87 protein-coding genes, 4 tRNA genes and 13 pseudogenes (2 of these 104 only partly in view) are annotated in these 115343 nt (G+C 67.2%); 67 read left to right on the top strand and 37 right to left on the bottom strand.

All coding sequences use genetic code 11. The features are described from left to right. A protein-coding gene (locus MSM1_RS02360) for an Ig-like domain-containing protein (RefSeq protein WP_236054710.1) crosses the window boundary here: on the top strand, positions 1 to 245 show its 3' end. Its footprint begins 991 nt before the window's first position; 245 of the gene's 1236 nt are visible here — the last part of the coding sequence; the start codon falls outside the window, past its left edge; it ends in the stop codon at positions 243 to 245. 10 nt (positions 246 to 255) lie between these two features. Here the strand turns inward: MSM1_RS02360 and MSM1_RS02355 are convergent. Further along, positions 256 to 328 (bottom strand) — tRNA-His (locus MSM1_RS02355). Between the two features lie 48 nt (positions 329 to 376). Beyond that, positions 377 to 1024, bottom strand: a complete 648-nt coding sequence (orn, locus tag MSM1_RS02350; RefSeq protein WP_213440010.1) for an oligoribonuclease — start codon at positions 1022 to 1024, stop codon at positions 377 to 379. A gap of 107 nt (positions 1025 to 1131) precedes the next feature. Here orn and MSM1_RS02345 point away from each other — a divergent pair. Then, a pseudogene (locus tag MSM1_RS02345) lies at positions 1132 to 2025 on the top strand (helicase HerA-like domain-containing protein); the annotation flags it as partial. 16 nt (positions 2026 to 2041) lie between these two features. Here the strand turns inward: MSM1_RS02345 and cmrA are convergent. Beyond that, entirely contained in the window at positions 2042 to 2845 is an 804-nt protein-coding gene (gene cmrA / locus MSM1_RS02340) for a mycolate reductase (protein ID WP_213440009.1), read from the bottom strand. Positions 2846 to 2914: 69 nt separating this feature from the next. Between cmrA and MSM1_RS02335 the strand changes: the two genes are divergently transcribed. Next, the gene (locus MSM1_RS02335; RefSeq protein WP_213440008.1) at positions 2915 to 4240 is read left to right on the top strand and encodes an MFS transporter; all 1326 of its coding nucleotides are present in this window, start codon (positions 2915 to 2917) and stop codon (positions 4238 to 4240) included. A gap of 6 nt (positions 4241 to 4246) precedes the next feature. Here MSM1_RS02335 and MSM1_RS02330 read toward each other — a convergent pair whose 3' ends face one another. Next, complete coding sequence (locus tag MSM1_RS02330) at positions 4247 to 5005, bottom strand: MmpS family transport accessory protein (protein ID WP_213440007.1); 759 nt, start codon at positions 5003 to 5005, stop codon at positions 4247 to 4249. A gap of 43 nt (positions 5006 to 5048) precedes the next feature. Next, complete coding sequence (locus MSM1_RS02325) at positions 5049 to 5684, bottom strand: TetR/AcrR family transcriptional regulator (RefSeq protein ID WP_213440006.1); 636 nt, start codon at positions 5682 to 5684, stop codon at positions 5049 to 5051. 105 nt (positions 5685 to 5789) lie between these two features. Between MSM1_RS02325 and MSM1_RS02320 the strand changes: the two genes are divergently transcribed. The 8 genes from MSM1_RS02320 to MSM1_RS02285 all read left to right on the top strand — a co-directional run bounded on the left by MSM1_RS02320 (position 5790) and on the right by MSM1_RS02285 (position 15471). Further along, positions 5790 to 7364, top strand: a complete 1575-nt coding sequence (locus MSM1_RS02320) for a carboxyl transferase domain-containing protein (RefSeq protein WP_213441293.1) — start codon at positions 5790 to 5792, stop codon at positions 7362 to 7364. Positions 7365 to 7368: 4 nt separating this feature from the next. Continuing rightward, positions 7369 to 9378, top strand: coding sequence for a biotin carboxylase N-terminal domain-containing protein (locus MSM1_RS02315; RefSeq protein WP_213440005.1), 2010 nt, complete (start codon positions 7369 to 7371; stop codon positions 9376 to 9378). A gap of 63 nt (positions 9379 to 9441) precedes the next feature. After that, positions 9442 to 10602: an acyl-CoA dehydrogenase family protein gene (locus tag MSM1_RS02310; protein WP_213440004.1), complete on the top strand. Its 1161-nt coding sequence runs from the start codon at positions 9442 to 9444 to the stop codon at positions 10600 to 10602. Further along, on the top strand, positions 10599 to 11096 hold the full coding sequence (locus tag MSM1_RS02305) for a MaoC family dehydratase (RefSeq protein ID WP_213440003.1): 498 nt from the start codon (positions 10599 to 10601) through the stop codon (positions 11094 to 11096). Before MSM1_RS02310 ends, MSM1_RS02305 begins: the two co-directional genes overlap by 4 nt. Next, positions 11096 to 11914, top strand: a complete 819-nt coding sequence (locus tag MSM1_RS02300; protein ID WP_213440002.1) for a CoA ester lyase — start codon at positions 11096 to 11098, stop codon at positions 11912 to 11914. The genes MSM1_RS02305 and MSM1_RS02300 overlap by 1 nt, the downstream gene beginning before the upstream one ends. Before the next feature lie 155 nt (positions 11915 to 12069). Beyond that, positions 12070 to 13161 carry a pyruvate dehydrogenase (acetyl-transferring) E1 component subunit alpha gene (gene pdhA, locus MSM1_RS02295; protein ID WP_213440001.1) on the top strand — a complete coding sequence of 364 codons (1092 nt, stop codon included), beginning with the start codon at positions 12070 to 12072 and terminating at the stop codon, positions 13159 to 13161. 1 nt (position 13162) lies between these two features. Next, on the top strand, positions 13163 to 14215 hold the full coding sequence (gene bkdB, locus MSM1_RS02290) for a 3-methyl-2-oxobutanoate dehydrogenase subunit beta (protein WP_213440000.1): 1053 nt from the start codon (positions 13163 to 13165) through the stop codon (positions 14213 to 14215). Continuing rightward, positions 14212 to 15471, top strand: a complete 1260-nt coding sequence (locus tag MSM1_RS02285; RefSeq protein ID WP_213439999.1) for a dihydrolipoamide acetyltransferase family protein — start codon at positions 14212 to 14214, stop codon at positions 15469 to 15471. Before bkdB ends, MSM1_RS02285 begins: the two co-directional genes overlap by 4 nt. A 39-nt stretch (positions 15472 to 15510) precedes the next feature. On the opposite strand, the gene MSM1_RS02280 is transcribed toward MSM1_RS02285, so the two are convergent. From MSM1_RS02280 to MSM1_RS02250, 7 genes are all read right to left on the bottom strand, one after another. Beyond that, positions 15511 to 16269, bottom strand: coding sequence for an enoyl-CoA hydratase (locus MSM1_RS02280; RefSeq protein ID WP_213439998.1), 759 nt, complete (start codon positions 16267 to 16269; stop codon positions 15511 to 15513). Between the two features lie 260 nt (positions 16270 to 16529). Next, positions 16530 to 16868 carry a P-II family nitrogen regulator gene (locus tag MSM1_RS02275; protein ID WP_213439997.1) on the bottom strand — a complete coding sequence of 113 codons (339 nt, stop codon included), beginning with the start codon at positions 16866 to 16868 and terminating at the stop codon, positions 16530 to 16532. A gap of 6 nt (positions 16869 to 16874) precedes the next feature. Next, a complete protein-coding gene (locus MSM1_RS02270) occupies positions 16875 to 18326 on the bottom strand; it encodes an ammonium transporter (RefSeq protein WP_213439996.1) in 1452 nt (483 codons plus the stop codon). A 336-nt stretch (positions 18327 to 18662) separates the two neighbouring features. Further along, positions 18663 to 18902: a hypothetical protein gene (locus MSM1_RS02265; RefSeq protein ID WP_213439995.1), complete on the bottom strand. Its 240-nt coding sequence runs from the start codon at positions 18900 to 18902 to the stop codon at positions 18663 to 18665. Between the two features lie 218 nt (positions 18903 to 19120). Further along, entirely contained in the window at positions 19121 to 20035 is a 915-nt protein-coding gene (locus MSM1_RS22645) for a HEPN domain-containing protein (RefSeq protein WP_213439994.1), read from the bottom strand. A gap of 81 nt (positions 20036 to 20116) precedes the next feature. Continuing rightward, positions 20117 to 20190: transfer RNA gene (locus MSM1_RS02255), tRNA-Arg, on the bottom strand. Positions 20191 to 20474: 284 nt separating this feature from the next. Beyond that, on the bottom strand, positions 20475 to 21875 hold the full coding sequence (locus tag MSM1_RS02250) for an IS1380 family transposase (protein ID WP_213439993.1): 1401 nt from the start codon (positions 21873 to 21875) through the stop codon (positions 20475 to 20477). Between the two features lie 215 nt (positions 21876 to 22090). On the opposite strand from MSM1_RS02250, the gene MSM1_RS02245 reads away from it, so the two are divergent. From MSM1_RS02245 to ssb, 6 genes are all read left to right on the top strand, one after another. Next, complete coding sequence (locus MSM1_RS02245) at positions 22091 to 23380, top strand: alpha/beta hydrolase (RefSeq protein WP_213439992.1); 1290 nt, start codon at positions 22091 to 22093, stop codon at positions 23378 to 23380. 194 nt (positions 23381 to 23574) lie between these two features. After that, positions 23575 to 25038 carry a wax ester/triacylglycerol synthase family O-acyltransferase gene (locus MSM1_RS02240; protein WP_213439991.1) on the top strand — a complete coding sequence of 488 codons (1464 nt, stop codon included), beginning with the start codon at positions 23575 to 23577 and terminating at the stop codon, positions 25036 to 25038. Then, positions 25035 to 26657: an HAD-IB family hydrolase/lysophospholipid acyltransferase family protein gene (locus MSM1_RS02235; RefSeq protein ID WP_213439990.1), complete on the top strand. Its 1623-nt coding sequence runs from the start codon at positions 25035 to 25037 to the stop codon at positions 26655 to 26657. The genes MSM1_RS02240 and MSM1_RS02235 overlap by 4 nt, the downstream gene beginning before the upstream one ends. Beyond that, positions 26654 to 29002: a glycerol-3-phosphate 1-O-acyltransferase gene (locus MSM1_RS02230; protein WP_213439989.1), complete on the top strand. Its 2349-nt coding sequence runs from the start codon at positions 26654 to 26656 to the stop codon at positions 29000 to 29002. Before MSM1_RS02235 ends, MSM1_RS02230 begins: the two co-directional genes overlap by 4 nt. A gap of 57 nt (positions 29003 to 29059) precedes the next feature. Beyond that, a complete protein-coding gene (locus tag MSM1_RS02225; protein WP_213439988.1) occupies positions 29060 to 31072 on the top strand; it encodes a cytochrome c oxidase assembly protein in 2013 nt (670 codons plus the stop codon). A gap of 168 nt (positions 31073 to 31240) precedes the next feature. Next, positions 31241 to 31747: a single-stranded DNA-binding protein gene (gene ssb / locus MSM1_RS02220; protein ID WP_213439987.1), complete on the top strand. Its 507-nt coding sequence runs from the start codon at positions 31241 to 31243 to the stop codon at positions 31745 to 31747. A 67-nt stretch (positions 31748 to 31814) separates the two neighbouring features. Here the strand turns inward: ssb and MSM1_RS02215 are convergent, their stop codons facing one another. Continuing rightward, positions 31815 to 32450: a TetR/AcrR family transcriptional regulator gene (locus MSM1_RS02215; protein ID WP_213439986.1), complete on the bottom strand. Its 636-nt coding sequence runs from the start codon at positions 32448 to 32450 to the stop codon at positions 31815 to 31817. Positions 32451 to 32577: 127 nt separating this feature from the next. On the opposite strand from MSM1_RS02215, the gene MSM1_RS02210 reads away from it, so the two are divergent. From MSM1_RS02210 to MSM1_RS02185, 7 genes and pseudogenes are all read left to right on the top strand, one after another. Next, positions 32578 to 33951 (top strand): AarF/ABC1/UbiB kinase family protein, encoded by a 1374-nt coding sequence (locus MSM1_RS02210; protein ID WP_213441291.1) that lies wholly within the window; start codon positions 32578 to 32580, stop codon positions 33949 to 33951. Then, complete coding sequence (locus MSM1_RS02205) at positions 33938 to 35122, top strand: cytochrome P450 (RefSeq protein WP_213439985.1); 1185 nt, start codon at positions 33938 to 33940, stop codon at positions 35120 to 35122. The genes MSM1_RS02210 and MSM1_RS02205 overlap by 14 nt, the downstream gene beginning before the upstream one ends. A gap of 302 nt (positions 35123 to 35424) precedes the next feature. Beyond that, positions 35425 to 37101: an energy-dependent translational throttle protein EttA gene (ettA, locus tag MSM1_RS02200; RefSeq protein ID WP_213439984.1), complete on the top strand. Its 1677-nt coding sequence runs from the start codon at positions 35425 to 35427 to the stop codon at positions 37099 to 37101. A 49-nt stretch (positions 37102 to 37150) separates the two neighbouring features. Next, the gene (locus MSM1_RS02195; RefSeq protein WP_213439983.1) at positions 37151 to 42034 is read left to right on the top strand and encodes an NAD-glutamate dehydrogenase; all 4884 of its coding nucleotides are present in this window, start codon (positions 37151 to 37153) and stop codon (positions 42032 to 42034) included. Between the two features lie 92 nt (positions 42035 to 42126). Beyond that, positions 42127 to 42365 (top strand): annotated as a pseudogene (locus tag MSM1_RS02190) (acyl-CoA thioesterase); the annotation flags it as partial. Positions 42366 to 42378: 13 nt separating this feature from the next. Further along, positions 42379 to 42471 (top strand): annotated as a pseudogene (locus tag MSM1_RS21420) (hypothetical protein); the annotation flags it as partial. A 500-nt stretch (positions 42472 to 42971) separates the two neighbouring features. Beyond that, positions 42972 to 44222 (top strand): IS256 family transposase, encoded by a 1251-nt coding sequence (locus tag MSM1_RS02185; RefSeq protein WP_213441289.1) that lies wholly within the window; start codon positions 42972 to 42974, stop codon positions 44220 to 44222. 392 nt (positions 44223 to 44614) lie between these two features. On the opposite strand, the gene MSM1_RS02180 is transcribed toward MSM1_RS02185, so the two are convergent. The 5 genes from MSM1_RS02180 to MSM1_RS02165 form a co-directional block, all read right to left on the bottom strand. After that, a complete protein-coding gene (locus MSM1_RS02180; protein WP_213439982.1) occupies positions 44615 to 45937 on the bottom strand; it encodes an ISL3 family transposase in 1323 nt (440 codons plus the stop codon). Between the two features lie 713 nt (positions 45938 to 46650). Beyond that, entirely contained in the window at positions 46651 to 46788 is a 138-nt protein-coding gene (locus MSM1_RS22850; protein WP_374101683.1) for a hypothetical protein, read from the bottom strand. A gap of 420 nt (positions 46789 to 47208) precedes the next feature. Further along, a complete protein-coding gene (locus MSM1_RS02175) occupies positions 47209 to 48741 on the bottom strand; it encodes a glycoside hydrolase family 13 protein (RefSeq protein ID WP_307857329.1) in 1533 nt (510 codons plus the stop codon). 110 nt (positions 48742 to 48851) lie between these two features. Beyond that, positions 48852 to 49247 (bottom strand): globin, encoded by a 396-nt coding sequence (locus MSM1_RS02170; RefSeq protein ID WP_213439980.1) that lies wholly within the window; start codon positions 49245 to 49247, stop codon positions 48852 to 48854. A 225-nt stretch (positions 49248 to 49472) separates the two neighbouring features. After that, a complete protein-coding gene (locus MSM1_RS02165) occupies positions 49473 to 50237 on the bottom strand; it encodes a hypothetical protein (RefSeq protein ID WP_213439979.1) in 765 nt (254 codons plus the stop codon). A 128-nt stretch (positions 50238 to 50365) separates the two neighbouring features. Between MSM1_RS02165 and MSM1_RS02160 the strand changes: the two genes are divergently transcribed. The 3 genes from MSM1_RS02160 to MSM1_RS02150 all read left to right on the top strand — a co-directional run bounded on the left by MSM1_RS02160 (position 50366) and on the right by MSM1_RS02150 (position 51789). Beyond that, a complete protein-coding gene (locus tag MSM1_RS02160; protein ID WP_213439978.1) occupies positions 50366 to 51013 on the top strand; it encodes an HNH endonuclease in 648 nt (215 codons plus the stop codon). A gap of 94 nt (positions 51014 to 51107) precedes the next feature. Continuing rightward, positions 51108 to 51335, top strand: coding sequence for a hypothetical protein (locus MSM1_RS02155; RefSeq protein WP_213441288.1), 228 nt, complete (start codon positions 51108 to 51110; stop codon positions 51333 to 51335). Then, a complete protein-coding gene (locus MSM1_RS02150) occupies positions 51322 to 51789 on the top strand; it encodes a DUF5130 domain-containing protein (RefSeq protein ID WP_213439977.1) in 468 nt (155 codons plus the stop codon). Before MSM1_RS02155 ends, MSM1_RS02150 begins: the two co-directional genes overlap by 14 nt. 229 nt (positions 51790 to 52018) lie before the next feature. Here the strand turns inward: MSM1_RS02150 and tnpB are convergent, their stop codons facing one another. Beyond that, positions 52019 to 53671 (bottom strand): IS607 family element RNA-guided endonuclease TnpB, encoded by a 1653-nt coding sequence (gene tnpB / locus MSM1_RS02145; RefSeq protein ID WP_213439976.1) that lies wholly within the window; start codon positions 53669 to 53671, stop codon positions 52019 to 52021. Further along, positions 53668 to 53934: pseudogene (locus MSM1_RS02140) on the bottom strand (recombinase family protein); the annotation flags it as partial. The gene tnpB and the pseudogene MSM1_RS02140, both read right to left, overlap by 4 nt. Positions 53935 to 54166: 232 nt before the next feature. Between MSM1_RS02140 and MSM1_RS02135 the strand changes: the two are divergent. After that, entirely contained in the window at positions 54167 to 55567 is a 1401-nt protein-coding gene (locus MSM1_RS02135; protein WP_213441286.1) for an IS110 family transposase, read from the top strand. A 12-nt stretch (positions 55568 to 55579) separates the two neighbouring features. On the opposite strand, the pseudogene MSM1_RS02130 reads toward MSM1_RS02135, so the two are convergent. Together MSM1_RS02130 and pepN are read right to left on the bottom strand one after the other, a co-directional pair. After that, positions 55580 to 55903, bottom strand: a pseudogene (locus MSM1_RS02130) (recombinase family protein); the annotation flags it as partial. 204 nt (positions 55904 to 56107) lie between these two features. Beyond that, complete coding sequence (pepN, locus tag MSM1_RS02125) at positions 56108 to 58684, bottom strand: aminopeptidase N (RefSeq protein ID WP_213439975.1); 2577 nt, start codon at positions 58682 to 58684, stop codon at positions 56108 to 56110. A 139-nt stretch (positions 58685 to 58823) separates the two neighbouring features. Here pepN and MSM1_RS02120 point away from each other — a divergent pair, with 139 nt between their 5' ends. Both MSM1_RS02120 and MSM1_RS02115 read left to right on the top strand, forming a co-directional pair. Further along, a complete protein-coding gene (locus MSM1_RS02120; protein WP_213439974.1) occupies positions 58824 to 59432 on the top strand; it encodes a DsbA family protein in 609 nt (202 codons plus the stop codon). A 52-nt stretch (positions 59433 to 59484) separates the two neighbouring features. Then, positions 59485 to 59958 (top strand): ribose-5-phosphate isomerase, encoded by a 474-nt coding sequence (locus MSM1_RS02115; protein WP_213439973.1) that lies wholly within the window; start codon positions 59485 to 59487, stop codon positions 59956 to 59958. 65 nt (positions 59959 to 60023) lie between these two features. Here MSM1_RS02115 and MSM1_RS02110 read toward each other — a convergent pair whose 3' ends face one another. Together MSM1_RS02110 and MSM1_RS02105 are read right to left on the bottom strand one after the other, a co-directional pair. Beyond that, positions 60024 to 61211 (bottom strand): serine hydrolase domain-containing protein, encoded by a 1188-nt coding sequence (locus tag MSM1_RS02110; RefSeq protein WP_213439972.1) that lies wholly within the window; start codon positions 61209 to 61211, stop codon positions 60024 to 60026. A 76-nt stretch (positions 61212 to 61287) separates the two neighbouring features. After that, a tRNA-Gly gene (locus MSM1_RS02105) sits at positions 61288 to 61358 on the bottom strand. Between the two features lie 127 nt (positions 61359 to 61485). Between MSM1_RS02105 and MSM1_RS02100 the strand changes: the two genes are divergently transcribed. The 4 genes and pseudogenes from MSM1_RS02100 to MSM1_RS02085 all read left to right on the top strand — a co-directional run bounded on the left by MSM1_RS02100 (position 61486) and on the right by MSM1_RS02085 (position 64407). After that, positions 61486 to 61559, top strand: a tRNA-Pro gene (locus MSM1_RS02100). 78 nt (positions 61560 to 61637) lie between these two features. Next, the gene (gene tig / locus MSM1_RS02095; RefSeq protein ID WP_213439971.1) at positions 61638 to 63086 is read left to right on the top strand and encodes a trigger factor; all 1449 of its coding nucleotides are present in this window, start codon (positions 61638 to 61640) and stop codon (positions 63084 to 63086) included. Positions 63087 to 63172: 86 nt separating this feature from the next. Next, positions 63173 to 63775 (top strand): annotated as a pseudogene (locus MSM1_RS02090) (ATP-dependent Clp protease proteolytic subunit); the annotation flags it as partial. After that, positions 63772 to 64407, top strand: a complete 636-nt coding sequence (locus MSM1_RS02085) for an ATP-dependent Clp protease proteolytic subunit (RefSeq protein WP_213439969.1) — start codon at positions 63772 to 63774, stop codon at positions 64405 to 64407. The pseudogene MSM1_RS02090 and the gene MSM1_RS02085, both read left to right, overlap by 4 nt. Here MSM1_RS02085 and mmuM read toward each other — a convergent pair. After that, a complete protein-coding gene (gene mmuM, locus MSM1_RS02080) occupies positions 64404 to 65300 on the bottom strand; it encodes a homocysteine S-methyltransferase (protein ID WP_307857328.1) in 897 nt (298 codons plus the stop codon). The two genes, MSM1_RS02085 and mmuM, sit on opposite strands and share 4 nt — an antisense overlap. Before the next feature lie 345 nt (positions 65301 to 65645). On the opposite strand from mmuM, the gene clpX reads away from it, so the two are divergent. The 16 genes and pseudogenes from clpX (at position 65646) to proB (ending at position 86630) form a co-directional block, all read left to right on the top strand. Further along, positions 65646 to 66923: an ATP-dependent Clp protease ATP-binding subunit ClpX gene (gene clpX, locus MSM1_RS02075; RefSeq protein ID WP_213439968.1), complete on the top strand. Its 1278-nt coding sequence runs from the start codon at positions 65646 to 65648 to the stop codon at positions 66921 to 66923. A 406-nt stretch (positions 66924 to 67329) separates the two neighbouring features. After that, on the top strand, positions 67330 to 69294 hold the full coding sequence (locus MSM1_RS02070) for a 2-oxoacid:acceptor oxidoreductase subunit alpha (RefSeq protein WP_213439967.1): 1965 nt from the start codon (positions 67330 to 67332) through the stop codon (positions 69292 to 69294). Between the two features lie 43 nt (positions 69295 to 69337). Beyond that, positions 69338 to 70432, top strand: coding sequence for a 2-oxoacid:ferredoxin oxidoreductase subunit beta (locus MSM1_RS02065; RefSeq protein WP_213439966.1), 1095 nt, complete (start codon positions 69338 to 69340; stop codon positions 70430 to 70432). Position 70433: 1 nt separating this feature from the next. Then, the gene (mobA, locus tag MSM1_RS02060) at positions 70434 to 71108 is read left to right on the top strand and encodes a molybdenum cofactor guanylyltransferase (RefSeq protein ID WP_307857258.1); all 675 of its coding nucleotides are present in this window, start codon (positions 70434 to 70436) and stop codon (positions 71106 to 71108) included. A 964-nt stretch (positions 71109 to 72072) separates the two neighbouring features. Then, on the top strand, positions 72073 to 72660 hold the full coding sequence (locus MSM1_RS02055; protein WP_213441282.1) for a transglycosylase family protein: 588 nt from the start codon (positions 72073 to 72075) through the stop codon (positions 72658 to 72660). Positions 72661 to 72867: 207 nt separating this feature from the next. Then, positions 72868 to 74121: a trans-acting enoyl reductase family protein gene (locus tag MSM1_RS02050; protein WP_307857257.1), complete on the top strand. Its 1254-nt coding sequence runs from the start codon at positions 72868 to 72870 to the stop codon at positions 74119 to 74121. A 130-nt stretch (positions 74122 to 74251) separates the two neighbouring features. Further along, complete coding sequence (locus tag MSM1_RS02045) at positions 74252 to 74866, top strand: DUF937 domain-containing protein (protein ID WP_213439963.1); 615 nt, start codon at positions 74252 to 74254, stop codon at positions 74864 to 74866. Positions 74867 to 74985: 119 nt separating this feature from the next. Then, on the top strand, positions 74986 to 77607 hold the full coding sequence (locus MSM1_RS02040; protein WP_236055068.1) for a valine--tRNA ligase: 2622 nt from the start codon (positions 74986 to 74988) through the stop codon (positions 77605 to 77607). Continuing rightward, on the top strand, positions 77604 to 79025 hold the full coding sequence (locus MSM1_RS02035) for a folylpolyglutamate synthase/dihydrofolate synthase family protein (protein WP_213439961.1): 1422 nt from the start codon (positions 77604 to 77606) through the stop codon (positions 79023 to 79025). Before MSM1_RS02040 ends, MSM1_RS02035 begins: the two co-directional genes overlap by 4 nt. Then, entirely contained in the window at positions 79022 to 79438 is a 417-nt protein-coding gene (locus MSM1_RS02030; protein WP_213439960.1) for a DUF4233 domain-containing protein, read from the top strand. Before MSM1_RS02035 ends, MSM1_RS02030 begins: the two co-directional genes overlap by 4 nt. 40 nt (positions 79439 to 79478) lie before the next feature. Further along, positions 79479 to 79880, top strand: a pseudogene (ndk, locus tag MSM1_RS02025) (nucleoside-diphosphate kinase); the annotation flags it as partial. A 421-nt stretch (positions 79881 to 80301) separates the two neighbouring features. Next, on the top strand, positions 80302 to 83142 hold the full coding sequence (locus MSM1_RS02020; RefSeq protein ID WP_213439958.1) for an Rne/Rng family ribonuclease: 2841 nt from the start codon (positions 80302 to 80304) through the stop codon (positions 83140 to 83142). A 179-nt stretch (positions 83143 to 83321) separates the two neighbouring features. Continuing rightward, complete coding sequence (gene rplU / locus MSM1_RS02015) at positions 83322 to 83633, top strand: 50S ribosomal protein L21 (RefSeq protein ID WP_213439957.1); 312 nt, start codon at positions 83322 to 83324, stop codon at positions 83631 to 83633. A 17-nt stretch (positions 83634 to 83650) separates the two neighbouring features. Beyond that, complete coding sequence (rpmA, locus tag MSM1_RS02010) at positions 83651 to 83917, top strand: 50S ribosomal protein L27 (protein ID WP_213439956.1); 267 nt, start codon at positions 83651 to 83653, stop codon at positions 83915 to 83917. 111 nt (positions 83918 to 84028) lie between these two features. After that, positions 84029 to 85531, top strand: a complete 1503-nt coding sequence (gene obgE, locus MSM1_RS02005) for a GTPase ObgE (protein WP_213439955.1) — start codon at positions 84029 to 84031, stop codon at positions 85529 to 85531. After that, complete coding sequence (gene proB / locus MSM1_RS02000) at positions 85524 to 86630, top strand: glutamate 5-kinase (protein WP_213439954.1); 1107 nt, start codon at positions 85524 to 85526, stop codon at positions 86628 to 86630. Before obgE ends, proB begins: the two co-directional genes overlap by 8 nt. 51 nt (positions 86631 to 86681) lie before the next feature. Here proB and MSM1_RS01995 read toward each other — a convergent pair. Continuing rightward, a pseudogene (locus tag MSM1_RS01995) lies at positions 86682 to 87500 on the bottom strand (NAD-dependent protein deacetylase); the annotation flags it as partial. Between the two features lie 173 nt (positions 87501 to 87673). Between MSM1_RS01995 and MSM1_RS01990 the strand changes: the two are divergent. Continuing rightward, complete coding sequence (locus MSM1_RS01990) at positions 87674 to 89716, top strand: NAD(+) synthase (protein ID WP_213439953.1); 2043 nt, start codon at positions 87674 to 87676, stop codon at positions 89714 to 89716. A gap of 11 nt (positions 89717 to 89727) precedes the next feature. On the opposite strand, the pseudogene MSM1_RS01985 reads toward MSM1_RS01990, so the two are convergent. Then, a pseudogene (locus MSM1_RS01985) lies at positions 89728 to 90153 on the bottom strand (DUF222 domain-containing protein); the annotation flags it as partial. Between the two features lie 332 nt (positions 90154 to 90485). Here MSM1_RS01985 and MSM1_RS01980 point away from each other — a divergent pair. After that, entirely contained in the window at positions 90486 to 91886 is a 1401-nt protein-coding gene (locus MSM1_RS01980) for an IS110 family transposase (protein WP_213441280.1), read from the top strand. Positions 91887 to 92044: 158 nt separating this feature from the next. Here the strand turns inward: MSM1_RS01980 and MSM1_RS21415 are convergent. Further along, a pseudogene (locus tag MSM1_RS21415) lies at positions 92045 to 92329 on the bottom strand (enoyl-CoA hydratase-related protein); the annotation flags it as partial. A 2-nt stretch (positions 92330 to 92331) separates the two neighbouring features. Then, on the bottom strand, positions 92332 to 93204 hold the full coding sequence (locus MSM1_RS01970) for a ribokinase (RefSeq protein WP_213439951.1): 873 nt from the start codon (positions 93202 to 93204) through the stop codon (positions 92332 to 92334). A 167-nt stretch (positions 93205 to 93371) separates the two neighbouring features. Here MSM1_RS01970 and MSM1_RS01965 point away from each other — a divergent pair, with 167 nt between their 5' ends. The 7 genes and pseudogenes from MSM1_RS01965 to MSM1_RS01935 all read left to right on the top strand — a co-directional run bounded on the left by MSM1_RS01965 (position 93372) and on the right by MSM1_RS01935 (position 99358). After that, entirely contained in the window at positions 93372 to 94652 is a 1281-nt protein-coding gene (locus MSM1_RS01965; RefSeq protein WP_213439950.1) for a glutamate-5-semialdehyde dehydrogenase, read from the top strand. Positions 94653 to 94767: 115 nt separating this feature from the next. Then, positions 94768 to 95770 (top strand): annotated as a pseudogene (locus MSM1_RS01960) (VWA domain-containing protein); the annotation flags it as partial. A 299-nt stretch (positions 95771 to 96069) separates the two neighbouring features. Continuing rightward, positions 96070 to 96738: a nicotinate-nucleotide adenylyltransferase gene (gene nadD, locus MSM1_RS01955; RefSeq protein ID WP_213439949.1), complete on the top strand. Its 669-nt coding sequence runs from the start codon at positions 96070 to 96072 to the stop codon at positions 96736 to 96738. Further along, positions 96735 to 97103, top strand: coding sequence for a ribosome silencing factor (rsfS, locus tag MSM1_RS01950; protein ID WP_213439948.1), 369 nt, complete (start codon positions 96735 to 96737; stop codon positions 97101 to 97103). Before nadD ends, rsfS begins: the two co-directional genes overlap by 4 nt. Further along, complete coding sequence (gene gpgP / locus MSM1_RS01945; RefSeq protein ID WP_213439947.1) at positions 97100 to 97789, top strand: glucosyl-3-phosphoglycerate phosphatase; 690 nt, start codon at positions 97100 to 97102, stop codon at positions 97787 to 97789. Before rsfS ends, gpgP begins: the two co-directional genes overlap by 4 nt. Beyond that, the gene (octT, locus tag MSM1_RS01940) at positions 97779 to 98522 is read left to right on the top strand and encodes a diglucosylglycerate octanoyltransferase (protein WP_213439946.1); all 744 of its coding nucleotides are present in this window, start codon (positions 97779 to 97781) and stop codon (positions 98520 to 98522) included. Before gpgP ends, octT begins: the two co-directional genes overlap by 11 nt. Positions 98523 to 98524: 2 nt before the next feature. After that, positions 98525 to 99358: a DegV family protein gene (locus tag MSM1_RS01935; RefSeq protein ID WP_213439945.1), complete on the top strand. Its 834-nt coding sequence runs from the start codon at positions 98525 to 98527 to the stop codon at positions 99356 to 99358. 62 nt (positions 99359 to 99420) lie between these two features. Here MSM1_RS01935 and MSM1_RS01930 read toward each other — a convergent pair whose 3' ends face one another. The 6 genes and pseudogenes from MSM1_RS01930 to MSM1_RS01905 form a co-directional block, all read right to left on the bottom strand. Continuing rightward, positions 99421 to 102300: an RND family transporter gene (locus tag MSM1_RS01930; RefSeq protein WP_213439944.1), complete on the bottom strand. Its 2880-nt coding sequence runs from the start codon at positions 102298 to 102300 to the stop codon at positions 99421 to 99423. Next, complete coding sequence (locus MSM1_RS01925; RefSeq protein ID WP_236055054.1) at positions 102297 to 102725, bottom strand: MmpS family transport accessory protein; 429 nt, start codon at positions 102723 to 102725, stop codon at positions 102297 to 102299. The genes MSM1_RS01930 and MSM1_RS01925 overlap by 4 nt, the downstream gene beginning before the upstream one ends. Before the next feature lie 244 nt (positions 102726 to 102969). Then, a pseudogene (locus MSM1_RS01920) lies at positions 102970 to 103175 on the bottom strand (dihydrodipicolinate reductase); the annotation flags it as partial. 44 nt (positions 103176 to 103219) lie between these two features. Then, the gene (locus tag MSM1_RS01915; RefSeq protein WP_213439943.1) at positions 103220 to 103642 is read right to left on the bottom strand and encodes a PPOX class F420-dependent oxidoreductase; all 423 of its coding nucleotides are present in this window, start codon (positions 103640 to 103642) and stop codon (positions 103220 to 103222) included. Between the two features lie 16 nt (positions 103643 to 103658). Continuing rightward, positions 103659 to 104765, bottom strand: a complete 1107-nt coding sequence (locus MSM1_RS01910) for an acyl-CoA dehydrogenase family protein (protein WP_213439942.1) — start codon at positions 104763 to 104765, stop codon at positions 103659 to 103661. 8 nt (positions 104766 to 104773) lie between these two features. Beyond that, a complete protein-coding gene (locus tag MSM1_RS01905) occupies positions 104774 to 105934 on the bottom strand; it encodes an acyl-CoA dehydrogenase family protein (protein WP_213439941.1) in 1161 nt (386 codons plus the stop codon). Positions 105935 to 106139: 205 nt separating this feature from the next. Between MSM1_RS01905 and MSM1_RS01900 the strand changes: the two genes are divergently transcribed. The 3 genes from MSM1_RS01900 to holA all read left to right on the top strand — a co-directional run bounded on the left by MSM1_RS01900 (position 106140) and on the right by holA (position 109624). Next, complete coding sequence (locus tag MSM1_RS01900) at positions 106140 to 107012, top strand: ComEA family DNA-binding protein (RefSeq protein WP_213439940.1); 873 nt, start codon at positions 106140 to 106142, stop codon at positions 107010 to 107012. 73 nt (positions 107013 to 107085) lie between these two features. Further along, entirely contained in the window at positions 107086 to 108618 is a 1533-nt protein-coding gene (locus MSM1_RS01895) for a ComEC/Rec2 family competence protein (protein WP_213441276.1), read from the top strand. Between the two features lie 19 nt (positions 108619 to 108637). Next, a complete protein-coding gene (gene holA / locus MSM1_RS01890) occupies positions 108638 to 109624 on the top strand; it encodes a DNA polymerase III subunit delta (RefSeq protein WP_213439939.1) in 987 nt (328 codons plus the stop codon). 14 nt (positions 109625 to 109638) lie between these two features. On the opposite strand, the gene rpsT is transcribed toward holA, so the two are convergent. Further along, a complete protein-coding gene (gene rpsT / locus MSM1_RS01885; RefSeq protein ID WP_213439938.1) occupies positions 109639 to 109908 on the bottom strand; it encodes a 30S ribosomal protein S20 in 270 nt (89 codons plus the stop codon). Between the two features lie 191 nt (positions 109909 to 110099). Here rpsT and MSM1_RS01880 point away from each other — a divergent pair, with 191 nt between their 5' ends. The 3 genes from MSM1_RS01880 to MSM1_RS01870 are packed head-to-tail and all read left to right on the top strand — an operon-like array spanning position 110100 to position 113562. Then, positions 110100 to 111746 carry a circularly permuted type 2 ATP-grasp protein gene (locus tag MSM1_RS01880; protein ID WP_374101682.1) on the top strand — a complete coding sequence of 549 codons (1647 nt, stop codon included), beginning with the start codon at positions 110100 to 110102 and terminating at the stop codon, positions 111744 to 111746. Then, on the top strand, positions 111746 to 112723 hold the full coding sequence (locus MSM1_RS01875) for an alpha-E domain-containing protein (protein WP_213439936.1): 978 nt from the start codon (positions 111746 to 111748) through the stop codon (positions 112721 to 112723). Before MSM1_RS01880 ends, MSM1_RS01875 begins: the two co-directional genes overlap by 1 nt. Next, positions 112723 to 113562: a transglutaminase family protein gene (locus MSM1_RS01870; RefSeq protein WP_213441274.1), complete on the top strand. Its 840-nt coding sequence runs from the start codon at positions 112723 to 112725 to the stop codon at positions 113560 to 113562. Before MSM1_RS01875 ends, MSM1_RS01870 begins: the two co-directional genes overlap by 1 nt. Here the strand turns inward: MSM1_RS01870 and MSM1_RS01865 are convergent. Beyond that, a complete protein-coding gene (locus MSM1_RS01865) occupies positions 113546 to 114067 on the bottom strand; it encodes a MarR family winged helix-turn-helix transcriptional regulator (protein WP_307857256.1) in 522 nt (173 codons plus the stop codon). The genes MSM1_RS01870 and MSM1_RS01865 overlap by 17 nt on opposite strands. Positions 114068 to 114156: 89 nt before the next feature. Here MSM1_RS01865 and MSM1_RS01860 point away from each other — a divergent pair. Next, positions 114157 to 114848, top strand: a pseudogene (locus tag MSM1_RS01860) (hypothetical protein); the annotation flags it as partial. 260 nt (positions 114849 to 115108) lie between these two features. After that, positions 115109 to 115343, top strand: partial view of a CBS domain-containing protein gene (locus tag MSM1_RS01855; protein ID WP_213439934.1) — the 5' portion only. The gene runs 194 nt beyond the window's last position; the window shows 235 of its 429 coding nt (coding positions 1–235); its start codon is at positions 115109 to 115111; the stop codon falls past the right edge of the window.

The following is a 115343-nucleotide window of genomic DNA, read 5'->3' as shown; positions in this document are numbered from 1 at the left end:
TGTTCGTGCATTCCGCGCCATGGTCGGTGGGCGCGCAAGGCCACACCAACACCAGTCACGGCTGCCTGAACGTCAGCCCCAGCAACGCGCAATGGTTCTACGAGCATGCCAAGCGCGGTGACGTCGTGGAAATCATCAACACGGTCGGGCCGACGCTGTCCGGAACCGAGGGCCTCGGCGACTGGAACATCCCGTGGGGGCAGTGGCGCGCCGGCAACGCCAACACCGGCTCTCCCGCTCGTTAGGGCTCGTTAGGGTGAGTGACGGGACTCGAACCCGCGACATCCAGGACCACAACCTGGTGCTCTACCAACTGAACTACACTCACCATCGCCGCGGGCGGTTCCCCGGGAACCGACGGGCGGCGAGGTCGATACTAATCGCTCGGACGCTCGCCGATCGAATCGATTCCCTCCGGTGTGCCCGCCACGCCCCCGAGTTCGGCGGCCACGGCCGCGATCTCGCCGGTAGCCGGCCCGGGTGGTGGCACGAACGCGGTGCGCCGGTAGAACCGCAGTTCGCGGATGGATTCGTGGATGTCGGGAAGCGCGCGGTGGGTCAGTCCCTTGGCCGGCTGCCCGTAGTAGATGCGCGGGTACCAGCGCCGGCAGAGTTCCTTGATCGAGCTGACATCGATCATGCGGTAGTGCAGAAACGAGTCCAGGGCGGGCATGTCGCGGGCGATGAAGGCGCGGTCGGTGGCGACCGAGTTGCCCGCCAGCGGCGCCGTCCTGGGCTGGCTGACGTGCTCACGGATGTAGTCCAGCACGATCTTCTCGGCGGTCGCCAAATCGATGGTGGACGCCTGCACCTCATCGATGAGGCCGGAGCGGGCGTGCATGTCCGCGACAACGTCGACCATCGAGGACAGCGCGGCCTCGTCGGCGTGGATCACCACGTCGATGCCGTCGCCGAGAACGTTCAGCTCGCCGTCGGTGACCAGGGCCGCGATCTCGATCAACTTATCCGAGCGCAGATCCAGCCCGGTCATCTCGCAGTCGATCCACACCAGTTCGTCATGCACAGCGTTCACAGTAGGCAAACGTTCGCCCCAGCGCCCACCGGGACCGGCGGCGGCACGTAGTGTCAGGGTGTGCCCGCATCAGTTGGCGAGAGGACGCGACACCGTGAGCCCTGGTCAACCTGGAAGCCCAGGGCGCCGACACCTTTTTCGGCGAGCCCGAACTGCGGCCCGGGGACCTGTTGCGCGTCGATAGCCAGGGCCGCGGCGTCATCTCGCTGCTCGAGCTGGGTGACCAGGCGACCCGCCCGGTGCTGTTCTCCACCTTCCTGATGTGGCTGCTGGCAACACTGTTCAGGTTTTTTCCCGAGGTCGGCGATGTGGACAAACCCAAGCTGGTGTTCTTTTTCGACGAGGCGCATCTGCTGTTCACCGACGCGTCCAAGGCGTTCCTGGAACAGGTCGAGCAGACCGTCAAGCTGATCCGTTCCCGGGGGGTGGGCGTGTTCTTCTGCACCCAATTGCCCACCGACGTGCCCAACGACGTGCTCTCGCAACTGGGGGCGCGCATCCAGCACGCCTTGCGTGCCTTCACCCCCGACGACCAGAAGGCGTTGACCAAAACCGTCCGCACCTACCCGAAAACCGACGTCTACGACTTGGCTTCGGCGCTGACGTCGCTGGGCATCGGCGAAGCCGTCGTCACCGTGCTCTCCGAACGGGGAGCCCCGACCCCGGTCGCGTGGACCAGGCTGCGCTCACCGCGCTCGCTGATGGCCGCCATCGGTGGGCAGGCGATCGCAGCCGCGGCCGAAACCAGCCCGCTGCACACCACATATGGTCAGAGCATCCGTTCCAGATCCGCCTACGACATCCTGAACGAACGGGCAGCGCAGGCCACGCCGGCCGATCAGGCGCCGGCGCGGCAGTCATCGAAGCCCGCGCCCGCAAAGCCAAGCTGGTGGAGGCGGTTTGTGAGCAGCCGCGGTTTCCAAACCTTTCTCAACGCACTGGGCCGTGAGCTCATCCGCAGCATGCTCGCCAACACCAAGCGGCGGCGATAACGTGTTTAACCGGCGTTTAACCGCCCAGCCGCTTGTAGAAGCTGCCCACGACCGGCGCGACTAAAGCGCGCGGGGCGTACTGGCCGGCCACCGACATGGCCTTGGAGGTCAAGCCCGGTACAACGCGCATCTTGTTGCGCGCCAGCGCGTCCAGCGCTACCCGGGCGGTGTGCTCGGTGGAGATCCACAAGAAATCCGGCACCAGCTTGTCGACGAGGGAGGCTTCGTGCGGATCCGGCGGCTCGGTGCGCACCGGACCGGGTGCCAGCAGCGTCACATGCACACCCGAGCCGCGAAGCTCACCGCGTAGCGATTCGCTGAAGGTGTTGACGAACGCCTTGGTGGCGGCATAGGTGGCGTTGTAGGGAATCGGGGAATTGCCCGCCGCCGAACCCGAGATCAAAATCCCGCCTGCCCCGTGCCGGATCATGCCCGGCAGCACCGCCAAGACCAGATCGTGCACCGCGACGGCGTTGAGCTGGACTTGGGCCTTTTCCGCAGCCGGGTCCAGTGCCGCGAGGGGGCCGAAGGTCGCGGTTCCGGCGTTGGCGCACAGGATCGAGATGGCCCGGGTGGACAGTTCGTCAACCAGCTTCGCGCGTTCCGCGGCGTCGCTGAGATCGGCCACCCGCACCTCGACCGTGACCCCGTGCTTTTCGGTCAGGCCTGCGGCAAGGGCGTTCAGCGCATCCTCGCGCCGTGCGGTGACGATCAGGTTGTGGCCGCGCGCCGCCAGCTCGGTGGCCAGCGCCGCGCCGATGTTCTGCGATGCCCCGGTGATCACGGCACGCGCATCGGGGCTGGGAGCGGGGAGCGGCATGCGGCCATCGTAGCCAAGGCCTTGCTCGCGTGGTCGGCGCTAGATTTAGAGTGCCCTGCATGAGTGACCATGGGTGACCCGGGGTCGGCTCCGCGCGCATCCGGGCGATCCTCGGTGTTGGCGTGGGCATTGTGGGACTGCGGCGCCACCGGGCTGGCCGCCATCGTGGTGACGTTTGTGTTCTCGGTCTACCTGACCGGCAGCGTGGGGCGGGGTGCGCCCGGCGGTGCCACGCCCGCGAGCTGGCTGGGCCGCGCCCTGACGATCGCCGGGCTGACTATCGCGCTGCTGGCACCGGTGATCGGCGTGTGGGTGGAGGCCCCACGGTGGCGGCGCGGCGTGTTGACCGTGCTGACCGGCTCGGCGGTGGTGCTGACCGGCGCGATGAGCCTCATTCGCGATGACCCCGGCTATCTGTGGCCCGGTCTGGTGTTGCTGGCCGCGACCGCCGCCTGCGGTGACCTGGCCAGCGTCCCATACAACGCGATGCTGCGCCAGCTTTCGACCCCGCAGACCTCCGGGCGGATCTCCGGGTTCGGCTGGGCCGCCGGCTATGTGGGCAGCGTCCTGCTATTGGTGCTCGTCTACCTGGGCTTTATCTCTGGAACCGGCACAGTTCGCGGGCTGTTGCGGGTGCCCGCGCATGACGGGCTCAACGTCCGGGTCGCGATGCTGGTGGCCGCGGCGTGGTTTGCCGTGTTCGCGCTGCCGTTGCTGGTCACCGCGCACCGGCTGCCGACCCCTGCAGAGGCGCCCCGCCCGGCGACCGGGAGCGTGCTGGGAGGCTACCGCAAGCTGTACGCCGAGATCACCGCGGAATGGCGTCGCGACCGCAATCTGGTCTACTTCCTGGTGGCCAGCGCGATTTTTCGGGACGGGTTGGCCGGGGTTTTCGCCTTCGGTGCCGTGCTCGGCGTCACCGTCTATGGCATCTCCCAAGCCGAGGTGCTGATATTCGGGGTCAGCGCCAGCGTGGTGGCCGCGGTGGGGGCGGTGCTGGGCGGACTCGCCGACCACCGGGTCGGATCCAAACGGGTGATCGTGGTGTCGCTGGCCGCGATCATCACGATTGGGCTGACCTTGATGACGTTGTCGGGCCCGCGGGCGTTCTGGCTGTGCGGGCTGCTGCTGTGCCTGTTCATCGGGCCTTCGCAGTCGGCGGCGCGCACTCTGCTGCTGCGGATGGCGCGCCACGGCAAGGAGGGAGTGACGTTCGGTCTGTACACCATGACGGGCCGGGCGGTGTCGTTCCTGGCGCCCTGGCTGTTCTCCGTTTTCGTCGACGGGTTCGGCACCGTGCGCGCCGGCATGGGTGGGCTGTGCCTGGTGCTTGGCCTGGGGCTGCTGGGAATGCTGGCCGTCCGCGCCCCCAACCCCAGCGTCGCGAGGGTTTAGCCCGGCTTAGCCCGCGTTGCAGACCGTCAGCCCCGCGCCGGTGTGCTGGCGAACCTGGGTGCCGGCGACGGTGATGGAGCAGGTGACGTCGTGGCCGATGTTGATGATGGTGACGCTGGCGGTGTCGTGGCTGGACAGGCTCACTTCCTTGCTCCACGGTAGCGCCACGTTGAACTCGGTCTGGCGGACGCCGTCGCCGTCGACGTAGGTGATGCTGATCGCGCGGCCCTCACCGGTGACGGTGTAGACGACGGCCTGCATTGGCGCGGCGCCGGTCGTCGGGGCGGGCGAGCTCGGCGGTGCGGTCGCGGTGGCCGCGGTCGACCCGCTTGTGGGCGGCGGCGACACCGTCGAACTCGGACGCGGCATCGCCGGTAACGGCGCGACGGCGGTCTGTTTCCTGGCCGAGCCGTTGGCAATCACCAGCGCAATGACCAGCGCGACAACCAGCAGCAGCGCCGCACCGGCCAGCAGCCACAACCAGCGCGGCGACCTTGGGCCTTCCGGCGGTATGACGCTTTCCGGGGCTGCTTCACCCGGGGCCTGGCCCTGACTCCAGTGCTGCGGCAGCCGCTCGGTGGGGTTGGATTCGGCCGGGCTTCGCCCCGGCGCGGAATAATACCCCGGCGGGTATGTTGACCAGTACGGCGCATCGCCGACGTAGGCCGGATCGGTGCGCGGCGGAGAAAACCGGCGCATCCGTTCGGTCGCCTCGGACCGGTGTCCGGCAGGGCCGGAACCCCCCGGCCGACGCGGATCGGTCATGCCCACCTCATGGTGTGCAGGGTACCCGGGGCCGCGGCTGCGATCACCCGGCTCGTAACGCGGCAACGGTCATCGCCCGCATGATGGTGCGTGCGCGCGGTGCCGGCGCCGGCGCGCCATCGGCCGACTTCATGCTATGTGGTGTGGAATTCAGCAGCCCGAACGCGGCGTGCGCCATCAGCCGGGCATCGGTTTCGCGAAGCTCGGGGTTGACCCGGCGCAGCACGTCCACCCAGGCCTCCACGTACTGGCGCTGCGCCTTGCGCACCTGGCGCTCGGCCGCCGCCGGCAGGTGCGCGAGGTCGCGGTCCTGGATGCGGATGAGGTCCGGCTCACTCAGCGCAAAATCAAGGTGGAAATCGATGAGGCCGTCCAGCGCGGCGCCCGGGTCGGCCGCGCGGGCGATCACGTCGCGGGCACCGGCGAGCAAGCGGGTGCTGATCCCGACCAGCAACTCCACCAGCAGCGACTCCTTGTTGGGGAAATGCCGATAGATGGCCGGCCCGCTGACTCCGGCGGCGGCGCCGATGTCTTCGAGCCGCACCGCCAGAAAACCACGCTCGGCGAACAACCTCTCGGCCGCCGACAGCAGTTGCACGCGCCGGTCGGACTTCAACCTGCTGCGACGGCTTGCCGCCCCGGCGTGGGCAGTGGGGTCGGCGGCGGCCGGCGGTGCCATGGTGGCCTCCGGTGCACACTGGACAGGTCGGTTAACCCCCACTAACATAACATGAGTTAGTCGCTATTAACCAGATTCGACATGGCGATCGTGGTGGGACACCCGATGAGCACTGCGGCGTCGAACCGCGAGGCGCACCTGGCGCTGGTGGCGCAGCTCCGCGACAAGCTGGCTGCGGTGGCGCTGGGCGGCCCGGAGCGGGCCCGGGAGCGGCACGTCGGCCGCGGCAAACTGCTGCCCCGCGACCGGGTGAACGGCCTGCTCGATCCGGGCAGCCCGTTCCTGGAGATTGCCCCGCTGGCCGCCGACGGCATGTACGACGACGAATGCCCGGGCGCGGGCATCATCACCGGGATCGGCAGGATTTCCGGCCGCGAGTGCATGGTCGTGGCCAATGACGCCACCGTCAAAGGCGGCACGTACTACCCGATCACCGTCAAGAAGCACCTGCGGGCCCAGGAGATCGCCGGGCAAAACCGGCTGCCTTGCATTTACTTGGTCGACTCCGGCGGCGCTTTCCTGCCCCGCCAGGACGAGGTGTTTCCCGACCGGGATCACTTCGGCCGGATCTTCTACAACCAGGCCAAGCTCAGCGCGGACGGCATCCCGCAGATCGCCGCCGTGCTCGGATCGTGCACGGCCGGTGGCGCATACGTGCCGGCGATGAGCGACGAAGCGGTGATCGTGCGTCACCAGGGCACCATTTTCCTGGGGGGGCCGCCACTGGTGAAGGCCGCCACCGGCGAGGTGGTCAGCGCCGAGGAGCTCGGCGGCGGGGACCTGCATTCCAAGGTCTCCGGGGTCACCGATCACCTCGCCCACGACGACCGCGACGCGCTGCGCATTATCCGGCGGATCGTTGCCACGCTGGGGCCCCGCGAGCCCCGGGCATGGGAGGTGCTGCCGACCGTGGAGCCGGTCGCCGACCAGACCGAGCTCTACGACGTGGTGCCCGTCGACCCGCGGATTCCCTATGACGTGCACGAGGTCATCACCCGCTTAGTCGACGGCGGCGCGTTTGCCGAGTTCAAAGCGGAGTACGGCAGCACACTGGTCACGGGGTTCGCCCGCATTCACGGGCACCCGGTGGGCATCATCGCGAACAACGGCGTGCTGTTCTCCGAATCCGCGCTGAAAGGAACGCATTTCATCGAATTGTGTGACAAGCGGATGGTGCCGCTGCTGTTCTTGCAGAACATCTCCGGCTTCATGGTGGGCCGCGACTACGAGGCGGGCGGTATCGCCAAACACGGCGCCAAGATGGTGACCGCGGTGGCCTGCGCGCGGGTGCCCAAGCTGACCGTGATCATCGGCGGCTCCTATGGCGCGGGCAATTACTCGATGTGCGGGCGCGCGTATTCGCCGCGGTTCCTGTGGATGTGGCCCAACGCGAGGATCTCGGTGATGGGCGGCGAGCAGGCCGCGTCGGTGCTGGCGACGGTGCGCGCCGAGGCCTTGGAAAGCGCGGGCATCGCCTGGTCCGAGCGTGAGCAGGAGGAGTTCAAGGCACCCATCCGGGCCCAATACGAACATCAGGGCAATCCGTACTACTCGACGGCCCGGCTGTGGGACGACGGCGTGATCGACCCGGCTGACACCAGAACGGTTGTGGGCCTTGCGCTTTCAATTACAGCAAACGTCCCGGTGGAATCGGTCTCCTACGGTGTCTTTCGGATGTGACCCCATGACGTTCGACACCGTACTGGTCGCTAACCGGGGAGAGATCGCCGTCCGGGTGATCCGGACGCTGAAAAAGATGGGTATCCGGTCGGTGGCCGTCTACAGCGAGGCCGACGCGACGGCCCGTCATGTCGCCGAGGCCGACTGGGCGGTCGCGATCGGTCCGGCACCCGCCCGCGAGAGCTACCTCAACATCGCCGCGGTCGTCGACGCGGCCGTGCGCACCGGCGCGCAGGCGGTGCATCCAGGGTATGGATTCCTGTCCGAGAACGCCGACTTCGCCGCGGCGTTGGCATCCGCCGGGGTGACGTTCATCGGGCCGCCGGTAGCCGCCATCCGGACGATGGGCGACAAGATCGCCGCCAAGAACACGGTGTCGGCGTTCGGTGTTCCGGTAATTCCCGGTATCGCGCGGCCGGGCCTGACCGACGCGGAACTGACCGCCGCCGCCGACGAGATCGGCTTCCCGGTGCTGATCAAGCCGTCCGCCGGGGGCGGGGGGAAAGGCATGCGCCTGGTCGAACGCCGGACCGAGCTGGCCACCGCCTTGGCCGGGGCCCGCCGCGAGGCGGCCGCCGCGTTCGGTGACGACACCCTGTTCCTGGAGCGATTCGTGCGCCACCCCAGGCATATCGAGGTCCAGGTGCTGGCCGATTCCTACGGCAACGTGATCCACCTCGGCGAGCGGGAGTGCAGCCTGCAGCGGCGGCACCAGAAGGTCATCGAGGAGGCGCCGTCACCGCTGCTGAACGCCGCGGCCCGGGCGCGAATCGGCGCCGCGGCCTGTGACACCGCGCGCAGCGTGGACTACATCGGCGCCGGCACGGTGGAGTTCATTGTCGCCGCGGACCGCCCGGAGGAGTTCTTCTTCATGGAGATGAACACCCGCCTGCAGGTGGAGCACCCGGTCACCGAGATGGTGACGGGCTGGGATCTGGTTGAGTGGCAGATCCGCATCGCGGCGGGGGAGAAGCTGACCGGGACCGCCGGGCAGGCCGATGTCGCGCTGCGCGGACACGCGATCGAGGCGCGGATCTACGCCGAAGACCCCGCCCGCGGCTTTTTGCCCACCGGCGGTGAGGTGCTCGCGGTGGTGGAGCCGAAAGTCCCTGGGGTGCGGGTTGACTCGGGTTTGTCCGCCGGGATGGTGGTCGGCAGCGACTACGACCCGATGCTGGCCAAGGTGATTGCGCACGGCCCGGATCGGCCGGCCGCGCTGCGGGCGCTCGATCGGGCGCTGGCGGACACCGCGGTGCTCGGCGTCGTCACCAACGTCGCTTTCGCCCGCTTCCTGCTGGCCGACCCGGAGGTCGTCGCCGGCCGGCTGGACACCGGGCTGCTGGATCGTAAAGCCGGCGACTTTGTGGCGGCTGCGCCGAGCGACGAGCAGCTCATCGCCGCGGCGGCGTACCGGTGGTTACGGCGCTGGCCGGCGCCGGGCGCCGACCTCTGGGAGGTGCCCTCAGGGTGGCGGCTGGGCGCACCGGCGCCCGTCAGCATCCGGTTGCGTGCCGGCGAGCGCACCGCGCACGTCCACATCACCGGCACCCCCACCACCGCGGTGGCCCGCGTCGAAGACGGCGAAGCCCATTCGCTGCGCGCGCATCTCGCCGGCCGACGATTGGTGATGACGTTGGACGGGCTGCGCACCGAATACACCGTCGCCGCGGCGGCGGGCCGGATCTGGCTGGCCGGCCGTGGAACGACCGCGGTGCTCGAGGAGGTGCGGGAAGCACCGGTGCGCCCGAACGACGAGCACCGCGGCGACGCCGAGTTGACCAGCCCGATGCCCGGCACTGTCGTGGCGATCGGTGTGGAGAACGGGGCCCAGGTTCGGGCCGGAACCGTTGTTGTCACGGTGGAGGCGATGAAGATGGAGCACCCGCTGGCCGCGTCCGTCGACGGTGTGGTCGATCTGCTGGTGGCCGTGGGCGAGCAGGTCACAGTGGGTCAACCGCTGGCGCGAATCACCGCGAACACCTCCCGGATGGCACCGGAGGATGGTTCGTCATGACCGGCGCGGGTGGCGACGTAAAGCCCAGCGATGCAAACGATGCGACGGAAAGGCACAGCGCGGATGACTGATTTCCTGGCGACCGGGGCGCTGCCCGACGAGTACCGGCAACTAGCCAAGACGGTGCGCGACTTCGCGCAGAGCGTGGTGGCGCCCGCCGCCGCGCGCCACGATGCCGAGCACTCGTTTCCCTATGAAGTGGTGGCGGGCATGGCCGAGATGGGCCTGTTCGGTTTGCCGTTTCCCGAGGAATGGGGCGGGATGGGCGGTGATTACTTCGCGTTGTGCCTGGCCCTAGAGGAACTGGGCAAGGTAGACCAGAGCGTCGCCGTCACCCTGGAGGCCGCGGTGTCGCTGGGCGCGATGCCGGTCTACCGATTCGGCACCGAGGCCCAAAAGCGGGAATGGCTGCCGCAGTTGACCAGTGGCCGTGCGCTGGGGGCGTTCGGGTTGACCGAGCCGGGCGGGGGCTCCGACGCGGGGGCCACCAAGACCACCGCGCGCCTAGAGGATGGGCACTGGGTGATCAACGGGTCCAAGCAGTTCATCACCAACTCGGGCACCGAGATCACCAAACTGGTCACGGTCACCGCGGTCACCGGCGAGCGCGCCGGTAAGAAAGAGATCTCCGCGATCTTGGTGCCGGTGCCCACCGCCGGTTTCACCGTCGAGCCGGCCTATGACAAGGTGGGCTGGCGCGCCTCGGACACCCATCCGCTGACCTTCGTCGATGTGCGGGTCCCCGAGCAAAACCTGCTCGGCGAACGCGGGCGCGGGTACGCCAACTTCCTGCGCATCCTCGACGAGGGCCGCATCGCAATTGCCGCGCTGGCCACCGGCGCGGCCCAGGGCTGTGTGGATGAAAGCGTCAAGTATGCCCGTGAGCGTGAGGCTTTCGGCCAACCGATCCGCCGCTACCAGCACATCGAGTTCACCATCGCACGGATGGAGGCCCGCGCTCACGCCGCCCGCACCGCCTACTATGACGCCGCGGCGTTGATGCTGGCCGGTAAGCCCTTCAAAAAGCAGGCGGCGATCGCCAAGCTGGTGGCCGGCGAAGCCGCCATGGACAACGCCCGTGATGCCACCCAGATCCACGGCGGCTACGGGTTCATCAACGAGTTCCCGGTCGCCCGTCACTACCGGGACAGCAAGATCCTGGAGATCGGCGAGGGCACCACCGAAGTGCAGTTGATGCTGATCGCCCGTGAGGTCGGGCTGTGACATCTGGTGAGCGCGTCGTTGTCCAGCGCGGACTGTGGTTCGAGGAATTCGAGACCGGGGTGCGCTACCTGCATCGCCCCGGGCGCACCATCACCGAGGCCGACAACGTGCTGTTTACGACGCTGACGATGAACACCCAGGCGCTGCACTTGGATGCCGCGTTCTCCGATGCCCTGCCGCCGTTTCACCGGCGGCTGGTCAACTCGATGCTCACGCTGTCGACACTCGTGGGCTTGTCGGTGGCCCAGCTGACCCAGGGCACCATCGTGGCCAACCTGGGGTTCTCCGAGATCGCGTTTCCCAAGCCGCTGTTCCACGGGGACACCCTGTACGCCGAGACGGTGGTCACCGAGAAACGAGCGTCCAAGAGCCGCCCCGGGGAGGGCATCGTGACGTTCGCGCACACCGGGCGTAACCAGCACGGCGACGTCGTGGCGACCGCTACCCGAAAGACGCTGGTGCGCATGCGCCCGGATGACCGGGACGGCGGCTGATGGGGTTGCCGAACCCGGGGCCGGCCTGGCTGTTCTGCCCGGCAGACCGCCCTGAGCGCTTCGAAAAGGCTGCCGCCACAGCCGATATCGTGATCCTCGACCTTGAAGACGGGGTTGCCGCCGCCGACAAAGACGCCGCCCGCGAGGCGCTGGTCCGGGTCCCCCTCGACCCGGCACGCACCGTGGTGCGGATCAACCCGTTCGGCACCGCCGATCAGCAGCTGGACCTGACCGCATTAGCGCGCACCGATTATGACACCGTGATGCTGCCCAAATGTGAAGCGGCCTACCAGGTCAGCGCACTGGCCCCGCTGGATGTGGTGGTCCTGGTCGAGTCACCGAGGGGTGCGCTGAGCATCACCGAGAGCGCGGGCGCCGCCAACACCGTTGGTGTGATGTGGGGGGCCGAGGATCTCTTCGCCGTGCTGGGCGGCACCGCCAACCGCTACCCGGACGGCAGCTATCGCGACGTGGCCCGCCACGTGCGTTCACAGTCGTTGCTGGCGGCAAAAGCCCACGGTCGGCTGGCGCTGGATTCGGTATACCTCGACATCGGGGATCACGAGGGGCTGCGCGCCGAGGTCGACGACGCCGTAGCGGTCGGCTTCGACGCGAAAGTCGCTATCCATCCCGGCCAGGTGCCGGTTATCCGCGCGGGTTACGCACCCTCGCCCGAGCAGGTGCGGTGGGCGCGACACGTGCTGGCCGCGGCCTCCGAGCAGCGCGGGGTCTTCGCATTCGGAGGCATAATGGTGGATGCGCCCGTGTTACGGCGGGCCGAGCGGATCATGCGGCTGGCGGCCGGCTCCGGCTCCTAGCGGTCCCGGCCCGGGGTTTGCCCGGGATCGCCGGACCGGTAGCGCGTGAGGTGACGGTGGTGCCCGACGTGACGTGCCGGCGAGATGTCCTAGGGAACGGACGGCACCCACTGACGGCGTGACCTTCGCCGTGGCGCGAAACATAGGGAGGCGGTATGGCTGGCAGCGCTCCGGTGCCGGTGACCGTCGACCTCGAGCCGGTGCAACTCGTGAGTCCGGACGGGTCCGCGACGCCAGAAAACCGTTACCGCTGTGACCTGCCGCCGGAGACACTGTGCTGGCTCTACGAGATGATGGTGGTCACCTGCGAGCTGGACGCGGAGCTGATCAACCTGCAGCGCCAGGGTGAGCTTGCGCTCTATACGCCGTGCCGCGGTCAGGAGGCCGCGCAAGTGGGGGCCGCGGCCTGCCTGCGCGAAACCGACTGGCTGTTTCCCCAATATCGCGAGCTGGGTGTCTTTCTCGTTCGCGGCATCCCGCCCGCGCACGTGGCGGCCGCATGGCGCGGAACATGGCATGGGGGCCTGGAGTTCACCAAGAAGTGCTGCGCCCCGATGTCGGTGCCGGTTGGTACACACACCTTGCACGCCGTCGGGGCGGCGATGGCCGCCCAGCGCCTCGGCGAGGACTCGGTAACGGTGGCCTTCCTGGGCGACGGTGCCACCAGTGAGGGTGACGTGCATGAGGCGCTGAACTTCGCGGCGGTGTTCGGCACACCCTGCGTGTTTTACGTGCAGAACAACCAGTGGGCGATCTCGGTGCCGGTGCGCAAGCAGACCGCCGCCGCGTCCATCGCCCACAAGGCGATCGGATACGGCATGCCCGGCATCCGGGTGGACGGCAATGATCCGCTGGCGTGCTACGCGGTGATGGCCGACGCCGCGGCCCGGGCCCGAGCCGGTGCCGGGCCGACGCTGATCGAGGCCGTCACCTACCGGCTCGGCCCGCACACCACATCCGATGATCCGACCCGCTACCGAACGCAGGATGAGGTGAGCCGTTGGCTCGCGCTGGACCCGATACCGCGTTACCGGGCCTACCTGCAGGGTGTGGGCTTGTGGTCACCACAGCTGGAAGACCGGGTCACCGCCCGGTCGACGCGGATGCGGGCCGAACTGCGCGACGCGGTGGTGGGGGCCCCGGACATCGACATCGACGACGTGTTCACCACGGTGTATGCCCAGATCACTCCCGGGCTGGAAGCGCAGCGCCGCCAGTTGCGCGCAGAACTGGGCAGGAAGGGGTGAGATGACCCAGATCGCCGACCCCCCGTCGGCTTCGACCGCGGCCGCGGTCATGCCCCCGGCCGGCCCGCAGCACGCGCAGCCGTTGACCATGGTGCAGGCGCTCAACCGGGCACTGCACGATGCGATGGCCGCCGACGAGCGGGTGCTGGTTTTCGGTGAAGACGTCTCCGCCCAGGGCGGAGTCTTCCGGGTGACCGAGGGACTGGCCGAGACGTTCGGCGAGGACCGCTGCTTCGACACGCCGCTGGCGGAGTCCGCGGTGATCGGGATCGCGATAGGACTCGCGTTGCGCGGCTTCGTGCCGGTGCCGGAAATCCAGTTCGACGGGTTCACCTACCCGGCGTTCGATCAGGTGGTCAGCCATTTGGCGAAGTACCGCACCCGCACCCGGGGTGAGGTGGACATGGCGGTGACCGTGAGGATACCGTCGTTTGGCGGTATCGGTGCGGCCGAACATCATTCGGACTCCACCGAAACCTACTGGGCGCACACCGCCGGTCTCAAGGTGGTCGTCCCGTCGACGCCCTCGGATGCCTACTGGCTGCTGCGGCACTCGATCAGCTGTCGCGACCCGGTGATGTACCTGGAGCCCAAGCGGCGCTACTGGGCCCGCGGCGCCGTCGATACCAGCCGGCCGGAACCGCCCATCGGCCGGGCTGTGGTGCGCCGGGGCGGCACCGATGTCACCGTGCTGACTTACGGCGCGCTGGTCGCCACCGCCTTGTCCACTGCGGAAATAGCTGAGCGGCAACACGGTTGGAGCCTGGAAGTCATCGATCTGCGCTCGCTGGTGCCGCTGGACTTTGACACTGTCGCCACATCGATCCGCCGCACCGGGCGGTGTGTGGTGCTGCACGAGGGGCCGCGCAGCCTGGGCTACGGTGCCGGGCTGGCCGCCCGGATCCAGGAGGAGTTGTTCTACGAGCTGGAGGCACCGGTGCTGCGCGCCTGCGGATTTGACACCCCCTACCCGCCGGCGCGACTGGAGCGATTGTGGTTGCCGGGCCCGGACCGGCTGTTGGGCTGCGTCGAGCGGGCGCTGGAGATGCCATGAGCGCGGCCGGCGACGAGGAGCGTATCAAGTCGTTCCTGGTTCCCGACCTCGGTGAAGGGCTCGAAGAGGTTACGGTGGCGCGCTGGAACGTGGCCGTGGGCGACCAGGTGGAGCTCAACCAAATCCTGTGCTCGGTGGAGACCGCGAAGGCTGAGGTCGAAATCCCCAGCCCGTACGCCGGGCAGATCGTCGAGATCCGCGGCGCGGAAGGCGAGGTCCTGGGGGTCGGCTCGCTGTTGGCGCGGATCGACACCCGCCCGGACGCCGTAGCCTCAGGCCATCAGCGCCGCCCACCCGCGACGACAGCGCCCAACGGCGAGTCCGCTACGCGCCCCCCGGTACTCGTGGGATACGGGCCAGACGACGTGCCCGACGGCCGCGGCAGGGCGCCGGCCGAATGCGCACCCGCAGGTCCGGGGCGCCCCAAAGCCAAGCCGGCGGTGCGGAAGCTGGCCGCCGAGTTGCTCGTCGACCTCAACACCGTCCCCCCCGGCCCGGATGGTCTGATCACCCGGGAGGCCGTATTGGCGGCGGCCAGAGCCCGAGCCGCCACCTACGACGTGGTGCCGGTGCGCGGGGTCCAGGCCCAGATGGCGCAACGGATGACGCTGTCGCGCACCAAGATTCCCGACGCCCACGCGAGCGTAGTGGTCGAATGCACCAACCTGCTGCGGCTGCGTGACCGGCTCCGCGCGGCCATCCCCGAAGGCGAGGAGCTGATCACCGCGTTCGTGCTCACCCTGCGGCTGTTGGTCATCGCCTTGACCCACAATAAGATCCTCAACTCCACCTGGGTCGACGGTGCGGACGGCCCGCAAGTGCACCGCCACCATGCGGTGCATCTCGGCTTCGGCGTCGCCACCACACGCGGCCTGCTGGTGCCCGTGGTCGCCGACGCGCAGCACATGAGCACCCGCCGACTCGCCGAATGCGTCGCGCGGCTGATCCGCGAAGCCCGCGCGGGCACCCTGACACCGGCAGAGCTGGAAGGGTCGACGTTCACGGTGTCCAATTTCGGTGCGCTCGGGCTCGATGACGGCGTGCCGGTGATCAACTATCCGCAGGCCGCGATCTTGGGCATGGGGTCACTCAAGCCCCGGCCGATGGTCCTCGACGACGAGGTCGTCATCCGGCCGCAGATGACGCTGACATGCGCGTTCGACCACCGAATCGCCGACGGCGCTCAGGTGGCCCAATTCCTCGGTGAGCTTCGTCAGCTCATCGAGGCACCGGAGATTGCGCTGCTGGATCTGTGACGGGCGCGCGACGTCGGCCGCCGGCGGGCCGGACCGCTGTTACCGGCGCCGGGTGGCGGCCCAGCGGCTGGCGAACTCCGATGATTGGATCGAGGTCACCTGGGGACCCAGTTCGGTGCGCTTGGCCAGTTCGTGCAGTTCGGTGTCGACCGATCCCGGGCTGGCGGTGGCGCGCATCGTGGCCTTGGTCGCAAGCACGATCTCCCGCGGCGCGGCCGCGGCTCCGGCGGCCAGCTCCAACGCGGCGGCCAGCGGGTCCTCGGCAACGCTCAAGGCCAAGCCGTGCCGCACGGCGGATCCGGCATCCAGGCATAAACCGAACAACAGCACCGCACGGGCGACCTGCGGTCCCACCGCCCGCTGCATCATCCACGTCGCACCCCCGCCCGGATGCAGCCCCAACTTCAGGAAGCGAGCGTCGAACACCGCGCCGGGGCCGGCGATGCGCACGTCGGCGGCCAGTGCCAGGTTGAGCCCCGCGCCGACGGCCGGGCCATTGACCGCGGCGATGGTGGGCAGCGGGCACTCGGCCACGGCCATGAATCCGTCGTAGATCCGCAGCAGGGCGGCCTCGCCCGCATCGCGCAGGGCGGACAGGTCGGCGCCCGCACAAAACGCGGTGCCCGCGCCGGTGACCACCACGGCGTGCACGTCTGGATCCGCTTGCGCTTGGGCCACCGCCGCGCGCAGCCGGGCGGACATCGCGGCGGTGACGGCGTTGCGCCGGTCGGGATCGTTGACGGTGAGGAGCGCGACGTGGTTATCGACGCTGAGCAGCACGAGATCTGATCGGCCCATGCGGCACCTCCGTCGTTCGGATTCGCTGACGGCGCAGCGGTGTGGGGAGATGCCAAGGGCCTCGCCGGCATCGCAGACCGACACCACCAACGGTGCCGTCAGACTAACCGAGAGCCACTGTCGTCGACTGCGGCCCACCCGTTGTCCCGTTGTCCGGCGCGGGAAACCCGATTTGCCGGCCTTGGCGGCCGGACACTTGACCCACCCGGTGCCGTTGACGGCCGACATGGCGGTGTGGGGCAATGAGCTTAGATGGGAACTTAGATGGCGTCCGCGCCGCGTTCGCCGGTGCGCACCCGCACCACCGCATCCAGGGGAGTTACCCAGACCTTGCCGTCACCGATCTTGCCGGTGTGGGCGGCGTTGATGATCCCCTCGACCACGCGGTCCACGGATTCGTCGTTGACCAGCACTTCCACCTTCACCCTGGGGATGAAGTCCACCTGGTACTCGGCGCCCCGATAGACCTCGGTGTGGCCTTTTTGGCGGCCATAGCCCTGCACCTCGGTGATGGTCAGGCCAAGCACCCCCAGCTGCTCTACGGCGGATTTGATGTCGTCGATCGCGAAGGGTTTCACGATCGCGGTGATCAGCTTCATCGTGCGTCAGCTTTCCGCGGCCTGGGCGTGCTGTGCTGCGCCACCGCCGGCGGGGGTCGCGGGAACCAAGGTCTCGCCGAGACGGCCGGTGACGATGGTTTCGTCGGGGTAGGCCTCTTCTTGGTGCAATGCGATGTCGCCGAGTTCCAAGACATCGTCGGCTGCCCGCAGATTCATGAACAGGCCGAGGATTCGCAAGATGGCGAACGTGATCAGGCCGTCCCAGGCGATGATGGTGAGCGCAGCGCCGAGTTGGATCAGGATTTGCGCGGGGTGATGGCCCCACAGCCAGCCCGCCGCGGTGACGTCGGCGACGTCCTTGCCGTTGCCGAGGTAGAAGACGATGTGCGGGTCGGCCAGCACGCCCACGAGCAGTCCGCCGGTCAGGCCGGCCACCCCGTGGGTGTGCACGACCCCGAGGGCGTCGTCGACCTTGCGGAAAAGCCGGGTGCGGCCGAGCCAGTTCCACGACATCCACACCAGCGAGGACGCCAGCACGCCGATGATCATCGCGCCGAGGCTGTTGACGAAGCCGGCGGCGGGGGTGATCGCCACCAGGCCGGTGATCATGCCGTTGATTCCCCCCAGGAAGGTGGGTTTACGGTCGCGGCTGGCGAAGATGTCCCAGATCACCCAGGTCAGTAGCGCCACCGCGGTGGCCAGGTTGGTGTTGAGCACCGCTAGGGAGGCGTTGGTGCCGGCGAAGTAGGGGTCACCACCGTTGAACCCGTTCCAGCCCAGCCACAGGATGCCCGCCCCCACGGCGGCCATCGGCAGGTTGTTGGGCACCGCGCGTTGGCGGTCGCGCGCCAGTCGGGGCCCGATCACCGCGGCGGCGACGAACCCGCTGGTGCCGGCGGCCAGGTGGATCACGTACCCACCGGAGAAGTCCAGCGCCCCGGTGGTCCACGCGCTGGTGGCGCCGGGGTGCGGCTGCGCCCAAAAGCCGCCGCCCCACACCAGGAACGCGTTGACGGAGTAGGCGAAAGTCGACCACAGCGGCACGAAGATCAGCCACACCTTGAAGTTCATCCGGCCCACCACGCTGCCCAAGAACAGCAGCGGGGTGATGGCCGCGAACACGAACTGGAAGTAGGCCAGCGTGGTCTCGGAGAATCGGAACTTGGGCATGCCCGCGTCGAGCAGCGGGATGCTTGCCCGATGCTGGTTGCCGGCCCCCAGGATGGGCCGCGGTTTACCCACCGCGGATCCCAGGATGCCCGGGCCGAGCTTTTGGGGCTCCCCAAAGCCCATCTTGAACCCCCACAGCACCCAGACCACCAGCACCAGCGAAAACCCGGTGAAGGCCATCAGCATCGTGTTGACCGCCCACTTCTTTTGGACGAGAGCCCCATACAGCACCGCAATACCGGGGATGCTCATCAGCCCGACCAGCGTCGCGGCCACCAACTGCCAAGCGTTGTCCCCTGAGTTGAGCCAATCGGGATAAGGGTTCATCTGGGCATACCCTCTCAATCACACCGGCTGCGGCGGGCGGTCACACTATCGCATCGGGGAGTTTCTGCCAGATAACGCGTTGTTAAATCTGAATTTCCGCTTGCGGGTGCCTGCGGGTGCCCGAAATGACGCAGACGAATCTTGTTGGTGCCCAGTCGTTTTAGACGCCGACATGAGTCGGCTGTCGGGATCGCCCAGGGGCCTATCGCTTGACCACTGGATCGGGCTGAGGCCCGCCGCAGTATCCGAATCCGTGGTATGCGGTGCGAAAGCGAAACCACGGCTTGACCGCTCGCGCCTGAGCCAACCGGCCGCACCGGATCGCCGGTGTTGCCCCTATGGCCGGATCCCCGCGACCCGGCACTGAGCCTGAATCGCCGCAGCGTGCGCGTCCCGCCGGGCGCCGGCGGCGCGGCACCAGTCGTGGGCGGCCGCGCCGCATGCGCGCTCGATGCCGCCACCCATCGTGCTCGGGAACGCGATGGTCACGCAGCCCTCACCGGACCGCTGATCTGTGGGCGCGCCGCCGCTTAGCACCCACGCGAGCACGCCCACCGCGACGACACCGGCGAGCACGGCGAGCGCTGTCAGCGCGGCGCGGCGTTCACCGGACGTGAGCGGGTCCGCCGGCGGGGACTTGCCACCGTTGAGCGTCCTGGTGATCGTGACAGCTCCTTCGTCCGCAGAACTCTAGACCCCACCATCTTGGCACCTTCCCGGCCGCGAATCCGAGTCGTTCTGCCAGGCCATTCGCCGCGGCACCCGACGATCGAGCCTGTGATGACGGCCGGCGGTTATGTAGAGCGGGCGGCGTGCAAGAGATCCAACACGAATCTTTGCAATTCCGGGATATCGCCTGCAATCTGTCGCGCTGACGGGCGCTTGTTTTTCCCTGTGTACTCAGTGCTGCCGTGAACGATTTGGCTTCGACGCCCGTAGACATGCTTGAAAAAGCCTTCCGGTGTCTTGTCGCCATAGGTGCCGCTCAACTGTGAAGCCAGTTGTGCGCCACGTTGGCTGATCGATTCTTGCTCTGCATTCTCGAGAATCTGAATCAGCCTCTCCTTGACGTCCGGCGCGAAATCCGCTGATTGATCGCGTACGTGTTTTTGTAGCACCCTGAGAGCGTCGCGGATCGGTTGTGGCTTTTCCCCTTCCTCGATTAGTGCTTCGACAGCCGTCACAAGAAAAACGAACTTCAGTTCTGCATTCCTGGTCGCGAGTGCCCTGTGAAAAGTTGCGTAGGCCAGTTCTAGTCGTTGGTCAAGGCCCTGGGGAACAGATCCAAGCGCCGGATCCAGGTCTTGGGATAGGTGGGATAGGAACGTGTCCAGGCATTGGCCGACGAAGGCGTTCATTGTAATGCCGATATGCACCATCAATCCAGCCTGAGGAAAGACATGCAGGCCCGGGGCTTCGGGTGATTCCGGCCGGTCATTTTGGCGGCGCTCGGGAAAAGGCGGCGCATCGAAATCAGCGGCAATTCCTGCGTGTGCGAACGCCACGGAAAGTCGATGCCGCCACCGTTTGCCCTCCTCATAAGCCTTATCTGCACACGGGTAGCCCTGTCCCTCGAGCGTGAGCCTATCCGCATTGGTGAAGCCAGCCGGGGCAGTGAGCGTTACGTTGTCCGTCAGCGGGACACTCGTTTTGTCCGATTGGAGGCTCTTGTCGGCTAGCGTGATCTGGTTGCGAAACGCGAATGACACGATATATTAACTTAGCTCAAATCGGTGTGAAGCACCTGTGGGTTGGCGCATTGTGGACGGCTTTGCCCGCATAAGCACGGGTGCCCCCGGCAGGAATCGAACCTGCGACCTAGGGATTAGAAGGCCCTTGCTCTATCCAACTGAGCTACGGAGGCAATGCGCAGGTCAGTCTATCCAACGGCGATGGCGGGCCGATTCCGAGGACGCAACGCCGACCGAAATGTGTTGACCGTAAGACCTATTCGGCTATTGTGTGACGAGCCTCAGAATTTCACGGTGGCCCGGGTTCTGCTGTGGCGGTCTGCGAGGTGGCAGCTTTGTCGAGGTTTTGAGGTTGGGGGTAGGCGGCGGCGCCGCGTGTCGTGCGGTGACGCCGGGTCCTTTATCCCGGGGGTGGTTACTCCTTTCTTGGGGTCGAGCGGGCACAGGGGCCTGTGGGTCAGGGTATGGCGCGGACCCTGTTGAGGGCGTCGGCGAATTCTTTTGCCCAGGGCCAGGTTTGGGGGATCCGCAGGATCAGGTAGCGGGATCGTTTGATCAGCCGGGCCGCGGCGTGCAGCAGCCGGTAGCGCAGGGTGGCGGGTTCGGCTTTGGCCAGTGGGCCGTCCAGCAGTAGCAGTCGCATCCAGCACAGCAGGTCGATGGCGATCGCGACGGCGGTGACCCAAGCGGTGTTGATGGCGAACGAGTGTGAGGGCCAGCGGGCCAGGCCGGTGTCTTTGCCGGTGCGGATGAAGCCCTCCACCCGGGCGTGGACGCGGTGGCGGGCTTCTAGTCGCTGGGGTTGTCCACCGGCAGTCGAGGTGGCGAGGACCTGGTAGCGGTAGCCGGCCAGCTGCTCGAACAACGACAACTGGGTGCCGTGTTCGATTTCTTCGCGCCGCACCAGGACGCGCATGCCGGCCGGCCAGCCGACCAGCTGATCCCCTCCGGTGCTGTGGCGCAGCAGCCCGGTCAACTCGGCGACCTGGGCGTCGTCGCGGGCCGCCCCGGTGGCATCCAGCGCGGCTTGCCATCCCGCATCGGGCATCTGGCCGATCGCGACCCGGACCCGCTCATCGAGGTCGAATCCGACCGAGTAGCCCACCGACATCCCCGGCCGGGCATTGAGTTTCTCCAGGTGTTCGACGACGGCGTGGCTTGAACCCGCGCCGTCGATGGTGACCAGCAACTTGCGGCGCCACGTGGCCGGGATCGCCGCGATCGCGGCGTCGATGATCGCGATATGATCGGCCGCGGTGTTCGAGCCGGCGTTGCCGGGACGGGCGATCACCGCCAGCAGTTCGCCGGTGTTGTCACACCACGCCAACAGCGGGTGGAAGCCAAACCCGCCTTTGAAATTGCCTGCGGCGTGCTGCTTATCGCTGTGCGACTGAATCAGCGAGGCGTCGATGCGGATCACGATCGTGTCCCCGAGGTCCCCATAGCAGGTCTGCGAAGCCGGGATCGCACCGTGGCGGGCCTCGATCGCCTCCCACACCCGAGAGCGGACCTTGTTGCGCACGGCCGTGACCTCGGTGATGCTCTGCTTGTCGATCTCGCCCAGGGACCGCCACATCGTCGGAACCGACGCCACCGCCTCAAACAACCGGTGCTGATCGCGCAGCACCGCGGTGCCGGCCAGGTTCTGTGCTCCGCCCGCGATCGATACCGCCACATCGCGCAACACCGCGCCTCGGTCGTGGGTGACTTCTGGGCGCGACAGCACCGACGACAAACCGCTGGTCAAACCCAGATTGTCGGCCAGCAACCGGGGTATCACGTTACCGGCGTGCCCGACCACGTCGTCGCCACGGACCTCAACTCGGACATTCTTCGACCAACCCGTAGTATCCTGCATCTGACAGGTGCACTCCCATCCTGGATAACCGTGCCTCGAATACTCCGATTATCCTTGCGGTAGTGCACCTTTCACGTTAGCGACACCCCTGAGCTCCACATTCGATGAAAAATCCAGGCGAGCACCAACAAGCGCGGGTACGGCACGGTCACAGTGAGCCGCCAGCTGTGTGCGGACAACGACGTCCGTGCCCTGGGTCAAGGAGCGGCATCGCTATGGGCATAGCCACGGCCGTGACGGGCCGGTGCTCACGCATGGGCTCCCAGGTGCTACACCACGGACTGCACCTGGCGATCGCACCCCTGACCGGGTACCGCACCGGCGCGTTGTTGTTGCGCGCCGCGCCGTCGGCGGTGGGCTGGTTTGCGGGCTGGCTGTCCGCGGAATTTCGCCCGCAGGTGCTGACCGGGCATGCGTTGTCCGGGGTAGCCCCGCTCTCCGTCGGTCGCATGGCGGCGGGCTGGGCGGCGCAGCAGGCGGATCAGGTTCTCAGCACGGCGCTGGGGGAAGCGCTCGGGGCTAACTACCTCGATACGGTGTGTCATCCGCTCGACGAGCAGCACGGGTGTCCCCGCCGGGACGGCCTGCTACACATGGCCGGGCATCGCCGCCGCTACGCCGCGCAGACATCGGATATCGCCTATGGCCCCGCCGGCCGTGACAACCTGCTGGACATCTGGCGGCATCCTGGATCGCCGAGCGAGCGTCCGGCGCCGGTGCTGGTGCAGGTTCCCGGCGGCGGGTGGGCCGTCAACGGCAAACGCGGTCAGGCGTATCCGCTGATGAGCCGGCTGGTCGAACGCGGCTGGATCTGTGTGTCCATCGACTATCGCCGCAGCCCGCGGGCCGCGTGGCCGGCGCACATCGTCGACGTCAAGCGGGCGATCGCCTGGGTGCGCGACAACATCGCCGGCTACGGGGGAGACCCCGGCTTCATCGCGATCACCGGTGGTTCCGCCGGGGCGCATCTGGCGTCGTTGGCCGCGCTGACCGCAAATGACAGCCGACTGCAGCCGGGTTTTGAGGACGCCGACACCACCGTGCAGGCGGCCGTGCCGCTTTATGGGGTCTACGACCTCACCAGTGCCGCGGCTATGCACGAAGTGATGCTGCCGTTTTTGGAGCATTTCGTCATGCAAACCCGCTACCCCGATGACCCCGAGCTGTTTAGGGCGGCGTCGCCGATTACCCATGCCCACCGTGGCGCGCCGCCATTTTTCGTGCTGCATGGGCGCAGCGATTCGGTGATTCCCAGCGCCCAGGCGCGGGCCTTTTGCGCCGCGCTGCGCGCGGCCGGAGCTGCGGTGGTGTGCTATGCCGAGCTGCCCAACGCCCACCACGCGTTCGACACCGTCGCCACAGCCCGCTCGCGACTGACCGCCGGCGCCGTCGCGGACTTTTTGGGGGTCGTCTATGGCCGCTATGCTGGTGCGCGCACGGCTTCGTTGCCGGTTCCGGTGGCATCGGGACTGAACGCGAGTCGCCGAATTGCCAATTCGGCTTGATTTCACGGTGTTTCGTGAGCTCTCTATCCGGTGTCTCATGCCGGGCCGGATCCGCTCAATTGGTTCCCGTTGCCGTGTCAACCGGGTTAGCGTGGTGGTGGCACCGGGGATGGACCCGCCTTTAAAAGGGGAGGCTGGAGTGGCGATGACCGGGCTGGCGACTCGGCTGGCCGGACCCGCGCGGGGGCGTTGCCATGGCTGAATCCGTCGATGCCGCCGGGTTGCCCACCGAGTTGGGGGCGCTCGACTATCTGCTGCACCGGGGGGAAGCCTGCCCTCGGACCCGCTCGGGGATCATGGGGTTAGAACTTCTTGACACCGTGCCGGACTGGGGACGTTTTCGGACCGCATTCGACCACGCGTCGCGACGAGCGCTGCGGCTGCGGCAGAAGGTCGTGGTGCCGACGCTGCCGACGGCCAGACCCCGCTGGGTGGTGGACCCCGACTTCGATTTGGATTTCCATGTGCGACGCGTGCGGGTCCCCGAACCGGCAACGTTGCGCGAAGCGTTCGACCTGGCCGAGGTGGTGCTGCAGTCGCCGCTGGACATCTCCCGGCCGCTGTGGTCGGCCACCCTGATCGAAGGGCTCGCCGACGGCAAGGCGGCGATGCTCCTGCATCTCAGCCATGCCGTCACCGACGGGGTCGGCAGCCTGGAGATGTTCGCGCACATCTACGACCTGGAGCGCGATCCCGCGCCCGAGCCGACACCCCCGCAACCAATCCCCGAAGACCTGACTGCCAATGACTTGATGCTGCGGGGTGTCGCCCAGCTGCCCGCCGCGCTGGCCGGCGGTGTCCGGGACGCGGCATCGCTGGCGGGACGGGCGGTTCTCAACCCGGCGTCGGCGGTGACGGGGGTCGTTGGCTACCTCCGCTCGAGTGCCCGGGTGCTGCGGCGGGCGGCCGAGCCGTCGCCGTTGCTGCGCCGCCGCAGCCTGTCCACCCGCAGCGAAGCGCTCGACATGGTGCTCTCCGATTTGCACCAGGCCGCAAAAGCCGGCGGCGGGTCAATCAACGATGCCTACTTGGCGGGCCTGTGCGGCGCGCTGCGACGCTACCATGTGGCCCTCGGCGTGCCCGTCAGCGCACTGCCGATGGCGGTGCCGGTGAACTTGCGCGGCGATGCCGACCCTGCCGGCGGTAACCGGTTTGCGGGCGTCAACCTGGCGGCACCGGTCGGCACGGCCGATCCGGCGGAGCGCATCAAAAAGATCCGCGCCCAGATGACGCAGCGCCGCGAAGAGCGGGCCCTTAACGTGCTCGGTGCGGTTGCTCCGGTGCTGAGCGTCCTGCCCACACCGGTGCTGGAGGCCATCACGGGCTCGATCATCGCGTCAGACGTGCAGGCCAGCAATCTGCCCGGCTACCCGGGCGAGACCTACATCGCCGGCGCCAAAGTGCTGCGGCAGTACGGCTTTGGACCGCTGCCGGGTGTGGCGATGATGGCCGTACTGATTTCCCGGGGCGGGTTTTGCACCGTCACCGTGCGCTACGACAGGGCCGCGGTCCGGCACGAGTCACTGTTCGCGCGGTGCCTGCTGGAGGGTTTCGACGAGGTCCTCGCGCTGGCCGGTGACCCGGCGCCACACGCGGTGCCGGCGTCGTTCGCGGTCGAAGCGCCCGACTCGTTGTCGGCATCATTGTCGGGCTCATGACTGCCCAGCGCCCCGATGTGCGGTTACCCGGCTCGGTCGCCGAGGTGATGGCCAGCCCGCCCGGTCCCCAGATCGGGGCGTTTTTCGACCTGGACGGCACCCTGGTCGCGGGCTTTACCGGCGTCATGCTCACCCAGGAGCGCTTCCGACGCCGCGAGATGGGTGTCGGTGAGCTGATCGGCATGGTTCAGGCCGGCCTCAACCATCAACTCGGGCGCATCGAGTTCGAAGAGCTGATCACCAGGGCGGCCGCGATGCTGCGCGGACGGGCGTTGAGCGACGTGGAAGAGATCGGGGAGCGGCTTTTCACCCAGAAGATCGAATCCCGGATCTACCCGGAAATGCGGGAGTTGGTGCGCGCCCACCTGGCCCGTGGCCACACCGTGGTGCTCAGCTCGTCGGCGCTGACCATCCAGGTCGACCCGGTCGCCCGCTATCTGGGCATCCCGCACACGCTCAGCAACCGGTTCGAGACCGACGACAACGGGATCCTCACCGGCAGGGTGGTCAAGCCGATCCTGTGGGGACCGGGCAAGGCCGAGGCCGTGCAGCGGTTTGCCGTCGAGCACGGCATCGACCTGAATGACAGCTATTTCTACGCCGACGGTGACGAGGACGTCGCGTTGATGTACCTGGTCGGCAATCCCCGGCCGACCAACCCGAAAGGCAAGATGGCCACCGTCGCGCGCCGCCGCGGCTGGCCGATCTTGCGGTTCACCAGCCGCGGCAACTTCGGCATCGCCAGCCAACTGCGGGCCCTCGCCGGGATCGGCTCGCTGTTCCCGGTCGCCGCCGGCGCGGTCGGGCTGGGCTTGCTGACCCGCAGCCGGCGCCGGGGCGTGAACTTTTTCACCTCCGCCTGGTCGCAGCTGCTGCTGGCCACCAGCGGCGTGCGGCTGAATGTCATTGGCGCCGAGAATCTGACCGCACAACGTCCGGCGGTGTTCATCTTCAATCACCGCAACCAAGTCGATCCGATCATTGTTGCCGCGCTGGTGCGCGAGGATTGGACCGGCGTAGCCAAAAAGGAACTGGAAAGCGACCCGATCGTTGGCACGCTGGGCAAATTACTCGACGCGGTGTTCATCGACCGAGACGATCCGGCCGCCGCGGTGGCGGCACTGCATCGGGTCGAGCAGCGGGCGAAAGCCGGGCTGTCGATCGTGATCGCCCCCGAGGGCACCCGCGTGGACACCACCGGGGTGGGGCCGTTCAAAAAGGGGCCGTTTCGCATCGCAATGGCGGCGGGCATCCCCCTGGTGCCGATCGTGATCCGCAACGCCGAGATCATTGCCGCCCGGAACTCCACCACGATGAATCCCGGCACCGTGGATGTGGCGGTGCTTCCCCCGATCCCCGTCGACGACTGGACGCTTGACACGTTGTCCGATCGCATTGCCGAGGTGCGCCGGCTGTATGTGGACACGCTGGCCAACTGGCCGGTCGGAGAGCTGCCCAAGGCGGGTCCGCACGCCCGCGGGAAGCCCGCGCCCAGCAAAGCCAGGCGCCCCAAGACGGCTGCGGCCAGAACGGCGGCCCAAAAGACGGCCCGGGTGCCGCCGAGGCCCACCCCGGTCAGCCACAACGCCGAGCCATCCCGCCCGAAAGGACGATCGTGACGAAACCGGCCCTCGACACCGGCACATTCACCACGAGCGAGGACACGTTGGTGCTGGCGGCCGTGTCATCCGCGGTAGAAGCCGAACTGCTCTCCGAATGGCTGCAGCAGCAGCGGGCTCGCCATCCCGGGGCCAAGATCGACGTGGTGCGGCTGCCGCACCACAATTCGCCGCCGGCGGCACTAAGTGCGCTCGTCGAGCAGCTCGACTCCGGCGAGGACCGCTCGATCGTGCCGGTCCGGGTGTTCTGGCTCCCCCCCGCCGGTAGGCGACGACTGAGCAAGTGGGTCGGGGTGCTTCCCGGCCAGGATCCCTACCACCCCAGCGAACGGCGGCAGCGCCGGATCCTGCGCGCCGACCCCCGCCGTGCCCGGGTGGTCGCCGGGGAGGCCGCCAAGGTGTCCGAACTTCGCCAGCAGTGGCGTGACACCACGGTCGGCGAGCATCCGCACGATTTCGCGCAGTTTGTCACCCGCCGCGCGATCCTGGCCATGGAACGCGTCGCCTACCGGCTGCTCGGCCCGGAGTACAAGTCGCCCCGATTGGTGAAGCCCGAGATGCTGGCGTCGGCCCGATTTCGTGCCGGACTGCAACAGATCCCGGGAGCAACGCTCGAGGAGGCCGGCAAAATCCTCGACGAGATGGCCACCGGATGGAGCCGGCTTTCGGTGGATCTGATTCCCGCGCTTGCCAAGTCACTGTTTTCTCGTGGTTTTGATCCCCAGATCGACTACGACCAGTATCAGGTGGCGGCCATGCGCGCGGCGCTGGAATCCCATCCCGCCGTCCTGCTGTGGTCGCATCGATCCAATCTGGACAGCGCCGTGCTCACGGTCGCGCTCGCCGAAAACGGCCTGCCCAAGACGCATGTGTTCGGCGGGATCAACATGGCCTTCGGCCTGATGGGGCCGCTGATGCGCCGCTCGGGCGTCATCTTCATCCGCCGCAGCATCGACGGCGACCCGCTGTATCGATATGTGCTCAAGGAATACGTCGGCTATCTCGTCGAGAAGCGGTTCAACCTCAGCTGGTCCATCGAAGGCACCCGCTCACGCACCGGGAAAATGTTGCCGCCCAAGCTCGGTCTACTGACTTACGTTGCCGATGCTTACCTGGAAGGCCGCACCGACGATATCTTGCTGCAGCCGGTCTCGATCAGCTTCGACCAGTTGCACGAGATCGCCGAGTACGCAGCCTACGCGCGCGGGGCCGAAAAGACGCCCGAGGGCGTGAGCTGGCTCTACAAATTCATCAAAGCCCAGGGTGAACGCAACTACGGCAAGATCTACGTCCGGTTCCCCGAAGCGGTTTCGATGCGCCACTACCTAGGGGCGCCGGGCGGTCGGATGGCTCACGATCAAGCGGCCAAACGCCTTGCCCTGCAGAAGATGTCGTTCGAGGTAGCGTGGCGTATCCTGCAGGCCACGCCGGTGAACGCGACCGGGCTGGTGTCTGCGCTGCTGCTGGCCACCCACGGGGTGGCGTTGACCCTCGGTCAGCTGCACCGCACCCTGCAGGATTCGCTGGACTACCTGGAGCGCAGGCAGATCCCGATGACCACCAGTGCATTGCGGCTACGCAAGCCCGAAGGTGTTCGGGCGGCCGTCGATGCGCTGTCGAACGGGCATCCGGTCACCAGGGTGGACGGCGGCCGGGAACCCGTGTGGCGCATTGCGCCCGAGGACGAGCACGCCGCGGCGTTCTACCGCAATTCGGTCATCCATGCCTTCCTGGAGACCTCGATCGTCGAGCTCGCGCTGGCGCATGCCCGCCACGCCGACGGGGACCGCCGGCAGGCCTTCTGGGCGCAGGCGATGCGGCTTCGTGACCTGCTGAAATTCGATTTCTACTTTGCCGACTCGGCAACGTTTAAGGCCAACATCGCCGCAGAGATGGCCTGGTTTGATGATTGGGAGTCTCGCCTCGCCGCCGGCGCCGACGAGATCGACGCGATGCTGTATGCGAAGCGGCCCCTGATATCGGATGCCATGCTGCGGGTGTTCTTCGAGGCGTACGAGATTGTCGCCGACGTGCTGCGTGGTGCCCCGGCGGAAATCAGCCAGAAGGACCTGACACGGCTGGCGCTCGGCGTCGGCGCCCAATACGTCGCGCAGGGCCGGGTCCGTAGCAGCGAGCCGGTCTCTACGCTGCTGTTCGCGACGGCGCGCCAGGTCGCCGCCGATCAGCGCCTGCTGGAGCCCGCGGCGGACCTCGCCGAGCGCCGCACCGCGTTTCGGCGGGAATTGCGGAGCATTGTGCGCGATTTCGACCATGTCGGCCAGATCGCGCGCCAGCAGTTCGTCGCCCGCGAAATCGAAGCCCGGCGCGCGCGACAGGCCGGATAGTTGTGGGCAACCGAACTCAACCGCGAGGCTTTGCCGGCGCGCCCATAGGCTAGCTTTATGACAGTCGCTTCGCCCACCGGCGAGCGTCGCGCGGTGGTGTGGCCGCTGCTGGGCGGCGTCGCCGTGCTCGCGGGCGGCACCGCGGCGGGGATCGGGTTGTTGTCGTGGGCGGATGCGCTGGCCGCCACTGGGCTACCCGATCCGGGCCTGGCGACCACGCTCGGGCTGCCATTCGTGCGGGCGGCCGGGGAGGTCGCCGCCATGGTCGCCGTCGGCTCGTTCCTGTTCGCGGCCTTTCTGGTGCCACCCCAAGCCAGCGGGGTGCTCGACGTCGCCGGGTACCGGGCGCTGCGCTGGGGCACGGTGGCGTCGGGAGCGTGGACCGTGTGCGCTGCGCTGCTGGTGCCGCTGACCATTTCGGATGTCTCGGGTCATCGGTTGGCGAACCACCTCAACCCGGCGACGGTCTGGTCGCTGGCCAGCCTGATCAACACCGCCGCCGCGTGGCGCTGGACGGCGTTGCTGGCCGCTGCGGTGACGTTGGCCAGCCTGCCGGTGTTGCGCTGGCCGTGGGTCCCACTGCTGCTGTTCGGGTCGTTGGCAACTCTGGTTCCCCTGGGGCTGACCGGCCACTCGTCGGCCGGCGGCTCGCATGACCTGGCCACCAACAGCCTGCTGATCCACCTTGTCGCGGCCAGCCTGTGGGCCGGCGGCCTGCTGGCCCTGCTGGCGCACGCGCTGCGTCACCGGGATCACGCCGACCTGGCCGCGCGGCGCTTCTCGGCGCTCGCCCTGTGGTGCTTTATCGCGATGGCGCTTAGCGGTGTGATCAACGCGCTGGTGCGGGTGCTGCCCTCCGATCTGCTGACCACCGCCTACGGGCGGTTGATCGTCATCAAGGCCGTCGCACTGGGCGTGCTCGGCGTGCTCGGCTGGCGTCAGCGCCGCACCGCGGTCGCCGTGCTGCAAGCGAACCCGCACGCGCGAGGGGCGCTGATCCGGCTGTCGCTGACGGAGGCGGTGGTCTTCGGCCTCACCATTGGGGTCGCCGTCGGGCTAAGCCGCACCCCGCCACCGCCACCGCCGATCGGGATTCCCACGATTCCCGAAGTGGCGATCGGCTACGACTTCGACGGACCGCCCACCGTGGTGCGGGTGCTCTTCGACTGGCGGTTCGACCTGATCTTCGGCACGGCGGCGCTCGGGTTGGCTGTCCTGTACCTGGCTGGGGTGCGCCGGCTGCGTCGCCGCGGCGACGCCTGGCCGGCCGGCAGGACGCTGGCCTGGCTGCTCGGATGTGTGCTGCTGCTGTTCGTCACCTCCTCGGGTATGGGCCGTTACCTGCCGGCGATGTTCAGCATGCATATGGCCGTGCACATGGCGCTGTCGATGCTGGTGCCGATCCTGCTGGTGCTGGGCGGTCCGGTCAGCCTGGCGCTGCGGGCGCTGCCGCCCGCCGGGCGGGGCGACGCGCCGGGCCCGCGGGAGTGGCTGCTGGCGGCCCTGCACAGCCGGCTCTCCCGCTTTTACACCCATCCGATCGTCGCGACCGTGCTGTTCGTCGCCGGGTTTTATGGGCTGTACCTCAGCGGGCTGTTCGACGCCGCGGCGGGCAGCCATTTAGGGCACGTCCTGATGAACGCGCACTTCCTGCTCAGCGGCTACCTGTTCTACTGGGTGGTGATCGGCGTGGACCCCACGCCGCGGCTGATCCCACCGCTGGCCAAGGTGGCCGTGGTGTTCGCCTCGCTGCCGCTGCACGCATTCTTCGGGGTGGTGATGATGGGCACGCAGCGGGTCCTGGGCGAAAGCTTCTACCGGTCGCTGCAGTTGAGCTGGCACACCGACCTGCTGGGCGATCAGCGACTCGGCGGTGGAATCGCATGGGCGGCAGGGGAAGTGCCCTTGGTTATCGTCATGATCGCGCTGCTGGTGCAGTGGTCGCGCAGCGATCAGCGGATGGCGCGGCGGTTGGACCGCGCCGCCACGCGTGACGACGACGCCGAACTGGCGGCCTACAACGCGATGCTGGCCGAATTGGCGCGCCGCGACACCTCCGGGCGGCGCTGATCGGCGTCTCGCTCACAGTCATGGTTTTCTCCACAACTTTCTCCGCAGGGGTGCCAAACACCGGCCGCGGCGGGCGCCGGGTGTCGGTGACGGGCTGGTCAATGGACCCGTCACGGGCGGCGAGGCGGTAGCGCGGCGTCGCCAACTGCGAAACGGAAGGACTCAACGATGTTCGAGACGCCCCTGGCCGTGGTGGGCACCATCGTCACCGACCCGAAGCGCCGGATGGTCGGCGGACAGGAGGTCATGAAGTTCCGGGTGGCCAGCAATTCCCGCCGCCGCGGCGCTGATGGCAATTGGGAGCCGGGTAATTCGCTGTTCATCACCGTCAACTGCTGGGGCCGACTGGTCACCGGCGTCGGCGCAGCGCTGGGAAAGGGCTCGCCGGTGATCGTGCTCGGCAGCGTGTACACCAGCGAGTACCAAGACCGTGACGGTGTGCGGCGGTCCGCCGTGGAGATGCGGGCCAGCGCGGTCGGGCCGGACGTGTCCCGAGCGATCGTGCGGGTCGAAAAGCTCGGGCACTCCGCTACCGGGACAGCCCCAGGCGGTGACGCGACAACCCCCGCGGAGGCCGGCTCCGAGCCGGCCGCCGGTGAGGGTGATCCGCCGGCGCCCGCGGTAGCGGACGGCGCGAGGCCACCGGCCGGCCCGGGGCCGGCGAGCGCGGCGTGACCGGGACGAACCCCGGCAAGGCTCCCACACACTGCACGGCCGTCAGACACGGCGACCGGGCCGCGGGTTATTCACCGCCCTTCTTGCCATCATTGCCATCGCCCTTCTTGCGCACAGCATCGATCCGGCTGGCGAGCAGTGCCGTCCACTCCGCGATGTATTGCTCGTCGGGTATGTCTGCTTGCGGCATGCGAAACAGATCACCGGCTACCCGTTTGCCGTGGAGTGCGTTGACGCCGATGGCAGCGATGATCCGGGCGTCCTGCTGGCCAATGCTCGGGACCCAGCCCCTTATCCAATCGGCCAGTTCGGCGTAAAGGCCGTCGAACAGCGCAGCGTAAGCGTCGATGAGTCGTGCCGACCGATCCGAGGGAATTCGGGAGGCGATCTTCAGCAGCTGGGATTCTTCATCGAGCACGCTCAGCACATACCGGCCCAGCATGGTGAGCTCGCTGCGCAGGTCGCCCAGCCCGGCGAACAACGCGCGGATATCGTGCATGGCACGGCGGCGGTCCAGTTGCCGGTCGATGCCGGCTTCTAGGAGCTCCTGCTTCGACTTGAAGTGGTGGTATAGGGCACCCGAGCCCGGTGCCAGCCCTGCCGCGGCCTCGATCTCCGCGACGCTGGTCGCCTGGTATCCCCGCTCGCTGAAGAGTCGCATTGCCTCGGTGACCAGGCGTTCTCGGGTTGACGCCGCTTGCATTGACCTCCCCAAAGTATCCACTTAGCATGAACAACTGAATACTTTAACGGCTATGTCGAGGTGCCGCTAGGAGGTCGCCGTGGCGGGCAGGCAGGATCCGGTGCCTCGTGGTCGAGTCCGCCGCACCATGCCGCTGGCCGGGTTCACCGCGCGTGCCGTGGGCGGGCGGATGGTGGCCGCCCTGCGAGAGAGGACCGGCGAGACCGGCGCTGTACAACGCTTCCACGAACGCACCGCCGAGCGATACACCGAGCTACTCGGTCACTCCAAAGGCGTGCTCATGAAGGCCGCCCAGGTGTTGTCCATGCTGGACGCCAGTTCAATTGGTAACGGCGGCTATTCGCCCTACCAGAAAGCTCTGTCTCGGCTGCAGGCCGATGCGCCGCCCATGGATCGGGCCTTAGCGGAGGAACTAGTGCACGCCGATCTTGGCCGGCCCGTCGACGAGGTCTTCGCCGAGTTCACCGCCGAGCCGATGGCGGCCGCCTCCATCGGCCAGGTCCACCGTGCGGTGCTGCACGACGGCCGCGAGGTAGCGGTCAAGATTCAGTACCCCGGTGTGGCAGAGGCGATCCGCGACGATCTGGCTAACGCCGAACTGCTGGCGACCTTCGTCCGGTTCGCCGCATCCGCGTCAGGTACCGGGATGCAGCCGGATCTACGACAGATGACCCGGGAGATCGCCGCGCGCATCACCGAGGAAATCGATTACCGCCATGAGGCCGCCAACATCACCGCGTTCAGCGAGCTCTACCGCGGCCACCCGTTTATCCGGGTACCAGAGGTCGTTCGTGAAGCCTCCGGTGATCGGGTGCTGACCATGACCTATCTCGACGGAATGGACTGGGCCGCGGCGCAACATGCCGACCAAGACCTGAAGAACACCTGGGTAGAGGTGATCGGGCGGTTTGTCGGGGGTTCTTACCGGCACGCGAACCTGTTCAACGCCGATCCCCATCCGGGGAATTACCGGTTCGGTTCGGACGGGAGCGTCGGATTCGTCGACTTCGGCTGTGTCAAGGTGCTGCCTGAGCGCGCGCGCCGCAGGTTCGTCGGGATGGTTCGCGCAGCCATCGACGGACGCAAGCGCGACCTGCACGATCTGATGGCCGAGTTAGGTTACTTCGCAGGAGGTTTCACACTGTCCGTGGACGAGGCATACCGGTGGATGGCTGAGCTGCTCTATGAGGTGCTCGCGCCCCAGCCGGTCACCTTTACCCGGGACACCTCACAACGTGCCATCCGCGCCCTGATCGATATCCGTCCGCCCGATCACCCGCTTCGCCGCCTGTCGGCGCCTGATGACTTGGTCTTCTTCCCCCGGCTCAACCTCATCCTGAACCCGATATGCGCAATCTTAGGAGCGACGGTCTACATACGGTCGAGCATTGACGACCTGGACGGAGTCGCTAAGCCGATCACGCCATTGGGCAAGCAGCACGACGCCTGGGTCCGTGCCCGTGGCCTGCCGTACGGATTGGAGCCCCATGATCACCCGTAGCACCACAGCACCACGCCTGCCGTGGGACGCAGCCGATCCCTATCCGTTCTACGAGCGCCGCCGCCGCGACGGCAACGTGGTGTGGGATGAAACCGCCCAAGCCTGGCTCGTTCTCGGCTACGACGCCGCGCGCCAAGTACTCGGCGGATCGGGGTGGAGCAGTGACCCGCTGGCCAACCCCAATGCCCGGGCGGCGTTTGATGCGCTCGGTTCAGATCTGGTCGAGCGGTCCATGCTGTTCGCCGACGGAGCCGGCCATACCCGGTTGCGCGGATCGGTGCGCGACGTGTTCACCAGCTCCTTTCTCACCGGCCTTACTGCCGGCGTCGAAGCCATCTCCGCGTCCGTCACCGAGCACCCCACGACAGGCAAGGTGTTCGACTTTATGGCCGACATCGCCCAGCCGCTGCCGATCGCGGTTGTCGGGGAATGGCTGGGCCTGGACGCCGAAGCCTCAAAACTCGTTCGCGAGCAATCACCCGCGATCATTCGGATGCTGGGTGCGCTCGCCGACCCTGAGGAGATCAAAGCCGGCGCTGCAGCCTCGGCGACACTCGTGACCGAGTTTCTTCCCGTGGCCGCCGAGCGCCGCCGCCGCCCTGGTGATGACCTCCTCAGCTTCATCGCCTCGGACCCGGACCTGCGTCTCGATGAGGTCGTCATCACCGCCATCCTGATTGCCGTCGCCGGCCATGAAACGACGGCAAATCTACTGGGCGCCGCCATGATCCGGCTGTTAGAGGCTGATGCTGACGGCATCCGCCTCGTTGACGCTCTCGATCCGGCCGACCCGTCGCTCATCGACGAACTGCTCCGGCTCGATGGCCCGGTACAGGCCACGGCGCGCAGCGCGACCGACGAGCAAGTAATTGGCGGTACCGAAATAGCCTGCGGTGAACACGCTGTCGTTGTCATCGCCGCTGCCAACCGTGATCCAGGTATTTTCGATGAGCCTAACCAGTTCCAGCCGAGCCGGACGGGACCGGCACCGCTGGCATTCGGATACGGTGCGCATTACTGTCTCGGTGCGGCTCTGGCGCGACTGGAAACTACGGTGGCGCTGCGCCAGATCCTGGCCCGCGATCCCGTCTTGGCCGGGCCGGCGACGTGGCGCGACACCCCGGCAATCCGCGGTCCGCTGTACTTGCCGATGATCTTCCGCCAGCCGTAACGGCCTGCACCGCAGCCGCGAGGCCATGCGCCGGGGAGCCGGCGGTGACGGGCGTCTTGTCGTCGGGAGACCACGTCGGCAATGCACCAATCGGCGACAGCTCGTGGTGACGCCCAGCTCAAAACCCAAAACGCGGACACGCTGCCTGCCGGCACACCCACACGCCGCGAAGCCGCCGGACAGGACAACCGAGTCGCGGTGTGCGGTTGCGTCGCGCCTAGGATGGTCCGGGGCAATCGTGCAGACCAGAGCAATCGTGCAGACCAGAGCAATCGTGCAGACCAGAGAGGTAACACTGCGGCATGGCTGAGTTCATCTACACGATGAAGAAAGTCCGCAAGGCGTACGGCGAGAAGGTGATCCTCGACGATGTCACGCTGAGCTTCTACGCGGGCGCCAAGATCGGCGTCGTCGGCCCTAACGGCGCCGGCAAATCGAGCCTGCTGCGGATCATGGGCGGCCTGGACACGCCTAACAACGGTGAGGCTTTCCCGGCTCCGGGCGCCACCGTCGGGATTCTCTTGCAAGAGCCGCCGCTGAATGAGGCGAAGACCGTTCGCGGCAACGTCGAGGAGGGTGTGGGCGATATCAAGGCTAAGCTTGACCGCTTCAACGAGATCGCCGAGCTGATGGCCACCGAGTATTCCGACGACCTGATGGCAGAGATGGGCCGGTTGCAGGAGGAGTTGGACCACGCCGACGCGTGGGATCTGGACTCGCAGCTCGAGCAGGCGATGGACGCGCTGCGCTGCCCGCCGCCTGACGACCCGGTCAGCCAACTCTCCGGCGGCGAGCGCCGCCGGGTGGCGCTGTGCAGGCTACTGCTGTCCAAACCTGACCTGCTCTTGCTCGACGAGCCGACCAACCACCTGGACGCCGAAAGCGTGAAGTGGCTCGAACAGCACCTGGCCGCCTACAAAGGGGCGATCCTGGCGGTGACACACGACCGCTACTTCCTCGACAACGTCGCCGAATGGATCCTGGAGCTCGATCGCGGCCACGCGTATCCCTACCAGGGCAACTACTCCACCTACCTGGAGAAAAAGGCCGAGCGGCTCGCGGTGCAGGGCCGCAAGGACGCCAAGTTGCAGAAGCGGCTGCAGGAAGAGCTGGCCTGGATCCGTTCCGGAGCAAAGGCGCGGCAGGCCAAGGGCAAGGCAAGGCTGCAGCGCTATGAGGAAATGGCCGCCCTGGCAGAGAAGTCCCGCAAGCTGGATTTCGAGGAGATCCAGATCCCGGCCGGGCCCCGCTTGGGCAACGTCGTCGTCGAAGTCGAGCACCTCGACAAGGGTTACGACGGCCGCCCCTTGATCAAGGACCTCTCCTTTAGCCTGCCCCGCAACGGCATCGTGGGTGTCATCGGTCCCAACGGGGTCGGGAAGACCACCCTGTTCAAGATCATCGTGGGGCTTGAGCAACCCGACAGCGGCACCGTGCGGGTCGGCGAAACCGTCAAGATCAGCTACGTCGACCAGGACCGCGCCGGCATCGACCCCACCAAGACGGTGTGGGAAGTGGTGTCCGGCGGGTTGGACCACATCGAGGTGGGACGCACCGAGATCCCGTCGCGCGCCTACGTGGCGGCGTTCGGTTTTAAGGGGTCTGACCAGCAGAAACCCGCGGGTCTGCTCTCCGGCGGTGAACGCAACCGCCTTAACCTCGCGCTCACCCTCAAGCAGGGCGGGAACCTGATCCTGCTCGACGAGCCGACGAACGACCTTGATGTCGAGACCCTGGGCTCCCTGGAGAATGCGCTGGTCAACTTCCCCGGCTGCGCAGTGGTCACCTCGCACGATCGGTGGTTTCTCGACCGGATCTGCACGCACATCCTGGCGTGGGAGGGTGACGAGGACAACGAGGCCAAATGGTTCTGGTTCGAAGGCAACTTCGACGCGTACGAGGAAAACAAGGTGGCGCGGCTCGGTGCTGAAGCGGCCCGTCCGCACCGGGTGACCCACCGCAAGCTCACCCGCGACTAATGTCTGCGGTGCCGGCGCTGGTGCTAGCGCTGAGTCAGGAGCAGGCTGCATGACGGTGGATCCGGGGGCCGGGGCGGATTGCCCGGCTGCTGCACAGCCAGCGTCGCCGCCGGGCCGGAGCGGCCTTAAGGCAGCGGTTGAGTGGACCGCGCTCACCCGCACCGAAGACATTCCGGGATGGGTGTCCCAGGCCTACCGCGATGCCTATTGCGGTTCGCGCCGCGACGAGTCCGAGCGGCCGCCCCCCGAGCCCGGCCAGTCGGTACCTACCGCGCCCGTGGCGCCGGCCCTGCTGCGCGCGCACTACCGCTTGGCCCAACACCGGCCCGCCGGGGAGAGCCGGGTGGCGGTCTACCCGGCCGACGACCCGGGCGGCTTTGGACCCGCGCTGCAGGTCGTCACCGACCACGGCGACATGCTCATGGACGCGGTGACGGTGCTGCTGCACCGGGTTGGGGTCGCCTACACGGGCATCATGAACCCGGTGTTCGGCGTCCGCCGCAGCCCTGACGGAGAATTGCTCGGCGTCCAGCCGACGGCCGGCGGCGCAGCGGGAACGGTTGCGGAGGCCTGGATCCACGTCCAGCTCTCCCCGGACGTCGACCGCGATGCCCTCGCGCAGGTCGAACGCCTACTGCCCGGCGTTCTCGCCGACGTCCAGCGGGTCGCCGCGGACTCGGCGGCGATGATCAGCACCGTCAAGGAATTGACCGGAGATCTCGAAACCGATCCGGACGGTCGCTACGCCGGCCCCGACCGCCTGGAGGTGGCCGCGCTGTTGCGCTGGCTGGCCGACGGGCATTTCCTGCTGCTGGGCTACCAGCGCTGCCCGGTGCGCGACGGACGGGTCTCGGGTGCGGAGGCCACCACCAGCCTCGGCGTGCTGCGGAGCCGCAAAGCGTCCCGCCCCCGGCTGACCGATGACACCAGGCTGCTGGGGCTGGCGCAGACCACCGCGTCCAGCTACTTGCGCTTCGGGGCATACCCCTATGTCGTCGCGGTCCGCGAAATCGCCGACGGCGGCGTCTTCGAGCACCGCCTCATCGGGCTTTTCACCGTCGCCGCGGTCAACGCCGACGTTCTGGAAATCCCGATAATCTCGCGCCGGGTTCGTGAGGCGCTCGCATTAGCCGACCCCGGCCACCCGGCGCAGCTGCTGCTTGACGTCATCCAGACCGTGCCCCGCTCGGAGCTTTTCGCGCTGGGCGCGCAGCAGCTGCTGGAGATGGCGAAGGCTGTGGTGGATCTGGGATCGCAGCGGCGCACACTGTTATTTCTGCGAGCCGACAAGCTCGAGCACTTCGTCTCGTGCCTGGTGTATTTGCCCCGTGATCGCTACACCACGGCCGTTCGCTTGCAGATCGAAGAGATCCTGGTGCGCGAGTTCGGGGGGGTCAGCCTGGAATTCACCGCTCGCGTCACCGAATCACCCTGGGCACTGCTGCATTTCATGGTCCAGCTGCCGGAAGGTTCGGGGCCGGTCGACACCTCGGAAGCCAACCGGATCCGTATCCAGGCGTTACTGACCGAAGCCACCCGAACCTGGTCGGACCGGCTGATCGGGGCGGCCGGCGCCGCCATCGGCCAGCTCGTGGCCGAGCACTATGCGGCGGCCTTCTCCGAGGCCTACAAGCAGGCCGTCACCCCGGCCGATGCCATCGACGACATCGCCATCATCCAAGAGCTCGGCCATGATTCGGTGAAGTTGGTGTTATCCGACCACGACTATGGTGAGACCGCCCGACTGACCTGGTACCTGGGCGGGCAAACGGCCTCGCTGAGCCAGCTGCTCCCGATGCTGCAGTCCATGGGTGTAGTGGTATTGGAAGAGCGGCCGTTCAGCGTGACCCGGCCCGACGGATTGCCGGTGTGGATCTACCAGTTCAAGATCACGCCACAGGCCGGCGTTCCGCTGGCGCCCCCGGGGCCGGAGCGGGAAGCGACCGCAGGCCGTTTCGCCGACGCGGTCACCGCGATCTGGGAGGGCCGCATCGAAGTCGACCGGTTCAACGAGCTGGTGCTGCGCGCCGATTTAACTTGGCAGCAGGTGATGCTGCTGCGCGCCTACGCGAAATATCTGCGGCAGGCCGGTTTCCCCTACAGCCAGTCGCATATCGAGTCGATTCTTAATGAAAACCCGCGTACCGCACGGTCACTGGTGGCCTTGTTCGAGGCACTGTTCGACCCGGACCGTTCGGCTTCGCCGAAGCGGCGCAACGCGCAAGCGGCTGCTGCGGCGGTGGCCGCGGACATCGACGCGCTGGTGAGTTTGGACACCGACCGGGTGCTACGCGCATTCGCTTCGCTGATTCAGGCCACCCTGAGAACGAATTACTTTGTGACACGGGAGAATTCGGCTCGTGCACAGAATGTGCTGGCACTGAAGCTCAACGCGCAGCTAATCGATGAGCTCCCCCTGCCGCGCCCCAAGTTCGAGATTTTCGTCTACTCGCCGCGGGTCGAAGGCGTGCACCTGCGATTCGGCCGGGTGGCGCGCGGTGGCCTGCGCTGGTCGGACCGCCGGGAAGACTACCGTACCGAAATCCTCGGCCTGGCCAAGGCCCAAGAGGTTAAAAACGCCGTCATCGTGCCGGTCGGCGCGAAAGGCGGGTTCATCGTCAAACGGCCGCCACCGCCCACCGATGACCCGGCGGCCGACCGCGAGGCCGTTCGCAACGAAGGCGTCGCCTGCTATCGGTTGTTCATCTCTGGGCTGCTGGATGTCACCGACAACGTCGACCATGCCACCGGGAAGGTCAGCGCCCCACCCGAGGTGGTGCGCCGCGACGGCGATGACGCCTACCTGGTGGTGGCCGCCGACAAGGGCACCGCCACGTTCTCCGACATCGCCAACGACGTCGCCAAATCCTACGGATTCTGGCTGGGTGACGCCTTCGCCTCCGGCGGGTCGGTGGGTTATGACCACAAGGCGATGGGTATCACCGCACGAGGCGCCTGGGAGGCGGTCAAACGGCACTTCCGGGAAATGGGTGTCGACCCCCAGCGCGAGGATTTCACCGTCGTCGGCATCGGCGACATGAGCGGCGATGTGTTCGGCAACGGCATGCTGCTTTCCAACCACATCCGGCTGCTCGCCGCGTTCGATCATCGGCACATTTTCCTCGACCCCAATCCCGATCCCGCGGTCTCCTGGCAGGAACGCAAACGGATGTTCGGACTACCCCGCTCCAGCTGGGAGGACTACGACAAGTCGTTGATCAGCGACGGTGGCGGGGTGTACAGCCGCGAGCACAAGGCGATCCCGATCAGCGCGCAGGTGCGGGCCGCCCTCGGCATCAAGGACCAGGTCAGCGAGATGACCCCGCCAAACCTGATTCGGGCGATCCTGCAGGCGCCGGTGGATCTGCTCTACAACGGCGGCATCGGCACCTACATCAAGGCGGAAACCGAGTCCGACGCCGACGTCGGCGACCGGGCCAACGATACCGTGCGGGTCAACGCAAATCAGGTGCGCGCCAAGGTGATCGTTGAAGGCGGCAACCTGGGTGTGACGGCGCTGGGCCGGGTCGAGTTCGACCTGTGCGGAGGCCGGATCAACACCGATGCGCTGGACAACTCCGCCGGCGTGGACTGCTCCGACCACGAGGTCAACATCAAAATCCTGATCGACTCGCTGATCACCGCGGGCAAGATCCGGCCCGAGGACCGAGCCCCGCTGCTGGAGTCGATGACCGACGAGGTCGCCGAGCTGGTGCTGGCCGACAATGCCGATCAGAATGATGTGCTGGGCGTCAGCCGGGCCAACGCGAAGAGTCTGCTGCCCGTCCACGAGCGCCAGATCAAGGAGTTGGTGGCCGAGCGCGGGCTCAACCGCCAACTCGAGGGCCTGCCGTCGGACAAGGAGATTCGCCGCCGAGCCGAGGCCGGGATCGGCCTCACCTCGCCCGAGCTGGCCACGCTGATGGCCCACGTCAAGTTGGCGCTCAAGGACCAGCTGCTGGCCACCGACTTACCGGATCAGGATGTTTTCGCGTCGCGGTTGCCCCGGTATTTTCCCTCGCCGCTGCGAGAGCGTTTCGGTCCGGAGATCCGCTCGCATCAGCTGCGCCGCGAAATCGTCACCACCATGCTGGTCAACGATCTGGTGAACACCTGCGGCATCACCTACGCCTTTCGGATCGCCGAAGACGTCGGGGTCAAGCCGGTTGACGCCGTGCGCACCTATGTTGCCACCGACGCGATTTTCGGGGTGGGGGAGCTGTGGCGGCGCATCCGAGCGGTCGACATGCCGGTCGCGGTCTCCGACCGGATGACGCTGGATACCCGACGGCTGATCGACCGGGCCGGCCGCTGGTTGCTCAACTACCGTCCGCAGCCCCTGGCGGTCGGTGCCGAGATCAACCGATTCGCGGGCAAGGTCAAAGCGTTGACTCCGCGCATGTCGCAGTGGTTGCGGGGTGACGACAAGGCGATCGTCGAAAAGGAGGCACGCGAATTCACCAGGCAAGGCGCTCCGGAGGATCTGGCATATCTGGTCGCCGTCGGGCTCTACCGCTACAGTTTGCTCGATATCATCGACATCGGTGATATCGCCGATATCGACGCCGCCGAGGTCGCCGATACCTATTTCGCGCTGATGGACCACCTGGGAGCCGACGGGCTGTTGACCGCGGTGTCGGAGCTGCCTCGCGATGACCGTTGGCATTCGCTGGCGCGCTTGGCACTTCGCGACGATATCTATGCCTCGCTGCGGTCGCTGTGTTTCGACGTGCTCGCCGTGGGGGAGCCGGATGAGAGCGGCGAAGAAAAAATCGCGGAGTGGGAGCACATCAACGCCTCCCGGGTGGAGCGGGCACGGCGCACGCTCACCGAGATCTACGAAAGTGGTCAGAAAGACCTGGCGACATTATCGGTCGCTGCGCGACAGATCCGCCGTATGACGCGCACCAGCGGGCGAGGGCCCGCGGCGTGAGCGCTGTCATCTCGTGTGTCGGCGGGCGAGGGTCGTCCTTGTGAGCACGTGGGCTCGTCGCACCCGTCCCGGTGCGCTGGTCGGACGTCGACATGTATCAGCACATCAATCACGCGACGATGGCCACGATCCTCAAAGAGGCCCGCGTCCCGTTTCTGCGGGAACCCTTCGGCGCCGATATCACTACCATCGGCAACTGATTGCCAATGTGCGAGTCACCTACAAAGATCAACTGCGGCTAGCCGATTCGAAGCTGCAAGTGGCCATATAGGTGAAACGGTTGGTGCTGGGCTATCAGGTGCGCTCGGTCAACGCCGAGCCTTCGTCGAAGCATCGCCGAAACCCAGCTGGCCGATCAGCTAGCCGAAGAGCACAGCAGTTCTCATGGCCCGCCGGTGTCGCTGCTGGATCAGGCAGTGGTCGGGGTCACCTCCGCACGGCTCGTGATTGATGGCGACCTCATCGTGTCGGCGTCACAACCATAATCACTGACTCGACCAGGGCGGAGCTTGTCAGAGGACTTCGCCAGTGAATCGGTGGGGTTGGCTTTACCGTCATGGTGATGGCCGGTCATGTTGCGGCATTCCCCGTAAATGTTGATGCGTTCCTTGCCGGGATTGTCTGCCAGCGGGGAAATTTCGGTGGTTATGCCGCCTTTGTCCAACCTTATCGCGCCGAACTGGCCGCGTATTGGCGCTCCAGCCAACTGCCTTCATCGCTGACGCGATTTTCTGAAAATAGGCATCGCTATTGGTGTCCGCCGGTAGGTCGAACACCAGTTGCAGTGACCCCATAGAGGGTGGGTCGCCCTTGGAGTTGCGTCCAGGGAGGTGGTGTACGACCCGCTGATTAGCGGGTGTGTCGCAGCCCAGTAGAGGGCGGTCATCGCGTGATCCTTCGAAACGACGGATCAAGTCACCCGAAGGAGAACAACGCGATGACCAACCACCACCCTATCGATGTTGAGAAGCTGTTGGAGGAGCAACTCGCCACGGCGAGCCCGGATTTGCTGCGGGCGCTGTTGTCGACGTTTATTCAGGCCCTGATGGGCGCGGAGGCCGACGCGGTGTGCAGCGCTGGCTATGGGCAACGTAGTCCGGGTCGCACCAATCGGCGCAACGGGTATCGGCCTCGGGATTTCGATACCCGCGTCGGCACGATCAAGCTGGCAATTCCCAAGTTGCGCCGGGGGAGCTATTTCCCGGACTGGCTGCTGGAGCGGCGCAAGCGGGCCGAGCGGGCGCTGACCAGTGTGGTGGCGACCTGCTATCTGCTCGGTGTGTCCACCCGGCGCATGGAGCGCCTCGTCGAATCCCTCGGCGTGACAAGCCTTTCTAAATCGCAGGTCTCGGTCATGGCTGCCGAGCTCGATGAGGCGGTGGAGGCGTTTCGCACCCGCCCACTGGATGCCGGCCCCTACACGTTTGTGGCCGCGGACGCCCTGGTGCTCAAGGTGCGCGAGGGCGGGCGGGTGGTCGGGGTGCACACCCTGATCGCCACCGGCGTCAACGCCGAGGGCTACCGCGAAATCCTGGGCGTGCAGGTCACCTCCGCCGAGGATGCAGCGGGCTGGTTGGCGTTCTTCCGCGACCTGGTGGCTCGCGGGCTGTCCGGGGTGGCCCTGGTCACCAGTGACGCCCATCCCGGGCTGGTCGAGGCCATTGGCGCCACCTTGCCCGGAGCGGCCTGGCAGCGCTGCCGCACCCATTACGCGGTCAACCTGATGACCGTCACCCCGAAATCGTCCTGGCCGTGGGTGCGCACCCTGCTGCACTCGATCTTCGACCAGCCTGACGCGGAATCTGTTGCAGCTCAGTATGATCGAGTACTCGACGCGCTGAGTGGCAAGCTGCCGAAAGTGGCTGAGCACCTTGATGCCGCCCGCGCCGAGCTGCTGGCGTTCACCGCCTTCCCCAAACAGATCTGGCGCCAGATTTGGTCGAATAATCCCCAGGAGCGGCTCAACAAAGAGATCCGGCGCCGAACCGACGTGGTGGGCATCTTCCCCGATCGCAGTGCGATCATCCGCCTCGTCGGCGCGGTGTTAGCTGAACAGCACGACGAATGGATCGAAGGCCGCCGCTACCTTGGCCTCGACGTGCTCACCCGATCCCGCGCAGTGCTGGCCACCACCGACCAACCGGTCGATGACCAGTCCGGCACCACCACGCCGGCATTGATGGCCTAAACTCCCACCCGAAGGGTCACGCATCGAGCGAACTCATACACCACCACTCCGGACTTGGCCCGCCTTGGTCGTTGCATGAGTCGAACGCGAATCCGGCGGCAACGCCTTGCAGGTGGGCTGTAGCGACGGCGACGCCGCAATCAGCGCCAGAAAATGGGGCCCTCCTGACGTATCCGTGGGTGGGTGGGGCCGATTCGGGGCCGTGATCTGATGGTTGAATTCGTTTGTGCTCGCTTCCGCGATAGTTGCCTGTAGCGCTGCCCGGGTGGGAGGTGTCCATGTGGAGCCCCCGAGCGCAGCGAGGCGGAACGACATGGACACCGACGAGCGGGTAGCGCAGAATCGGCGACGTCTGAGAGGGGAAACCCGAGGGGTGCCCTGGTGGAGGGGTGTTAGCCGCGGCCGGGCAGGGTGGGGCGGTGCCCGCCGAGGGCGAGCATGGCCAGGGCGATCAGCGCGGCGGGGTTGTGGAATCCGAATGCGATGCGGGTGAGCAGGCGGATCTTGGTGTTGGTGGATTCGATCAATCCTTGGGACAGGCCGTGGTCGAGGGCGGCGTCGATGGCCTCGCGGTGGCGTTTGATGCGGCCGGCCAGCTCGACGAAGACCGGGATGCGGCAGCGCCGCGCCCAGTAGATCCACTTGTCGAGGGCGTCTTTGCCGTCCTGGCCTTTGACCGAAAACACATGCCGCAGGCCCTCTTTGAGCAGGTACGCGCGGTAGAGCCGGGTGTCGGTCTTGGCGATCCAGGCCAGCTTGGCGCTCTGGCGTTCGGTGAGGTCCTCGGGGTTTTTCCACAGCGCATAGCGGGCGGCTTTGAGCCGCCGTGCCCGTTCATGACCCGGCCGCGGCGCGGTGTTCCTGCCGGGGCGACCACGGCCCCATTTGGGCTCGCCGCGCGCGATCGCTCGCGCGTCGTTCCAGGCCCGGCGCCGCTCGGCATCCAGCGCCTCGGCGGCCCAGGCCAGCACATGAAACGGATCTGCGCAGCGGATCGCGCCCGGGCAGCGCTCGGCGACCACATCGGCAATCCAGTCCGCCGCATCGGCGGACACATGGGTGATCAGCGCGCACCGCTGGGCGCCCAGAGCGTCGAAAAACCGCCGCAGCGTCTTGGTGTCGCGGCCCGGGGCGGCCCACACCAGCCGGCCGCTGTCGTGGTCAACCACCACCGTGAGGTACTTGTGGTGACGCTTATAGGAGATCTCATCGATGCCGATCCGACGCAGACCCGCAAACCGGTCGATCCTCTTCTCCGTGTCGGCCCACACCCTCGCCACGATCGCCCCTACGGTGCGCCAGGCGACCCGCATCAACTCGCACACCGCGGTTTTCGAGCACGCCACCGCCAGCCAGGCCACCGTGTCATCAAAGGCCAAAGTGTGCCCGGCATGGTGGCGCGCCCATGGCACCGCCACCACCGTAGGCCCATGGGCGGGGCAGTTCACCCGCGGCGCATCGGCCTCCAGCACCACCTGCATCGTGCCCCAATCCAGGCCCCGCCACCGGCGCCGACCCTCACCCCGGTCATACCAGGGCGCCCTGCGACCGCAGCGGCCACAACGGCGCGAAACACCACTTCGCGGCCGCACCCGCGCCACCACCAGCGTGTCGCCGTCGGCGTCTTCCTGCCCGAACTCCTCGAACTCGATGTCTTCGATCACGGTGCGCTGGTCGACACCCAGCAGCGCACGCCATAGCCTCACATTGCGCACGTCGTTGTTGGCTCCTTTGGTTCCTGACCTTTCACAAGCCAGAAACCTTAAGCCACAACGACGTGCGCCCCTTACATCAACAACCGGCCCACGGAAGCGTCAGAAGAGCCGAAAATGGGCGACCTTTACGCTGAAATCGGCCGTAGCCGTTAATGGTTGCCAACGATGGAAGCAGGCATGCGGCCCCACTCCGGGTCAATGGCAGTCGGCGCGCAGGGTATCGCGACATCGATATGTGATATCGCACCCGCCCTAGCTCCGGAATGTTGACGTGGTCAGGAGTGACCAAATGTGGTTGCAGGCGGTGTGCGGCAAGCAGATGATCGCCGGCTAGTCTTTCGCTGTGCCCGGAGGCGATATCGCGCATGGCTGCTAGCGATTCGCTACGTGGATGATAGTAGTGCGAGTGATCGGCTCCGTGGATCCCATCTGAGCCGGGCACCTCGGCGCGGAAGCGGATGGAACCAAACTGATCGCTTGCAGGGTCGGTGCCCAATCTCGCCAATGACCCGATGGGGTGACCCAAAGCATCGTTAACCCAACTGGGCAAGTGGCCGGATTCGTCGATCCAGCTGACGGGGTCGGTGGAGGCGTCGCCGACATACACGTGGCCGCCGTCAAGATGGAAGTCAGCGGCGTTGCGCGCCAAGTCGGTTCCTGGGCAACCCAACAGCACCAGCGCGCCCTGCAGCGTGCCCGAATAGGAGTTGCGGCTATGATCTAGCTGAGCCAGCACAAGCTTGGGTGACGTAAACGGCTTCCTCGCAAAGGGTATCGTGATCTTCGTCGTCGGCGAGCGCTTCACCAATCTCGGCATCGACCACTTCGAGGTCGTGATCGAGAGCCGAGATGCACCGGTCGGCGGATTTCTGCGTCTCGGTGAGGGCGGCTCATAGCCCAGCGCAAGGTGATCGCTCGTTTGCTGTCAGCGACGGGCATTCTTATCCTTCATCGGGGTCGTGCCACGGCTGGGCACAATGCTGGGGTGGGTCCCGACAGAAGCGCGGCAACGAGTTTCCTCAGGGGCCGTCGTTCTCAGAACCGCCCCGGAGCCGGCGAAGTCCCCGAACATCCCTGAACCGGCGAGGTCCGCGCCAGCCGATTAGCACTGTCGTCGGCGTGCAAGCCCGCGTGGCGCGAGCCATCGGCACCCAGCGTGCAATCCGGTATCGACGAACATCGCAACCCCTTCCTGAGCTGTCGATAACGGCTACTACGGCTCCCGCGCCGGTCAATTCACCTTTTGCTACCCCAGAGGACGCGCTACGTTCTCACACCAGCCAGGCCGCGGCATTCGACGGCAACCGACCACCAACCAACGACGCGCTGGACAAAATCAGCCGCCCGTCCGGCAGCGTCAGCGAACGTGTTCCGGCGTTGAGCACGCAGATCAGCCCGCCGCGCCGAAACATCAGCGCGCCGCGAGGCCCGGCCAGCCACTCGAGCTCAGCGCTCGCTAATTCAGGACGCTCCCTGCGTAATTCGAGTGCCCTGCGGAATAACGACAGCGTCGAGCCGGCATTGGTGAGCTGTTTTTCGACGGTCAGCGCCGCCCAGTGCGGGGGCATCGGCAGCCAGGTGTTCGCGGCTGAGGAGAACCCGAACGGCGGCGCCTCCCCCGACCAGGGCAGCGGAACCCGGCAGCGGTCACGGCCGCGTTCGGTGTATCCGGAGCGCCGCCACCTGGGATCCTGCAGCGCGTCGTCGGGCAACTCCACGTCGGGCAGGCCCAGCTCTTCGCCGTTGTAGAGGAACGCCGCGCCCGGCAGGGCGAGCAACACCAACGCCATCGCTCGCGCACGTGCCAGCCCGACCCGCCCGCCGCCGTAGCGGGTCACCTCCCGGCCGACGTCGTGGTTGGCCAGCGTCCAGGTGGGCGCGGCACCCTCGATCGCCGCGGCCGCCAGCGTGTTCTCGATAGCGTCGCGGAGCTGTACGGCGTCAAACCGGGCCCGCGCCAACCGGAAGTTGAAACCCAGGTGCAGCTCGTCGGGACGCAGATAGCGGGCCCAGCGGGCGTTGTCGTGCACCCACACCTCGCCGATGGTCACCACGCCGGGATAGTCGTCGACGACCCGGCGGATGTCACGGTGAATCGCATGCACATTCGGGTGGTCAAACCGGGGATCGTCATCGTCGTCCCGCAGCAGCTCGTTCTCGACGGTGTCCATGTCCGGCAGGCCCGGCGGCTTGGCCATACCGTGCGCGACGTCGATGCGAAAACCGTCGACGCCGCGGTCCAGCCAGAACCGCAGCGTCTTCTCGAAATCCTCGAAAACCTCGGGGTTGTCCCAGTTCAGGTCTGGCTGCTCGGCATCGAACAGGTGCAGATACCACTGGCCGGGCCGGCCGTCCGGTTCGGTGATCCGAGTCCAGGCCGGCCCGCCGAACACTGAAACCCAGTTATTCGGGGCCAACCGCCCGTCAGGACCCCGGCCGTCGCGAAAGAGGTAACGATCCCGGGCGGCGCTGCCCGGACCGGCGCGCAGCGCCTCCTGAAACCACGGGTGCTGTGAGCTGGTGTGGTTGGGCACCACGTCCATGATGATTTTAATGCCGCATTGGTGGGCCGCGGCAATCAGCCGGTCAAAGGCGGCCATGCCGCCGAAGAGCGGGTCGACGTCGCGCGGATCGGCGACGTCGTAGCCGTGGTCGGCCATCGGTGAGACCGTGACGGGGTTGAGCCAGATGGCGTCGACACCGAGCGCCTGCAGGTAGTCAAGGTGGGTCACCACCCCGTCCAGATCGCCCACCCCGTCGCCGTTGCTGTCGGCGAAGGAGCGGGGATACACCTGGTAGAACACCGCGCGCGACCACCACGGCTGGGGTCGATGAGCGTGCGCGCTCGAGGAGGCGGAGCCCGCGGGGCCCTGCGCACCGGCGGAAGCGGTCCGGTCAGCCACCGACGCACACCCTAAAACGGCGCGTTGACCAGGGAATGGGCGGCCATCTCCAGGTAGTCGAGCAGCTGCTTGCGGTGCGCGTCATCGAGCGTGCGCGAGTCGATTGACGCCACCGCGGTGTGCATGCACCGCAGCCACGCGTCGCGCTCGATCGGCGAAATCCGGAATGGCGCGTGACGCATCCGCAGCCGGGGATGGCCGCGGCGCTCGGAGTATGTTCGCGGACCACCCCAATACTGCTCGAGAAACATCCGCAAGCGTTCCTCGGCTCCGGCCAGGTCGTCTTCGGGGTACACCCGGCGCAGTATTTCGTCCTCGGCGACCAGTTGGTAAAAGCGCGAGACGATCGCATGGAAGGTCTCGGCGCCGCCGACGGCGTCGTAGAAGGACTGTGGTGGTTGCTCCATCCCTCCCATTGTGGCCCTCCCACTGTGGGCCATCAGCGGAGGTGGACGCCGCCAGGGGCGGGCGCCGGTGAGATGCGCCGTGTTCGTGACCGCGCGGGTTGGCACCGCGCAGCCGGGCTGACCGCGCCGGACCGTGACCCCGGGGAAGACAACACAACTCTTCTCTTAGGGAAGCAGACCTTGGCGCGGCTGGCGGGCCGCAGCCTCGTTTCACGGTCACCAGCGTCACTCCGGAAAGCTTTTCGGCCGTGGCTGGGGCCAAACCGCCGCCTTGGCACGCGCAGTGTCGGCAGCAAGCCGCTCCATCAGGTCTCGCAGCGGAGACGCCGGCAGCCGTGCACCAGACTCGAACGTGGCGCTCAGATCGAATCCGCCGCGGGCGCATTCGAGGATGACCCAGGGTATGCCGGGTTCGTCGGCTCCCAGGCGTTCCCGAATGGCGGTCACTGCGCGCTCTTGCACCTGCATCATCTCGGCCTGCACCGACATCATCTGGTGTTCGTAACGGGCGCGTTGCCTGCCGAGGTCGTCGCCGATCGCGCCGGCGCGCCTATGCTCTTCGCCAAGGCTGACCGTGCCGTCGGCGCTAACGGCGAAGCCTTGGGCGCGCGCGGCTGTTTCGATCCCGGATCTGGTGCGTTCCAGCTCTTGCATCCGGCTGATGCAGCCGGTCATGGCCGACAGTGCGCCGCCGACCCGCTCCGGCAACTCGCGCCGCCGCGGCTCGGCGCGGTCGGCCGCATCCCGCTCGGCCAACGCCTCCTCGATGGCCCGTTTGATCCCCAACGCCAGCGGTCTGGTCCGTGAGAAGTTCAGCGGGCCGGGCAAGCGCGGATCCGGGGTTGTCGCCTCGACCAGGCGGTTCATCGCGGCGAGCAGCTCCTCCGAGGCGCGGCGCGGGACCAGCGGGTTCAGCGCCGTCTGCCGATAACGCTCGATGGCAGCGTCATCGCCAGGGGGAACCGGCAAATCCTCCATATGCTCGCGCACTATAGTGCTTTGCGGCGCATGTCTACGGAGCCCTAGCACCCGCTGTTCACCGGATCGACATCGCGCACACACCCCGATTTGGCATGCAGTCGGTGCCAAGTCATGGTGGACTGTTCGGCGGAGGACCTATGGCGCAGCGCGACAACCGCCGCAACCACCGGAGTTCCGGTGCGGCGGCGGCCTTAACCGGGCCGGCGACTGCGTCATGTCTGCACAGCGTCGACGTTTCGCCGCCGACCCACTACGAAGGCGGGTCGCTGTGGAATCGCCGCCGGGTGCTGTTGTTGAACTCCACCTATGAGCCGCTGACCGCGTTGCCCGTGCGGCGGGCGATCGTGATGCTGATCTGCGGCAAAGTCGATGTGGTGCACGATGATTCCTCGGGGCGAGTCGTCCACTCAGCCACGAGGGCGATCGTGGTGCCGTCGGTGATCCGGCTGCGCAGCTACGTCAGGGTGCCCTACCGCGCTCGGGTCCCATTGACCCGGGCCGCGCTGATGCACCGCGACCGGTTCTCGTGCGTGTACTGCGGGGCCAAGGCCGACACCGTCGACCATGTGGTTCCGCGCAGCCGCGGCGGCGACCACTCCTGGGAGAACTGCGTCGCATCCTGCTCGACGTGCAACCACCGCAAGGGTGACAGATTGTTGGCCGAACTGGGCTGGACACTACGGCGAACGCCGTTGCCGCCCCGGGGCCAGCATTGGCGGCTGTTGTCGACGGTTAAGGAGCTGGATCCGTCATGGGCGCGCTACCTCGGCGAAGGGGCGGCGTAGGGCGCTTGAGCAGGGCTTGACCTGCCACACCGGGCGCTGGAGCCCCGGCGCGCCGGTCCTTTGCCGATGGGATACGGTTTGCGTCGTGAGCTTGATGGAGATTCACCTGCTCTTTGTGGGAATCCCCCTGCTGCTGGTGGCCGTGTTGGCGGCGCTGATCTGGTCCCGTAAGGGACCCCACCCGGCGACCTACAAGATGTCCGAGCCGTGGACGCATCCGCCGATCTTGTGGGCGGCGACCGATGAGCGGGTGAGCGACCGCCACCACGGGCATGGCACCGGGGAGTTCAGCGTGGGAGGTGGCGCCAGTGGCACGTGGTGAGGTCGCGACGGTCGAGCCCGCCGCACTGCCCAACGGTTGGGTCATCACCAGCAGCGGGCGCATCTCCGGGGTCACCGAGCCCGGAGAACTGTCGCTGCGCTACCCGTTCCCCATCAAGGATCTCGTCGCGTTAGACGATGCGCTGACGTATGGCTCGCGAGCGTCTAAGGCGCGTTTTGCCGTCTACATTGGCGACCTGGGTGATGACACCGCCTCGCGGGCCCGCGAGATCCTGGCTAGGGTGCCGACACCCAACGATGCTGTGCTGCTAGCGGTCTCGCCGAACCAGCACGCAATCGAGGTGGTCTACGGTTCGGGCGTACGGGGACGCGGCGCCGAATCGGCGGCACCGCTTGGCGTAGCGGCTGCGGCGTCGGCATTTCGGCAGGGCAACCTGATGGATGGGCTGATCAGCGCGATCCGTGTGCTTAGCGCCGGCATTTCCCCACCCTAAAGCGTGTCGAACAACTGGGTTGAGGTTCGGCTCCGCCCTTCTCGGGCGATTGTTGGTTCAGGCCGCGGGTGCGGCGTGAACGTCGGTTCCCGCGTCATCCGGGCGGTGATGCCGCCCCAACCGTGCGGCTTGTTGAACCGCGGGAACCCGACCCGGCGGCCGTTGCGCCCATCCGATCACCATCGACGGTCATGTAACCGTTGCCGTTGAGTGTGTTTGAGTTGCACGCTCATGCGGTGTCCCCTTGCGGGGTTTGGGTTTTGGCCTCTCCGCATCCGGCCCCGCGTGGGCGGGGTCTTACGGATGCTCCGCCGGCACCGGATGTTCCGGTGTCCGCGCCATGGCCTGTGCCAACCGATGCGGTTGGCCCGGGTACCGGTGGGGCCGTGGTCCCGACTGGACCACAACTGGCGTGATCCGGCCAGTCACGGAGATTAAGCGCGGCGTTGCGATCGCGGTCGACGACGTCGCCGGTGCGCGGACACACCAGCAGCTTGTCGATGCGCCCTTTGCCGATCAGCCGGCACGCGGTGCCGTCGGGTTGGGCGCAGCCGTGATGGATCTGGCTGGATGGGAACCAGCGATCCGCCACGGTGAGCACCGCGCCGTGGCGGGCGGTTTTGTAGGCCAGCATCGGCCTGATCGAACCCATCGCCGCATCGCAGACGGCGCGCCGGTAGGCGCGTCGGCCCATGCTGCGTTTCATGGCGGCCACGTCGAGGTCTTCGATCACGATGTGGCCATAGCCGCCGGCCAGCTCGGTGGTGAGCCGATGGGCGGCTTGCCGCCGCAGGTGCACGCACCGGCGATCCAGGCGGGTCAGCTTGGCTTTCGCTGCCCGGTGGCCGCGCGATCCGCGGATGCGGCGGGAAAGTTCACGCCCGGCCCGCCGCCGCGCCGCCAGGGTGGCTTTCAGCGGGACCGGATTTGGATACTCGGTAATGGTCTGCTCGCCGGTGGCGGTGTCGAGGGTGGCGACGGTGGCCAAAGTGCGCACCCCGAGGTCGATGCCGGCGACCACGGTCGGCGAGGCCACCGTGGTCGCGGTGGCCGGTGTGCGCAGCGCGTAGCCGATCGAGACGAACAACCGGCCCCACCGCTGCGACAGCGTCACGTTCAGAATGCGGGCCCGCCCGGAAGCGACATGCCGTTGCACCCGGCGGGTGTTCTCCTTGGATCGCAGCGGCCCGATCACGGGCACGGTGATGGTGCGCCGATCGTCCTCGACTCGCATGGTTCCGGTGGTGAAACGCACCCGACCGGCGTCGCGGCGCGCGGATTTGAGACGCGGAAAGCCCACACGGCGACCTCGCCGTGTGCCGTTGCGGCTGGCCGACCAGTTCTGCAGCGCCCGCGCCAGATCGGCCAGCCCTGAGGAGTAGGCCTCTTTGGAATTCTCAGCCCACCACGGCGCGACCGTGTCTTTGGCGCGGTTCCACGCCCACCGCAACGAACCCAGGTCCCAGCCCACCGGCTCATGGCCTGGATCGGCAGCTTTGGCGTCCAGGTCGGCTTTCACTTGGGCCAGGCCCCAGTTGAACGCTTTGCGCCGGGCGCCGAAATGCGAGCGCACCAACCCGGCCCGCTGCGGCTCGGCGGGCCATTCGACCTCAAACTTCGCCGCGGTGATAATCCACCCGGTGGGCAACAGCGCACCCGGCGACCCGGTCGCGGCGTAGCCCTCGGCGTCCCCATCGAACAGCTCGAACAACACTGACACCGACTCCACCGCCGCCCGGTGCGCCTCGAAATCGGCGCCGATATCGACATACCGGGACCACGTCGGCGTCCCATCGGGTTTCGGCTTACCCGCCAGATGCGCCCCGCCGGTGGCCGCGGCCACCTTCGCGGCCTGCGCCCGGGTGCGCATCCCGACGATCATGCCGCCTGGCCCGGTCCCTGTTTAGCGGCCGTCAGCGCGCGCATCGCCCGGTTCCGTGCCCCGCGCCGCCCACACAGCCGGGCGCACATCGACGTGAGGACCTCGATCATGTCGCGCACCAGATCATCGGTGGTCTCCCCGGGATCGGCCACCACGATCCGCCGCCCCTGCGCAGCCAACGCCGCCTCCAGATGCTTCACCCCCAAGCGGGCCAACCGGTCGCGATGCTCCACAACAATGACCTTCGCATCCGGGTCCGACATTTAGCCTCGGTGTGAGTCCACGGGCAGGTCCGAGGGTCCGACTGGGACATTTGGTGATCCCTGAGATTTGAGCGGCCTCCCGTGGACTTTGGTGTCTGGTCGTGCGGTGTTGTTGTTCGGGAACTTGGAGCCAGCCCGTGGTGTGGACTCCTGCTTAGAGAATGTCTGGACCGTGGCCGTGGCGCTCAGTCACCTGGTGATCTGGAAGAGCTTGTGGCAGGAGGGTTGTGCAGTGGCATTGACGTTGGGGATCGACGTCGCGGTCCGGGCGGCGCATCAGGCGGCGCTGGCCCGTGACGGCAAGACGGTGTGGCGGGGCCGTAAGTTCTTGACCCGCCCCGACGAGCTGGAGCGGGTGTGGGCCGATGTGGGTGCCGAGGATCCGGGCGAGCTGACGGTGGTGCTCGAGCCCACCAGAAACGCCTGGATTGTGGTGGCGAAGTGGTTTCGCCGGCGCGGCGCGAAGGTGGTGATGGTGCCGACGACTCAGTCAGCGGACCTGCGCAAGTACTACTCCAAGCACGCCAAGAACGACCGGATCGACTCAGAGCTGTTGGCCCGGCTGCCGCTGCTGCACCCTGAAGGATTGCGTCCCTACACCGGGCAAGGCCCAGCTGATCCGTTGCGGCGGCTCACCAAGCAGCGTTCCACGATGGTCAAGCGCCGCACCGCGGTCTATGCCCGCCTCGACTCCCTCATCGAGCTGCTGGGACCGTCCTGGTATGCGGTGCTCGGGTCGAACTACGGCAACGCCGCGCTGCAGTTTTTGGCGCACTACGCCAATCCCCACGCAGTGATCCGGCTCGGCCAGGCCAGGCTGGCCAGGTTTCTCGCCACGCGGTCCCGTGGCGCCTGGCGTGACGAGCATGCCGCCGGCCTGATCGTCGCGGCCAAAGAAACCCTCGCCCTGTGGAATGTCGACGGCACCGATGAGATGAGCTTCGCCGAACTGGCCGCCGACATCGCCCACGAGGCCGAACAAGCGCTGTTTTTGACCCGTCAGATCAAAGAGATCGACGAACGGATCGCAAACCTCTACGCCCAGGCCGACCCGCAGGGGATTGTCGCGTCCGCGCCCGGCCTCGGAGCCACCATCAGCGCGGTCATCGCCGGCCGGATCGGTGATCCGCACCGGTTCACCTCGCTCGCGGCGATCCGCGCCTACACCGGACTGGTCCCGAAAGTCAGCCAATCGGGGGTGGTCAAGACCGAGTCGTCGATCACCAAGGCCGGCGACCCGCTGCTACGCGAAATGCTTTACACCGCAGCCGATCAGGCGCGCAAAGTCGATCCCCAATTTGCCGCGAAGTACCACCGTCTAATGGCCGGGGACCGCCACCATGACTCGGCGATCTGCCACCTGGCCACCATGCTGATCACCCGCATCGCCACCTGCATGCGCAACGGGCAGCCCTACCAACTGCGCGACGTCGATGGCACCGCGATCACCGAATCGGAAGGCCGAGCCATCGTCAAAGAGCGCTACCAACTCGATCCCCGCCGCCGCGACCACGTCCGCCACAAACTCATGCGCCAGCGCCGCAAAAAGGCGGGCCAGGAGTCACAGGAGTCGCCACGCGCTCTAACATCCCAGCCCGCTAAACGCAAGCCTACGAACCCCCAAGTGGCTTGACTTCAGTTAGGAACTCAAGATCCGGCGCAGCTTCGGGCGTTTGCCGTTCAGCCCCGACCCGACCTCGGTAACGACCTGCCCCACCGTCAGATCCCGCTCGATCACCCACGCCGTCAACCGGGCCGCCTGGCGATCCAAATCGGCGCGCTGATCATGGCCGGACACCCGGGCATAGATCACCACACTGTCCGCCGCGCCGTCGCCGGCCGGCGTCGTGCGCACCAGAATCAGCCGGCCCACCCGCTCCGCGGGCACTGGCAGCGTTCCCTCCCGAAACCAGCGATAAGCCGTATGCCGGTTCACCCCAACCGATTCGGCCCAATCCGCCAGATTCACAACACCAATTCAAACACACTTACGCACACTTAATTACACTCAACACGCAACAGTTCGCAACCCCAAATCCGCCCGGCCGGCGGCGCTGGTACCGCGCCGACGTTTCTGGCACCGCGTGGGCGCGCATCGCCGGCTTCCTTGTCCCCACGCACCCCAAGGGCGGTCGGCCCTGCCCGCCGCAGCGGTGGCGCTTGCGCCCACGGATTAGCCGGCGGCGTCGAACGTGCGGGCCCGCAGCGCCCGCTTAACGCCCGCCTGGCCCTCCAGCACCAGCCTGCGCAGTGCCGGCGGGACTTCCGGGGAAGCCAGGAACTCGTCGGCGGCGGCGATGCCGTCCTCGCTGATATCCCAGGAGGGATACAGGCCGACCACCACCGTCTGGGCGACCTCACTGGATCGGCGCTGCCACACACCCGGGATCGCCTCGAAGTAGCGGGAGGTGAATGGCTTGAGCAGCTCACCCTGCCCGGGGGCGGTGATCCCGGCGATGATCGACCGCCCGACGACGTTGGGCAAGGTGTCATCCTCGACCACCTGCGTCCAGGCGGTGTCTTTGACCGCGAATTGCGGCCGGGCCGCTGCGGCCTGCGCGGCGTGTCGTTTGCCGGCGGCGGTCGGATCGCGCTGAACTTCGGCGTCGATCACCGGCGTCGCGGTCCCCTCGGCGTCGATGACCCCGGCCGTGGCCAGCGCGATCACGATCCGCCAACGCAGGTCGGTGTCGACCACCAGACCCGCCAGCCCCTGCCCGGCCGGGTCGGTGTCCAGCAACGCCGACAACACCTGGGTGTGGCGGGCCGAAAGCACCGAGGAGCACAGGGCGTTGACAAAAGCCAGCTGGTGATCCGAGCCGGGGTCGGCGCTGCGGGCCAGCTCCAGCAACCGGTCGGCAAATGCCGGCCACCCCTGCGAGCGGGCCCAGCCCGGCTCGGCGTAAGAATTCAGCGCGGTCTGCGCCTGCTGCAGTAGCCGCTGGGCCACCCCCACATCCGTTTCGGCGACCACACCGCGGGAGACCAGTGAGACGAAATCGCGGGCCTTGAACTCCGCCTCGCGGGTCATCTCCCAGGCCGCCGACCACACCAGCGTGCGCGGCAGCGACTCGGCGATATCCCCGATGCGCTCCAGCGCGGTACGTAGCGAGCCAGGGTCCAGCCGCAGCGCGCAGTACGTCAGGTCGTCGTCGTTGACCAGGACCAACTTGCCGCGCGAAATACCCTGCAGCTCTGGTACTTCCGTTCTGGAGCCGACGACATCGAGTTCTTCGCGGTGCACCCGTGCCAGCTTGCCGGCGCCGTCGTCGTCGTAGATTCCGATCGCGATCCGATGGACCCGGGTCTCGCCCGCTCCCGGGGTGGCACCGCTCTGGGTCACCGCGAAGCGGGTGAATCGCCCATCGGCGTCGACGTCGAAATCCGCTCGCAAGGTGTTGAGGCCGGTGGTCTTGAGCCACTGGCGCCCCCAGTCGGACAGGTCACGGCCCGATGCCTTCTCCAGCGCGGCCAGCAAGTCATCGAAGGTCGCGTTGCCGAATGCGTGGGCGCGGAAGTAGTCGCGCAGCCCGGCCAGGAAATTTTCCAGGCCGACGTAGGCCACCAGCTGTTTGAGCACGCTGGCGCCCTTGGCGTAGGTGATGCCGTCGAAGTTCACTTCGACAGCGGCCAGGTCGGGGATGTCGGCGGCGATCGGATGTGTGGACGGCAGTTGATCCTGGCGATAAGCCCACGCTTTCTCGGAGTTGGCAAACGTGGTCCAGGCGTCGGTGAATTCGGTTGCCTCGCTTTGGCACAGCACCGAGGCGAAGGTGGCGAACGACTCGTTGAGCCACAGGTCATCCCACCAGCGCATGGTGACCAGGTCGCCGAACCACATGTGCGCCATCTCGTGCAGCACCGTCTCGGCGCGCCGCTCGTAGGACGCGCGGGTGACCTTGCTGCGAAACACCAGATCTTCGACAAATGTCACCGCCCCGGCGTTTTCCATCGCGCCGGCGTTGAACTCGGGAACGAACAGCTGGTCGTATTTGCCGAACGCATACGGTACGCCGAAGTGCTTGTGGTAGAAGCTGAATCCCTGTTTGGTCTGGGTGAACAGCCGCTCGGGGTCCAGGTACTGGGCCAGCGAGGTGCGGCAAAACAGCCGCAGCGGGATCTCGCCGTACTCGTCGGCGTAGGTGTCGTCCCATTCGGCGTAGGGGCCGGCGATCAGGGCAACGAGATACGTGCTCATCCGCGCGGTGGTGGCGAAGGTGTGTCTGCCGTGTTCGACGGATGTGGTGGGCGCGTTGGAGATCACCTGCCAGTGCTCGGGCGCGGTCACCGTCACGTCGAACGTGGCTTTCAGGTCGGGCTGGTCGAAGCAGGCGAACACCCGCTTGGCGTCGGCGGTTTCGAACTGCGAATACAGGTAAACCTCGCCGTCCACCGGGTCGACGAAGCGGTGCAGGCCTTCGCCGGTGTTGGAGTAGCGGCAGTCGGCGTCCACGACCACGGTATTGCGCGCGGCCAGGCCCCTCAGCGCGATGCCGGTGGCCTCGTCGTAGCCGGTGATGTCGAGTTCGCGGCCGTTGAGGGTCGCACTGCGCAGGGTGTCGGCGGCGATGTCGATGAAAGTGTCGGCACCGGGAAGGGCATCGAACGTCACCGTGGTGATGGACCGGAAGGTACCCTCACCCGGCCCGCCGCGGCCGTCGGTCACATCGAGACTGATCCGGTAGTTGTCGACGGTGATGAGCGCGGCGCGGTCGCCGGCCTGTTCGCGGGTGAGGTTCGGAAGAGCCACGAGTCCAACTTAGCCAAGCGAAGATGCGCTGTTTACAGCGGAGGAGGCGGCCGGGGATCGGGCCGAGGCGGCTCGGGAACAGGATTGCCGCGGCTACGGTTGTGTCAGGCGGTCCCCGTCGAGACGAGAGAGGATACGCATGCCCGAGAAGTCGGTAGCAGATTTCTGGTTCGATCCGGTATGCCCGTGGGCCTGGATCACCTCACGCTGGATTCTTGAGGTGGAAAAGGTTCGCGATATCACGACCCGCTTTCATGTCATGAGCTTGGCGGTGCTCAACGAGGGTCGCGAGGTGCCCGAGGAGTACCAAGAGCTGATGGCGAAGGCCTGGGGACCGGTGCGGGTGGCGATTGCCGCCGAGCAGGCGCGCGGCCCGGAGATACTGCGGCCGCTGTACACCGCGATGGGTGCCCGCATCCACAACGAGGGCAACAAGGACCTTGGCGACGTCATCAAACAGTCGCTCGCCGAGGTGGGGTTGCCCGCCGAGCTGGCCGACGCCGCCGGGAGCGAGGCGTATGACGAGGCGCTGCGGGCCAGCCACCATGCCGGTATGGACGCGGTCGGCCTCGACGTCGGAACCCCGACCATCCACGTCAACGGGGTGGCCTTTTTCGGGCCGGTGTTGTCGAAGATCCCGCGCGGCGAGGAGGCCGGCAGGCTCTGGGACGCCTCGGTGGCCTTCGCCTCTTACCCGCATTTCTTTGAACTCAAGCGCACCCGCACCGAGTCGCCGCAATTCGACTGATCGCCGCGGCACGGCCAGCGAGTGGCGTCGGGCGTCGGGCACAATGGCGGGCATGCGCGTCTACCTCGGCTCTGACCACGCCGGCTACGACCTGAAGCGGCACATTATCGAGCACCTGGAGAAATCCGGACACGAGCCGATCGACTGCGGCGCCTTCAGCTACCAGGCCGACGACGACTACCCGCCGTTTTGCATCGCCACCGCGTCGCGCACCGTGGCCGACCCGGGCAGCCTGGGCATTGTGCTGGGTGGGTCCGGCAACGGCGAGCAGATCGCCGCCAACAAGGTTCCCGGGGCCCGGTGCGCCCTGGCGTGGAGTGTCCAGACCGCGGCGTTGGCCCGAGAGCACAACAACGCCCAGCTGATCGGGATCGGCGGGCGGATGCACACCGTTGCGGAGGCGCTGGCCATCGTCGACGCCTTCCTGAGCACGCCGTGGTCGCAAGCCGAACGCCACCAACGGCGCATCGACATTCTCAGTGAATACGAACGCACCCACCGGGCGCCGCCGGTGCCCGGCGCCTGACGGCCCGCCCTCTCGGCCCGCCGTGCCACACCCGACGATGGCCCCGCCAGGTCACGTCGGGCAACTCACGTCTTGGTGGTAACGCCAAGCGCGGCATAGATCTCGTTACTGAGGGCTACGCTGCGCGGATCGGCATTGGCTTTGGTGGCGTCGAAGTGGTTCATCACGTATGCGTAGCCGATCCGGTGCTCCAGGTCGGCGAACGCGAACGAGCCGCCCAGGCCGCCGTGTCCGAACATCAGCGGGTTGGGCCCGTTGAGGCAGCGCTGGTTGAGCATGTAGCCCAGACCCCAGCCGTGGTCAGCGACCCGGGGACCGAGCACCAGGTCGGTGTCAAAGCCACCCTGCGGCATCCGGACCAGCTCCAGGTGGCGCCGGCTTAACAGCTTCTCCTGGGCCAGCGCGTTGTAGAAGCTCGCCATCCCCAGCGCCGACACCTGCCCGTTGTTGGCGGGGAACTCCAGCTCGCGCCATCGCTTCAGGTCGTGGGAGCCCAGCTCGTCGTCGGGGGCGAACCCCATCGCCACGGCCAGCCCCGCCTTGGGGTGCTCGGCCAGCGTGAGCGGGTGCGCGGGCGCTCCCGCTGCGGCCAGCACGTCACGGACGTGTGGCTTTCCTATCGGATCCGCGCAGCGGTGATGCTCGGTGACGGGCAGGCCGATGTGCACGTCGATGCCCAGCGGCTCGGCGATCTCGGTGCGCAGGTACTGCCCGATGGTGCGCCCGGTGACCCGGCGGAAGACCTCCCCGAGGATGAAGCCGAACGTGAACATGTGGTAGCCCTGCGCGGTGCCCGGCGCCCACCATGGCTCGGCGGCGGCCAGCTGTTCGCAGACGAAATCCCAATCGGCGATGCGCTGCCAGGGCACCGGCGTTCGCGGACCGATCACCCCGGAGCGATGGCTCATCACCATGGCGATGGTGATGGCCTCCTTGCCCGCCCGCGCGAACTCGGGCCAATAGCGCGCCACCGGCGCATTCAGATCGATCTCGCCGCGCTCGACCAGTTGGTGCACACACGTGCTTGTCAACCCTTTAGTTCCGGAAAGCACGGTAGCCAGCGTGTCCTCGCGCCACGGCCGGGTCCCGGCGGCATCGGCCGAGCCGCCCCACAAGTTGACGACGAGTTCTCCGTCCACCCAGGCCGCGACGGCGGCCCCGATCTCCTTGCGCACCGCAAAGTTCTGCTTGAATGCGTCCCGAACTCTGTCGAAGCCCGGCGCGCACGCGCCCTGGATGTCGACGTCGGCCATGGTGCCTCCTGGCTCCATTTGTCCGGCCTCCTTGAGTGTTGCCCCGGCACCGCGTCGCAACCGGGACCCCAGCTCGAGCGGGCGACGGGAATCGAACCCGCGTCGCTAGTTTGGAAGACTAGGGCTCTACCATTGAGCTACGCCCGCAGGAATTTATTCGTGCGCGACTGTACGTCGTCGCAGACATCAACTCCAAATGACACCACTTCGTGACCTCGCTGTTGAGGTCGGTACGGGCAGCGGCGAGCCGGGCCGTAGGATCGCGAGATCAGCGCGGGGTGTAGCGCAGCTTGGTAGCGCATCCGCTTTGGGAGCGGAAGGCCGCAGGTTCAAATCCTGTCACCCCGACCGGCCTACCGAGCGCGGGGCCAACCCCAGCAACAACAGCCAGCTACAACAGCCAGCGACATTGTAAGGAGCACACCCGTGAAGAGCACCGTCGAGCAGTTGAGCCCCACCCGGGTTCGCATCAATGTGGAGGTGCCCTTCACCGAGCTGGAGCCGGACTTTGAGCGGGCCTACCAGGAGCTGGCCAAGCAGGTGCGCTTGCCCGGCTTTCGTCCCGGGAAGGCACCGGCGAGGCTCCTCGAAGCGCGGATCGGCCGGCAGGCGATGCTCGACCAAGTCGTCAGCGACGCTCTGCCCGGCCGCTACAGCCAAGCGGTGACCGACACAAACATCCGGCCGCTGGGCGAACCCCAGATCGAGGTGACCAAAAAGGAGTACGGCCAGGAACTGGTCTTCACCGCCGAGGTCGATGTGCGCCCCAAGGTTACGCTGCCGGACCTCAGCACACTGACGATCACGGTGGACCCGGTCGAGGTCAGCGACGATGACGTCGAGGCCGAATTGCAATCGCTGCGGACCCGGTTTGGCACATTGGCCGGGGTGGACCGGCCCGCGGCCGTCGGTGATGTCGTCTCGATCGACTTGTCCGCCACCATCGACGGCGAGGACGTGCCGGACGCGACGACCGAGGGACTGTCGCACGAGGTCGGTTCCGGACGGCTGGTCGAGGGCCTCGACGAGGCGATCGTCGGTCTGTCCGCTGGCGAGTCGCGGGTTTTCACCACCAAATTTTCCGCCGGCCCGCATGCTGGTCGGGAAGCCGAAGTCACCGTCACCGTCAGGTCGGTGAAGGAACGTGAACTTCCGGAACTTGATGACGAATTCGCGCAGCTGGCAAGCGAATTCGATACGATCTCCGAGCTGCGGGCCGGTTTGGCCGACCGGGTGCGCCAGGTTAAACGGGTCCGGCAGGCAGAGCAGATCCGCGATGCCGCGCTCGATGCGCTGCGGGAGCAGGTCGATATGCCGCTACCCGAGGCACTGGTGCAGGCGCACGTCGACAACACCGTGAACAGCGCCCTGCGCGGTCTGGGCCACGACGAAGCCAAATTTGCCGAGGCATTGGCCAACCGGGGCTCTTCGCGCGAGGAGTTCGACGCCGGTGCCCGCGCCGCCGCCGAGAGGGTGGTCAAAACGCAGCTGCTGCTGGACGCCCTCGCCGATGATCTGGACATTCAGGTGGGGCAGGAGGATCTCACCGAACGACTGGCGCTGATGTCGCGGCAATACGGCATGGAACCGCAGCAGCTGGTGTCGTATCTCACGCAGAACAATCAGCTAGCCGGCGTTTTCGCCGACGTGCGGCGCGGGCTGGCCGTCGCTGCGCTGGTCGAAGCGGCCACGGTCCGTGATACCGACGGAAACGTGATCGACACCAGCGAGTTCTTCGGCAAGCGCCCCGGCCCCGCGGCTTCCGAGGGTGCGCAGGCCGACACATCGAAGCCCGCGGCCGGCGACGCCGGCCACAAATCCGCCCAGGGTATCGCTGGCCAGCAGGACGCGGCCCTCGGGGGTGCCGCGACGTGAAGCTGTGAGCGAACGCCGGCGGTTCAGCAAGTGCGCGGCGTCGCCGGTCGGCTAGTGTCAGGGCATGCAAGACTCGAGAAAGCAGGTATACCGTCGTGAGTGACATGCGGTCGAACACGCAGGGCCTCACCCTCACCGACTCGGTCTACGAGCGGTTGCTTGCCGAGCGCATCATCTTCCTGGGCTCAGAGATCAACGACGACATCGCCAACCGGCTGTGCGCGCAGATTCTGCTGCTCGCCGCCGAAGACCCCGCCAAGGACATCTCCTTGTACATCAACTCCCCGGGCGGGTCGATCAGTGCCGGCATGGCGATCTACGACACCATGGTGCTGGCGCCGTGCGACATCGCCACCTACGCGATGGGCATGGCGGCCTCGATGGGCCAGTTTCTGCTCGCGGCGGGCACCAAGGGCAAGCGCTACTCGCTGCCGCACGCCCGGATTCTGATGCACCAGCCGTTGGGTGGGGTGACCGGCAGCGCGGCCGACATCGCCATCCAGGCCGAGCAGTTCGCCGTCATCAAGAAGGAGATGTTTCGGCTCAATGCGGAATTTACCGGCCAGCCGATCGAGCGGATCATGGCCGATTCCGACCGCGACCGCTGGTTTACCGCTCAGGAAGCCCTGGAATACGGGTTCGTCGACCACATCATCACCAATGCCCCAGTAAACGGAGAAGCCCGATGACCCCGCAGACCTACCCCCGGGCCCGCTACATCCTGCCGTCGTTCATCGAGCACTCGAGCTGGGGCATCAAAGAGTCCAACCCGTACAACAAACTGTTCGAGGAACGCATCATCTTTCTCGGCGTGCAGGTCGACGATGCCTCGGCGAATGACATCATGGCGCAGTTGTTGGTGCTGGAGTCGCAGGACCCCGACCGTGACATCACCATGTACATCAACTCGCCGGGCGGCTCGTTCACCTCGCTGATGGCCATCTACGACACCATGCAGTACGTGCGGGCCGACATTTCCACCGTTGTCCTGGGCCAGGCGGCATCGGCCGCGGCGGTGCTGCTGGCCGCCGGAACCCCGGGCAAGCGGATGGCGCTGCCCAACGCCCGGGTGTTGATCCACCAGCCGTCACTCGCCGGGGTCATTCAAGGTCAATTCTCCGACCTGGAGATCGAGGCCGCCGAGATCGCGCGGATGCGCGAGCTGATGGAGGTCACCCTGGCCCGCCACACCGGCAAGGAGCCCGAGGTGATCCGCAAGGACACCGACCGCAACAAGATCCTGACCGCCGAACAGGCGAAGGAGTACGGGATCATCGACACCGTGTTGGCCTACCGGAAGGTGTCCGCGCAAGTCGCCTAAGCCGCCGGGGGCGGTGCGGAGTTGACCGCGGCCGCGAGCGCGGCGATATCGGCCGGCCCCACCCGGCAGCAGCCGCCGATGATGCGCGCCCCGGCCGAAACCCAGCGCGACACCAGTGTCGGGGACAATCGTGATGCCCCGGTCCAGGTCCGGCGCCGCGCGTCCCAATGCTCGCCGCTGTTGGGGTAGACGATCACCGGTTTGGCCGAAACGGCCTGCGCGACACCGATCGCGGGCAGCACATCGTTGGGCGCGCAACAGTTGACGCCGACCGCGACGATCTCCGGCACGCCAGCGGCCACCGCGAATGCCTCGGCCAGCGGTTGCCCGGCCCGGGTGCGGGTTCCCGTGATGGTGTAGCACAGCCAGGCCGGCACCCCGACTTGTCGCACCAACTCCACTAGCGCTTCGGCCTCGTCGACATCGGGCAGGGTTTCCAGTGCGAGCACGTCGGCACCGGCGCCGGCCAGCACCTCCAGGCGCGGCCGATGCCATTTCATCAGCGCGGTGACGGAAAGCCCGTAACGTCCGCGGTACTCCGAGCCGTCGGCGAGCACCGCGCCGTACGGCCCAACCGAGGCGGCGACCCAGCGCCCGGTCGCGCCCACCTCCTCGCGCGCGGACTGGGCCAGCTGAACGCTGCGTCGCAGCAACCGTACGGCTTCGTCTCTACCGATCCCCTGCGCGGCGAACCCCTCAAACGAGGCCTGGTAGCTGGCGGTCGTGGCGATCACGGCTCCGGCGCGAAAGTACGCGGCGTGAACAGCGGCGATCTCGTGCGGCGCGGTTACCAGCAGCCTCGCCGACCACAGGCCGCCGGAGAGGTCGTTGCCGCGTGCCTCGAGTTCGGTGGCCAGCCCGCCATCGCCGATCAGCACGGTGCGATCGGGCACGGCGAATCCCACAACGCCACTCTACGAGCCAGTTCAGGGGGGTGGTCGGAACAGTTGCGCGGTGGCGCGGGGTCGCCGGGGGCGCTCCTTGCCTCCTGACGCCGGGCGCGTCGGCGCGGTGCCGGGCCGCCGAGCCAGTCACGGCCGCGACACGCCAAGGACACAGTTGGCGCAGCCGCTGGGTGGAGGGCTTCGTCGGGCGATATGTTCACATCGGCCGACGATAAATACCACCGACGCGATTCGGCCCTACGGTCGCGCAGCGCCGGAGCAAGGGGGTAGCGTCGGCAACACAGGGCGATTCACCATGCCCCAACGGCGAACAGGAAGTAGGCTCTCAGCACCATGGCGCGCATCGGAGACGGCGGTGATTTGCTGAAGTGCTCGTTCTGCGGCAAGAGCCAGAAGCAGGTTAAGAAGCTCATCGCGGGCCCCGGCGTCTACATCTGCGACGAGTGCATCGACCTGTGCAACGAGATCATCGAGGAAGAGCTCGCCGATGCCGACGACGTCAAACTCGATGAACTGCCCAAACCCGCCGAAATCCATGAGTTTTTGGAGAGCTACGTCATCGGTCAGGAAAACGCCAAGAAAACGCTGGCCGTCGCGGTCTACAACCACTACAAGCGCATCCAGGCCGGGGACAAAGGCTCACGGTCCGGCGAGCCGGTCGAGCTGACCAAGTCCAACATTTTGATGCTCGGGCCCACCGGCTGCGGTAAGACCTATCTGGCTCAGACGCTGGCCAAGATGCTCAACGTTCCGTTCGCTATCGCCGACGCCACCGCCCTGACCGAGGCGGGTTACGTCGGCGAGGATGTCGAGAACATTCTGCTCAAACTGATCCAGGCCGCCGATTACGACGTCAAGCGCGCCGAAACGGGCATCATCTATATCGATGAGGTCGACAAGATCGCCCGTAAGAGCGAGAACCCGTCGATCACCCGCGACGTCTCCGGGGAGGGCGTGCAACAAGCGCTGTTGAAAATCCTGGAGGGCACCCAGGCGTCGGTACCTCCGCAGGGTGGCCGCAAGCACCCGCATCAGGAGTTCATCCAGATCGACACCACCAATGTGCTGTTTATCGTCGCGGGCGCGTTCTCCGGGCTGGAGAAGATCATCTACGACCGTGTCGGCAAACGCGGTTTGGGCTTCGGCGCCGAGGTGCGCTCCAAGGCCGAGATCGACACCACCGACCATTTCGCCGAGGTGATGCCCGAGGACCTGATCAAATACGGGCTGATCCCGGAATTCATCGGCCGGCTGCCGGTGGTGGCCTCGGTGACCAACCTGGACATGGAATCGCTGGTCCGGATCCTGTCCGAACCCAAGAATGCCCTGGTCAAGCAGTACACTCGACTGTTCGAGATGGACGGCGTGGAGCTGGAGTTCACCCACGAAGCGCTGGAAGCCATCGCCGCACAAGCGATTCACCGCGGCACCGGTGCCCGCGGGTTACGCGCAATCATGGAGGAAGTCCTCCTGCCGGTGATGTACGACATCCCCAGCCGCAATGACGTTGCCAAAGTCGTGGTCACCAAGGAGACCGTGCAGGACAACGTGTTGCCGACGATCGTGCCGCGCAAGCCCGCGCGCGCCGAGCGGCGTGACAAAACCGCCTGACCACCACGGCCGGTACCCCCGTTGTGCGGAGGTGCGCCGTAGGCCGGGCTGCGGCCCGTGGACACCGGCGCGACCCGGGGCCGTGGATCGGCAACCGCAGGCCACCGCCCAAGGTGTGCGCCGCAGGTGTTGTGGTTCTTCAACCTTGGGCGTTGGCGGATGTGACTAACACCATATGTTGTCGTGCCGGGCCTCAGCTGCCCCGGCATGGCGTGGGCGTATGGTGAGGGGTCGGTAGCATGGTCGTCGATAGTGATGGTCGGCTTGTCGCCAGGGGTGGTGCGATAATTGGTACTGCCAGCGACAGAGCAGGCGGGTTGGGGGTCCACTCCGGCGGCGCGGAAACGCTACCTGAGGTCGCGGTGCGGAGTGCCCGTACCCCGGAGCAGCAACGAAAGGCGAGGACGTGGATCCGAACGGCAACGGAGCCGATCCAGAGTCAGCATCGCATAGTTCCGGCGCGGGGACGTCGCGGCGGCAGCGACTGGAGAACGTTGTCATTCGTTTCGCCGGGGACTCCGGTGACGGGATGCAGCTCACCGGTGACCGGTTCACTTCGGAGGCAGCGCTTTTCGGCAACGACCTGGCGACCCAACCGAACTTTCCGGCGGAGATTCGAGCGCCGGCAGGCACGCTGCCCGGGGTCTCGTCCTTCCAGATTCAAATCGCCGATCACGACATCCTCACCGCGGGGGATCGGCCGGATGTGCTGGTGGCCATGAACCCGGCGGCCCTCAAGGCCAACATCGATGATCTGCCGCGCGGCGGAATGGTCATCGCGAACTCCGACGAATTCACCAAACGCAACCTGGCCAAAGTCGGCTACGACGGCAACCCGCTGGAAAACGACGAGCTGGCCGAGTACGTAGTGCACGCCGTCCCGATGACCACGCTGACCCTCGGGGCCGTCGAGGCGAGCGGCGTGTCGAAGAAGGATGGCCAGCGCGCCAAGAACATGTTCGCGCTGGGCCTGCTGTCATGGATGTACGGGCGCGAACTTGCGCACAGTGAGGCCTTCATCCGGGACAAGTTCGCCCGCAAGCCCGACATCGCGGAGGCCAACATTCTTGCCCTGAAGGCGGGTTGGAACTACGGCGAAACCACCGAGGCCTTCGGCACCAGCTACGACGTTCCTCCGGCGAAGCTGCCGCCCGGTGAGTATCGGCAGATCTCGGGCAACACCGCGCTGGCCTACGGGATCGTTGTGGCCGGTCAACTGGCCGGCATCCCGGTGGTCCTCGGCAGCTACCCGATCACACCCGCGTCGGACATCCTGCACGAGTTGTCCAAGCACAAGAACTTCAACGTGATCACCTTCCAGGCCGAAGACGAAATCGGCGGTGTCTGCGCGGCGCTGGGGGCTGCGTATGGAGGCGCGCTCGGGGTCACCAGCACCTCGGGTCCCGGTCTTTCACTGAAATCCGAGGCCATCGGGCTCGGGGTGATGGCCGAGCTGCCCCTGGTGGTTATCGACGTGCAGCGCGCCGGCCCGTCAACGGGTATGCCGACCAAGACCGAGCAGGCTGATCTGCTGCAGGCGATGTTCGGCCGCAACGGCGAGTCTCCGGTCGCGGTGTTAGCGCCGCGGTCGCCGGGCGACTGCTTTGAGACCGCCCTGGAAGCGGTGCGGATTGCAGTCTCATATCACACCCCGGTGGTGGTGCTGTCCGATGGTGCCATCGCCAACGGCTCCGAGCCGTGGCGCATCCCCGATATCAGCGCGTTGGCACCCATTGAGCCCAACTACGTCAGGGCTGGTGAGCCCTTCCAGCCGTACGCGCGCGACCGGGACACCCTTGCCCGCCAGTTCGCCGTTCCGGGCACACCCGGCCTGGAGCACCGCATCGGGGGGTTGGAGTCGGCTAACGGCTCCGGGGAGATCTCCTATGACCCGGCCAACCACGATCTGATGGTGCGGGTGCGCCGGGAGAAGATCGACGGCATCCGGGTCCCCGACCTACAGGTCGACGATCCGACCGGTGACGCCGAGCTGCTGCTGATCGGGTGGGGCAGTTCCTACGGCCCGATCGGTGAGGCGTGCCGCCGCGTGCGACGCAAGGGCATCAAAGTCGCGCACGCCCACGTGCGCTACCTCAATCCGTTTCCGGCCAACCTGGGTGACGTGTTGCGCCGCTACCCCCAGGTGGTGGCGCCGGAGATGAACCTGGGCCAACTGGCGCTGCTGCTGCGCGGCAAATACCTGGTCGACGTGCAATCGGTCACCAAGGTTCAGGGCGTCTCCTTCCGGGCCGACGAGGTGGCACGGGTGATCCGCGCGGCGCTGGGGGGAACGCTCGCCGAAATCGAGCAAGACAAGACGATGGTCGCCAGATTGGCGGCGGCAACGGTCGGAGCGGACACGAGCACATGACCCGCCCGGCGACGATGCGAAGCGATGAGAAGGAGCGGCGCTGATGAGAGGCGTGATCGGCGATCTGGTGGGCGCGGAGCCGGACCTGGCGGCAGCTGAGATGTCGAAGAACACCGGCGTGCCCACGACCGATCAGCCGCAGAAAGCCAAGGACTTCACCAGTGACCAGGAAGTCCGCTGGTGCCCGGGCTGTGGCGACTACGTGATTCTCAACACCATCCGCAACTTTCTGCCCGAACTCGGGTTGCGCCGGGAGAACATCGTTTTCGTCAGTGGCATCGGCTGCTCCAGCCGCTTCCCGTACTACCTGGAAACCTACGGTCTGCATTCGATTCACGGCCGAGCGCCCGCCATTGCGACCGGCCTTGCCCTGGCCCGCCCCGATCTGTCGGTGTGGGTGGTCACCGGTGACGGTGACGCGTTGTCGATCGGGGGAAACCACCTAATCCACGCGCTGCGCCGTAACGTCAACATCACGATCCTGCTGTTCAACAACCGGATCTACGGGCTGACGAAGGGGCAGTATTCGCCGACGTCGGAGATCGGCAAGATCACCAAGTCGACACCGATGGGATCACTCGACCAGCCGTTCAACCCGGTGTCGTTAGCGCTGGGCGCCGAGGCGACCTTTGTGGCGCGCGCGTTGGACTCCGACCGCCAAGGCCTGTCCGAGGTGCTGCGCGCCGCTGCGCGGCATCGCGGATCCGCTTTGGTTGAGATCCTGCAGGACTGCCCGATTTTCAACGACGGATCGTTTGACGTGCTCCGCAAGGAAGGCGCGGAGGAGCGGGTGATCAACGTGCGTCACGGCGAGCCGATCACCTTCGGCGCCAACGGCGAATATTGCGTGGTGCGATCGGGATTCGGGCTCGACGTGGCCAAGACCGCGGACGTTGCCGTCCAGGACATCGTCGTGCACGACGCGCACACCGAAGATGTCGCGTACGCGTTCGCGCTGTCACGGCTGTCCGATCAGAATCTCGAGCACACCGTGCTGGGTGTGTTGCGCCAGATCAGCCGGGTGACATACGACGACGCGGCCCGTGCTCAGGTCCGTACCGCCAAAAAAGCCAAGCCTTATGACGCGGCTGCCCTGCAATCACTGTTGCGCGGGCAGGACACCTGGACCGTCTCCTGACGTGGATTTGCCGGCAGCCGAACCGGCCGCTCTGGCCGGGGTCGTGCTGGCGGGGGGCGCATCGCGACGCATGGGGCGCGACAAGGCCACGATGCCGGTTCCCGAGGAGATCGCAGGCCGCAGCGGCATCACGATGGTGGAGCACGTGGTGGGTGTGTTGGCGCGGCGCTGCCATCCGGTCTTCGTGATGGCCGCTCCCGGGCAGCCGATACCACCAGTGCAAGCGCGCATCGTGCGTGACGAGCTACGCGGTCAGGGTCCATTGCTGGCAACTGGTCGTGGCTTGCGGGCGGCCGCGGCGGCCGGTGCCCGGTGGGCGTTTGTGTGCGCCGTCGACATGCCGTTGCTAACGGGCGGCCTGATCGATGATCTCTTTCGCCGGGCAGCCCGGCTAGGCGCCGACGTGGTGTTGCCGTGGGACGGCCATGACCACTATCTGGCCGCGGTGTATCGGACCGAGTTGGCGCCGCGGGTCGACGCGCTGGTGGCACACGGGGAACGGGCGATGCGCGCGTTGGTCGACTCGGTCGACGCCCAGCGAATTGTGATATCGGATTCGCGGCCGCTGGCGAATATCAACTCGCCCGCTGACTTTCATGCGCTGCTGCCGGTCGTGGGGCTCGAGCGGGCCGGAGCGGACTCTGCTCCCGGAGACATATCACTATCTCAGCGTTAATTCAGCTAACTTCCATCGCCATTTCATGGGATAATCGTTAAATTCAGTAATTTCCAACGCGTATTATCTTTCCAAAACTGCCATCCTCTGGCTCTGCCTTCCTGCCCGTATTAGGTTGCGTATTAGGTTGCGGCAGCGCGAGTTTGGCATTTTTTTGTTGCGGAAGCATCCAGATAGACCCAGCGAAATTATTAGCGGGGCTGGGATCTAGCCGGAGCTTTTCCGGGCGGTCTTCGGGCCGGCTCGTGCCCGCCCTGCTATACGCTTGCCGCAGATATCTCCTGTCGAATCATACTGGCAGACAGGGTAATTAGCGAAGCAAGGCGAGCTGGTGGGCTCGGCCTTCAAAAGGGCATGGCGCACTCTTGAGCCTCATCGCGACGAGACTGGAATTGTAAATCCTTTGCCTAACGGGATATTTAGATCTATCTCGCTGTCTGCGGGCGGTGCTTGAGTGATTTTTCTGCCGCCGGCGGCGGACACCGAACTCGGGCAAGCAGTCGACGGGAGGTTCCGGCGGAGCCGCCACCGGCGGCAAACCAGTGGGGTGGATCACACTATCAGCGTGATTTGACTCACATCCATGCCGTTACGGCACGGTGGCGACGCAAGTGAAAAATACCGTCTGCACCTGGGAAAACGAGCGATCAGCCGATCTGTTATCAACTCGTTATTGGACAGAGATACAGCATTCTTCGAGATGACGAAAGCAATTCGGTCTCATACGGTGCCTTTCGGCCCTCTCACGGGCAAACCACAATTGAATCCACGAATCCGCGTGTGAGCGGGGCTGTGGGCGGTGACAGCCGCGTCGCGGCCGGCGGGCGCCAGGTTCGCCGGGCAGAGCGTGCCCCCGCTGGAGTGCCGGAAAGAGACGGCACGTCCCGAAGCACCAATCCCCCGAGCAGGCACCTCGCCCCACCGTGGGGCTGGCTTCGGCGCGCGCAGCGCGAAAGGAACCATGTTGAAGAACGTCCGCAAGACGCTCGTCATTGCCGGAATCGCCGGGGCGCTCGTCGCAGCGCCAAGTGCGCCGTTCGTTGCCACCGCCTATGCGGAAGGCGAGGCGTGGGACGCGAGCGCGGCCTTCGGCACGGCTGCCGAGGAGCCCGCGGCGCTGGCGCTTGACGAGGGCGCCCCGGAGGGGCCCGCGGAGCCCGCGGCGCTGGCGCTTGAGGAGAGCGCCCCGGAGGGACCCGAGGCGCCCGCTGCGGAGGCTCTGGAGGCCGCCGAGCCCGACGCTGCGCAGCCGCCTGCGTCGGAGGCTCCCGAGGCGCCCGCTGCGAAAACCCCGGAGATGCGCCCCGCCCGGCAGACGGCATACAGCGTCAACTGGGACGCGATCGCGCAGTGCGAATCCGGTGGCAACTGGTCGATCAACACCGGTAACGGCTACTCCGGTGGTCTGCAGTTCACCCCGGGCACTTGGGCGGCCAACGGTGGCAGCGGGTCCCCCCATAACGCGAGTCGCGAGGAGCAGATACGAGTCGCCGAGAACGTGCTGCGCACCCAGGGCCTTGGGGCCTGGCCGGTGTGCGGCCGGCGCGGCTGAGCGCCCGGAAAACGAGCGTGCGGTGCCGGTAGTGCCTGGCGGGCGCCGGATCACTCCGGGCACTCCGGTGCCGCCACCGCGGCGGCCGTGGGCGACACGCGCGAGGCCCCGCTCGGCGACCCGGGCCTCGGTGCTTGCGGTGCGCGCCGAAGAAATGCTCGGAGGGCGCGCGGACCGGGCGGAATCGCTGGGGGTAGCTTCTTGGCCGTGACCGGGTCACGGGATTTCGACATCGTCTTATACGGGGCGAGCGGTTTCGTCGGTAAGCTGACCGCGGAGTATCTGGCCCGTGCTGGCGGGAGTGCGCGCATCGCGTTGGCCGGCCGGTCGATCGAGCGCTTGCAGGCGGTGCGCAAAACCCTGCATGAATCGGCGCGCGGGTGGCCGATTTTGGTGGCCGACGCCGCGCAGCCGTCGACCTTGAGGGCGATGGCCAGCCAGGCACAAGTGGTGGTCACCACGGTCGGGCCCTACACCCGTTACGGGTTGCCGCTGGTGGCCGCGTGTGCCGCGGCAGGAACCGATTACGCCGACCTGACCGGCGAGGCGATGTTCGTGCGCACCAGCATCGACTCCTACCACAAGCAGGCCGCCGACAGCGGTGCCCGCATCGTGCATGCCTGTGGATTCGATTCCATTCCTTCAGATCTGAGTGTCTACGCGCTGTATCGCACGATAAGCGACGAGGGCGCCGGCGAGCTGGTCAACACCGATTTCGTGCTGCGCCGCTTTTCCGGCGGGTTGTCCGGTGGCACGATCGCGTCGATGCTCGACGTGCTGCAGACCGCGTCGAGTGATCCGCGCGCCCGGCGCCTGCTCGCCGACCCCTATACGTTAAGTCCCGATCGCAGCGCAGAACCCGACCTGGGCCCGCAGCCGGATTTACCGTGGCGTCGTGGTGGCGAGATAGCGCCGGAGCTGAGCGGCATCTGGACGGCCGGGTTTTTGATGGCGCCATACAACACTCGAATTGTGCGGCGCAGCAATGCATTGCTGGGCTGGGCTTACGGAAGGCGGTTTCGCTACGCCGAGCACATGAGCATGGGATCGGGGCTTGTCCTCGCCCCGGTGGCGTCGGCCATCATGACCGGCGGAACCAGCGCGTTGTTCGGGTTGGGCAGCCGGTATTTCAGGCCGCTGCCGCGCCGGCTCATCGAGCGTATCGTGCCCAAACCAGGCACCGGCCCGAGCGCGGCCACCCGGGAGCGCGGGTACTACCAGGCGGAGACCTACACCACCACGACCAGCGGAGCCCGGTATACGGCGAAGATCGCTCAGCGAGGCGACCCGGGCTATCAGGCGACATCGGCGCTGCTGGGGGAGAGCGGCCTGGCGCTCGCCATGGACCGCGACCAGCTCTCGGACCTGCGTGGTGTCCTGACGCCCGCGTCCGCGATGGGCGACGCACTGCTGGCGCGCCTGCCGGCTGCGGGGGTGTCGCTGGAGATTGGCCGACTTTAAGGGATTCCGGCCGCGAGCGCGTTATCCGGCGTTATCCGCTCGAACCACTGTCAAGAGTGGCCGGTTGGACTAGCGTCGTCGATGTGTTAACACGACATCCGGATATCTCAGCGACGAAGGTGGATCGACAATGGCCGGCCTGGATGACCTTTTCGCCCAGATCCCCGTGGGGGACATCGCACGCCGGCTCGGCGCCGACGAAAGCGACGTAGGCGGCGCAATTCACACGCTTTTGCCCGCGCTGGTCGGGGGCCTGCACCACAACGCCCAGGATCCCGATCACGCGTCGGCGATCGAATCGGCGGCCAGCAGTCACGCGGCCAGAGGGCTGCTGGACAGCGGCGTCAGCATCGATCGGGTCGACCAGGCCGACGGCCAGCAGGCCATCGCGACGATCTTCGGCGGAAACGACACCGGGCAGGTCGCCGCGGCGCTCTCGGGCGCCGCTGGTGGCAATAGCGACCTGTTTCAGAAGCTGCTGCCGATCTTGGCGCCGATCGTGCTGGCCTACATCGGGAAGCAGATGAGCCAGAAAACGGCGCCCGCGCAAGAGCAGGCGGCCGGCGGTGCGCTCAACGACGTGCTGGGCAGCATCCTCGGCGGGGCCTCCGGTGGCCGCAGCAAATCGCTGGGCAGCATCTTGGGCGACGCGCTGGGCGGCAAGGCAGGCGGCGCGCTGGGGGACATCCTCGGCGGGCTACTTGGCGGCAATAAGGGCAATAAGGGCAATAAGGGCAATAAGTAAGGCCGGCACGGGCGGGCGTGAGATCATCCGGATCACCGGCGAATTTGGGCGGATTCGCGGCTGCTGAGCGCGCTTTTTAGAATCGAGCGGTGACCGCCGGCCCGAGGAGTACCGCCGAGATGCTGCCCAAATCGTGGGATCCTGGTGCGGTCGAGAGCACGATCTATCAGGGCTGGCTGGCGGCCGGCTACTTCACCGCGGACCCGGCAAGCACCAAACCCGCGTATTCCATCGTCCTGCCGCCGCCCAACGTGACCGGCAGCCTGCACATGGGCCATGCGTTGGAGCACACCCTGATGGATGCCCTGACCCGGCGCAAGCGCATGCAGGGCTATGAGGTGCTGTGGCTACCGGGAACGGATCACGCGGGGATCGCCACCCAGAGTGTGGTAGAAAACCAGCTCGCCGCCGAGGGCAAGACCAAGCAGGACCTCGGGCGCGAGCGGTTCGTCGAGATGGTATGGCGATGGAAGCGGGACTCCGGCGGTGTCATCGGCGCCCAGATGCGCCGGCTCGGTGACGGCGTGGACTGGAGCCGCGATCGGTTCACCCTGGACGAGGGATTTTCGCGTGCGGTGCGCACGATGTTCAAAAGGCTCTACGACGCCGGTCTGATCTACCGGGCCGAGCGGCTGGTGAACTGGTCGCCGGTGCTGGAGACGGCGGTCTCGGATCTCGAGGTCACCTACGACGAGGTCGAGGGCGAGTTGGTGTCGTTTCGGTATGGCTCGCTCGACGACTCCGAGCCCCACATCGTGGTCGCCACCACCCGGGTGGAGACGATGCTCGGTGACACTGCGATCGCGGTGCACCCCGATGACGAGCGTTACCGTCATCTGGTCGGTACCAGCTTGCCGCACCCTTTTGTCGACCGGCAGCTGCCCATCGTCGCCGACGAGCACGTCGATCCGGAATTTGGCACGGGCGCGGTTAAAGTAACGCCCGCGCACGACCCCAACGACTTTGAGATCGGGCTGCGACACCGGCTGCCGATGCTATCGATCATGGACACGAAAGGCAGGATCACGGGAACCGGAACACAATTCGATGGCTTGGACCGCTTCGAAGCCCGCGTTGCGGTGCGTGAGGCGCTGGCCGCGCAGGGCCGCATCGTCGAGGAGAAACGGCCCTACCTGCACAGCGTTGGACATTCCGAGCGCAGTGGCGAGGTCATCGAACCGAGACTGTCGATGCAGTGGTGGGTCAAGGTCGAGTCGCTGGCGAAAGCTGCCGGCGATGCCGTGCGTAACGGGCACACCGTGATTCACCCCGCCAGCCTGGAGCAGCGCTGGTACTCCTGGGTCGACAACATGCATGACTGGTGCATTTCCCGCCAGCTCTGGTGGGGTCACCGCATCCCGATCTGGTACGGGCCCAATGGCGAACAGGTGTGCCTGGGTCCGGACGAAACCCCGCCCGAAGGATGGGAGCAAGACCCCGACGTACTGGACACGTGGTTTTCCTCCGCGCTATGGCCATTCTCGACCATGGGCTGGCCCGCACACACTCCAGAGCTGGAGAAGTTTTATCCGACAAGTGTTTTGGTCACCGGATACGATATCTTGTTCTTCTGGGTGGCCCGGATGATGATGTTCGGGAGTTTCGTCGCGGACGACCCCGCCATCACCCTGGACGGTCGCCGGAAACCGCAGGTGCCGTTCACCGATGTGTTTCTGCACGGGTTGATCCGTGACGAATTCGGCCGCAAAATGAGCAAGTCCAAGGGTAACGTTGTCGACCCGCTGGACTGGCTGGAGCTGTTCGGCGCGGATGCGCTGAGATTCGCGCTCGCCCGAGGCGCCAGCCCGGGCGGTGATTTGACCGTCGCAGAGGACCACGTTCGGGCGTCGCGTAATTTCGTCACCAAGCTGTTCAATGCCACCCGGTTTGCGCTCCTCAACGGCGCTCGGCCGGCGCCGTTGCCCAGCCTCGCCGAGCTGACCGACGCTGACCGGTGGATCTTGGGACGCCTGGAAGAGGTTCGCGCCGAAGTCGACGCGGCCTTCGATAGCTACGAGTTCAGCCGAGCCTGCGAGGCGCTCTACCATTTCACGTGGGACGAATTTTGTGACTGGTATGTGGAATTGGCGAAGGTGCAGCTGGCCGGCGGCGGGGCTCACACCGCCACCGTGTTGGCCGCGGTGCTCGATACGCTGCTGCGGCTGTTGCACCCGGTGATCCCGTTCGTCACCGAGACGTTGTGGCGGGCGCTCACCGGGGGCGAGTCGGTGGTGATCGCCCGATGGCCCGAAGCGTCAGGTATCAGCATGGATCCGCTGTCCGCGCAACGGATCATCGATATGCGAAAGCTGGTCACCGAGGTGCGCCGATTTCGCAGCGACCAGGGGCTGGCCGATCGGCAGAAGGTGCCGGCCCGGTTGGCCGGTGTGGACAACGCTGGTCTCAGCACACAAGTGGCAGCTGTGACTGCACTGGCGTGGCTTGCCGCGCCGAATTCGGAGTTCAGCGCGTCGGCGTCGGTGGAAGTTCGGTTGCGTGGCGGCACCGTCGTGGTGGAACTCGACACCTCCGGCACCATCGACGTTGCCGCCGAACGCCGCCGCCTTGAGAAGGATCTGGCCAGTGCGCAAAAGGAACTGGCTTCCACTACAGCGAAATTGGCTAACGCAGACTTTCTCGCCAAGGCACCGACAGCGGTGGTTGAAAACATCCGTGACCGCCAGCGGCTGGCCCGGGAAGAAGCCGAGCGGATAGCGGCGAGGTTGGCCAGGTTGCGATGACCTCTAAGTCGGGGCCGCCAGACACCGGCACCGCTCCCACGCCCGATGAGATGGCGGCGCTTTTTCAGGTCGAGCACCTGCTGGACCAGCGGTGGCCGGAAACCCGGATCGAGCCCAGCCTGACCCGCATGCACGCGCTGATGGACCTCCTCGGCTCACCGCAACGGGCTTATCCGGCGATCCACATCGCGGGCACCAACGGCAAAACCTCGGTGGCGCGGATGGTCGACGCGTTGCTGACGGCGCTGCGCATGCGCGCCGGGCGCATCACCAGCCCGCACCTGCAATCGGTGGTCGAGCGCATCGCGATCGACGGCACCCCCATCAGCCCGGCGCGGTATGTGGCGACGTACCGCGAGATCGAGCCCTACGTGCAGCTGGTGGACGAGCAGTCGCGGACCGCCGGCGGCCCCGCGATGAGCAAGTTCGAGGTCATCACCGCGATGGCCTTTGCCGCTTTCGCCGATGCGCCGATCGATGTCGCTGTGGTCGAGGTGGGCCTGGGCGGGCGCTGGGACGCCACCAACGTCATCGACGCCCCGGTCGCGGTCATCACCCCGATCAGCGTCGATCACGTCGACTACCTCGGGTCCGACGTCGCGGGGATAGCCGGTGAGAAAGCCGGCATCATCTCCGAAACCGACGAGGCGGACACCGTCGTGGTCATCGCCCGGCAGGTGCCCGCGGCGATGGCGGCTTTGCTGGCGCGATCCGCGCGTGCCGAAGCCACGGTCGTTCGGGAGGACGCTGAGTTCGCGGTGCTCGACCGGCGAGTTGCCGTCGGGGGCCAGATGCTGACACTGCGGGGGCTTGGCGGGGTGTATTCCGATGTTTACCTGCCGCTGCACGGCGAACACCAGGCGCACAACGCAGCGGTGGCGCTGGCGGCGGTCGAGGCGTTTCTCGGTGCCGGGCCGGGGCGGCAACTCGATGCCACGGCCGTTCGGGCCGGATTCGCCGCGGCCACCAGCCCAGGCCGGCTGGAGCGGGTGCGCAGCGAGCCGACGGTGTTCGTCGATGCCGCGCACAACCCGGCGGGTGCGGGTGCGCTGGCGCGGGCCCTGGCCGGCGATTTCAATTTCCGGTTTCTGGTCGGGGTGCTCAGCGTGCCTGCCGACAAGGACGCCGCTGGGATCCTCGCCGCGCTAGAACCGGTGCTCGACCGGGTTGTGGCCACCCACAATGGGTCTTCGCGGGCATTGGATGTTGCGTCGTTGGCGCGGGCGGCGCGGGAGCGATTCGGGGCTAGTCGCGTGCTGGCCGCGGAGAACCTCCGTGACGCCATCGACACGGCGACCGCGTTGCTCGACGACGCAGCCAGCGAGACCGGCGCGTTATCCGGAACGGGCATCGTCATTACCGGGTCGGTGGTCACCGCCGGGGCCGCACGCGCCCTGTTTGGCCGCGATCCGCAATGAGCAACCGGGCGGACCGACCCGAACACCAGGGGCAGCAGACACCCCGGCCCGCCGATCCGTGGCGGAGTTTCCGCCTGGTGCTGGTCGCCACGCTGATGCTGGAGGCGGTCGTGGTGCTGCTGGCGCTTCCGGTGGTCGGGGCGGTCGGCGGTGGTCTGACGGCTGGTTCGCTGGGGTTTCTGCTGGGGGTGGTCGTGGTGCTGGTCGCCCTTGTCGGGCTGCAGGGCCGCAGCTGGGCGATCTGGGTTAATCTGGCGGTGCAGGCGCCGCTGATCGCCGGGTTCGTTATCTACCCCGGCGTGGGCTTCATCGGGGTGCTGTTCGCGGCCGTGTGGGCGCTGATCGCGTATTTCGCAGCCGAAGTTCGCTCGCGGCAGCGCGAGCTGCCCGCGGACCGGCAGCCGCCGGACTAACCGGCCGGCGCCAGGCGAGTGGTTCGGTACGCTGTGCGCCGTGACGGAGCGGACCTTGCTGTTGATCAAGCCCGATGCCGTCCGGCGGTGTCTGATCGGCGAGATCATCAGCCGCATCGAGCGGAAAGGTTTGACCATCGCCGCGTTGGAGCTCAAGCAAGTCGGCGACGAGCTGGCGCGGCGGCATTACGCCGAGCACGAGGGCAAGCCCTTTTTCGCGTCCTTGCTGGAGTTCATCACGTCGGGGCCGGTGGTGGCGGCGGTCGTGGAGGGGCCGCGCGCGGTGGCGGCCGTTCGCCAACTTTGCGGCGCCACCGATCCGGTGGCGGGGGCCGCGCCCGGCACGATTCGGGGCGATCTCGGGCTGGAAATCCAATTCAACCTGGTGCATGGCTCCGATTCCGCTGATTCGGCCCAGCGTGAAATCGCGCTATGGTTTCCCGACGGCCCGGTCGCGCTGCGGGCCGAGCGGGATCCGGCAAAGCGGCCACCCGGCCCCGGGGCAGGGCCGGAGGAGAGGGCAATCCGGCAAGGCCGCGATGAGCGGGTTTAGCATCCCGCGACGACACGGCGCGCACGGTGGCGCACTTGGTCGGAGGGGGCAACGGTATGGGATACTGGTGATGGGTGAACGTCGCCGGTTCGGCGTCTGACATCCGAATGAAGACTTAGACAAGCGCGACGATCGCAATAGGCGATGCGGCGCGGACTGTCCGGCCATTCATTCGACCCGGTTGCGAGTGGGCTCCAACGGGCCGCTCGCGGCGAGACCATCACCGGCCCGGGAGAAGCGACCCGGGCACATAGCGAAGCCCTCGCGTGGCCGTGTCGGCACGACGCGCCCGGGGGCTTGAGGAGTTTACGTGGAAGACAGTGTTTCATCTTCAGACCTATCGAATGAGCTGACACAACGGGAGGATTTGCCGGACCGCTTAAGGGTCCATTCGTTGGCGCGCGCGCTGGGAACAACCAGCCAACGGGTGCTGGTCGCGCTGCGCGAACTCGATGGGCGGATCCGCAGCGCGCATTCCAGCGTGGACCGGGCCGATGCGGTGCGGGTGCGCGATCTGTTGGCCGCGGGCGCAGAGGCTCCCCAGTCCGGCGATCGTACCGGCCCGGGTGGTCCCGGTGCGGCCGGTGCGGCCGAATCCCGGCCGGTCGTTGAGACCACGGTTGAGCGCGCCGACTACATGCCGCTGTTCGTCGCGCCGCGCCCCATCGTGTCAGACGAGCCTGACGACGCTGACGACTCGGACCGGGTCGAGGACTCCGACGCCTGGGAAGAGCAGCGTACGGCCGGGCGGCGGCGCCGTCGTGGTCGTCGTGGTCGTGGACGCGGGCGCGGTGATCAGGGTGGGTCTGCAAACCGGGGTCAACTGGGTGACGAGGCCGATGCTGGCACCGACGACGATGACGAGGCGCCGGACATCGCCGGTGGTGACTGGCCCGAATCCGAGGAGGCCGGTGACTTCGATGAGGCCGACACCGACGAGGAAGACGGTGCGCCCGAGACCGGCAGCCGCCGCCGTCGCCGCCGCCGCCGCCGTAAGGTGAGTTCCGGGGACGACGACGGAAGCTCCCCTGCGGGCCCGCTGCCCGACGATCCACCCAACACGGTGGTGCACGAACGGGTGCCGCGCACCGTCGATAAGCCCAACGCCACGGAAGACGGCACGACGAGCACCGAAATTCAGGGCATCAACGGCTCGACCCGGCTGGAGGCCAAGCGGCAGCGGCGCCGCGACGGGCGGGACGCCGGACGGCGCCGGCCACCGGTGTTAAGCGAAGCCGAATTCCTGGCTCGCCGCGAGGCGGTCGAGCGGGTGATGGTGGTGCGTGACAAGGTCCGCACCGAGCCGCCGCACCAGGGCGAGCGCTACACCCAGATCGCGGTGCTGGAGGACGGCATCGTCGTCGAGCACTTTGTGACCTCGGCTGCCTCTGCTTCCCTGGTGGGCAATATCTACCTCGGAATCGTGCAGAACGTGCTCCCCTCGATGGAGGCGGCGTTCGTCGACATCGGCCAGGGCCGCAACGGTGTGCTCTACGCCGGCGAAGTGAACTGGGAAGCCGCCGGGTTAGGCGGCGACAACCGCAAGATCGAACAGGCCCTCAAACCGGGCGACTACGTCGTGGTGCAAGTCAGCAAGGATCCTGTCGGGCATAAGGGAGCGCGGCTGACCACGCAGATTTCGCTTGCCGGGCGCTATCTGGTGTATGTGCCGGGTGCGTCGTCGACGGGGATCAGCCGCAAGCTGCCCGACACCGAACGTCAGCGCCTGAAGGAGATCCTGCGCGCGGTCGTGCCGCCGGACGCCGGGGTGATCATCCGCACCGCGTCAGAGGGCGTTAAAGAGGAGGACATTCGCGCCGACATCACCCGCCTGCAGGAGCGCTGGCACCAGATCCAGGCGCAGGCCGCCGAGGCCAAGGCGAAGGCCTCCGGTGCCGCCATAGCGCTCTACGAAGAGCCCGACGTGCTGACCAAGGTCATTCGCGACTTGTTCAACGAGGATTTTGCCGAGCTGATCGTTTCCGGCGAGGAAGCCTGGACCACCATCAACCAGTATGTGAATTCGGTTGCCCCCGAGCTGGTTTCGAAGCTGACTAAATACCAGCCACCGACCGGGCCGGATGGGCAGCCCGGACCGGACGTGTTCGCGGTGCTGCGCATCGACGAGCAACTGGCCAAGGCGATGGACCGCAAGGTGTGGCTGCCCTCGGGCGGGACGCTGGTGATCGACCGGACCGAGGCCATGACGGTGATCGACGTTAACACCGGCAAGTTCACCGGCTCGGGGGGCAACCTCGAGCAGACCGTCACCAAGAACAATCTCGAGGCCGCGGAGGAGATCGTGCGTCAGCTGCGGCTGCGTGACATCGGCGGCATCGTGGTGATCGACTTCATCGACATGGTGTTGGAGTCCAACCGCGACTTGGTGTTGCGCCGGCTGACCGAGGCGCTGGCACGCGACCGCACCCGCCATCAGGTGTCCGAGGTGACGTCCCTGGGTCTGGTGCAGCTGACCCGCAAGCGGCTGGGGACCGGTCTGATCGAGGCGTTCTCCACACCGTGCCCCAACTGTGGTGGCCGTGGGATCATCATCCACACGGACCCCGTCGACTCGGCTCAGGCGACCGGGCGCAAGTCCGAGTCCGGCGGCCGACGGGGCAGGCGATCACGGAGGATCCGTCCGGACGAACCGGTGGTGGCGAAGGTGCCCGAGCACACTCCCGGTGAGCATCCACTGTTCAAAGCCATGGCCGCGGCCGTGGGTCGCCGCGACGGGCAGCACGGTGCGGCCGATGAGGAGCGCGCCGACGAGGCCGAAGAGATGGCGCACGAAGCGGTCTGCGAGGAAGCGAACGGCGACATCGAGCATGCGCTGGCCGCGGGGACCACCGAGGAGGCGCTGGACGAGGCCGACGAAGATGGATTCGACGATGTCGATGAGGAGGAGGACGAGGTCGAACTCGACGACCTCGGCGACGATCTCGAGCTCGACGACGACCTTGATCTCGAGGACTCCGATGACGAACCGGACGAGGAAGACGCCTCCGATGAGACGCCCGCCGACACCCGGGGGGACGAGGGCTACCGGCGCGAAACACCCACGTCGAAGGTCACCGGATCGGCCTTCGGGTTTTCGCGCCGCCGTCGGGCGGCTGTCCGGCCGGCAGGCCCGCCGATCCACCGAGACTAACCCGTCAGGTGCCGGTTTGACCCCATAGCCGCTGGTCACGTAGCCTGGAGCGGTTGCCGCCAGCCGGCCACAGCTTCATGTTCGCCCATGCGGATCGCCGTCAGCCCGCGCGCGACACACGCAATAGAACGAAACAAAACGGAACAGAAGAAAACAGCAGAAGAGGTATACACGCACCGATGGCGACCTACGCAATTGTCAAGACCGGCGGCAAGCAGTACAAGGTGGCGGTCGGAGATGTCCTCAAGGTAGAAAAGCTCGACTTCGAGCCGGGGGCGGAGGTGTCGCTGCCGGTGGCGCTGGTCGTCGATGGCGCCACCGTGACCACCGACGCCCACGCATTGGCCAAGGTCGCGGTGAGCGGCAAGGTGCTCGAGCACGTCAAAGGCCCGAAGATCCGGATCCACAAGTTCAAGAACAAGACCGGCTACCACAAGCGTCAGGGCCACCGCCAGCGGCTGACAGTTTTGCAGGTCACCGGCATCAAGTAGCGGAGACGACGAGAGAGATGGCACATAAAAAGGGCGCGTCCAGCTCGCGCAACGGTCGTGATTCCGCCGCGCAGCGCCTGGGCGTCAAGCGTTTCGGCGGGCAGATCGTCAAAGCGGGCGAGATCCTGGTCCGTCAGCGCGGCACACACTTTCACCCCGGCGCCAACGTTGGGCGCGGCGGAGATGACACGTTGTTCGCCAAGACCGCCGGCGCGGTCGAATTCGGCGTCAAGCGGGGCCGCAAGACCGTCAGCGTCGTCCCCGCGGGGCGGGCCGGGGCCTAGCCTTCTCGGGCGGCCGCGCGAAACCGCTGTCTTGCCGATGCGCACCCGCGTTTCTTCTGCAAAGCGTGAATTGCGGTGCAGGTGGCCGGCGATCGACGGAGAGGATGCCTGATGCCCCGGTTTGTCGACCGTGTGCGCATCCACGTCCGCGCGGGCAACGGCGGCAACGGCTGCGCATCGGTGCGTCGCGAGAAATTCAAGCCGCTCGGCGGCCCGGACGGCGGCAATGGCGGACGCGGCGGCAGCGTCGTCTTCGTCGTCGACCCGCAAGTGCATACCCTGCTGGACTTTCACTTTCGTCCGCATATCACCGCACCGTCGGGAAGGCACGGCATGGGCGGCAACCGTGACGGCGCCGCCGGCGAGGACCTGGAAGTCAAAGTGCCCGATGGCACCGTCGTCCTTGACGAAAACGGCCGGCTGCTGGCTGACCTGGTCGGCGCGGGCACCCGCTTTGAAGCCGCTGCCGGGGGTCGCGGCGGGTTGGGTAACGCGGCGCTGGCGTCGCGGGCCCGCAAGGCGCCCGGGTTTGCGCTGCTGGGTGAGAAAGGCCAGGAGCGCGACCTGGTGCTCGAACTCAAGACCGTCGCCGACGTCGGCCTGATCGGATTTCCGTCGGCCGGCAAGTCCTCGCTGGTCTCCGCGGTGTCGGCAGCCAAACCCAAGATCGCCGACTACCCGTTCACCACGCTGGTCCCCAATCTCGGTGTGGTCTCGGCGGGGCAAGACACGTTCACCATCGCCGACGTGCCCGGCCTGATTCCGGGCGCATCGCAGGGCCGGGGTTTGGGCCTGGACTTCCTGCGGCACATCGAGCGGTGCGCGGTGCTGGCGCATGTGGTCGACTGCGCCACCGCGGAGCCGGGCCGCGACCCGGTCTCCGACATCGACGCGCTGGAAGCCGAACTCTCGGCATACCAGCCGACTCTGCGCGGGGACGCCGCCCTGGGTGACCTCGCCCAGCGGCCACGGGCGGTGGTGCTCAACAAGATCGACGTCCCGCAGGCCCGCGAACTCGCCGAGTTCGTGCGCGACGGCATCGCCGGGCGGGGCTGGCCGGTCTTCTGCGTGTCGACTATCACGCGAGAAGGGCTGCAGCCGCTGGTATTTGCACTCGCACGAATGGTCACGACGTATCGTGCGGCCCGGCCGTCGCCGGTGCCGCGACGGCCGGTGATCCGGCCGGTGCCCGTCGACGACGCGGGCTTTAGCGTCGAACCCGACCCGCAGCATCCCGGCGGCTTCACGGTGCGCGGCGCGCGGCCCGAACGCTGGATCGCCCAGACCGACTTCGGCAACGACGAAGCCGTCGGCTACCTCGCCGACCGGCTGGCGCGCCTGGGGGTGGAGGACGAGCTGCGCCGGCTGGGCGCGCAACCGGGCTGCGCGGTGAGCATCGCCGATGTGACCTTCGAGTGGGAACCGCAAACGCCGGCCGGCGTCGAGGTCGTGATGTCGGGCCGGGGCACCGACGCGCGCCTGGAACGCGGAAGCCGGGCCAGCGCGGCGGAGCGCAAAGCGGCCCGCCAGCAGCGCCGTGCGCCCGGTGAGGCTGGTGACACGCCGGCGAGGGCGCAGAGCGACGCGACGAAAAGGAGCGGCTCCCATGGGTAGTGCCGCGCGGGAGGCCATCCGGTCTGCGCGGCGTGTTGTCGTCAAGGTCGGCACCACCGCGCTGACCGCGCCGTGCGGGGTGTTCGACGCCGCCCGGCTGGCCAGGCTCGCCGATGCTATCGAGGCGCGGATGAAGGCGGGCTCGGATGTGGTGGTGGTGTCCTCCGGCGCCATCGCTGCCGGCCTCGAACCGCTTGGGTTATCGCGCCGCCCAACCGATCTGGCGACCAAACAGGCCGCGGCGAGTGTCGGTCAGGTCGCGCTGGTGAACTCGTGGAGCGCGGCGTTCGCCCGCTACGGCCGCGCTGTGGGGCAGGTGCTGCTGAGCGCCCACGACATCTCGATGCGAGTGTCGCACACCAATGCTCAGCGCACCCTGGAGCGGCTGCGGGCGCTGCATGCGGTGGCGATCGTCAACGAGAACGACACCGTGGCCACCAACGAGATCCGCTTCGGTGACAATGATCGGCTCTCGGCGCTGGTGGCACACCTCGTCGGCGCCGATGCGCTGGTGCTGCTGTCGGACATCGACGGGCTCTACACCCGCGATCCCCGCAAAGCGCCCGACGCACGTCTCATTCCGGAAGTGACCGGGCCCCACGACCTTGCCGACGTGGTCGCCGGCCGCAGCAGCCACCTGGGCACCGGCGGCATGGTGTCGAAGGTGTCCTCGGCGCAACTGGCGGCCGACGCCGGAGTCCCGGTCCTGTTAGCCGCCGCCGACGATGCGGCGATTGCGCTGGCTGACGCCTCGGTGGGCACGGTGTTTGCGGCCCGGCCCGACCGGATGTCGGCGCGCCGGTTCTGGGTGCGCTATGCCGCCGAGTCCGCCGGCTCGCTGACCCTTGACGACGGCGCGGTGCGCGCGGTGGTGCGGCACCGTCGCTCCTTGCTGCCGGCCGGGATCACCGCGGTATCCGGCCGGTTTTACGGCGGTGACGTGGTCGAGCTACTCGGACCGGACGCGGCGCTGGTCGCCCGGGGCGTGGTCGCCTACGACGCCACCGAACTCGCCGACATGATGGGCCGCTCGACGCCCGAGCTGCCCGCCGAGCTGCGCCGGCCCGCGGTGCACGCCGATGATCTGGTCGTCGTCTGAGCCATCGCGCGGGCCGTGGCGCCTGTCGTTGATGCCGAATGCGACGTCCCGCGGCGATAGCTCCGCTGCCAGCAGCGTCAGCGTCTCCGAGCAGCCGGCGTCGACCGTGACGGTGGCCTGGTCGTCGCCGCGGGTGGGGCCCCGGTTGATGATGGCGATCGGGGTGCCGTGTGCCGCGGCGTGGCGCACGAACCGGTAGCCGGAGAACACGGTCAGTGACGAGCCGGCGACCAGCAGGGCGTCGGCGCCGTCGATCAGTGAATAGGCTTGGGCAACACGGTCTTTCGGGACATTTTCACCGAAGTATACGATGTCCGGTTTCAGTATGCCGCCACAGTGTGGGCAGTCGAGGTAGCGGAACGAGGTGGTGTCGGCGAGCACGGCATCGGCATCCGGGGCCACTTCCAGCCCACCAATGGCCCCGGCGCGCTCGATGAAACCGGGATTGAGTTCCTCCAGCTTTTCGGCCAGGGCCGCCCGGCTGACGCTGTACTCGCAGCTCAGGCACACCACCCGTGCGTAGGTTCCATGCAGGTTGACCACGAGTCGGCTGCCCGCCTTGGTGTGCAACAAGTCCACGTTCTGGGTGATGACTCCCGTCACCACCCCGGCCCGCTCGAGCGTGGCCAGCGCCCGGTGCCCGGCGTTGGGCCGCGTGTTGTCCATATGCCGCCAGCCGACGTGGTTGCGGGCCCAGTAGCGTTGGCGGAACAGCGAATCCGATCTGAACTGCTGGATCGTCATCGGATTGCTCGGCGGTGAATCGGGGCCCCGATAGTCGGGGATGCCGGAGTCGGTGGAGATCCCCGCACCCGTCAGCACCGCGATCCGGCGACCGGCCAGCAGGGCGACGAGTTCCGCGGTTCCCACGTGTTCAAGGGTAGGCGCAGGCGCTACCGCGGCGTGCCGGCGCGGCCGCGGGCGCGCATCGTCTCCATCGAGGCCCAGCCGGCATGCTCGTGCCCGTCAGCGCGGTGGGTGGGGCCAGATTCGGCGCAGCCCCGTCTGCGATGCGGACCTTCGGCACGCGACAATAGAAGGCAATGGATTTCTACAGCGCCTACAGTCACGGGTTTGTCCGGGTCGCCGCGTGCACGCACCGCACCACGATCGGTGACCCGGCGGCCAACGCTGGGTCGGTGCTGCAGCTGGCCCGAGAGTGCGATAAGGACGCCGTCGCGCTGGCGGTGTTCCCGGAGCTGACGCTCTCTGGCTACTCCCTCGAGGATATTTTGCTGCAGGACGCGCTGCTCGACGCCGTCGAGGACGCGCTGCTCGGCATCGTCGCAGCCTCCAGCGACCTGCTGCCGGTGCTGGTGGTGGGCGCTCCGCTGCGCTACCGGAACCGGATCTACAACACCGCGGTGGTCATTCATCGCGGCGTGGTGCTCGGGGTGGCGCCCAAGTCGTATCTGCCGACCTACCGGGAGTTCTACGAGCGCCGTCAGCTCGCCCCCGGAGACGACGAACGCGGGATGATCCGCATCGGCGATGCCGAGGTTCCTTTCGGCGCTGACCTGCTGTTCGCGGCGTCCGATGTGCCCGGCTTCGTGCTGCACGTCGAAATCTGCGAGGACATGTTCGTGCCGGTGCCCCCGAGCGCGGAGGCGGCGCTGGCGGGTGCGACGGTGCTGGCCAACCTGTCCGGCAGTCCGATCACTATTGGCCGGGCCGAGGATCGCAGCCTGCTGGCTCGCTCGGCGTCGGCGCGGTGTCTGGCCGGCTACGTCTATGCCGCGGCGGGAGAGGGTGAGTCCACGACCGACCTGGCCTGGGACGGTCAGACCATGATCTGGGAGAACGGGGTGCTGCTCGCCGAATCGGAGCGGTTCCCCAAAGGGGAGCGTCGCTCGATCGCCGACATCGACACCGAACTGCTGTGCTCAGAACGGCTGCGGATGGGCACCTTCGACGACAACCGCCGCCACCACCGGCTGTCCGCGGAGTCGTTCCGGCGCATCGAGTTCCGGCTGGACCCGCCGCTCGGCGACATCGGACTGCGGCGGGAGGTTGCGAGGTTCCCGTTTGTGCCTTCCGATCCCGCACGGCTGCAACAGGACTGCTATGAGGCCTACAACATCCAGGTTGCCGGACTCGAGCAGCGGCTGCGCGCGCTGAACTACCCCAAGGTCGTCATTGGGGTCTCCGGCGGACTGGATTCGACGCACGCGCTGATCGTCGCCGCTCGTGCGATGGACCGCGAAAACCGCCCGCGCAGCGACATCCTGGCGTTCACCCTGCCCGGCTTCGCCACCGGCGGCCACACCAAAGGCAACGCGGTCAGGCTGGCGCACGCCCTGGGTGTGACGTTCGAGGAGATCGACATCCGCGGTACCGCCGAGCTGATGCTCACCACGATCGGCCACCCGTTTTCCCGCGGGCAGCACGTCTACGACGTCACGTTCGAAAACGTCCAGGCCGGCCTGCGCACCGACTACCTGTTTCGCATCGCTAACCAGCGTGGTGGCATCGTGCTTGGCACCGGTGACCTGTCGGAGATCGGGCTGGGCTGGTCGACATATGGTGTGGGTGATCAGATGTCGCACTACAACGTCAACGCCGGCGTGCCCAAGACGCTGATCCAGCACTTGATCCGCTGGGTGATCTCGTCGGGCCAGTTCGACGCGCAGGTGTGCGAGGTGCTGCAATCGGTGCTTGACACCGAGATCACCCCGGAGCTGGTTCCGGGCGGTGCGGAGGAGGAACTTCAGAGCAGCGAGGCCAGGATCGGGCCGTTTGCCCTGCAGGATTTCTCGCTGTTCCAGGTGCTGCGCTACGGGTTCCGGCCGTCGAAGATCGCCTTCCTGGCCTGGCACGCGTGGCACGATCCACAGCGCGGCACCTGGCCGCCCGGCTTCCCGGAGGACAACCGACCGTCTTACTCGCTCAAGGAGATTCGGCACTGGCTGCAGGTTTTCGTGCAGCGGTTCTATTCGTTCAGCCAGTTCAAGCGCTCGGCATTGCCGAACGGTCCCAAGGTGTCTCCCGGGGGTGCCTTGTCGCCACGCGGGGACTGGCGCGCGCCATCGGACATGTCGGCGCGTATTTGGCTCGACGAGATCCAACGCGCGATACCGGAGGAGTAGGGCTCGGGGTTACTTGCATATCGTGCCAACGCATTCGCGTAGCGTGCCAACGCATTCGCGGCCACGACGTACGCCGGGAGGCCCGATTGCCCGAACCGCTGATCCAACCGCACCAGCGCGTCGGTACCCATCATGAGCTCGCTGCGGTAGACGACCGCGGCGATCACCCGAAAATCCACCTCGCCCGCGGCGAACAGGGCACCCAACTTCGGCAACCGCTCGGCCAGCACCAGCCCGTGGCGCAATTGGCCCGCGGCCCGGCCGCGGCTGATACCTTGCGGGACGGCCACCTCGGCGGCCACCTGCTCCCAACCATCGACGATCCACTGCTCTCGCTCGTCGGCGTCGTGTTCGGCGAGCCGACGGTGATACAGCTCGGCGACCGCGGCGAACTTGCGCGCAGTGATTGCCGATTCCAGTCGCACTGCGGCGCGCATGACATCGACCAGCCCGACATCATCAAGACCGCGCACGGTCTCCACATCCGGCAGCTCCAAATCGAACATGCTTTCGGAGCATAGGTGGGGGGTCCGACATTTAGTCTCGGTGGGAGTCCACGGGCAGGTCCGAGGGTCCGACTGGGACACCTGGTGATCCCTGAGATTTGAGCGGCCTCCCGTGGACTTTGGTGTCTGGTCGTGCGGTGTTGTTGTTCGGGAACTTGGAGCCAGCCCGTGGTGTGGACTCCTGCTTAGAGAATGTCTGGACCGTGGCCGTGGCGCTCAGTCACCTGGTGATCTGGAAGAGCTTGTGGCAGGAGGGTTTTGCAGTGGCATTGACGTTGGGGATCGACGTCGCGGTCCGAGCGGCGCATCAGGCGACGCTGGCCCGTGACGGCAAGACGGTGTGGCGGGGCCGTAAGTTCTTGACCCGCCCCGACGAGCTGGAGCGGGTGTGGGCCGATGTGGGTGCCGAGGATCCAGGCGAGCTGACGGTGGTGCTCGAGCCCACCAGAAACGCCTGGATTGTGGTGGCGAAGTGGTTTCGCCGGCGCGGCGCGAAGGTGGTGATGGTGCCGACGACTCAGTCAGCGGACCTGCGCACGTACTACTCCAAGCACGCCAAGAACGACCGGATCGACTCAGAGCTGTTGGCCCGGCTGCCGCTGCTGCGCCCTGAAGGATTGCGTCCCTACACCGGGCAAGGCCCAGCTGATCCGTTGCGGCGGCTCACCAAGCAGCGTTCCACGATGGTCAAGCGCCGCACCGCGGTCTATGCCCGCCTCGACTCCCTCATCGAGCTGCTGGGACCGTCCTGGTATGCGGTGCTCGGGTCGAACTACGGCAACGCCGCGCTGCAGTTTTTGGCGCACTACGCCAATCCCCACGCAGTGATCCGGCTCGGCCAGGCCAGGCTGGCCAGGTTTCTCGCCACGCGGTCCCGTGGCGCCTGGCGTGACGAGCATGCCGCCGGCCTGATCGTCGCGGCCAAAGAAACCCTCGCCCTGTGCAATGTCGACGGCACCGATGGGATGAGCTTCGCCGAGCTGGCCGCCGACATCGCCCACGAGGCCGAACAAGCGCTGTTTTTGACCCGTCAGATCAAAGAGATCGACGAACGGATCGCAAACCTCTACGCCGAGGCCGACCCGCAGGGGATTGTCGCGTCCGCGCCCGGCCTCGGAGCCACCATCAGCGCGGTCATCGCCGGCCGGATCGGTGATCCGCACCGGTTCACCTCGCTCGCGGCGATCCGCGCCTACACCGGACTGGTCCCGAAAGTCAGCCAATCGGGGGTGGTCAAGACCGAGTCGTCGATCACCAAGGCCGGCGACCCGCTGCTACGCGAAATGCTTTACACCGCAGCCGATCAGGCGCGCAAAGTCGATCCCCAATTTGCCGCGAAGTACCACCGTCTAATGGCCGGGGACCGCCACCACGACTCGGCGATCTGCCACCTGGCCACCATGCTGATCACCCGCATCGCCACCTGCATGCGCAACGGGCAGCCCTACCAACTGCGCGACGTCGATGGCACCGCGATCACCGAATCGGAAGGCCGAGCCATCGTCAAAGAGCGCTACCAACTCGATCCCCGCCGCCGCGACCACGTCCGCCACAAACTCATGCGCCAGCGCCGCAAAAAGGCGGGCCAGGAGTCACAGGAGTCGCCACGCGCTCCAACATCCCAGCCCGCTAAACGCAAGCCTACGAACCCCCAAGTGGCTTGACTTCAGTTAGGAACAAATACCCTGGCCAAACCGGTCCGTTGTGGATAAGCCGCCGACTGTGGATAACAGGCCGAACGACGATCCGTGAAGGCCGATCTCGGGCGCGTTGCAAACGGCCATCCACCCGCAGGTCGGGGTGCACCCAATTCCAATTCGGGAGCGATGCCGCGGTATGACACCGGGACGCGAAACGTCGCGCGGTCGCTCACCACCGCGACGTCGCTGCACATCGCGATCTGCAGCCCGCCGCCCTGGCACAGGCGGTTGACCGCGGAGACGACCACCGGGTTGGCGGACTTGCGCGGCATGTCGCCGCCGGATGCGAACACGTCACCGGTTCCGGTGATCGACAGCCCCACCAGGTCCTGCTCGGCATTGACCCGAGCGATGGCGTAGCGGACACCGACATACATCGCCGGCGTCAAGGCGTTGCGGGCGGTCGGCATCAAGATCCTCCTTTGAAGTCGGCGACGACATCATCGATTGCTTCGCGCAGCGGAGCGCACCCACCGGCGCCCGGCACCAGCGTCGCCAGCGCACCCGCCGCACACGCTCGCCGCAACGCGTCGGCCCGGCCCCTGGTCCAGCCGGCGGCCAGCACGCCGGCGAACACATCGCCGGCGCCGGAGGTGTCCACCGCCTCCACCGGCGGCGCGGGAACGGTGAATTCCTCGCCGTCGCCGCGGTAGGTGGCGCCGTCGCCCCCACGAGTGATCACCAGGTGCTTGACCGGCCATACCCAGTGAGGGGCTTCGGCCTCATTGACGACGACCACATCGACCAGGCCGGCCAGATCGGCCAGCTGGTCCGGATCGCCGCGGGCCGGTGAGGCGTTGAGGATGACCGTCGCCTTGGCCAAACGCGCCTCGCGCGCGGCGGCGACCGCGGTCGCGACCGCAATCTCCAACTGCAGCAACAGCACATCGCAGTCGGCGACGATGGCACGCAAGCGGTCGGAGTCCAGCGTCAGGCGAGCGTTGGCTCCCGGGGCGACGACGATCGCGTTCTCACCGGCGGAATCCACCAACACGACCGCGTTGCCGCTGGGACCGGGCACGGTGATCAGCCCGTCGGTGCCGACCCGGTTCGCGCTCAGATGCGCACGCAGCCGCGCAGCCGCCGGATCGTCGCCGACCGCGCCGACAAACTGCACTTGGGCGCCGGCCCGCGCGGCGGCCACCGCCTGATTGGCGCCTTTGCCGCCGGGTGTCGAGCGGGCCGACTGCGCCAGCACCGTCTCACCCGGGCGCGGCAGGGCCTCGACGACGAACACCGTGTCCATATTCACGCTGCCCACAACGCACACTCGCGTCGTCATTGCGCCGACGCTATGGAGTCACGTCCGGTTTTACAACGGAGTGCCAGCGTGCCCGGAGAAACGGCGAGGTGAGTTTTGCGGGTCGGACACCGCGAGCGCCTTGTCGACAAATGAGCGGAACCTAGGGCATTGCCACCCGGCGGTGTGCCGCCCGATACCCTGGGGTGATGAGTCTGCAAGCACCGTCGCGCTCGGAGGGCAAGGCCGAAACGCGCGACTTGCGCCAAGAGGTGCACGAGGCCGCGCGCCGCGCCCGAATCGCCTCCCGGGTGTTGGCGTCGCTGCCGACCGGGGTCAAGAACCGCGCATTGCACACCGCCGCCGACGCGCTTTTGGCCCACGTCGACCAGATCCTGGCCGCCAATGACGACGACCTGAACGGCGCGCGCGATGCCAACACCCCGACGGCGATGCTCGACCGGTTGGCGCTCAACCCGCGGCGCGTCGACGGCATCGCCGCCGGCCTGCGGCAGGTGGCCGCCTTGCCCGATCCGGTCGGCGAGGTGCTGCGCGGCTACACCCTGCCCAACGGGCTACAGCTGCGCCAGCAGCGCGTTCCGCTCGGCGTGGTCGGCATGGTCTACGAGGGCCGTCCCAACGTCACCGTCGACGCATTCGGGTTGGCGCTGAAATCCGGTAACGCCGCGCTGCTGCGCGGCAGCTCCTCGGCGGCCCGATCCAACGCGGCGCTGGTCGGCGTGTTGCGGGCCGCCCTGGTCAGCGAGGAGCTGCCCGCGGACGCGGTGCAACTGCTAGACAGCTCGGATCGCCGCACCGTCACCCATCTGATCCAGGCCCGCGGCCTGGTCGACGTGGTGATCCCGCGCGGGGGGGCGGGGCTGATCGATGCGGTGGTGCGCGACGCGCAGGTGCCCACCATCGAAACCGGCGTCGGCAATTGCCATGTGTATGTGCACGAGGCGGCCGACCTGGACGTCGCCGAACGCATTCTGCTGAATTCCAAGACCCGCCGCCCCAGTGTCTGCAATGCCGCCGAGACGCTGCTCATCGACTCCGCGATCGCCGGGCACGCGATGCCACGACTGGTGTCGGCGCTGCAGAACGCCGGGGTGACCGTGCATGGCGGCGTCTCCGGTGACCCGACCGAGGACGACCTGCGCCGCGAATACCTCTCGATGGACATCGCCGTGGCGGTGGTCGATGGCGTCGATGCCGCCATCGCGCACATCAACGAGTACGGCACCGGGCACACCGAGGCCATTGTGACCACCGATCTGGCTGCGGCCCAACGCTTCACCGCCGGGGTCGACGCGGCCGCCGTCATGGTCAACGCGTCCACCGCGTTCACCGACGGCGAGCAGTTCGGGTTCGGCGCCGAGATCGGCATCTCCACCCAAAAGCTGCATGCCCGCGGCCCGATGGGACTGCCGGAATTGACCTCGACCAAGTGGATCGTCTGGGGAGACGGCCACACCCGTCCCGCCTGAGCGCGGAGGGCCCCGCTGGGGTCGGCAAGCGTCGCTGCCTGTTCCTGCACATCGGCTTCCCCAGCCCTGACAGGAAACGGCGCATCTTGGCGACGATTCCGGCCCACCGCGGCTCGATGACGCCGAGGCCATGCGGCGGCTGCTGGTGGAACTGCTCACCGACAACCACGACCTGGCCGAGATGGACGAGTGGCTGGTGGCGATGATCGCGCGCATTGTCGAGGTATACGGCAAATACGCCTTGGGCCGCGGCTACTCATACTCGTCCGTATCAGGCGCTCACGGCGATGGCGCTAGACGAGCTTGAGGGCCGGCTTGTGGCCGGACTGCCGGCACCCGACGGCGACGAGGCCACACCCACCCAAGAGCAGATCGCTAAAGTCCTTGCCGCACAGAAGATCACACAGCTGCGCAAGATGGTCGAGGCGGAAACCAAGCGGCGCACCGCCGAACAGCTGGGCCCCGAGCACGTCCAGATGTACGGCATCCCGCAGCTTTCCGAAGACGTCGAATTCCTGCGCTCCTCAAGCGAGCAGCTTCGCCAGATGCACCGGGTGGTGGTGCCGCTGGCACGCACCCTGGCCACCCGGCTGGCGGCGCGGCGGCACCGGGCCCGCGCGGGGCGATCGACCTGCGCAAGACCCTGCGCAAGTCGCTGTCCACCGGCGGCGTGCCGGTCGACGTGGTGCTGCGCAAGCCCCGTCCGGCCCGCCCCGAGCTGGTGGCGCTCTGAGGTCACCCACCTCTTCGGGCCCGACGTCGACCTGGCGGTGGTGATCCAGCGGAGCACCCGGGAGGCCGGTGCCGACACCCGCGACGGGCATTCCGACTACGGCAACGCGTTCCTCTCGTTTACCGGGAACTATCCCAACGTGTTGTCGCCGCGCAGCTCACTGCTGGTGCTCGGTGACGGGCGCACCAACTACCGCGACCCGGCCACCGGGGTGCTCGCGCCCATGGTCGCCGCCAGCCGGCACGCGCACTGGCTCAACCCAGAGCCCAAACCCCTGTGGGGAAGCGGAGATTCGGCGGCACCGCGCTACCGCGAGGTCATCGCCATGCATGAATGCCGCTCCGGGCAATTAGCCGCGGTGATTGACCAGCTGCTGCCGATCTGATTCGCCGGTGCCGAGGGCGTAGTGGTGCGCCCTGCACCGACACGCCACTGACCCCACGCTTGCCGGCGGTCACAGCTGCCACGAGAATCGTGACCTCGGCGGATGCACAGTTTGCCCACCTCCGAGCGACAGCGGACCCGCTCGGTCGGGCGCCGGCCGCGATAAATCGCTTGGAGGTGGGCAAGACGAACATTCCTTTCGCGGGACTCCTGGGGCAGCTGTGACAAGGACGATCGGTAGTCGATGCGCATTCCCCGTGGGCTCAGCCGTTCCGGGGTGTTCCAGTAAGCTGGCGTGTCGTGCAAAAGCGGCGGCGACTGGGCGTGATGGGCGGCACCTTCGACCCCATCCATAACGGTCACCTGTTCGCCGCCAGCGAAGTGGCCGACCTGTTCGACCTCGACGAAGTGGTGTTCGTGCCCACCGCGCAGCCCTGGCAGAAAGACCGCCAGGTGAGCGATGCCGAGGACCGCTACCTGATGACGGTGATCGCGACCGCGTCCAACCCCCGGTTCTCGGTAAGCCGTGTCGACATCGACCGCGGCGGACTCACTTACACTAAGGACACCTTGGGGGATCTGCGGGCGCTTCACCCGGGCTCCGAGCTGTACTTCATCACCGGCGCCGATGCGCTGGCCTCCATCTTGTCCTGGCACAACTGGGAGGAGTTGTTCGCGATGGCGCGTTTCGTGGGCGTGAGCCGACCCGGTTACGAGCTGGCGCGCGAGCACCTCTCCGACGTCCTCGCCAAGCTATCCGAGGACGCGCTGACCCTCGTCGAGATCCCGGCGCTGGCGATCTCATCGACCGACTGCCGCCGGCGCGCCGCGCAGTCCCGGCCGCTGTGGTACCTGCTGCCTGATGGGGTGGTGCAGTACATCGCCAAGCGCGGGCTTTATCGCGCACCCGGCGGCGACGAACCTCCGCGCCAATTGGCCACCCGCCGGGTCGGCGGGGACGACAGGTGACGGCCACCAAAGAGGCCATCGACATGGCGCGGGTGGCCGCCGGGGCGGCTGCCGCGAAGCTCGCCGAGGACATCGTCGTCATCGACGTGTCCGCGCAACTGGCCATCACGGACTGTTTTGTCATCGCCTCGGCCTCCAACGAGCGGCAGGTCAACGCCATCGTCGATGAGGTCGAGGAGAAGATGCGCCAAGCCGGCTATCACCCGGCTCGTCGCGAGGGCGCCCGCGGAGGCCGCTGGACCCTGCTGGACTACATCGACATCGTGGTGCACATCCAACACCGCGACGAACGCAACTACTATGCCCTAGACCGGCTTTGGCGTGACTGCCCGACGGTGGCGGTCGACCTGGAGAAGGCGCCATGAGGACACGGCGGCTGGTGCTGCTGCGCCACGGCCAAACCGTGTTCAACGCCGACACCCGGATGCAGGGCCAGCTGGACACCGAGCTGAGCGACCTCGGCCGCGCCCAAGCCGCCGTCGTTGCCGAGGTGCTGGGCAAGCGGCACCCCCTGCTGATCGTGTCATCGGATTTACGTCGCGCGTACGACACGGCGGTGGAGTTAGGGCAGCGCACCGGTCTGCCGGTGCGGGTCGACCGGCGGCTTCGCGAAACCCACCTCGGCGACTGGCAGGGCCTGACCCACGCCCAGGTCGACGCCATCGCACCCGGGGGGCGGCTGGCGTGGCGCGCCGACGCCTCTTGGGCACCGCCCGGCGGGGAAAGCCGGGTCGACGTTGCCGCGCGCAGCCTGCCACTTATTGCGGAACTGGTGTCCGGCGAGCCGGCATGGGGGGCGCCCGAGGATCCACACAGGCCGGTGGTGCTGGTCGCTCATGGTGGTCTGATCGCCGGCTTGGCCGCCGCGCTGCTGCGCCTGCCGGTGGCACACTGGCCGGCACTGGCCCGCATGGGCAACGCCAGCTGGACCCAGCTGAGCGGGCAGTCCGCCGATGACGCCGATGACAGCGACGACGGCGAGCTGGATCGCATCCGCTGGCGCCTGGACGTCTGGAACGCCTCGGCACAGGTCGGTGACGATGTCCGGTGAGTTATCTTCCCGGCCGGTGTTGCTGGTCTTCGCCGACTCGCTGGCCTACTACGGGCCCAGCGGCGGCCTGCCCGCTGACGACCCCCGTATCTGGCCCAACATTGTTGCTTCCCAACTAGATTGGGATCTAGAACTCATCGGGCGGATCGGCTGGACGTGTCGAGACGTGTGGTGGGCGGCCACCGAGGACCCGCGCGCGTGGGCGGCGCTGCCCCGGGCGGGTGCGGTGATCTTCGCGACCGGCGGGATGGATTCGCTGCCGTCGCCGCTGCCGACCGCGCTGCGCGAGCTCATCCGCTACCTCCGACCGCCCTGGCTGCGGCGCCGGGTCCGCACGGGCTACGGCTGGGCGCAGCGGCGCCTGTCTGCGGTGGCCAGGCCGGCGCTGCCGCCGCGCCTGACCGTCGAATATCTTGAACAGACCCGTAGCGCAATCGATTTCAACCGCCCCGGTATCGCGGTCGTGGCGACATTGCCGCCGGTGCACATCGCGGAAAGCTACGGCCGGGCGCACCCCGGCCGCGCCGCGACCGCGGCCGCCATCACCAAATGGGCACAACACCGCGATATCCCGCTGGTGGATTTGGCTGCCGCGGTCGGTGAGCACGTCCTGAGCGGTCGGGGTAACCCCGACGGCATCCACTGGAGCTTCGAAGCGCACCGGGCCGTCGCGGACCGCATGCTCAACGCGCTGGCCCGGGCCGGCGCCGCGCGAGAGCAGCCCCGCGGCTGATCATGTCCGTCGTGGTGGTCACCGACTCGGCATCGCGGTTACCGGCCGACACGCGTCAGCGGTGGGGAATTCGTGAGGTCCCGCTGCACATCCTGGTCGACGGCGCCGATCTGCGTGATGGTCTGGACCAGATTCCCGCCGACATTCATCGACACGCCCGGGCCAGCACCGCCGCGGCCACCCCGGCCGAGCTGTGCGCGGCCTACCGGCGGGCCCTGGCCGACAGCGGTGGTGACGGGGTAGTTGCAGTGCACATTTCGGCCGCGTTGTCGGGGACCGTCGGTGTCGCCCAGCAGACGGCAGCGGGCATTGGCCCGGGTGTGCGGGTTATCGACTCGAAGTCGGCCGCGATGGGCGCCGGTTTTGTCGCGCTGGCCGCCGCACGGGCGGCCGCGCAGGGCGCGGACCTGAACACCGTTGCGTCGGAGGCGGCCGCGGCGGTGCGGCGCACGCACGCCTACCTGGTCGTGCGGCACCTGGATAACCTGCGGCGCAGCGGGCGCATCGGCGGCGCGGCCGCCTGGCTCGGCACCGCGTTGGCGCTTAAACCATTGCTGTGCGTCGACGAGGGCAAACTTGTGCTGGCGCAACGCGTTCGCACCGCCAGTAAGGCGGTGGCGGCGATGATCGACCGGGTGTGTGACCTCGTCGGTGATAGCGCTGCCGCCGTCGCGGTGCACCACGTCGCCAGCCCGGACGCCGCGGGCGCGCTGGCGGCGGCGTTGGCCGAACGGTTACCGGCGTGCGCGCCGGCGATCGTGGCCGAGCTGGGCCCGGTGCTCGCCCTGCACGTCGGTGAGGGGGCCCTCGGCGTCTGCCTGCAGCTGCCGCGCTAGCTCACGCTTGCGCCCGCTCGCACCGCCGGAGCGCCGCGCCGCGCGTTGCCGGCTTCGAGGGCTCACCGCCGCGCCGGCACGGCCAGCGGCGCGGTGTCTTCGGTGAGCCGCTCACGGCGCCGCACGTTGTCGATACCGCGTGGGTGCACCACTTGCGGCCACCAGAACCAGCGTCCCAGCAGGGTGGCGATGGAGGGCATGAGCAAGGTGCGCACGACCAGCGTGTCGAGCAACAGACCGATGCAGACCGTGGAGCCGAACTGACCGATAACCCGCAGATCGCTGCCGAGCATGGCCGCCATGGTGAAGGCGAAGACCAGGCCCGCGGCCGTCACCACCCCGCCGGTGCCGCCCATCGACCGGATGGTTCCCGTTTTCAGCCCGGCGTGGATCTCCTCTTTGAACCGGGAGACCAGCAGCAGGTTGTAGTCGGATCCGACGGCCAGCAGGATGATGACGGACAGCGCCGCCACCACCCAGTGGACGTGGATGCCGAACAGGTCTTGCCAGATGAGCACGGACAGCCCGAAGGACGCCGCGATCGAGCTGGCCGCGGTGCCGACGATCACCACCGCGGCGACCAGGCTGCGGGTGAGCAGCAGCATGATCATGAAGATCAGCGTCAGCGAGGACACCACCGCGATCATCAGGTCATATTTCGCGCCGTCGTGCATGTCTTTGAACGTCGCGGCGGTACCGCCAAGATAGACCCGGGCATTTGACAGCGAGGATTGCTTCAGCCCCTCCTGGGCTGCCGTTCTTTCCGCGTCGACGCGCGAAATTCCCTCCGGGGTCATGGGATCACCCTGATGGGTGATGAAAAAGCGCGCTGACTTGCCGTCCGGCGACAAGAACATTTTCAGGCCGACCTGAAAGTCGTGGTTATCGAAGGCCTCCGGCGGCAGGTAGAAGAAGTCGTCGTTCTTCGAGGTGTCAAAACTCTGGCCCATGACGATCGCGGTGTTGTTCATGGCGTCCATCTGATTGATCATCGCCTGAAAGGTGCTGTGCATGGTCAGGGTCAACGCGCGGGTCGTTTTCATCGATTCGATCTGTGGCGGCAGCAGCGCAGCCATTTCGTGCGTGAGCACATCCATGATCGCCGTGTCTTTGGAGAGTTCGTGTAGCTTTTCGGCCAGCTTATCGATACCGTCCAGGGCATCGAAGATGGATCTGAACGACCAGCAAACGGGAATGTCGAAGCAGTGCTTCTCCCAGTAGAAGTAACTGCGAAGCGGCCGCCAAACATCGTCGAAATCCGCGATGTGGTCACGTAGCTCGTCGTTGATGGCCGTCATTTCTTCGGTGATACGGGCCATATCGTGAGTGTTGTCGGCCAGCTGCCGGGTAACGTTGTACAGCCGCTCCAGGTAGTTTATCGTAACCTGCTGCTCGTCTGCCATCTTCAGGATATCGGCCATGCGGTCTTTCAGAAAAGCCATATTCTGCATGGTCGTCTGAGCTTGCATGCTGTTCTGAAAGGGTATCGAACTATGCTGGATCGGAATCCCCAAGGGCCGGGTAATATCCTGCACCATAGCGATACCCCTGACGCGGATGACATTTTTAGCCACCCTGTCCAGGACGAGCATGTCGGCCGGATTGCGCATATCGTGGTCGGCCTCGACCATCAGCATGTCGGGGTTCATTCGGGCCTGGGAGAAATGCCGGTCCGCGGCCGCGTAGCCGAGATTTGCCGACGCCCTGGCGGGCAGGTAGTAGCGATCGTTGTAACTGGTCGTGTATCCGGGAAGGCCGAGCATGCCGATCAGCACGACCGCGGCACTGACGGCCAGGATCGGCGCCGGCCAACGCACCACCGCGGTGCCGACGCGGCGCCACAGCCGGCGTCGCGGGGCGCGTTTGGACTCGAAAAGACCGAAACGGCTGCCCACGAACACCACGGCCGGCCCCAGTGTGAGTCCGGCCGCCACCACCACCAGCATCCCTATCCCCGCCGGGGCGCCCATCGTGTGAAACCAGGGCAGCCGCGCAAAGCTGAGGCAATAGACCGCCCCGGCAATGGTCAGACCCGAGCCCAGGACCACCGGGGCGACCCCCCGAAACGTCGTGTAGTAGGCCTCTTCGGGATTTTCCCCGGCCTGACGCGCCTCTTGATAGCGGCCGATGAGGAATATCCCGTAATCGGTGCCGGCGGCGATCGCCAGCATCGTCAAGATATTGGCCGCAAACGTCGTGAGCCCGAACACGTCGTGATAGGCCAGCACCGCGACGACACCCCGCGAGGACGCCAACGCGATCCCGGTCATGAAAAGCTGCACCACGGTGGTGATGATCGAGCGGTACACCAGGAACAACATGATCGCGATCGCCGCGAGGGTGAACAGCGTGATCTTCGCCAGACTGGCGTTGCCGATCACGTGCATGTCATCCGACAGCGCGGCCGGGCCGGTGACGTAGGCGCGCACTCCCGGCGGCGCCGGGGTGTGCTCCACGACCTTGCGGACCGCCTCGACGGACTCGTTGGCTAACGTGGTGCCCTGGTTGCCGGCGAGGTTCAGCATGACGTAGGCGCCCTTGCCGTCGGTGCTCTGGACTCCCGCCGCCGTGAGCCGATCGCTCCAGAAGTCCTGGATGTGTTGGATATGTCGGGGATCCTGCCGCAGCCGGCGAATGATCTCGTCGTAGTAGCGGTGAGCGGCGTCGCCGAGGGGCTGCTGGCCTTCCAGGACGATCATGACCGTGCTGTTGGAGTCGAACTCCTTGAAATTGTGACCGAGGCGCATCATCGCCTGCATGGACGGCGCTTCCATCGGAGCCATCGGCGCCGAATGCGCCTCGCCCACGACCTCCAACGTCGGCACGACGGTATTCACCACGATGGTGAGGGCAATCCAGGACACGATGATGGGCACCGCGAACAGGCGGATAGTGTGCGCGATGACGGGCCGCTTGAGGTGCGCGCCGCTGCCGGTTGTCATGCGGCCTTCACCAGGCAGTAGGTCTGGGCATTGAGGCCGTCGGCGTGCTTTTCCTCCCGCAGGACACCGTCAACGGTGATCCGGCAGCCGATATGATCGCCGGTCCCCTGGGCCATGATGTTGGCGGCCACCGCGGGCAGGGTCGTCGATATCGTGTATGACCACGGCAGTGGCGCTGCGTTGACTTGGTTGGTGTTGGCTTCGGCGTCCCAGTAGTTGATGTTGGCGGTGCTGCCCGGGGAGCCGAACACCTCATAGGTCACAATTTTCGGGTTGAACTGGATGATCTCGATGCCGGAGCCCGCAGCGGCGTTGAGGTCCTGGGAGCCGAAGATCCGGTGCAGTCGCTCGACGACCAACCCGGAAAATGCCAGTACCACCGCCAAGACCAGCGGTATCCATGCCCGTTTGACCATCGTGGTCATTGAAATCGCTCTCACGTAACCGCCTTCCGATACGTGGTCGCCATTATTCGGCTGATAGGCCCTGGATTGATGTGCCTCGGCAGGATGGCGGGCCGAGAGTTCCGCGGGCCGGCCCGGATGCTGCCGGAAACCTCGCCTCCGCCGTCTGTCACGTCCGAGGGAACCTTTGTGCGACTAACGATCGTAGAGCATACGGAACGGGAGCGTTCATCGCGGTCGGGTCGAGGAGGTGAGCGGCGTACCATCACGGTGCTGCGCGGCCGACGACCGGCGGCAGGTCGGCCAGCGTCACGGTGCCGGGTTTGGCCGCCACCACCGCCGGGACGCGTTGGTGACCGGCATCGCGGTGCAGATTATGCCCAGACCCATGAATCCCGGCTCGGTCCAATCCTGCGGTGGCAGGCAGTGAATGACGGTACGCATGTCGGGAAGGCCGAACACCTGGACGAGTGAAGCGGCCGGTGTGCACAGGGGTCATGGAGTACTTCTCGGGGTCAGTCAGCGATATTGAATCCCGAAATGACTTTGGTCGGCCGGACCCGCACCACCAGCTCGCCGGGAACGGCGTTGCGACGGCCGAACTCCTCGGCGCGGTGGACACCCATGTATCGCCCGCCGATGCGGGTTGCGATCGCCAACAAATCCGCGGCGTCTTCAGTCGCAGTCGCAATTCCCTGGACCTGCACGAACGAGTACGGCGGATGCGGATCGTCGACGCAGATGGCCACGCGCGCATCCCGCACCAGCGCACGCCCTTTCGCGGTCTTGCGGCCGGTGTTGAACACCAGCTGACCGTGGTCGAGGATGAACCACACCGGAGTGACTAAGGGCCGGCCGTCGGATGCGAGAAATCCCAGCATCCCGGTGCGGGTGCCTGCCGACAGGAACTCGACGACCTCGTCGGATAGTTCAGCCATAAAGCGTGCTCCTGAATTACAGCCTGACAACGTCGTAATCGCCGAGGTGGTCGACCAGGACGCGCAACTGGTCATACGGGGCCCCAAGGCTGCGCTCGATCGCGGTGAGCCGGGCCGCGTAATGGCCGACCGGATACTCCGCGGTCATGCCGATGCCGCCGTGTAACTGGATCGCTTCCTGGGCGATGTGCCGTCCGGACCGGCAGATCTGCAGGTTGGCCCTCGCGGCGATCACCGGATCAAGATTGCCCTCGGCGATCGACATCGCGGCGTACAGGTTCATGCTGCGGGCCAGCTCCAGCGAAACGTACATGTCAGCGGCGCGCTGGGTCAGTGTCTGGAACTTGTTCAGTGTGACTCCGAACTGCTTGCGGGTCTTAAGATAATCGGTGGTGAGCCGCAGCGCTTCCGCCATCGCGCCGACCGCCTCGGCGCACAAGGCGGAGTGGGCGCGGATGATCGCGTCGCGGATGGCCCGTGATGCGGCGCCGCCGGTACCGAGTGGTTCGGCGGGGGAGTGGTCGAGGTCGATCTGGGCGGCGCGCCGACCGTCGAATGTCCGGTATCGGCGCCGGGCGACGGTGTCGGCATCGACCAGGAATAACCCGGTCCCGCCATCGGGCAACGCGGCGCTGACCACCAGCGTGTCAGCGGAGTCGCCAGCGAGCACGGGGTTCTTTCGCCCGCTCACAAGCCATGAACCTGCACGTTGAACCGCGGCGGTGGCGATATCAGCGGAGGCGGCCCGCATGCCGGGCTCGAGGTGGGCGAAAGCCAGCAGCCGCCGGCCCGCGGCGACGTCGTCGAGTAGCCGCCGTTGGGCGGCGGTCCCGTGCGCGGCGATGATCGCGCCGGGTCCCAGCGCGGCGTCCATGACGGGCTCGGGAGCCAGTCGCCGCCCGATCTCGATGAGCACCAGCATGATCTCGATCTGGCCGGCCTCGCCGGACTCGAAGCCCAGGCCGAGGATCCCGGTCTCGGCAAACCGGCGCCACACCTCGGGGCTCCAGCCGAGATCGGTGTCGATGATCGAGTTGCGGGTTTCGGGGCTATAGCTGCGCGACAGCACGTCCCGGGTGGTGTCCTGGAGCAGGATTTGCTCGTCGCTCAACTGAAAGTCCATGGCACACCTCACAATCCGAGAATCGTGGACGCGATGATGCTGCGCTGCACTTCGTTGCTGCCGCCATAGATCGAGGTCTTGCGGTAGTTCAGGTACTGCGGTCCGCTGCGCTGGGCCCACAGCGGTGACGCGATGTCCTCGCCGGCGCCGAACGGCAGCGCGTCCGGGCCGGCGAGCTCGACGAGCAGTTCGGTGGCGGCCTGCTGCAATTGGCTGCCGCGCAGCTTGAGCACCGACGAGGCGGGATTGGGTTTACCGTGCGCGGAACTCGACGCTACCCGCATTTGCGTGAGTTGCAGTGCCAGCAGCTCGTTTTCGACTTCCGCGAGCCGGGCGGCGAATAGCGGATCGTCGAGCATGCCGGATTCGGCCGCGTGCTGTTTCACCGCTGCGAGGCGCACCTGGGTCCGCCCCACTCCGGCAATGCCGGTGCGCTCGTTGCCGAGCAGGAACTTCGCGTAGGTCCAGCCGTGATTCTCCTCGCCGACCAGCTGGTCGGCGGGGACCCGGACGTCGGAGAAGAACACCTCGTTTACCTCGTGGCCGCCGTCGATCAGCTTGATTGGCCGCAGGGTGATGCCGGGTGTCGCCATATCGATCAGCAGAAATGAGATGCCGGCTTGTCGTTTGGGTGCCTGTGGGTCGGTGCGCACCAGGCAAAAGATCCAATCCGCGAACTGGCCCAATGTCGTCCACGTCTTTTGGCCGTTGACGATGTAGCTGTCGCCGTCGCGTACGGCGGTGGTGCGCAGCGATGCGAGATCAGAGCCGGCGTCGGGCTCGGAGAATCCTTGGCACCACCAGATGTCAAGGCTCGCGGTCGGCGGCAGGAACCGCTGTTTGATCTCCGGCGACCCGAATTCGGCGATCACCGGGCCAACCATCTTGGTGTTGAAGTTCAGCGGCTCGGGAACGCACGCCAGCTGCATTTCGTCAAGCCAGATTTGGTGCTGAGTGGGCGTCCAGCTCCTACCACCCCACTCTACGGGCCAACTCGGGACCGCCAGCCCGTGATCGTTCAGGATCTTCTGGCTGGTGATGATGTCATCTCGGCTGGGCGGCAGGCCCAGCCGCGTTCGCTCCCGGATATCCGCGGGGATCTTGGTGGTGTAAAAGGCGCGAAGCTCATCGCGGAAGGCGGCTTCCTCTGCTGTCAGAGCGAGTTGCATGCAGTCTCCTGTATGGGCGTGTATGGACGGCTATGGGCCTCGATGGGCTCTGTGGGCGCTGCCACCGCTTCTCTGTGGGCGCTGCCGCCTGGTTTGCACCTTAGGGTGCCGCCGATTTCTGCACAGCCTCGGGTTGGTTCACAACCCGGCGCTCGCGGGTTGCTCGAACGGCCGTCGCGGCGGCGGGCGCGCATATGGTTGGCCCATGCGACCAGAACTGCCCGTGGAGCGGCTGCACCGCCGGCTCGCCACCCACCCGGATGCCCTCGGCGCCCGCCCGGATGCCGAGATGGGTGCGAGCGCGGATCCGCCGGAGGAGACCGATGCGGACGATAGCCCCGACTCGTTGCTGCCGCGGTGGCTGCCCGAGGCCTCCTCGAGCCCGGGCTGGTTCGCGAAAGTCCGCGCCGATCCGGGCCGCGCGGGTGTCGTCGCCTTGGCGGGGATTGCCGCTATTGCGGTACTCGTCACCGTGCTCACGGTGATGCGTCAGCCGTCTGCACCGGTCGTGTCGGCCAAACTCCCTGCGGTAGAAGCGGTTTCCTCGGTTTCCCGCGGTCCGGCTGCCAGTCCGTCGGCCACGCCCGGCCAACCCGTGGTGGTCAGTGTGGTCGGCCTGGTGCACCGACCCGGGCTGGTCACCTTGGCGCCCGGCGCGCGCATCGCCGATGCGCTCGCCGCAGCCGGCGGCACGATCGACGGTGCCGACACCATCGGGCTGAACATGGCCCGCCAGCTCGGCGACGGTGAGCAGATCGTGGTGGGGCTCTCCCCAGCCCCCGGGCAGCCGAAAGTGCTGGGCAGCTCGGTAACCGGGGGGTCGGCCACCTCCGGGATCCCGCCCGCGTCAAGCCGGACGGCGAACTCGCCCGCTCCGAAGCCCGGCGAGGTGATCGACCTCAACACGGCCACCGTGCAGCAGCTGGACGCCCTGCCCGGCGTCGGGCCGGTCACCGCGGCCGCGATCGTGGCCTGGCGGGACGCCAACGGCAAGTTCACCAGCGTCGATCAGCTCGCCGACGTGGACGGCATCGGTCCCGGGCGTCTGGAAAAGCTGCGTCCCCACGTGCGTGTCTGAATCGCGCGCACCCCCTCACACCCCGCGCGTGCCCGACCTCGCCGGCGGCAATCCGGCACCCGAGCGCCTGGATGTGCGCCTGGTCCCGGCCGCGCTGACCGGCTGGACGGTCACCGCGGCCGGGATCGTGTGGCCGGTGGGCTGGGTGGTTGCGGTGCTGTGTGTTCTGCTGGCCGCAGCCGCGGGCGTGCTGCTGTGGCGCGCAGAGCGGTCGGCCTCGCGGATACGCGCCGTTGGCGCTGGCCTGCTGGGCATGGCAGCCGTAGGTGCGGGCTTTGGGGTCGCGATCGCGCTGCGCGCCGACGCGGTCGGTGATCACGCGATCGGCGCGGCGTTCGGAACCGTCGCCCGGGTAACGGTCACCCCGAGGGAAAACGCCGTCTCGGCGGGCGGCGGCCGGATCGTGTTCCCGGCGACGCTGCAGCGCGTCGGCACGCATCAAACATCCGGTCGGGTAGTGGTTTTCGCGGGCACACCGGGCTTCGGCGAGGTCATGGTGGGCCGGCCCGCGGAATTTCGCGCGCGGATAACCCGCCCGACCCGCCATGACCTGACGATCGCGGTGCTCAACGCCACGGGTGAGCCGAGGTTCGGCCGCGCCGGACCGGTGTCGCGGGCCGCGCACGCGGTCCGTGGCCGGTTTGCGGCCGCCGCCCGCGATGCGCTGCCGGCGGATCGGGCCGCGCTGCTGCCCGCCCTGGTCCTCGGTGACACCTCGACGGTCAGCGCCGCGACGCGCCGCGAATTCCGTACCGCGGGCCTGACGCACTTGACAGCGGTATCGGGGGCCAACGTCACGATCGTGTGTGGGGCGGCGTTGTTTTCGGCACGGTTGCTCGGACCGCGGGCGGCCGTGGGGCTGGCCGCAGCGGCCTTGATGGGCTTCGTCATCGTCGTGCAGCCGACGGCCAGCGTGCTGCGAGCCGCCGTCATGGGCGCCATCGCGCTGCTGGGGGTGGTGTCGTCGCGTCGCCGACAGGCGGTTCCGGCGCTGTCCGCCACGGTGTTGGCGTTGCTGGCCGTCGCGCCTCAGTTGGCCGTCGACGTGGGTTTCGCCTTGTCGGTGGTGGCGACGGCCGCGCTGGTCGTCATCGCTCCGATCTGGTCCCGGGGCATGGTGGCACGCGGCTGGCCCAAGCCCCTGGCCGATGCGTGGGGTATCGCGTGGGCAGCGCAAGTGGTGACCGCGCCGCTGATCGCCGGTATCTCGGGACGGCTTAGCCTGGTGGCCGCCGCCGCCAACCTGGTGACGGCGGCGGTGATCGCCCCGATCACGGTGTTGGGCAGTGCCGCGGCCGCGCTGTGCGCGTGGTGGCCTGCGGGCGCGCAGCTGTTGATCCGGTTCACCGGTCCCGAGCTGTGGTGGGTGTTACACGTCGCGCACTGGTCGGCCGGCGTGCCCGCTGCGAGCGTGCCCGTTCCCGCGGGCCTGCCCGGTGTCCTCCTGGTGGGCGCGGCCGCTGTGCTGACCGTGGCGCTGTGGCGGTGGCGGGGGTTTCGGGCGGCGATGGGCTGGGCCATCGTGGTGGCGCTGGCGTGCGCGTTGTCCTGGTCGCTGTCGGGGCTGCTGGCGCCGGCCCGCATCCCCGATTCGGCCGGTCGGTAGGCCGTGACACCATCGTGGGATGAGTCATGAGGTTTCGCCGCTGCACTTGGTCCTCGGGGAGGAGCCAGTGCTGGTGGAACGCGCGGTGACGGGCGTGGTGCGTTCCGCGCGACAGCACGCGGGTGCCGACGCTGTTCCGGTGAGCCGGGTGCGGGCCGGCGAGGTGGATGCCTACGAGCTTGCCGAGCTGTTGAGCGGGTCACTGTTTGCCGACGAGCGGGTCGTCGTGCTGGAGGCAGCCGAGGAGGCGGGTAAGGACGCGGCAAAGTTGATCGTCTCGGCGGCCGCGGACATTCCGGCTGGCACCGTGCTGGTGGTGCTGCACTCGGGCAGCGGGCGCGCCAAGGCGCTGGCCGACGAGTTGCGCGCGCTCGGGGCCCAGGTGCATCTGTGTGCGCGGATCAGCAAGGTCGGTGAGCGCGCGGACTTTGTCCGCAGGGAGTTCCGGTCGCTGGGCGTCGCCGTCGACGCGGACACGGTGACGGCCCTGCTGGACGCGGTCGGCTCCGACGTGCGTGAACTCGCCTCCGCCTGCTCACAATTGGTCGCTGACACCGCCGGCCACGTCGACGTGACGGCGGTGCGCCGCTATCACAGCGGCAAGGCCGAGGTCAAAGGGTTCGATATCGCCGACAAGGCGGTGGCCGGCGACGTCGAGGGGGCCACGGAGGCGTTGCGGTGGGCGATGATGCGCGGCGAACCGCGCGTCGTTCTGGCCGACGCGCTGGCCGAGGCGGTGCACGCCATCGGCCGGGTGGGTCCGCTGTCGGGTGATCCCCACCGGTTGGCGGCCGAGCTCGGGATGCCGTCCTGGCGGGTGCAGAAAGCCCAAAGACAGGCTCGGCGCTGGTCTCGCGACTCGGTGGCGACCGCGATGAGAGTGGTAGCCACGCTCAACGCCGATGTCAAGGGGGCGGCCGCGGACGCCGATTACGCGCTGGAGGCCGCTGTCCGAAAAGTTGCCGAGTTGGCGGCCGGGCACCGAGGGGGCGGCGGGGGGCGGTAGCCGCTCAGAGCTTGCTAGACGCCCGCGAGCTTGTTAAACGCGCGCGCCAGCGCCGACTTCTTGTTCGCCGCCTGGTTTTTGTGGATCACACCCTTGCTGGCCGCCTTGTCGAGCTTGCGGCTGGCCGCCCTCAGCAGCTCCGCGGCCTTGTCTTTCTCGCCGGCGCCGGCGGCTTCCCGGAACTTACGGATGGCCGTCCGAACCGAGGACTTCACCGACTTGTTGCGCAGTCGCCGGCGCTCGTTAGTACGGTTGCGCTTGATCTGCGACTTGACGTTGGCCACGCGTTAGCTTCCTTCGTCGATCCGGCGTTCGCTTTGGCTGTGTACCGGGCGGTCGGTCCGCCGGTTGCCCGGGGTCCGAAACGGGCAGCGACTGCCCAGGTTAGCAGCACGTTACGTTTTCTCTCAAAGCGCACCGTACCGGCCTGCGGAAATAACGCGTGCGGCAGCATATGACGGTGGGCGTTCGAACCCTGCCGGTCGAGACCGGGCGGCCACCGCGTAGCGGGTCGCCGTCGCCCGGTCGCTACGAGGGCATCTTCGAGGGATACCGCAGGCCGGGCCCCTATGCGGCGGCTTTCGACGAGATGTTCGACGCGCAGGGCAATGTCCGCGCCCCTTACAGGGGCATCTACGCCGAGCTTGCCCCGTCGGACGCATCCGAGCTCGGGGCCCGCTCGGAGGCGCTGGGCCGCGCCTTCATCGACCAGGGCATCACGTTCTCGCTGTCGGGCCAGGAGCGGCCGTTTCCGCTCGACCTGGTGCCGCGGGTCATCTCGGCCGCCGAATGGAGCCGGCTGGAGCGCGGCATCACCCAGCGTGTCAAGGCCCTCGAGTGCTACCTCGGCGACATCTACGGTGAGCAGGAGATTCTGCGCGACGGCGTGATTCCACGCCGGTTGGTGACCTCCTGCGACCATTTCTACCGCCAGGCCGCGGGCATCACTCCACCCAACGGCGTGCGGATCCACGTCGCGGGCATCGACTTGGTCCGCGACGACCGGGGCAACTTCCGCGTCCTGGAGGACAATCTGCGTTCGCCGTCCGGGGTGTCGTATGTGATGGAAAACCGGCGCATCATGGCGCGAGTCTTCCCGAACCTGTTCGCCACCCACCGGGTGCGCGCCGTCGACGACTACTCGGCGCACCTGCTGCGCGCGCTGCGCAACTCGGCCGCCACCAACGCGGCCGACCCGACGGTGGTGGTGCTCACGCCGGGGGTGGCCAATTCGGCGTATTTCGAGCATTCGTTGCTGGCCCGCCAGATGGGTGTGGAGCTGGTCGAAGGCCGCGACCTGTTCTGCCGGGACAACCAGGTGTATATGCGCACCACCGAGGGGGAGCGTCAGGTCGATGTGATCTACCGGCGCATCGATGACGCTTTTCTCGACCCGCTGCAGTTTCGGGCGGACTCGGTGCTCGGGGTGGCCGGCCTGCTCAACGCGGCCCGCGCGGGCAATGTCGTGATCTCCAGCGCGGTCGGCAACGGCGTCGGCGACGACAAGCTCGTCTACACCTACGTGCCGACCATCATCGAGTACTACCTCGGCGAGAAGCCGCTGTTGGCCAACGTGGAGACCTTGCGGTGCTGGCTGGAGGACGAACGCGACGAAGTGCTCGACCGGATCGCCGAGCTGGTGATCAAACCGGTCGAGGGGTCCGGCGGGTACGGCATCGTGTTCGGACCGGACGCTTCCGAAAAAGAGCTCGCCGCTGTCCGCAAGAAGATCCGCGACAATCCGCGGCGGTGGATCGCACAACCAATGATGGAGCTGTCGACCGTGCCCACCCGCGTTGGCAACACGCTGGCGCCCCGCTACGTCGATCTGCGGCCGTTCGCGGTCAATGACGGCGAGCAGGTTTGGGTGTTGCCGGGCGGACTGACCCGGGTGGCGCTGGTCGAGGGATCGCGGGTGGTCAACTCCAGCCAGGGCGGCGGCTCCAAGGACACCTGGGTGCTGGCGTCACGCGCCTCGGGAGTCAACCGGGAGTTGGGTGCCGTCGAGACCGTGCGGTCGCTGCCCCAGCCCACCCCGGCCGGCGACCCGGCGAGCGACGGTTCGTCGCAGCACCAACGGCGTTCGCAGGAGCCGCAGCAGCAGCAGGCGGTGATGAGCTGATGTTGGCGCGCAACGCGGAGGCGCTGCATTGGATCGGTCGTTATGTCGAGCGCGCCGACGACACCGCGCGCATTCTCGACGTGGGCGTGCACCAACTGCTCGAAGACTCCAGCGTGGACCCCGACCATGCCTCCCGGGTACTGCTGCACGTGCTGGGTATCGAGCCGCCGGAGCACGAGTTGGACGTCTGGTCGCTGACCGACCTGGTGGCCTTCAGCCGCGGGACGCGGGGCGGCTGCTCCATCGTCGACGCGGTTTCGGCAGCGCGGGAAAACGCAAGGTCGGCACGAGAAGTGACGTCTACCGAGATCTGGGAGTGCCTAAACACCACTTACAACGCCCTTGCCGAACGCGAGCGTGCCGCCAAACGTTTTGGGCCACATGAATTTCTAACCTTCATCGAAGGCCGTGCCGCGATGTTTGCCGGCCTGGCAGATTCGACGCTGTCGCGTGACGACGGCTACCGCTTCATGATGCTGGGCCGCGCGATCGAGCGGGTCGATATGACGGTGCGGCTGCTGTTGTCGAGGGTTGGCGACAGCGCGTCCTCGCCCGCGTGGGTGACGGTGTTGCGCTCCGCAGGCGCGCACGACACCTACCTGCGCACCTATCGCGGTGTGCTGGACGCCAATCGGGTTGTGGAGTTCATGCTGCTCGACCGGTTGTTCCCGCGCTCGATCTTTTACTCGCTGAAGGTGGCCGAGCATAACCTCGACGAACTGCAGCATCACCCGCACAGCCGGGTCGGGGCTACCGCGGAAGCGCAGCGGCTGCTGGGCCGGGCCCGCAGTGAACTGGAATTCCTGCAGCCGGGCGCGTTGCTGGAGTCACTGGAAACCCGATTGGCCGGCTTGCAGAAAACCTGTCACGATGTCGGAGAAGCATTGGCGTTACAGTATTTTCACGCAGCACCATGGGTGGCGTGGTCGGGTGCCGGCCACAATGGCATAGCAGGCGTCAAACCGGGGAAGACGTGATGTGGCGGATGCGGGTGGTGCATTCCACCGGATATGCCTACAAATCGCCGGTGACGGCTTCCTTCAACGAGGCTCGGCTGACGCCGCGGTCGGATTCCCGGCAAAACGTCATCCTCAACCGTGTGGAGACGCTGCCGGCGACCCGGTCGTATCGCTACGTTGATTATTGGGGCACTGCGGTGACGGCGTTCGACTTGCACGCTCCCCACACCCGACTGGAGGTGACGTCCTCGTCGGTCGTCGAGACCGACCGGCCGGAGCCGCCGGCGGCGAAGGTGACGTGGACCGACCTACAGGCCGAGGCGGTGCTCGATCGCTTTTACGAAGTGCTGTGCGCAACGGCTTACACGCCGATAAGCAAACGCGTCGCCGCGGTGGGCCGGCGCATCGCCAGATCCCACGAGCCGGCCGAAGCCGTCGTCGCCGCAGCGCAGTGGGTGCGCAGTGAGCTCGAGTACGAGCCGGGTTACACCGGCGTGCATTCGTCGGGGCTGGACGCGTTGCGTGAGGGCAAGGGTGTCTGCCAGGATTTTGCTCACCTGTCATTGATGCTGTTGCGCAGCATGGGAATTCCCGGACGCTACGTGTCCGCGTACTTGCATCCCAAGTGCGATGCGGAAATTGGGAAAACCGTCGACGGGCAGACGCATGCGTGGATCCGGGTGTGGACCGGCACTTGGTGGGACTACGACCCCACCAACGACGCCGAAATCACCGAGCGATACGTTACCGTGGGCACCGGTCGCGACTACGCCGATGTGCCCCCGCTGAAGGGGGTCTATTCCGGGGAAGGGTCGACCGATCTCGACGTGGCCGTGGAAGTCACCCGCCTGGCTTAGCCGCCGCGTGCGGGGGAGACGCGGGCAACCGCGTCACGGTGCGGTAACCGGGGTGAACATGCGGCCGCAGACCCTGCTGGGCCGCCACCGTGGCGAGCAGGTCGCGCAGTGTGCTGCGCTGCGCGACGTCAAGCCCCGCGGTGATCCGGCGCTCATGCTGGCGGGCCAGCTCGGAAACCTTGCGCATCAACTTTTTCCCGGCCGCGGTCAGGTAGAGGGCATGCAGTCGGCGATCTTCGGGGTTGCGGCGCCGCTCGACGTACCCGCGGTCCTCGAGTTCGTCGACGTAGGCGACCATCCGGCTGGGTAACATGCCCAACAGGGTGCTCAGGGCTTGCTGGCTACGGCCGGGCTCGGCGGCGATCACACGCAGGATTCCCGCGTGCGGCGGGGTCAGCTCAACCGTGGCCAGCTGTTCGGCGAACAGCGTCGTTGCGTGATGACCGAGCTGAGCCAATAAAAACGCCACCCCATCGCTATGGTCGGCAGTCGGCGCTGATGACACGCTGTAGATCATAGCTTTGACGAAAAATTCGCGGTGTGAATCGAGATAAGCCTTTGTCAGAAAGGATGCCCGTGCATATTATTCAGTTTATGAACGATTCATTTTCTGATAGAAGTGGAGCCGGCCGCGGCGGGCACGGAGGACCACCGCTGGCGCTGCTCGCCACCATCTGCCTGGCGCTGCTCTTCGGAGGCTTGGGCATCGGGGTCGGACTGGGCGGTGTGATGCCCCTGCCCTACGGACCGGTGTCCACGGTGCAGGAGTACCTGCGCGCCCAGCCGGTGGCGGTGCACGTCATCGCCGTGGCGGCGTTTGCGGCCTCGGTGCCGTTGGCGATCTGCGCGGCAACGGCGAGCACCCGGTTGCGACAGCTGGGGGTGACCGCGCCCGGGGCGACGATTGCGCTGGTCGGCGGCACGCTGGCGGCCGGCGCGTTGGGTCTGGCTGGGCTGGTGGCCTGGACGCTGGCCCGACCCGAAGTCAGCGCCGACACCGCGCTGGTACGCGCCGTCTACCTGCTGGTGTTTCTGGTCGCGGGCCGGGTCACGTTGTGCCCCTCGGTCTGCTGGTGGCCGGGATGGCGGTGCCCGGCCGCATCCTGGGGTTACTGCCCAGATCGCTAGCCTGCGCCGGGCTGGTAACTGCCGCCCTTGCCGAATTGACGACGCTGGTTCTGGTCTGGCCGGGGCTGGGACCGATGCTGCCGATCGCCCGGATTTCGGCGTTGGTGTGGTTGTTGGTAGCGGGTGCACTATTGCCGCTGCGCCGCACGGAGCTTCGGGACGTGCGCGCCCGGGCTCGCGATGCGGTCGGGCAGACGGTAGCGCGGCACCACACCGATACGCCCACGCCGGCGCAGCCCGCCGCACCGGGTGTTCGCGATCGACCGGGACACCAGCCGGCCGAGGCGCACGGCGTCGAGGCCCCGAACCCGAGGCTTTTCTCAGCGGGCACGGTGGCCGGATAAGCCAATACGGCTTGGCCGCTGCGCGAGTTGGCGTAACCTGACGGGAGGCGGGTCACTACCGGCGGGAGGCCTCGATGCGGATCGCGGACGTGTTGCGGAACAAGGGTGCGGCGGTGGTCACGATCAACCCCGACGCAACGGTCAGAGAACTGCTCGCCGGCCTCGCCGAGCACAATATCGGCGCCATGGTGGTGGTCGGATCCGAGGGTGTCGTCGGCATCGTGTCCGAGCGCGACGTGGTGCGCTGGCTGCACACCGACGGTGTCGCGGTGCTCGCCCGCCCGGTCGCCAAGATCATGAGCCCCGCGC

Origin of the sequence: Mycobacterium sp. SM1 (assembly GCF_018361265.1) — a bacterium.
Lineage (GTDB): Bacteria > Actinomycetota > Actinomycetes > Mycobacteriales > Mycobacteriaceae > Mycobacterium.
This window is presented reverse-complemented; position numbering and strand designations above follow the sequence as displayed.

Bases quoted from the DNA above. Each gene is read 5' to 3' on its own strand.
- MSM1_RS02035 (WP_213439961.1), top strand. From the start codon at position 77,604: ATGACCTCTAAGTCGGGGCCGCCAGACACCGGCACCGCTCCCACGCCC.
- MSM1_RS01935 (WP_213439945.1), top strand. From the start codon at position 98,525: ATGTCCGTCGTGGTGGTCACCGACTCGGCATCGCGGTTACCGGCCGAC.
- MSM1_RS02065 (WP_213439966.1), top strand. From the start codon at position 69,338: ATGAGAGGCGTGATCGGCGATCTGGTGGGCGCGGAGCCGGACCTGGCG.
- MSM1_RS01970 (WP_213439951.1), bottom strand. From the start codon at position 93,204: ATGACGACGCGAGTGTGCGTTGTGGGCAGCGTGAATATGGACACGGTG.
- MSM1_RS02110 (WP_213439972.1), bottom strand. From the start codon at position 61,211: ATGGCCGACGTCGACATCCAGGGCGCGTGCGCGCCGGGCTTCGACAGA.
- octT (WP_213439946.1), top strand. From the start codon at position 97,779: ATGTCCGGTGAGTTATCTTCCCGGCCGGTGTTGCTGGTCTTCGCCGAC.
- MSM1_RS02270 (WP_213439996.1), bottom strand. From the start codon at position 18,326: ATGAACCCTTATCCCGATTGGCTCAACTCAGGGGACAACGCTTGGCAG.
- MSM1_RS01875 (WP_213439936.1), top strand. From the start codon at position 111,746: ATGTTGGCGCGCAACGCGGAGGCGCTGCATTGGATCGGTCGTTATGTC.
- MSM1_RS02030 (WP_213439960.1), top strand. From the start codon at position 79,022: ATGAGCAACCGGGCGGACCGACCCGAACACCAGGGGCAGCAGACACCC.
- MSM1_RS02250 (WP_213439993.1), bottom strand. From the start codon at position 21,875: ATGCAGGATACTACGGGTTGGTCGAAGAATGTCCGAGTTGAGGTCCGT.
- MSM1_RS01900 (WP_213439940.1), top strand. From the start codon at position 106,140: ATGCGACCAGAACTGCCCGTGGAGCGGCTGCACCGCCGGCTCGCCACC.
- MSM1_RS01915 (WP_213439943.1), bottom strand. From the start codon at position 103,642: ATGGCTGAACTATCCGACGAGGTCGTCGAGTTCCTGTCGGCAGGCACC.
- MSM1_RS02215 (WP_213439986.1), bottom strand. From the start codon at position 32,450: ATGCAAGCGGCGTCAACCCGAGAACGCCTGGTCACCGAGGCAATGCGA.
- MSM1_RS02205 (WP_213439985.1), top strand. From the start codon at position 33,938: ATGATCACCCGTAGCACCACAGCACCACGCCTGCCGTGGGACGCAGCC.
- rplU (WP_213439957.1), top strand. From the start codon at position 83,322: ATGGCGACCTACGCAATTGTCAAGACCGGCGGCAAGCAGTACAAGGTG.
- MSM1_RS02115 (WP_213439973.1), top strand. From the start codon at position 59,485: ATGCGCGTCTACCTCGGCTCTGACCACGCCGGCTACGACCTGAAGCGG.
- MSM1_RS02085 (WP_213439969.1), top strand. From the start codon at position 63,772: ATGACCCCGCAGACCTACCCCCGGGCCCGCTACATCCTGCCGTCGTTC.
- MSM1_RS02240 (WP_213439991.1), top strand. From the start codon at position 23,575: ATGGCTGAATCCGTCGATGCCGCCGGGTTGCCCACCGAGTTGGGGGCG.
- holA (WP_213439939.1), top strand. From the start codon at position 108,638: ATGAGTCATGAGGTTTCGCCGCTGCACTTGGTCCTCGGGGAGGAGCCA.
- MSM1_RS01870 (WP_213441274.1), top strand. From the start codon at position 112,723: ATGTGGCGGATGCGGGTGGTGCATTCCACCGGATATGCCTACAAATCG.
- MSM1_RS02310 (WP_213440004.1), top strand. From the start codon at position 9,442: ATGACTGATTTCCTGGCGACCGGGGCGCTGCCCGACGAGTACCGGCAA.
- pdhA (WP_213440001.1), top strand. From the start codon at position 12,070: ATGGCTGGCAGCGCTCCGGTGCCGGTGACCGTCGACCTCGAGCCGGTG.
- proB (WP_213439954.1), top strand. From the start codon at position 85,524: ATGGGTAGTGCCGCGCGGGAGGCCATCCGGTCTGCGCGGCGTGTTGTC.
- MSM1_RS01965 (WP_213439950.1), top strand. From the start codon at position 93,372: ATGAGTCTGCAAGCACCGTCGCGCTCGGAGGGCAAGGCCGAAACGCGC.
- cmrA (WP_213440009.1), bottom strand. From the start codon at position 2,845: ATGCCGCTCCCCGCTCCCAGCCCCGATGCGCGTGCCGTGATCACCGGG.
- ssb (WP_213439987.1), top strand. From the start codon at position 31,241: ATGTTCGAGACGCCCCTGGCCGTGGTGGGCACCATCGTCACCGACCCG.
- MSM1_RS02160 (WP_213439978.1), top strand. From the start codon at position 50,366: ATGGCGCAGCGCGACAACCGCCGCAACCACCGGAGTTCCGGTGCGGCG.
- MSM1_RS02320 (WP_213441293.1), top strand. From the start codon at position 5,790: ATGAGCACTGCGGCGTCGAACCGCGAGGCGCACCTGGCGCTGGTGGCG.
- MSM1_RS02315 (WP_213440005.1), top strand. From the start codon at position 7,369: ATGACGTTCGACACCGTACTGGTCGCTAACCGGGGAGAGATCGCCGTC.
- MSM1_RS02300 (WP_213440002.1), top strand. From the start codon at position 11,096: ATGGGGTTGCCGAACCCGGGGCCGGCCTGGCTGTTCTGCCCGGCAGAC.
- MSM1_RS02275 (WP_213439997.1), bottom strand. From the start codon at position 16,868: ATGAAGCTGATCACCGCGATCGTGAAACCCTTCGCGATCGACGACATC.
- bkdB (WP_213440000.1), top strand. From the start codon at position 13,163: ATGACCCAGATCGCCGACCCCCCGTCGGCTTCGACCGCGGCCGCGGTC.
- MSM1_RS02170 (WP_213439980.1), bottom strand. From the start codon at position 49,247: ATGGAGCAACCACCACAGTCCTTCTACGACGCCGTCGGCGGCGCCGAG.
- MSM1_RS02285 (WP_213439999.1), top strand. From the start codon at position 14,212: ATGAGCGCGGCCGGCGACGAGGAGCGTATCAAGTCGTTCCTGGTTCCC.
- MSM1_RS02235 (WP_213439990.1), top strand. From the start codon at position 25,035: ATGACTGCCCAGCGCCCCGATGTGCGGTTACCCGGCTCGGTCGCCGAG.
- clpX (WP_213439968.1), top strand. From the start codon at position 65,646: ATGGCGCGCATCGGAGACGGCGGTGATTTGCTGAAGTGCTCGTTCTGC.
- MSM1_RS02155 (WP_213441288.1), top strand. From the start codon at position 51,108: ATGGAGATTCACCTGCTCTTTGTGGGAATCCCCCTGCTGCTGGTGGCC.
- ettA (WP_213439984.1), top strand. From the start codon at position 35,425: ATGGCTGAGTTCATCTACACGATGAAGAAAGTCCGCAAGGCGTACGGC.
- MSM1_RS02225 (WP_213439988.1), top strand. From the start codon at position 29,060: ATGACAGTCGCTTCGCCCACCGGCGAGCGTCGCGCGGTGGTGTGGCCG.
- tnpB (WP_213439976.1), bottom strand. From the start codon at position 53,671: ATGATCGTCGGGATGCGCACCCGGGCGCAGGCCGCGAAGGTGGCCGCG.
- MSM1_RS02325 (WP_213440006.1), bottom strand. From the start codon at position 5,684: ATGGCACCGCCGGCCGCCGCCGACCCCACTGCCCACGCCGGGGCGGCA.
- gpgP (WP_213439947.1), top strand. From the start codon at position 97,100: ATGAGGACACGGCGGCTGGTGCTGCTGCGCCACGGCCAAACCGTGTTC.
- MSM1_RS02330 (WP_213440007.1), bottom strand. From the start codon at position 5,005: ATGACCGATCCGCGTCGGCCGGGGGGTTCCGGCCCTGCCGGACACCGG.
- MSM1_RS01930 (WP_213439944.1), bottom strand. From the start codon at position 102,300: ATGACAACCGGCAGCGGCGCGCACCTCAAGCGGCCCGTCATCGCGCAC.
- MSM1_RS02195 (WP_213439983.1), top strand. From the start codon at position 37,151: ATGACGGTGGATCCGGGGGCCGGGGCGGATTGCCCGGCTGCTGCACAG.
- MSM1_RS02185 (WP_213441289.1), top strand. From the start codon at position 42,972: ATGACCAACCACCACCCTATCGATGTTGAGAAGCTGTTGGAGGAGCAA.
- MSM1_RS02280 (WP_213439998.1), bottom strand. From the start codon at position 16,269: ATGGGCCGATCAGATCTCGTGCTGCTCAGCGTCGATAACCACGTCGCG.
- MSM1_RS02120 (WP_213439974.1), top strand. From the start codon at position 58,824: ATGCCCGAGAAGTCGGTAGCAGATTTCTGGTTCGATCCGGTATGCCCG.
- MSM1_RS01990 (WP_213439953.1), top strand. From the start codon at position 87,674: ATGGATTTCTACAGCGCCTACAGTCACGGGTTTGTCCGGGTCGCCGCG.
- MSM1_RS02335 (WP_213440008.1), top strand. From the start codon at position 2,915: ATGGGTGACCCGGGGTCGGCTCCGCGCGCATCCGGGCGATCCTCGGTG.
- MSM1_RS02245 (WP_213439992.1), top strand. From the start codon at position 22,091: ATGGGCATAGCCACGGCCGTGACGGGCCGGTGCTCACGCATGGGCTCC.
- MSM1_RS01905 (WP_213439941.1), bottom strand. From the start codon at position 105,934: ATGCAACTCGCTCTGACAGCAGAGGAAGCCGCCTTCCGCGATGAGCTT.
- MSM1_RS01925 (WP_236055054.1), bottom strand. From the start codon at position 102,725: ATGACCACGATGGTCAAACGGGCATGGATACCGCTGGTCTTGGCGGTG.
- MSM1_RS02040 (WP_236055068.1), top strand. From the start codon at position 74,986: ATGCTGCCCAAATCGTGGGATCCTGGTGCGGTCGAGAGCACGATCTAT.
- MSM1_RS02210 (WP_213441291.1), top strand. From the start codon at position 32,578: ATGCCGCTGGCCGGGTTCACCGCGCGTGCCGTGGGCGGGCGGATGGTG.
- MSM1_RS01910 (WP_213439942.1), bottom strand. From the start codon at position 104,765: ATGGACTTTCAGTTGAGCGACGAGCAAATCCTGCTCCAGGACACCACC.
- obgE (WP_213439955.1), top strand. From the start codon at position 84,029: ATGCCCCGGTTTGTCGACCGTGTGCGCATCCACGTCCGCGCGGGCAAC.
- rpmA (WP_213439956.1), top strand. From the start codon at position 83,651: ATGGCACATAAAAAGGGCGCGTCCAGCTCGCGCAACGGTCGTGATTCC.
- MSM1_RS02045 (WP_213439963.1), top strand. From the start codon at position 74,252: ATGGCCGGCCTGGATGACCTTTTCGCCCAGATCCCCGTGGGGGACATC.